This window comes from Spirosoma migulaei, assembly GCF_054776855.1.
Genome location: NZ_BAAHBG010000002.1, coordinates 569993 through 685335 on the forward strand (window position 1 = coordinate 569993; position 115343 = coordinate 685335).

The following is a 115343-nucleotide window of genomic DNA, read 5'->3' on the forward strand; positions in this document are numbered from 1 at the left end:
CCAGCTAAATTCCCGGCTGCTTTATAGGTATCCAGTAAACTGCCAACCAGAATAGGAAACAGGATGCCACCAACAGCCCCCGCCATACCGGCAATCCCCGCAGCCGAGCTAACCGCCTGTTTGGGAAACAGATCAGAGGCCAGGGTAAATACGTTGGTGGCCCAGGCCTGGTGCACAGCAACGGCCAGACTTATCAGCCCGACAGCGACCCAAACACTGGTGGCAAACTGCGTTAAAATAATGGATAACTCTAAAAAGGCAAAGACTAACAGCACTAGTTTTCGGGCTTTCAGGGTAGGCCAGCCGCGTTTGATAAGCCACGAGGATAAGGCTCCGCCACCAATGCTGCCAACGGTTGTGGCCGTGTATATTAACATGAGCTCCAGGCTCGGTTTCTTGAGGTCTAATTGAAACGACGAGGAGAAATAGGAGGGTAGCCAGAACAGAAAAAACCAGTAAATAGGGTCAATCAGGCCTTTGCCGGTAATGAGTGCCCACGTTTGTGGCAGGGTGAATAACCTGGCCCATTTTATGGCTACTTTCCCCTCGGTTTCTGCTTCCTGTCCGCTGATGATGTAGGCGTATTCGTCGGCAGATAATCGTTTTTGTCGGGCTGGTATATCGTAGAAAATAAGCCAGAAAAATAGCCACACAAAGCCTAACGCCCCCGTAATCCAGAAGACTTCCTGCCAGCCGTAGTGCGTTAAAATCCAGGGCACAATGAGTAACGCTGCCACGACACCAATACTGGTTCCGGCATTGAACAGGCCGGTTGCTAAAGCCCGCTCTTTCTGCGGAAACCATTCCGCCACCGTTTTTACAGCTGCGGGGTAATTACCGGCTTCGCCCAGTCCTAACCCAACGCGGGCCACGCCAAACCCAAAAGCCGAGCGGGCCAGCGCGTGAAGCATCCCGGCCACACTCCACCAGATAATCGTAACAGAGTACCCTAGTTTAGTCCCTACTTTATCAACGAACCAGCCAACGATCAGTAAGCCAATGGCGTAAGCTGCCGTAAAGGCAATAACGATACGGGCGAAATCGGTTTCGGTCCAGCTAAATTCTTTCTCCAGAATGGGCTTTAATAAACCAATTATCTGCCGATCAAGATAATTGATCGTTGTGGCGGCAAACAATAAAAAAACAATGAACCAACGATAATTCCTTAGTTTAAAATTGAGCATTTTATCATGAATGATGAATGATGAATGATGAATGATTTACCTTTTTAGCGCATTCATCACCGCGCGGGTGACCCCGTCATCATTTCGTTGACGAAGTGCTGAAAGTGTTCTTTCAAGCCTGACCAGTTTTGCTGCTGGATGAGCGTCTTGTCGAATAAGTGGCTACCAATGCCTACGCCATCAGCTCCGGCTTTAAAGTAGGCTGCCATGTTGTGGAGGCTAATGCCGCCGGTTGGAATTAGTTTCAACTGATTCATGGGTGCTTTTATGTCTTTAATGTAGTCGGGGCCCAGAGACGTAGCGGGGTAAACTTTTACCATTGAAGCCCCTAATGACCAGGCCTTATAAATCTCAGTGGGGGTGAATGCGCCGGGAAAAATGGGCACGTTACGTTTTACACAGGCTTTAATCACTTTTTTGTTGACAATTGGGGTGACTATAAACTGTGCCCCGGCTTCTAGTGCCCGATCAAGATCCTCCAGCGTACAAACGGTACCTGCGCCAATATTGAGCCCATTAGTAGTTGTTTCAATTGCCTGTTGAATCATCGTTTCTACCCCCACTGTATTCATGGTTATCTCGATGGTTGTCAGACCAGCTTCCTGGTAAATAGGGAGAATCTGGCTTACAACCTCAGCCGGGAAGCCTCTGATAATTCCGACGAGCGGTGCTTTTAAATACAATTCCCAGGAGAATGCGTGTTGTGCCATATGGTTTGGTTTATTTGCTTAGAAGTACGAGCTGATTCTGCGCCACTTTAACCTGGCCAGCAATGGTGGCTTTATCAAGTAAATCGACAGAAATGGTCATGGTTCGTTCCGACAAATTCAGTTCATCCATGGCCAGTTTATACAGTTCGTATAAATTGTTTCCACTGCACAGAATCAATTGCCAGGTAGGTTGATGACTAAGTGACTGAAGCTCGTTGCCAATTAATAATCCACTTAAATAAAGTGCATTCTGGCGTTTGGTTAATTGATTGAATAATTGATTGGTTCTGACCCGGAATAAGCTATTCAGAATGGATGACTGATCCGATTGGTTGACCCCACGTTTAAAGGCGTCTACTTCGCTTTCGTCAAAAACGGTCAGGCCAGTGGGTTCTACAGAATCTTTCAAAATGCTGTAGTTCGACATGAGGTTAAAGACCTCGCCTGTCATAAAGGTTTGGAAGTCGGTTACCAGCTGATTCCGGATGTAGATATGTTTCGAATGCGTTCCTGGGAATATCAAAATCGACTCGTCACTATTATAATGCAGCGTATCCAATAACGAGAGCAGACCAATTAACTGAGTTTCTTCACCCCGCATAACATCGTGCTGCGTTTTAATGCCCGATATAAGGATAATGTCGTGCGGAAAATCAGCCTGTGAGCCAAGCCGTTTGATATTGGCCAGACTTCCATCAATTGGAAACGGTAACGTAGCGTACGGAACTTCGTCCATGCCAATAGAGGAGGAGGCCATCCCTGAAACAACGATCGGTATATCATCCAGATTAATAGCGAGTTGCTTTGCCAGTAGATTAATCTGACGCTTTAGTTGTACCCGAAAAAACTGCTCTCTGGAAATTCCAGTCATTTCGCCATTTTCCTTCCAGGAAGTAAACATAGTTGCTACGCCTTCCTGTGAAGTAACTTCGCCAATAAGCTGGCTATCAATACTGTTGATGAGTCGTAGCCGAAAAGAGGATGTCCCCCAATCGCAACCTAACAGATAATTTTTCATTCGTTCTATCAGTTTCAAGTACTACTTACGGTAACGCAAAGGCAACATAAGACCCCCCTGGCTTTAAGCCATATCGGGTGCCACCCGCAGCAATGACAATATATTGTTTTCCGTTGACCATATAGGTTATCGGCGTAGCAAAGCCTCCGGTGGGTAACTTGTACTCCCATACGACTTTACCGGTTTTTTTGTCAAAAGCCCGAAGTTTTTCGTCATAGGTAGCCGCAATAAACAGTAAGCCCCCAGCTGTTACAATTGGACCACCGTGATTTTCGGTGCCGGTGGGTGGCAGTCCTTTTTTGGTTAGGTCGGGGTATTCGCCGAGTGGCACTTGCCAGAGGTACTCGCCCGTGTTCAGATTAATGGCGTTCAGCGTTCCCCAGGGCGGTTTAATGGCCGGGTAATTGTCCTGATCCCGAAATTGGGTGTTGCCATTATTCAGATAGGGCGGCATGTACGGGAAGTCGGCATCCCTGGCCACGGGCGACGTAACCACCGAGCTATGCATATCGGGCACAGCCTCAGACTTGGTTTCGCTCTTGAGCAAAAAGTTGACGAGGGCGTCGCGGTCCTCTTTAGACAAGTGCCCAAAGGACGGCATACGTCCCTGGCCGGTTGTCAATAAGGTGTTGATCTGCTCTCGATCGAGTCGTTTTCCCACGTCGGTCAGATCGGGGTAGGCTTGGGATGCACTTGCTGAAGCCGCACTACTACCTGTCCGATTCAAGTTATGACAGGCTGAGCAATTGAGATTAAATAGAGATGAACCCCGTGTTTGGGCTACGTTCGTTCCCTGCATCCGGCTATCGCGCATTTTCAGCCACCATAGCATAGTATTGGCATTTTGGTATAAAATGCCGTCAGGGTCGGCAGCATTACCACCCCACTCGGCACCCCCACCAAAGCCAAAATACAAGCTCCCTTCTTCGCTGGGGGGCATATACTTGCTACCTACCCGACTGTTTTTATACTGGTTCAACACATAGGCGTGGGCTTCGGGGGTACGGGTCGTGATTTCCTTTTCCGTTAACTCCTGCCGGACAAAAGGCGCAGGCCTGCTTGGAACGGGTTGGGTAGGCCAGGGCTTCTCGCCGGGTAATGCCGGTGAGGTAGGAACGGGTACCTCCTTCACGGGGAATAAGGGTTTGCCCGTATCCCGGTCAAACACAAACACATAGCCGTCTTTGGTTGCCTGTGCCACAGCATCAACCAGCCGGGGCCGACCGTCGGGGCCATTGTGTTTAACGGTTACCAGGTTGGGTGGGCAGGGCAGATCACGATCCCAGAGGTCATGATGAATGGTCTGGAAATGCCACACCCGCTTACCCGTTTCTGCATTCAGGGCAATCACGCAGTTGGCAAACAGATTCTGTCCCGGGCGGGCACCCCCATAGAAATCAACAGAGGGCGATCCTGTTCCCGCGTAGACAATACCCCGCTTTTCGTCGATGACCATACCGGCCCAGCAGTTCGCTCCGCCCAGTTTTTTGTAGGAGTCTTTGGCCCAGGTTTCGTACCCAAATTCACCCGGCAGTGGGATGGTGTGGAATACCCAGGCCAGCTTGCCTGTACGCACATTAAACGCCCGAATGTAACCCGGAGGAGCATCTCCCCCTTCGTTCACGGCTGAGCCCGTAATCAGTAAGTCTTTGTAAATAACACCGGGGGTGGTAACACGGATTGAAAAGTTGTTGACGTCGTAGCCAAGTGTTTCTTTGTCGCCAAGGCCCTCATGCAAATCAACTTCGCCATGCCGGCCAAAGCTGTCAATTAGCTTACCCGTCGAGGCATTGATGGCGTACAGAAACGAGCCAACAGAATATAATATACGTTTGTCCGGTTCGCCGTTGCGAGCACCATCTTCCCAATACACAACCCCACGGATGGGGTGAAACCGGGGCTTTTTTTCGGGATTGGCGAAGGGATCAAATTGCCAGTGCTGCTTACCCGTAGCTGCATCGACGGCAAAGAGCTTCATGCGGGGCGACGTGCCGTACAGCACTCCGTTTACAACAATCGGCTGACATTGAATGTCCATCCCACGTTGGCCCGCTCCCGTATTGTCGCCCGTGTCGTAGGTCCAGGCAAGCGTCAGGTCTTTGACAGTCTGGGTGTTGATCTGGTTCAGTCGCGAGTATCGATTTCCCGCATTGTTTCCACCATACGTAGGCCAGTCATCGGCGGGTAACTGCGGCTTGATTACACTCGTCTCCTGATTTGCCGACAGGAAACAGCCCAGAATCAGGATTCCAAAAGAAGATTTAAGTAAGAAATTCATTGACAAGTTGAGTTAGGAGTAGGTTAAGAGGGGTTAATAGAATCTAAAGAATCAAGCCTTAGCTGCTCACTTCATTTTTTCATAAAACTCATAGGCTATTTTCCATTTTACTTCCTGTCCGGGTGCTGCTTTCAGTTGTATGTATGGCTCGGGGCAGGAGGTTGTTGCGCAGGCCCAGTATACTAACTTTTGTAGCGGCTGATCGCTCGTGATGTGTACCCCCGCACCTGTTTTCTGGTTTTCGATACGGATATCGTAACTCGCTGGAGTGGTGCCAAATCCTTGCAAACCAGCACTATACACCTGCTCCTTTTTCTCTAATTCGCGGGAATAAAGCAGCCGTTTTCCCTGTGCCAGAATTGTGGTGCCAAAGCCTTTTCCCTCTCCCTGCACATCAAATGGGAACTCGATGTTCACGGTTGGGCCCGTGGGTTGTTTGTCGATGATGAAGAAGTTATGATCGTAGGCGCTCGTCTCGATGGGCAAGGTGCCAGTATTTTTCAGGCTGTGTTCCAGCACAAGTTCAGGCTTGCCTTTTGTGAGCTTTACCGTTTTGCGATACACGTAGGCATAGCCTGTTGGGCTGGTAAGGGTATGGGTAAAGTCAATATGGTCTTTGTGCCTGTTTACGTTCCAGGTTCCCTGATCCATGATGTCATAATACTTCCCGAAGGCATAGGTTTTATCATCGGGCTTCCGAAGCATACCCACGCCTATTTTCATAAATGTATCGCCTGGTTTGGCATCTGTATAGCCCAATGGCGCAAACTCTTCTACCGGTCCACTGATGGCATCGTGCAGTTTGGGGTCGTAGTTCTCAAACCAAGGTTCAATAAAGCTGTGTCCCTTGTACGTCAGATCTTTAAATGCCCCCGACCAATCGAACCGAGTACCCTGATAATAGCCGTTGCCAGCATCCGGCAAGTACAAGCTCGTTTGAATGAGGTCGTTGGATAACTCAGCCTGTGGCCAGTCGGTCATTGGCATAGTGGTGCTACACAAACCGCATACAACAAAAGTGGAGATGAGTGCCTTTTTCAACTAAATATGATTTGTAATGGCAGTGGACAACAACAGAGATGAAAAGATGGAACGCAGATGTTTATTATCATTACGATTATTTAAGATTCTGATAATTAGATAGTAATCATAATCATCATAAAAATCTGCGTTCTATCTTTTTATGCTACAAATTCGGATTAATCGACGTGTCGGTGTACGGCAGAGGAAACCAGTAATTTGCTTTGGTGATCGGCTTGATCGGTTGCAGATCGTCCGGGCTTTTAGCTGCATTAGCTTCCTCAACTTTTTCGAGACGAATCAGATCAAACCAGCGGGTGCGTTCGCAGGCAAATTCCCAGGCACGTTCCTGCACCACCGCGTCAGCAAACTGGGCGGCTGTTAGTCCGTCGCCGGGCGAGAGTGCTTTTGCGCCCGATGGCAAGCCCCGTAATCGGACAGCATTGAGGGCGTCATAGGCTGCCTGATCCGGGCCACCCGTTCCACGCGCTTTCGCTTCAGCATAAATGGTCAATACGTGCGGATAGCGCATCATGACGGAGGGCAGCGAAATGCTGGAAGTTACAATATTCCCCTTGATGTACCATTTCTTGTAATAGGGGTGTTTGGTCAGGCTGTTCTGCCAGGGGATTGTGGTAGCGCCTAACCCAAACTGCGTGCGAAAAGTGGCATCTTTGCGCGGCCCTTCGGGGAAGTTTTTGAAGAAATTAAGCTCCGCAAACATATCGTCCCAGCCGCCCTCTTCGCCGGGCATTGTGGTGTTGCCATAGGTAGCGTTGGCCGTACCACTACCCCCCGTAAATCCATTGATCTGAAACACCGATTCAGGAATAATAGCCACCGCCGGATCATTGTCGAAAACGGCGGCAAAGGTTGGCATCAGCGAGAACCCATAGGTAGCGCGGTTGTCAATCACTTCTTTGGCTTTGGCCGCAGCCAGATCATATTTGTCGGTTTGTTTCAGTGGCCAGCCAGCCATCGTCAGGTACACATCCGCCAGAAATGCTTTGGCCGAACCCGCATTAGGCCGACCCGGATCGCGCCGGGTGTTGGGCAGCATGGTTTCAGCTTTCTTCAGGTCTTCGACGATTAGTGCATAGACTTCCGCGGGTGTCGATTTTTTGATTGTGAGCAGATCGGCTGAGTATTCACCCGCCAGCACCAGCGGAATATTGCCATAAAAGCGGGTTAACCAATAGTAGGAAAAGCCACGAATGAAAAAGGCTTCGCCCGCAATAATGTCAATTGTTGCTTTGGTACCAACCGTTTTTGTGTAATTATTGATCACGTTGTTGGCAGCCTGAATGGCTTTGTAACAGCCATTATACACGGCTCCTGAGCGTTGGTTGGTGGTCGACACGTTAAACTGATCGAATTCACGCCAGTCCGCTTTATTACTGGCGGGGTGTGTGGTCACGTCATCACTACCGATGGTAGCCGCATTGGCCGATGGGTGAAGGAACCCGTATGTCCACTGATTACCCAACCCCCGGTAGGCTCCGGTCAGAGCCGACTCTAACCCATCCTGGGTCGCGAGAACGTTACCGCCATACAATAGCCCGGTTGTATCTTCTTCGAGATAACCTTTGCAGCCTGCGGTGAGCATAGCCGCCAGTCCAATTATTAGTAACTTTTTCATGATTCATCAAATGAGGTTTATGGTATTCGGTTTACGGTTTACGGTTGGGCGGATACGTTCATGCGTCAGCCGCCGAAAACAAAAAACTGAAAACCGTTTTTTTAGAAGCCCAGGTTGATACCGAGTGTGTATTGTTTTGCATTAGGATAGGAACCATAGTCAATACCAATGGCGGTGTCGGTGTTTGAACCAACCCGTGCCGACTCCGGATCTGGCCCTTTGTACTTGGTGATTGTAAACAGGTTCGTTGCACTCGCAAATACCCGGATGCTGGCTTTGTTATGAATGAAGCCGGTTGGCACGTTATACGAAAGGCTTACGTTTTTCAGGCGAACGAAGCTGCCATCTTCCAGGAACCGGCTCGATTGGGTGAAGGGCTGATAGGTTTTCGTAAAGGCCGGAACGTTTGAGGTTTCATTGCCTGGCCGGTAGTAGTCCCGGATTTCGGCCAGGATGAACTGCCGCGCATCGCCCGAACCCGACAGCGCAGCCGCCCGCGTGTAGTTGAGCTTATCGACACCAAAGACGCCATTGAAGAATACGTTCAGGGTCAGTCCTTTATACGTAAAGGTGTTGTTCCAGCCTCCCGTTGCTTTCGGGAAGGCCCGGCCAATGATCTGAAAATCATCCGTTGTGATCGAATTGTCGCCGTTCAAATCCTGGTAATGTGGATCACCGGGTACACGCCCCTGTTTGGCTGCCTGATCGGCTTCGTTTGGTTTCCAGGTGCCCAGGTAATTCAGGCCCCAGTAAGACCCCAGCGGCTCACCCGGCATTAGCATAAACTCATTGGTTGTCGACATGCCGGCACCAACACCCGTACCCTGCCCCAGCCGTGGCAAACCGCCCAGACTGATTACGCGGTTCTGTAAGGTGGAAAAATTCAGGTTCGTTTCCCAGCGGAAGCCACCCAATACCAGGGGCGTACCACCAATCGAGAATTCGAAGCCTTTATTTTCAATTTCGCCCACGTTTCGGGCTTGTGTACCGCCCCCCGCATAGCTGGGAATGGCTACGTTCAGGAGCAGATCTGAAGTGTTTTTCTTGAAATAGTCAGCTTCGATACGTAAACGACCATTCAGGAATTCCATTTCCAGACCCACATCGACCTGCTTGGTTGTCTCCCATTTGAGATCGGGATTGCCGGGATTACCTAAAATCACACCAGATGTAGCCGCCGTGTTATTAAAGGCAACCTGGGCTGAACTATAGGCCGATATGGTCGAGTAGGGGCCGAGTGCCTGGCTACCCGTCATACCCCAGCTTCCCCGCAGTTTCAGGTTGTTGAATACGTTGAGTTTCTTGATGAACTCTTCCTCTGATAAACGCCATCCAAGCGCCACAGATGGAAAAACACTGTACTTGTTACCCGCTGCAAACTTGGACGATCCGTCGCGACGAACGGCCGCCGATACCAGGTATTTGTCTTTGTATCCGTAGTTTATACGTCCCAGCAATGACAATAGCGTCCATTTCTGATAGCTCGATGCCACGGTAGCGGCTGTATTGCCACCAATGTTGTCGTATCCCAATTGCGGAAACCGTAGCCCCGACGCACTGGCCGTAAAGTCTCTATTGGTGAATTGCTGGGTCTCCAGTACGGCAACCGCGGTAATGGAATGATTACCTAGTTTGACATCGTAATTCAGATTATTCGTGTTTTGCAGGGTTACCTGTTCCGCCGAATATCGGCTTGCCGTTGGTACGTTGTTGGAAAGTCGCTTGCCGTTTAAATTCAGGTTTTGTGCATTCAGGTAATTGACGGCGTACTGCAAGTCGATGGACAACCCTTTGATCGGAAGCTTATAGTTTATCCCCCCATTGATGTTGATACCGCTCTTATTCGCATCCACCGACTGATCGTACAGGTAATCCAGCGGATTGCGGTAAACGGAACCAATCGGGTCTGTAAACGTCGGTTGACCATCGGCACCGTAAGCAGGCGTAGTGGGTGCCCAAGCCAGTGCCTGTACAATGGCGCCCCCATCGAGGGTATTGTGGTTTTGTGACCGCGTACCCCACAGATTCAACCGAAACGAAAGCTTATCGTTGATCTGCGTGTTTATGTTGGTACGCAGGTTATACCGCTTAAACCCACTGTTATTGACGATGCCGTTCTGGTTTAAATAGTTTCCTGACACCAGAAAGGTCGTTTTGTCATTACCGCCCGACAGGGTAATCTGGTGCTGCTGACCCGTTCCGTTTCGGAAGACCAGACTCTGCCAGTCGGTACCGCCGTTTTGTTTGAACTGCGCAATCTGATCTGTGGTGAACGGTAACCCGGAACCGACAGCCGTGGCGCGGGCATTAACGATTTCGGCGAACTCACCGGCCTGCAATACGTCGTACCGTTTGATAACCTCCGAGGTGCTGAACTGGCCTTCGTAGTTGACTTTGAGGCCTTTCGCTCCTTTTTTAGTCGTAATGATCACGACGCCATTCGCTCCACGACTACCGTAGATGGAGGTTGACGCGGCATCCTTTAAAATCTGGATGGTCTCAATATCGCTGGGGTTTACAAAGTTGAAATCCGCCCCAACAAACCCGTCGACAACATACAGGGGGTTGTTATTGCCCAATACAGAGTTGGCTCCTCTGATCCTGATCCGGGCGTCGCCACCCGGCGCCCCGTTTGTCTGGCTTACCTGCACACCCGCAGCACGTCCCTGAAGCACCTGATCCAGACGTGTAACGGGTTGCTGGGCAAATTCCTTGGTTGAAATGGCTGTCAGAGCGCCCGTTACGTCGGTTTTGCGCTGTGTACCGTATCCAACCACAACCACTTCATTCAGCGTTTTCTGATCTTCGGCCAACTGAACATTAACCACCGAACGTCCATTGACAGGCACTGTCTGACCAACGTAACCGATGTTTGAAAAGACCAGCGACGCATTGCCGGCCGCATTTAGCGAAAAGTTTCCTGAGGCATCGCTGGAGGTACCCGTTGTGGTACCACTTACCTGAACGTTGACACCAGGTAATCCCTGATTGTCTGGACCGGTCACTTTACCGGTAACCCTGGCCGTCTGGGCGAAGGCGTAGCTATGCCCCAGTAGCAACAGGATAACGAAGAGTTTTACAGTTTTTTTCATGTTTAGAGGTTTATTTGGGGGAGTTAAATTTGCTTAACGTAACGCGGACGTTCGGCCTTACCAATCCACTACCGAGCCATCCAGCGCATTATAGGATTCTGGGTTTTTCCAGTCGTGGCCAATTTTGTCCTTCATAAGTGCGTCATCTAGTTCGACGCCCAGCCCTGGCCCTTTGGGAATCATCACCGTACCATCGCTTTGCAGCTTGAACGGATTTTTTACATAGCCTTCACCCAGGGAGACCTGCTCCTGGACCAGAAAATTGGGTATGCTGGCTGCCAGATGCAGCCCCGCTGCCAGGGAGATTGGCCCCATTGGGTTATGAGGGGCAACGGGAACGTAATAGGCTTCGGCCATACCCGCAATCAGGCGGCCTTCAGTGATGCCTCCGGCGTGGCAGAGGTCGGGCTGGACAATGCTAACGGCTTTCTTTTCCAACAGTTCGCGGAAGCCCCATTTGGTGAAAATACGTTCGCCAGCGGCAATGGGCAGATGAGTGCCCCGCGCAATGTCGGCCAGGATATCCACGTTTTGCGCCTGACAGGGTTCTTCGACGAACATGGGTTGAAAGGGCTCCAATTGTTTGATGAGCACCTTAGCCGTTTGGGGCGAAATATTTCCGTGAAAGTCGATGGCAATGTCCATGTTCGGACCACCCGCTTCCCGCAATGAGGCAAAATTCTCGACCGCGTAGTTGATGAATTGTGGGTTCTCGACAATGTTGGCCGGGTTCTTATGCGCAACCCCCGTTTTGATAACGGTGTACCCTTCGGCCTTGCGCTTCTTTATGTCTTCCGCGTTGCTGGCCCGTCCATAAATCCGAACCCGATCGCGCGTAGGGCCGCCCAGCAATTCATAAACCGGTACATTTAGCAGCTTGCCTTTAATGTCCCACAGGGCATGATCGATGCCGCTCAATGCACTGGTCAGGATGGGGCCGCCCCGGTAAAACGCATGGCGGTAAATAGCCTGCCAATGGTGGACAACATGGCGTGGATCTTTACCAATCAGGTACGGTTCCACTTCTTTAATAGCGGTCTGGATCGTTAGTGCTCTGCCTTCGAGCAGGGGCTCCCCTAAGCCATGAACGCCTACATCGGTATGGATTTTCAGGAAAACCCAGCGGGGCTTCACCAGAAAGGTTTCGAGTTTTGTAATCTTCACCTTGCTGTAATCGGCAAAGTGCCCGGGACTGGCTGCGTAAGACGTTTGTGGCAATACCATTGTGCCCATGCCGGCCACACCCAATACAGATTGTATGGCAGAACGGCGCGATATGCCGGATTTTTTAGCTGGATGTTTCATTCGGGTTTGGTTAAATCGTGAGAGTTAATCGTTTAAGCAAGTCTGGAAAAAAAAGGAATTAGCTGGTTTTTGATGTACAGTTTATGGTTTTCGGTGCCGACCGCACCCGCCTGTCTTACGCTGGCCTGCCAATGCGATATCCACCGAAAACCATAAGCCAACTATCGGCCTACGGCCGAATAATCGTCCCGTCTATTTTACGAACCTGCCAGTTGGACTTGGTCGTGATCGGATACTTGGCCGCTTCCTTTTCATCAATATCGACGCCCAGCCCGGGTACTTCATTGACCGACATATACCCTTTGTTCATGGTGGGGCAGCCACTGAATACTGCCTGCGTCTTATCCGAAAACTGCACCGCTTCCTGAATCCCGAAATTCCAGACAGCCAGATCAATGTGGGCGTGGGCCGCGTGACCAACCGGCGAGACATCGCCCGGACCATGCCAGGCGGTGCGGATGTTGAACCACTCGCCCAATCGGGCTACTTTCATAGCGGGGGTGATGCCCCCAATTTGCGAGACGTGAATCCGGATGAAATCGAACCATTGGTTGACCATCGGCTCCTTGAACTCATTGATGTTGTTGAACAACTCGCCCATGGCAATGGGTACGGAGGTTGCCTGCCGGAGATTGGCGAACCACTTCATGTTCTCGGGCGAGAAGGGATCTTCAATGAAAAACGGGCGGTACTCTTCCACTTGCTTGATCATGTTGATGGCGTCGATAGGCTGCACCCGCTCGTGAATGTCGTGAAGTAATTCAATCTCGTCGCCACACTGTTTCCGAACGACTTCAAACATTTTGGGTACCGATTTCAGGTAGAGCCGCTCGTTCATATAGTTGTCGGTTTCACCCCCAAAGCCAGCTACTTTAAAGTCGGGTTTGTCGGCGGTGGCACCCACGGCTCCATAGCCGCCCTGCTGAATGCGGATATACTTGAACCCCTTTTCCATGAAGCTCTTCACACTATCGGCAGCTGCTTCGGGAGTGTTTCCGCCCGCGTGGGTGTAACAGGGGATAGCAAATCGTACTTTTCCGCCCAGCAGTTGGTATACCGGCATTTTTGCCCGTTTGCCTTTGATGTCCCAAAGTGCCTGATCTAGTCCGGAGAGGGCATTGTTAAGCACGGGGCCATTGCGCCAGTAGGAGCTGACATAAGCCGCCTGCCACATGTCTTCAATATTGTCCACGTCTTTGCCTACACAGAACTCGTTCAGATAGGTGTTGATGGCCACAATCACGGTGGCGGCCCGCTGGGTGAACGTAGCGCAGCCTAACCCATAGAGACCGGGTTCGGTGGTTTCCACTTTCACGACAATCAGGTTGGAACCTTGTGGAGCGGTAGCAATGGCCTTTACACTTTTGATCTTGACGGGAGCCATCCCGACGGCATACTGAGGCTTACCCTGTTGCTCGCGGGCTTCGGCGGTGGAGATGCCGCCAAACAGCCCTAGTACCCCGGCTGATGAGCCAAAGCCCAGCATTTTTAACGTATCGCGACGACTTTGATCGGTTTTATTCATGGGAGAATTGGTAGAGGGTTGAGCGATTTTACTTGACTGTTAATGAGTTCTTTTCTGACAGGATTTACAGGATAAACAGGATTATTTTTCATCTACACAATTCTGTTTATTCTGTAAATCCTGTCAGAAAAACATTACTTCTTATCCCACCAAACGCGGGTATCCAGCGTGTTGGGGCCCTGTCGGGTGATTGCTTCGTTCAAACTTCCTGAGTTAACGACAATCTCGCTATCGGGATAAGGCATGCGCCGGATGAAATCGCCTTTCACTTCAGAGCCGGGGTACGGATTTTTCTTCAGGGCGGGATAGCCACTGCGTCGGAAGTTGGCAAATGCCTCGGTGCCATCCAGGAAACTGGCCACCCAGTACTGTGTGTTAATCTGATCCAGTGCTTTACTGGCATCCAGCGGGTGGGCATCCAGATAGGCTTTGATTGCTGTTTCTGGAATGGCTGTTCCATACGACGCCATTTGTTCGAGGTTGGCCCGGATACCCTTGGCAAAATAATCGGCAGCTGTTCCGGCTACCCATCCCCGTACAGCCGCTTCGGCCAGATTGAACTGAACCTGCGCGTAGGTGATGTGGTATTCGGGCGCATCTAACTTGAGTACCGTGTTCAGGTTAACCTGCGAAAAATCCCACAGACTGACCACGTTGTTTTGCGCAAGTACTGTGGTAATCGATACGTCATTATAACCCATTGGCATACCAATCTGTACGGCTGGATCAGACGAAGCGCGCGCGGCTACCTGTTCCTGACCACCTTTGGCACCTACATAGCGCACGGCAAAAATGGGTAAGCGGGGGTCGTTGTTCTCTTTCAGGTAATTCACAAACGGTGCCGCGAGGTAGAAGTTGGTTTTTTCGCGGGCCGCTAAGTGGTTCGCAATGTAGTTGTTGTATATGGCGGTATGACGGAGAATCGAATTGTCGGCGTTGGATTGAAATACGCCCCCGGTTACAGCCTTTTTTACATACGTCTCGGCCATCGTGGGATCGACTTTGGTCAAACGCATACCGGCTCGCAGCATGAGTGAATAGCCCAGTTTTTTCCACTTGGCAACATCGCCCCCGTACAGGATATCGGTAACGACGGGTGTTTGGGCGGTGGTCAAAGCGGCTGAGGCTTCGTCGAGTTCCTTAAGAATATCCTTATAAATATCCTGCTGCGCATCGTATTTAGGCGTGATAATCTCCGTAGTGTAGCCCTGGCCTGCCTGAGAATAGGGAATATCCCCATAGGTATCGGTTAGGATCATGAATACATAGGCTTTCCAGATGCGGGCTGCGTTGTAAGTGTTGGATTGAAGCGGATCGCTCTTGGTTTGATCCAGCGTAGCTACCAGTTGCTTCAGCACGTTGCGGTAGAAGTTAGTCCAGACTAAGGGCGTGTTACTACCATTGATCTGGTCGTAATTGGCACCGGATAGCGAACTTCCATAGGGTGTAATGATCTGTTGAACAATCCCGAAATTGTAGGTCAGCATGCCCAGCGTACCAAAGCCATCGAGGTAATTGGTGCTGATGATTGCCTTGTTGAGAACCATTGACGGGGACAGCGAGGTTGGGTCCACCTTATTGGTATTGACCTCGTCGAAACCCTGATCGCAGCCTGATAGCAGGCTCAATGAGAGGAGTAGAGTAAGGGTATATTTTAGATTTGTTTTCATGATTTCTTTTTAGGTTTAACGAGTCATTGATTGTCATTCGCTGTCAGATAGTGCCATTGATCGCGCATGCGAAGAATGACGGCTATTGCCCATTCATGACGAGCAATGACCATGAATTAGAACCGAACGTTCAGGTTGAAGCCGATGCTACGAGTAGGTGGCAACCCTGGCCAGAAATCCAGCCCTACACCATTGTCGGACGAGACCAGTGCTTCTTCTGGGTCCATGTTTTCGGTCCATTTCTTAATGACCAGCACGTTGTTGGCTACCGCATTCAGTTTCAGGCCTTTGATGAACAGACCGGCTGGAAGTAGCTTGCCGAAATCATAGCCTAGCGAAAGCTGCCGTAGCTTCCAGAAACCCGCATTGAAAACAAAATCTTCGTTGATACCCAATGGGTTAATAGATTCATAGAAGGGTTGAACAGCGGCCTTGGTCTTGTTGATTTCTCCGTTCGGATTAACGCCGTTGCCAATTACATAGCCCACATCCCGGCCCGGCAGCGTCCGTTTCGACAGGCCGTGGCGCATGTAGTTTATGTTCCGGCCCGCAATCATTTTGTGGCCCAGTTTGAAATCAATCAGTACCGAAAGCGACAGGCCCCGGTAGGTGAACGTATTGGTGATACCTCCGAAGTAAGTGGGTAGGGCGTTGCCCACGTTCTTCAGCGTATTATTACGAAGTGGCATTCCGCTATTTTGGTCGAATACCTGACGTCCCTGGGCATCGCGCAGGTACGTGAACGTATACAACTGCCCAATGGGCTTACCAACCACCTGATTCAGCGTCCGGCCGCCACCGCTGCTTACGGTAATGACGGTATCATTGGGCGATAACCCTAAGCGCAGAACCTTGGAAGTATTATACGATGCGTTGGCGCTAACATCCCAACGGAATGCTGGTGTAACAATGGGCGAAAACGTCAATAACATCTCCAGCCCCTGGTTCATACTCCGGCCTACGTTGATCAGTTTGCTGGTGTAAGACGAGGCATCGGAGATCTGAGCTGCCAGAATCTGGTCGTCGGTTGTTTTATGGTAATAGGTAAAATCAAAGCCGACTTTATTATTAAACAGCTTTAACTCCAGACCCACCTCGGCTTCCTGAATGCGGAGTGGACGTAGGTTTTTGTTTGGAACTACGGTTGCGTTGATACCACCCACGGGTACAAGTTGTCCCGACGGATTAGGGAATGAGTTGTTGTCAACTGCGTAATAGAGTGCGTTGGAGTAAGGGTCTACATTGTCTGAGCCCACCTGTGCATAGGCCGCTCGTAATTTGCCGAAGGTAATCCATTCGGGTAGATTCTTGTAGGCCTGCGAGAATACGAAACTACCTGTTACGGATGGGTACAAAATACTTCGGTTAGACGGTGCCAGGGTTGAAAACCAGTCGTTCCGGGCCGTTACATTCAGGAAGAGGTAATCCTTGTAAGAGATCGTAGCGGCTCCAAACAGGGAGTTGATATTCTTTTCGGCGAGGGCGTAAATCGGGTTTTTGATCCGGCCGTTGGCTACCGTATACAGACCCGGCGTTACGAAATCCTGCACCGTTACGCTGTTGTAATCATTGCGGGCATACCGGGCGTTTCCACCCAAGGTTATATCGACACCAATCTTCCCAAACGTTTTATTGGCACCCAGAATAAAGTCAAGATTCCGTTCGGTATTCTGGCGAACATCCTGGGTATAGGAGCCATTTACGTAGCCAACCGGGGCTTTGGCAATGGGGGCATAGCCATTAGGTATGTTATAATCCTGATTGCGGATGTAATAATCCTGAGCGATCCTTGCCTGTAAATAAAGCCAGTCAGTAAACTGATATTTAAGGGCAATATTGCCGAACAGCCGGTCGCGCCGGATATTCTCAAAATGATGGCTCATGGAATAGTACGGGTTGTTCCGGACCAGAAAGCGCGAGAACACGAACTCATCGCCGTTGGCCTCGGTCTGATTATCCCGTAGGGCTTGAAACGGCATAGAGTTGGCGAGCGTGAAAACCACCGTCGAGACGGAGAAATCCTGGGTGTTCAGTTGGGGTGGGTTAATGTTGTTCTCTTTGGAGTAGTTGATATTTCCAGAAGCGGTCAGTTTACTGGTAATGTTCTGGCTAAAGCCCAGGTTAATTACTTTCCGATTGAAGGTATTGTTCTCCATAATCCCCCGGTTGTCAGTATTGCCAAAGGATAGGCTGAAGCCGCCGTTCTGGCCATTATTGGCTACGGTTACCGTATTGGTAAAGTTGGTGCCTACGCGGTAGAACTGTTTCACCCGATTATAAACAGGCTCATACGGGTAGGTCTTGTTGTCGAACAAGACCTGCGTCATGCCCGGCTGAAATTTCTCACCGAAACTCCATACTCCAGATGTTGGCCGGGTGGTGGTGGGCCGTATGCCGCCTTCTCCCTGCCCGTATTCATACTGAAAGTCGGTGAAGTCCAGTGGTGTATCGGTAGTGAGGTTTGTGTTGTAGGTAACGCCAAACCCTTTCCCCGCTCCCCGGCTTTTGGTGGTAATCATCACCACACCATCTTTAGCCCGTGAGCCATAAAGGGCTGCTGCTGTGGCTCCTTTCAGTACGGTCATGGTTTCAATATCGTCGGGATTGATACTGCTTAGTCCATCGCCCCCGTCTGAACTGTTGGCTGCACGAGAGCCAAAATCGCCCCCGAGGGAATAGTTGGAGTTATCGATGGGCACGCCATTCACTACAATCAGTGGGTTATTCTGTCCGCTAAACGACGACTGCCCGCGAATACGAATCTTGGCCGTTCCGGCAGGGCCTGTTCCCATCGTGGTAATATTGACACCCGCCATTTTTCCCTGAAGCCCGCTTACAAAATTGGGCGTGCGGTTAACAGAAATCTGTTCGGCGTTGACGGTGGCTGTTGCATAGCCCAGCGTTTTGGCTTCGCGTTTGATGCCAAGTGCCGTAACAATCACTTCGTCGATGGCTTTAGCATCTTCTGCTAATTGTACATTGATGATAGAGCGATTGTTAACGGGAACCGTTTGACTTACGTAGCTGATATAGGAGAAAATCAGCGACGCAGTGGCAGGCGCATTGATCGTATAGTTACCTGAGGCATCTGTAGTTGTACCCACCGATGTACCCCCTACCACTACGTTGACACCAGGCAGCCCCTGGTTATCCGGGCCGGTCACTTTACCGGTTACGCTATTGGTTTGTGCAAAGCCACAGCTACTGTAAAGCAGCAGCCATAGCAGAAACAGGTTTACAGGTTTTTTCATGATTAAGGAAAGTTTAAGAAAGGACACTCAAAAGGGCAGGAACAAATGTGATTCTGGAGATGCTTTGGATTCTCAGACACGCCCGAGAATCCAAAGCATCAATTACCAGTTATGAATTGACCCATCAGGGGCCTTCAACACCGGGTGCGGGAACTTCGTATTGGCTGTAATTTCCATCAGGAATGTGGCCTTCTTCGGGTCGAACTTTACACCTAAACCCGGTTCAGGATTTAGATATAATTTGCCATTTTTGAAGTTGACCAGGTCTTCGTTGAAATAAGCAGGGCGCTCGGGTTCACCGCCACCCAATTCCATCAGGCAGCGCATGGGGCTGCTGGAACCCAGCACATGAACCAGTGTAGCGGTGGCCAGTGGCCCGGTGAAGTGCGGAATCATACCCACATAATGAGTCTCACACATAGAAGCCAGCTTCTTGAATTCGGAAATGCCACCCGTATTGGGGAGGGTGAAGCGGGTGTAATCGATCAGGTGCTGCTCAATGAATGTATTGCTATCCCAGCGGTCGCCAAACTGCTCCCCAACGGCAATGGGTACGTTGGTCATGGCTCGTACCGTTTTGTATACGTCCGGGTTTTCTGAGCGTACAATGTCTTCTACGAAATACGGTTCCAGGTTTTCGAGAGCTTTGCAGATTTTGATCCCCTCGGTCGTATCAAATCGGGTATGCAGGTCAATAGCCCATTTGCCACCACCGCCTACAGCTGCGTCGATTCGTTTACACAACTCAATCGTTTTCTTGGCGTTGTCATAAAAATCAAAGGGTTGTTCACCATTGCCACCCGTTGGGCCAATCCGATAGGCTCGTAAACCGGCTTCAATACAATCGCGAGCCCGTTCCTCTTCAGTTTTGGCCTTCGATGCCCGAAATCCGGTGGCATAACATTCGACATACTCACGCGTGGCCCCGCCCAGCAGTTCATACACAGGAACACCCAGTGCCTTGCCTTTTAGATCCCATAGAGCCATGTCTAAGGCCCCTTGTGCATGGAGTTTTTCGCGGCCCGGTGGATAAAACATACCCCGGTATAGGTTCTGCCAGATGTGTTCGATGCGGAAGGGGTTTTCGCCAATCATCATCTGAGCGCACTGCTCGATCATGTCTTTGGAACCTCCTTCGCCAATGCCGATGATGCCCCCATCGGTTTCGATTTCGACGATACCACGTGCCTGATTGAAGAGGGGCTTGTTGTAGCCCGGTGCCGCGTAATACCGGATTTTGGTAATCTTTAATTTAGGGGGTGCTGCTAAAGCTTGGCTTAGGGGTAAGCCAGCCCATACGGATGCTGAACTGACAAGGGCTGATTTGAGAAAATGTCTTCGTTGCATAGATAAGGGATAAATAGGTTGCTTAATCGTTTAAGCAAATAGGCAAATAAACTATCAATTCTTGTTTTTTTGTTTTGAAGAGGCTCTGCTTACCAATTCTGCTGTCATAAGTACCTGCGTGGGTTCATTGAGATGATCTTTCATTTTTTTAACTAATAACGTAACCGCCGTTTTCCCTAGAAGCCCTATCGGTTGTTTGAGATAGGTAATTGGGCAATAGTAAAGGTCAAATGCTTCGGCCTGTCCAAAACTAACAATGGCCAGATCATCGGGTACTTTCAGGCTTAATTCATTGAGGTACTTTAAGCCGTTGATCGCCAGTCCATAAGTAGCAAAAAGCAGGGCATCAACGGGTTGAGTAACGGTGGTTAGCTCGTTGATGGCAACTCTTACTTCCTGCTCAATGTGATTAATGCGAATTTTTTTCAGCCACTCGTTTATAAATGGTAGTTCATTGTCTTGCAAGGCATCCCGATACCCACGTATGCGTTCCTGCATGTGATACATATCGGATTCGTAGGCAATCATCCCAATCCGTTTATAGCCATTGGAAATCAAGTGATCTGTTCCATCATAGGCGGCTTTATAGTGATCGGTGGAAACAAAATCCGATTGAATGTCGGGGAAGTACCGGTCCAGCAACACAAACGGAATATGCTTCTCTTTCAACATCAATACCTGCTCCGAGGAGCCTTCGGCAGAAACAACAATGAAGCCGTCTACCTGTCGTGTTATCAGTACATCCAGTAAGTCCCGGGATTTATCGGCGTTCTCGTCCGAACTGCCAATAATAACGGTGTATCCATTTTGTTTTGCTTCGTCTTCTACAATCCGGGCAATGTTGGCAAAGAAAGGGTTCGATATATCCGCGATAATCAGGCCAATTGTTTGGGTTTTGCCGCTTCGCAAACTCTTGGCCAGATAATTAGGCTGATAATTTAATTCAGCCGCGATCTGCCTGATTTTACCCGCGATCTCCTCACCAACCCGACTTTCTTTCTCCTTCCCATTCAGCACGTAGGATACTAACGCTGTCGAAACCTGTGCTTTCTGAGCAATATCTTTTAACGAAACTTTCTTTTTACTCACCTGGAGTTGCAGCGTTTATTTTTTAGATTGTACACTACGATTAATTGCTTTTTAATACGCCAAATATAAGCTTAAACGATTAAGTATTGTACGATAAGTGATTTTTTTTGTTTTTTTTTATGAATGAGCACTAGAGCATTTCATGGAAGCTTCTTCTAATTCAGGATAACCGCTCGCCTGAGTTTCTCCAATTCACCTTCGATTGGCGCTGATTATCTGATCATTCGTGTTTAGGGAATCTTAAGACGCATAGGATCTGCAAAACGAGCACTTTAACCCAATAGATAGTTGTATCTCACTGGTGACATAATTAGCTCTGCCGCTGTTTCTTAATAAAATAGTAGTTATATTGCACACAGGGTTCCAGAGAACAAAAAACGCCGGACTCATCACAGTTCCGGCGTTTGTGCATTCTTTTCTTAACTTAAACGCTTACGAGCGTCAACTTAATGACGCATTCATTACACCAATGTTGCACTCAATAACCACTGTTATTTAAGTGGTCAAATAGGTGTACAAGTGGTCAATAAAAAAAGCCGGGACTTATGGTTCCGGCTTTTTTGTGTCAATGGCAAAAAGGTTAGGGAGGTACTAAGCGGAATTGAACAATTTCCTTAGTTTTGTTGTACGCATCAAGGATTGTTGGCAATAACTTAATTGCCAGACCAGTTAGCGTTATAAGCGAATGGATAATGTAAAATGAATAATGACCGATGAAAATTAGCTTGGTAATCAGAGTAGATGCTAGCTGCATTAACCATTATTCATTTTACATTGTCCATTTACTTAATACCAAGGTGCGGGTAAATCGTAGTCTGCTGTTGGAGATTATCAACCCAATGTAGCCGATAGTGGTAGTAAAATAACCACGTACAAATTGCCAGTCTACCTAACCACAAAAGCGAAGTACATTTGCTTTCAAACCAGCATTTCTACATGAATACGAAATCAACCCTAAGCCTATATCCCTGGAGACACTTTTATCCCAAAGGAGTCCCGGAAGAAATTAATCCGGATGCTTACCCATCATTGGCTGCCCTTTTAGAAGAGGGTTGTCGTCGATTTACGGATCGCCCTGCTTATGCATGCATGGGTAAACAGATCACATTTGGTGAATTAGAGACGCTATCCGCTCAGTTTGCATCGTTTTTGCAAAATGATCTGGGCCTCCAGAAAGGGGATAGACTGGCTATCCAGATGCCCAATACGCTACAATATCCAGTAGCTATGTTTGGTGCTTTGCGGGCAGGTTTGGCCGTAGTCAATACGAACCCGCTTTATACCCCCCGAGAAATGCAGCACCAGTTCAAAGACTCGGGCGCAAAAGCCATTGTGATACTGTCCAATTTTGCCAGTAATCTGGAAAAAATCATAGACCGTACAGACATTCAGCATGTTGTAATCACACAGTTGGGCGATTTGCTGGGCTTTCCCAAAAAGCAGATCGTCAATGCCGTGGTTAAGTATGTCAAAAAACTGGTGCCTGCTTATAAGCTGCCTGAAGCTATATCGTTCAATGATGCCTTGAGCCGGGGACGTACGCAGCCCTTTAAGCCAGTAGCTATTCAGAATACGGATCTGGCGTTTGTTCAGTATACGGGTGGTACAACAGGCGTTTCGAAAGGGGCTATGCTGACCCATCGGAACATCATATCCAACGTAGAAGGGCAGCACTACTGGATGAAGCCAGGTGGTGTACCCGAAGGTGAAGGCATCATTGTGGCTGCATTGCCTCTTTATCATGTATACGCCTTGACAACGAACGCATTAGCGGCTTTGAAAAGCGGGGATATGAACCTGCTCATTACCAATCCCCGCGACATGAATACATTCATTGACGATCTGAAAAAATATAAAATTACGGCCTTTACGGGGGTCAATACCCTTTATAATGGTCTACTTAACAACCCACGAATTGGTGAAGTCGATTTTAGCCATCTGAGAGTTACCTCGGCGGGAGGCATGGCGTTACAAACGTCGGTGGCCGAACGGTGGGCTAAACTCACTGGGAATACGCCCTGCGAAGGGTATGGACTTACTGAAACGTCGCCGGTACTGTGCTCAAACCCTATTGATGGTACGGTGCGTGTTGGGACTATTGGCATTCCCTGGCCCAGTACGGAGATGAAAATTATTCGCGAAGATGGTACTGATGCGCCCATCGGTGAAGCCGGTGAGATTGTGGCTAGAGGCCCGCAGGTATTTAAGGGATATTATAATCGCCCTGAGGAAACGGCCCAGTCTATGATGGGTGATTGGTTTAAAACCGGCGATGTTGGTGTGATGAACGAAGACGGGTTCTTTAAGATCGTTGACCGAAAAAAGGATATGATCTTGGTATCGGGCTTCAACGTGTACCCGAACGAGATTGAGGATGTTGTAGCCCAGTGTCCAGGTGTACTGGAAGTAGCCTGTATAGGTGTTCCCGACGAAAAATCGACAGAAGTAGTCAAGATCTTTGTCGTAAAGAAAGATCCAAATCTCACTACTGAGGCTATCAAAGAATTCTGCCGCGAGAATCTAACTCCCTACAAAGTGCCCCGCGTTATTGAGTTCCGGACGGAGTTGCCTAAGTCGAACGTAGGTAAAATCCTGCGTAAACCCCTTCGTGACGAAGAACTGGCGAAGTTGAAGAAATAAATGTTTTTGGTGGAGTGAGTGAAGTAAGTGGAGTGGGTGTAATAGGTGAAAGTAGTCTTCCTCACTTGACCTATTACACCCACTCCACTTACTTCACCAAAAACCAAATTAAGCCGCTAACAGGGATTGGGCGGGCTTGGCTTCGAGTATGAGTAGCTCTTGTTGAAATCCTTTTACCTGTTTGATAAATCGGCTGGCTTTCCGGCGCGATACTTCTATTAAGTCTCCATTGACCAGGCTTACGCTGAGTTGTTGGTGCTCTGGATGGAGAGCTTCTATATACAGCAGATTGATAATGTTTTTTTTGTGAGGTCGCACAAATACTTTTGGTGACAGGCGGCTCTCCATTTTCTTTAACGTGAGCGATACCATTAACTGGCTGCCATCGGCAAAGTGAAATAAGGTATAGTTTCCTTCCCCCTCTAACCGCACAATACGATGCATAGGCATTTTCTTACGACATCCCCAGAAGGGGAGGGTTAAATCAGGCAGCGCAAATTGTGGGGCAATTTGCTCAACATACACATTCGTAAGTGGTTTGGCCAATAAAGGTGTTTTCATACTAGATTGGTGGTGTGAATAAACGAGCCGTAAATAACTTAATCAAGAAAGATCAGTTAGTATGCTTCTGCTCTAGCAAGTTTACACAAAATTCAGTATCAAGCAATTAGGAAGATTAAGATTTATTTTTGTACAAAAACATTGTTCCTGAAACTCGTATCGGTGGCTTAATGCAATAGGTGAAATCTAGGCTTGATTAACGCATAATAACGGGTCTGACGAACTTATTAAGTCACTTTCGCCTTCACAATTGCAGAACCAGTCTCATAAGAATCAGCATGGCAACCCTGCTTGATTTAGTCGGTAATACCCCATTGGTTGAGTTGAACCGCCTGAATCCAAATCCTAAGGTTAAATTATACGGTAAACTTGAAGGTAATAATCCTGGCGGTAGTGTGAAGGACCGGGCTGCGGTCAGCATGATTCAGGGTGCTCTAACCAGAGGAGATCTCAAACCGGGAATGAAGTTGATTGAAGCAACCAGCGGCAATACCGGCATTGCTTTAGCCATGATTGCGCGGTTGTATGACATCGAAATCGAGTTAGTGATGCCTGCGAACTCAACGCGTGAGCGGGTCTTGACGATGGAAGCCTTTGGTGCAACAGTCACCCTGACAGAAACGATTGAAAATGCCCGCGACTATGCTGAAGAGCAGGTAGGGAAAGGGGGCTTTCTGATGCTCAATCAGTTTGGTAATCCTGACAACTATTTGGCTCATTATCGCACCACAGGCCCCGAAATCTGGCGCGATACCGATGGAGAAATCACCCATTTCGTTTCATCAATGGGTACTACGGGCACAATTATGGGTACTTCACGCTATCTGAAAGAACAAAATCCCGCCGTACAGATTGTAGGATGCCAGCCTACGGATGGCTCCTCAATTCCGGGAATCCGGAAATGGCCAGAAGCCTATTTGCCCAAAATTTTTGAACCCCAGCGTGTCGATCGGGTCATGGAAGTATCCGCAGATGAAGCCACCTTGATGACGCGCAAATTAGCCAGCGTTGAAGGCGTTTTTGCGGGTATGAGCAGCGGAGGTGCCGTTCATGCAGCTAGTCAACTGGCGCAGGAACTAGAGTCGGGCCTGATCGTTTGCATCATCTGTGACCGGGGAGATCGGTATTTATCATCGGACTTATTTGGGTAAACCTAACCAATTTTTGAAAGCCGTTTAGGTTTATAGGCGTATTTTTGCGGGTATGTACAAGCGCATTATCCTACCGATCTTGTTTCGTTTCGACGCCGAAACCATTCACCATACCGTTACGACTTTACTCAAACTAGCACTGGCGATTCCAGGAATATCGGCTATTTGCCGAAAACTATACGTTCTGGAGGACAAACGTTTAAACCGAACCGTTTTTGGCCTGACATTTCCGAACCCAATAGGCATGGCGGCTGGCTTCGATAAAAATGCCGACTTAGTGAGTGAGTTAAGTGATCTCGGATTTGGGTTTGTGGAGATTGGAACGGTAACTCCGCGCCCCCAGCCGGGTAACGACCGCCCCCGTTTGTTTCGTTTGAAAGCCGATGGTGGGTTAATAAACCGAATGGGATTTAACAATAAAGGAGTTGGTCCGGCTGCTGAACGGCTTCGACACTTTTCCCGAAATCGGGGAAATCGGCAAGTGATTGTTGGGGGTAATATTGGCAAAAATAAAGATACGCCCAATGAAAGTGCATTGACGGATTACCTGCTTAGTTTCCGGGAGTTATTCGATACTGTCGATTATTTCGTAGTGAACGTTAGTTCGCCAAATACCCCTGGCTTACGTGATTTGCAGGAACGCGAACCGCTCACAAAATTGCTAACCGCTCTTCAGCAGGAAAATCATCAACGTACCGCACCTAAACCAATTCTGCTAAAAATAGCACCCGATCTGACGAATGGGCAGTTAGATGATATTATCTCCATTGTAGCAGAAACAGGCATTGCAGGCGTCATTGCGACTAATACAACCATCAGCCGCGCTGGTTTGAAAACAAGTCCGGCGGATGTTGAGCAGATTGGTGCGGGTGGAGTGAGTGGGCAACCCTTGCGTGAGCGATCTACTGAGGTGATTCGGTATTTGCATCAGCAATCGGGGGGTACATTCCCTATTATTGGTGTTGGTGGTATTGCTTCGGCCGAGGATGCTCAGGAGAAACTACAGGCCGGTGCCAGCCTGGTGCAGGTTTATACCAGTTTTATTTACGAAGGCCCAGGTTTGGCTAAGCGTATCAATAAAGCACTAATAGGGAGTAGTTTGCAAAAGTAAACATTACATACTATCCGCTGGGCCCTCCCTTTATAAGTCTCCCATTCAATAAGGAATCGCAATATTTTGCGACACTACACGCTTTTTCGTTAAAAAGTGGGAAATTTACCCTACTGCGATAGCTTTAACCCAACGCAAATGGCACAGCCAACGACATCTCCACGCCAGAATACGCTCCGACGAACCACCGACAAGAATGAACCTCGTCCGCGCATACCGAATGGTAAACCGGCTGGCCGTTCTCAGGGGCCTTCATTTAACTGGGGAGCTGCGCTCGACCGGTGGTTTACGGACCAGCGTTCGACCCTGACACTCGGCGTTTTAATGATGGTTATTGCAATCGGCTTGATGGTTGCTTTTATATCCTACTTGCTCAATGGTCCTGCCGACCAGAGCGTGGTGGGGGCTGCTTTCTCGGAGCCATTGGCCGAATCGGCTACCGAAACCCGAAATTGGGTTGGGTTAGTTGGCGCTTATATCGCTCACGCGTTTGTGTTCCGTTGGTTTGGGGTAGGGGCGCTTGCCTTGCCGATCATTGTATTCCTGGCGGGTTACAAACTGACGTTTAAAATTGAGTTGCTGCCTTTAAGTCGAACAACTACAGCTTTGTTATTCGCTGCTGTCTGGTGTAGTCTTATTCTAGGCTATATCGTATTGGTAACAGACTCAGCCGAAACGGCCAGTATCTGGTGTGGAGGTATTGGCTACGAACTGAACGCTGCACTTTATAGCCTGTTTGGCTGGGGAAATTTGGCCTTCATCAGCTTTCTATTGTTCTTGTTTGTTGTCTATTTCTTCGATATCCAGCATATAAAAATGCCGAGTTTTTCGAGGCCGGTTCGCCCTCAAACTTGGAGACGCTCTGATAACCCATTGCAAACCTATGAGGAGAGTGAGTTTGAGCAGAATGAATATAACGAGTTCGAAGATCAGGAAATGGCAGAAGAGTCCATACCGAATGCGACAATCGAACCAGTTAATTCGTTCGTAAACAACCATGAGGTCGATGCGGATACGATCCCGCAAACACCAGTTGCCGAGAATACGCCAAAAACAACCGGTGTTACACTGACCATCAAAAATCGGGATGTCATACCAGACGATCAAGTTGATGATGAAGAACTCAGTGCTACACCAGCTCCCACGTTTGAACCAGACCCTTTTGACGATGATGACTTAGTTGCCGTGCATGGTCTGTATGATCCTACTCTTGACCTGCCGCAATACCAGTACCCAACCAACGACCTGCTGACCGAGTATCAGAATAGCCGAAAAGCACAGGTTTCGGATGACGAACTGACGGCTAATAAAGAGAAAATCGAAAATACGCTGCGGAATTTCGGTATTGAAATCGACTCCATTCAGGCGTCTATTGGACCTACGGTCACGCTGTATGAGATTATACCGGCCAAAGGCGTTCGGATTTCCAAGATTAAGAGTCTGGAAGACGATATTGCCTTAAGCTTATCGGCTTTGGGTATTCGTATTATTGCCCCGATGCCCGGCATGGGAACTATTGGTATCGAGGTACCGAATAAGAACCGCGAGATGGTATCAATGCGGTCGATGATTTCGAGTGAGGCTTTTAGTAGCAGTAAATTCGACCTGCCAATCGTGCTGGGTAAAACCATATCGAATGAGATTTATGTGGCCGATCTTGCCAAAATGCCCCACTTGCTTATGGCTGGGGCAACTGGGCAGGGTAAGTCCGTTGGGTTGAATGTGCTCCTTACTTCACTGATCTATAAGAAGCATCCCTCGCAGTTGAAACTCGTTCTGGTTGACCCTAAAAAGGTTGAACTAACGCTCTTTAATAAGCTGGAACGGCATTTCCTGGCAAAACTGCCCGATGCCGAGGAGCCTATTATTACCGATACCAAGAAGGTTGTCAACACGCTGAATTCGCTTTGTATTGAAATGGACAACCGTTATAATCTGCTGAAAGATGCAGGTTGCCGGAATCTGAAAGAATACAACGCCAAGTTTGTAAAACGTCGGCTCAATCCCGAAAAAGGCCACCGCTTTCTGCCATACATCGTCCTGATCGTTGATGAGTTAGCCGACTTGATGATGACGGCAGGTAAAGAAGTTGAACAGCCCATTGCCCGCTTGGCTCAGTTAGCACGGGCTATTGGCATTCACCTGGTTGTAGCCACGCAACGGCCATCGGTAAACGTGATTACGGGGCTAATCAAGGCCAACTTCCCCGCTCGTTTGTCGTTTAAAGTAACGTCAAAAATAGATTCACGCACTATTTTAGATACAGGCGGAGCGGAACAGTTAGTAGGTATGGGCGACATGCTGCTCTCATCGAACTCGGAAATTATCCGGCTACAGTGCCCTTTTGTTGATACGAACGAGATTGAAGATCTCTGCGAATATGTAGGCAACCAGCGTGGGTATGACGATGCTTACGCACTTCCTGAGTTTGTTGGCGATGAGGGCGGACAGAACGACGAAAAAGATGTGGATCTCGATAATCGGGACCCAATGTTCGATGAGGCTGCCCGGTTGATTGTTATTCACCAGCAAGGCAGCACGTCCCTGATTCAACGTAAGCTCAAACTCGGCTATAATCGCGCCGGACGCCTGATTGACCAATTGGAGGCTGCTAAAATTGTGGGCGCATTTGAGGGTAGTAAAGCCCGGGACGTACTTGTTCAGGATTTACAAACGTTAGAAGAAATCTTAAAAAGACTTAAAGGAGACTAGTTGTGAACTAGATCGCGTAACTATTAAACTTTTCGCTTAAAATTCCCGTCTAAGTACTATACAATAACCTGAAGAGAGGAGTAACACCTATAAAAATGAAAAAAATAACATTGATGCTGAGTCTGGCTTTTTTAGTAGTCGTACCAGCCTTAGCTCAGAAAGACAAACGCGCACAGGGTATTCTGGATGCGATGAGCAAACAATACAAATCGTTAAAATCCTATCAGGCAGCGTTTACCTACACAAGTGCCGGAGCAGGAGCAAAAGAATCCTACAAGGGTGATTTAACGGTTAAGAACGAAAAGTTTAGACTAGTGTTGGGTGGTCAGGAGGTATTTACAGATGGCAAAGTGATGTCAACCTACATCAAAGAATCCAACGAAGTAAATGTACAGGACTATGATGCCAGTGGTAATGGCGAATTGAACCCGACCCAGATCTATACGATTTATAAACGTGGTTTCGATTACAAGTTCTTAAAAGAACAAAAACAGGGTGGTCGCACACTGGAAGTGATTGAACTAACACCCAATCGGCCCAAGAGCCCTATTGCAACGATACAAATTTCGGTTGACAAAGTAGATAAATCAGTTCGTAATTGGCTGATCATTAACAAGGATGGTAAAAAGACTTCGTATACAATCACGAAGTTCACCCCTAATGTGAATACCCCCGATTCATATTTCGTTTTTGATAAATCGAAGTACCCGGGCGTTGAAGTTGTAGACTTAAGGTAATCTGAGTATAGTAAGTGAAATGGGTGGAGTGAGTGTAGTAGGTTTTCAACTTATTACACTCACTCCACCTATTTCACTTACTACACTTTTGCTCCAAACGATAAATCGCCCGAATCGCCCAGACCCGGAACGATATAAAAATGTTCGTTAAGGTGATCGTCAACGGCTCCCAGCCAAAGATGGCACTGGGGTAATTGTTGCTGCACATAACGAACGCCTTCTGGGCTGGCAATGACGGCCGCAATATGCGTTTGAGCCGGAATTCCATAACGCAACAGAGCATGGTACACTTTTTCGAGCGAACGGCCCGTAGCCAGCATAGGATCGCACAGAATCAGGACTTTTCCGCTTAGATCGGGGCTGACGATGTAGTCCATCGCTATTTCAAATTCTTCATTCTCGGATGACGAACTGCCTCGATACGCTCCCGCAAACGCGTTCTCTGCCTGGTCAAAGTAATTTGCAAATCCCTGATGAAACGGGAGTCCAGCACGGAGGATAGTGGCCAGAACTGGCTGTTGACGAAGGACTTGCGTACTGGAAACACCAAGTGGAGTCTGCACATCAATATTCTGGTAGTGCAGCTTTTTTGAGATTTCATACGCCATCAATTCACCAAGTCGTTCCAGGTTTCGGCGAAACCGCAAGCGATCCTGTTGAATGGAAACATCTCTGAGTTCGGCAATGAACTGATTGGCTAACGAGGGCTGCTGGGCAAAAACAAACATAGTTTGTGGGCTTCTTTCGGCGTAAATTAGCCCCAAGGTTGGCGTATATCCAAACCAATTGTCTAATTTAAGCGGCTCATTGGGTCCAATCGGTTATATAATCAGCCTATTAGGGCCAACAGCCAGTAAGTTACATGCGCAGCAACGTTTACGTTTTCTGTTTTCTTTTCCTTTCGTTAAGTGTTCGGGCTCAAAGCCCATTTGTGCCACTCAATACAGATTATTATCACCTGATTGATCGGCTGGAAATTCGCCAAAACCGTTGGGCGGAGGGGTTTCATAGTTCTGTAAAGCCGTATAACCGACAGAGTATCATTCAGTTAACCGACAGCATAATTGCTCACCCTGGCCGCGGCTTATCAGATACCGACTACTTTACAATCGACTATCTACGTAATGACAGTTGGGAATGGGTATCCCCCAATGATACAGCTCGGAGAGACCCTTTTACCCGGCATTTGAGGGCACCCATGTCTGTTGGTGATAGCCGTAAACCTTTCCTGAAATACTTTTACCAGAAAAAAGCGGATTTCTATAGTTTGCAGACACCCGATATTGATTTGCATGTAAATCCGGTGTTTTACGTTGGTGCAGGTGCAGATATTACATCCAGCTCAACAGACATTCGGACGAACAACAAGCAGACTTTATTTGTCAATACACGAGGCCTGGAAGTGCGAGGGACCATTGGGAAGAAGCTGGGTTTCTATACGTTCTTTTCCGACAATCAGGCTATTTACCCTGAGTACATTCAGCGATATGGACAGACGTATGGCCAGACCTATAGCGCTGTGGGCGATACATCGTTTACGGCACCAGGTGAAGGTTTTGTGAAGCAATTTCGCTCGAACGGTGTCGATTTCCTGTCTGCTCGTGGGTACATTACACTGAATGCACTCAAAGTCATTAATATCCAGTTTGGCCATGACCGAAATTTCTTTGGTAATGGTTTTCGGTCGCTGTTACTGTCCGACAACAGTCCACCGTATTTATTTCTGAAACTGACAACACGCTTAGGGAGTAAAATTCAGTACACAAATCTGTTTACGTCCTTGCAAAATACGCAGGCGCCAAGGCCCCAGGATGATAAGTTAATTCCGCCCAAGTTTGCGGCTATGCACCATCTGAGCATTAACATTAGCGATCACGTTAATGTTGGGGTATTTGAGTCTGAAGTATTTAGCCGGGATCGACTGGATCTTAGCTACTTAAATCCAATTATACTCTATCGGTATGTCGAGTCGAGCCTGGGTAGCAGCGACAACGCATTTATTGGTCTTGACTTTAAAGCGAACTTCTTGTCTCATTTTCTGGTCTATACCCAGTTTATGCTGGATGAGTTTCGGCTTAAGCCCTTACTGGCAGGCAAAGGAGACTGGACCAATAAGTTTGCCTTACAGGTAGGGGCCAAATATATTGATGCGTTCAACGTACCGAACCTCGATTTACACGCTGAATTCAATTTAGCCCGCCCATTTACGTATTCCCATGAATCATCGGCTACCGTGAGTGCGGGTCAAACCAATTATGCACATTATAGTCAGCCACTGGCACATCCGCTGGGTGGTAATTTTATGGAAGGTCTGGGTATTATCCGGTATCAGCAGAAGCGATTGTCTATTAACGGCATTGCAGGGATAATGATGTACGGTGCCGATCCTACGCCTGATATTAACTATGGTGGTAACATACTGAAAGACTATACATTCCGGATTCGTAATGAGGGAAATTTTATTGGCCAGGGCCGTAAAACAATAATTACTTATGCTGATGTGCGGGCATCTTATATGATTCGGCACAACGTATTTTTAGAAGGTCGTTTGCTTTACCGATTCCAGGATAGCCAATACCGCCCCGATAGTTATACTGAACAAGTGGGTAGCTTTGCCCTTCGCTGGAATTTACCGTACCGCAACTGGGTTTTTTAAACCGTCATAAACTTATTCCATGTTGGATCTTATTCGCCAGGAACTGACCGAAGCTCAGTCAGTCCTGGACACCTTTCTGAGTAGCCCCGAACAACTTTCAGCCATTGAACAGGCGGCTAAAGTTATGGCCGATGCTCTTAAGAACGGCCGTAAAATTATTTCCTGCGGCAATGGGGGCTCCCACTGCGACGCTATGCACTTTGCGGAAGAGCTCTCGGGCCGTTATCGCGATAATCGCCGGTCACTGGCAGCCATTGCTATTTCGGATGTGAGCCATCTTTCCTGTGTGAGCAACGATTTTGGTTACGATTTTGTGTTTTCGCGCTTTATCGAAGGCTTAGGAAATCAAGGTGATGTGCTACTAGGCCTCAGTACAAGCGGTAATTCGGGGAATATTATTCGCGCCGTTGAGGCTGCTCGTGAAAAGGGTATGAAGGTGATTTTGCTAACGGGAAAAGACGGCGGTAAACTCGCCGGGAAAGCCGACGTCGAAATTCGGGTGCCGCACTTCGGCTACGCCGACCGTATTCAGGAGATTCATATTAAAGTCATTCACCTGTTTATTCTGCTCATTGAAAAACAGGTTATCTGACCGGGATTCAGCTGATTTAAGGATTAATCTGATTTTGCTTGCGCTTCTTCGAAGCGAATCATATAACAAAATCAGATTAATCCTTAAATCAGCTAAACCGCACGGTCGGCCCGTGCGGTTTAGAATTGCTTCAGATACGATAACTTCCCGATGGTGTGTTGCTCCTGCTGGCGGTCTGTAGCTCGGATAGAACCCGCATAGGTTCCATTGTTATAAACGATGTAAAGGAATGAAAGCGGCTGGAATTCCCAGGCCAACCGGATATTCCAGATGTTTTTATCGGTGAACGTGTTGCGCTGGAAAAAGCTGATCAGTTGTAGACGTGGATTCACGGCCATACGGCTCTCAACGCTGTACAGACCAATTGTGCCTGTATACTGGCCTACATTCCTGAAATCATTTAACTCGCCACTCACCGTAAATGCCATGTGTGGAATAGGAGCGAGGACCATGGAGCCTCGGGCGTAATTTAGAGTTCCATCGTAATACCGTCCGGTTTCGCCATTTAACTGGAATGACACCTTCTTCGATGGGTCGCTACTGAACATAAGCTGGTAACGCGTATAGCGATACTTGCCGGATGCAATGGGTAGTCCCAACGGGCGATAATCACTATCATCCAACCGCTGGAATGTTGGATTCACAAACAGGCCTAGGCTACCACCGTTTTGAAACGTCAGCCAAATGGGATTGAAGTTATAATTAGCTTCCTGCAAATAACCCGTGGAGGCTTTGTGATAGAGTTCCAGAAAGGCACCTGGCTCAAAATTACGTACCCATTTGGGCAACCATTTGCTCCGGTTAACCAGATAGACGCCTGGCGTGGTAGCAATCACATCAGTGCGGGCAACAAAACCCATAGCTGGGTTGAAATTCCGGGTTACTACAGATTGCGTCCACCAGGCTACGATTTGATTTGTCCGGTAGAAGAGCTGACTGTAAGCCGACGCCCCCTGGTCACTACCTTTTGAGTCGAATGTACCCATGACCATAGCACTGTAGGCCAATGTCTGATTCAGACGAAAAAAGCCATCGAGCGCGATCGTGCCATTTTGCCGACTACCGAGACTATCAATAGCGTGTACGTTTTTCAGGGTGACTAAACCACCAATACGGTTCTGGCGACCAACGTTTTCACTGTATCGTCCAACAAAAAAATCGGTTGTTGGGCTACCAGGAATGCCCCGTTGCCGAACCAGCATACCCCCGTAATTTCGGTTAAGTGAGCGGTAAACCAATCGTGCCCCAGCGTCGATAGGCACTGGTGTACTGGTACCATCGGGGAGGGTTGCCAGGCCAATCGTTCGGCTAAAAAAAGGCTGAATCACCATGCTCCCTCCTTCGCCTGTGTCTTTATTGCCGGGTAAACCAACACCAAATAGACTGGCATTTTCCAGAAAGAAAGCGCGTCGTTCGGGAAACAGTACCGAAAAGCGGGTAAGGTTATTCACCTGACGATCCACATCCGCCTGCGCGAAATCGGTATTCAACGTTAGATCGAGAACCGTATTTGGGTTGATTGCCCATTTTGCATCGCCACCCAGTTTAAGCGTTGCCTTTTGTCCATAACCCACTTCGGTACCATTATACCGATCGTCACTAACTAATACAAAAGGCTGGATGCGAATATTAGGCGAAGGCGGAGGTGGTTTTAAGCCTGTAATCAAGCCTGCATACGCTACACGGCTCGATGTAAACGCTCTCGGGTAGGGTGACCAGGCTGATAATTCATTAGAATAGCGTCGTCTGCGAAAGAAATTAATTCCCCACGACTGCGTAGAATCTGCCGAGCGAACATAACGGAGCGTTTGCCAGGGAATCTGCATTTCGGCAATCCAGCCTGAATCTGTGCGGCTGGTACGAACCTTCCAGAAGCCGTCCCAATCTATATCGTTCAGTAAATCGTCAAAGGAAAGTAGGTCGCGCTGGGTGCCATACGGATTGGTGGCAAACGTCATCGCATTCCGCTGATCGTTGAAACCGTCTATGACTACCCCAAACTGATCGTGCGCCATTGCCGAAAAATCCCGCTTAAAATTCGGGGTCCGGATTCCTTTTCGCCCTAATGAGTCGTAATTAGTAGCTGCGATATAGAGGAAATGGCGATTGAATAGTACCCGAATATCTGTATCGAAATTGGCGGCCATACCCTGTTTGGGATCAACCTGCACAAACCGACTTATCGGTTTAGCCCGTTGCCAATCTAGCTCGTCCAGGCGACCGTCAATTTTGAGCTTATCACTTATTTCAACAGCCTGAATAACTCTACGCTTTTTGGATGGCGCGAAAATGGCAGACTGACTTGTAATGATCTGCTCCTGTAGAACTGGGTCTTCGCGCGTTGTATCTGGCCGAACAACATCTGATTGTGCCGTATTTGGTACTGTCAGGTTGGTTTGTGCGAATGAATAAAAAGGGAGAACTGCTAGAAGTAGGCAATAACGAACTAGAAGGGGCAACATAAATGGAGTAGCTTACTAATCCAAAATAAGTAGGATTGGATTAGAGCAACGTCATTTTTTCGTTGAACGGCCTATTCAGCGCGTTTATCGGCGAGTAAGCGAAAGACAAACCGGATTTAATAATCTCCTCCAGCACCCCCCCCCCCGAAGCTGCCACCACCAAAGCCGCCGAAACCACCGCCACTACTACCTCCACCGCTACTCCAGCCGCCACCGCCTGAACTACCCCAGCCCGAAGTTGGGAAGAATACGGGACCTCCCCAGCCGCCCCCCCGATTGCGATTGCTACCACCGCCCCGGTTCCGGCGTGATATAATGAAGATGATAATAATAAATATGATGAGTGCAATGAAAATGCCACTGCCACCATCGCCTTCGCCACTAGTCGAGTTTGGTTCACCTTTGTACTCTCCTTTGGCCCGTTGAATAATCTCGGTTGTAGCGTCGTCTAACCCTTTGAAATACTGTTCCTGTTTAAAAGCAGGAACAATCGTGTTTGTGATGATTCGCTTGGCAATAGCATCGGGTATAGCACCCTCTAAGCCATAGCCTGGAGCAATGAATAGTTTGCGTGTTTGAGTAGCCCAGGCAAGTACTAAGCCATTGTTTTTATCCTTTTGACCAACCCCCCATTTTCTGCCTACCTGAAAGGCGAAATCGCCAATAGGGTAGGGTTCTGTTGTTTTAACAATAACAATGGTAATCTGGGTTGACGTTGAGTCGTTGTAAGCGCGAAGCTTCTGTTCTAACTGCGAGCGCTCCGTACTGCTCAGAATACCCACAAAATCATTCACCAATCGGGGTGGATTAGGCTTTTCAGGTATAGCCGTGTTGGCCCCACTATCGGTTGCGGTATCCTGAGCCTGTAAATTGACAGACGTGCTTAACAGAAGTACGACTAATCCAAGACGGAAAATTCGGGAAAGTGTAGTAACGAAAGAGAGTACGTTCACGGCAGTATCAGTCAAACGAAATATCGTCAGCAAGTTCGTTAGTGTCGTCGCTGGCGTAGGGGAAATACTGTTTTAACTGTTGCCCGGCCCGTTCAATTCCCCGGCTCAGCCCTTCGGCATAGGCTCCATTCGCAAAATAACTACGAAGCAGGTCTTTGGTGCTTTCCCAAAAGTCGGCAGGCACTTTGGCATCAATGCCTGTATCACCTAATACAGCAAATTTTCGGTCAGTATAAGCGAGGTAAAAGAGCACGCCGTTCTGATCCTTAGTCTGATGCATCCCCAATTGGGCAAACACCTCAATAGCCCGTTGTACAGGGTCAGGGTTCGCACAATGTGCTTCAACATGCACCCGAATTTCGCCCGATGTCGCTTTTTCGGCTTGTCGGATCGCTTCGATAATGCGCTGCTGCTCGTCAGGGGTGAAGGGGTTCTTTTGCATAGGGTTTAGAGCATAGAGCAAGGTGCATGGAGCGCGGTTTTTTGCCCTGCCCCCTGCACCTTGCTCCAGGCCATTAAAACTGTACCGTTGGCGCGCTCTGAGCAGCTTGTGAAGCCTCGAAGAAGCCTTTCACTGGGAATCCAAAAATCCCGGCGAATATATTGTTCGGGAACGAGCGTACGGATTGGTTGTAAACTCTCACCGCCCCGTTAAAATCATTTCGGGCTACTGAAATACGGTTTTCTGTGCCTTCCAGTTGTGCCTGTAACTCCGAAAAATTCTGCGTTGCTTTGAGTTGCGGGTAATTTTCGGCTACCGCCAGTAATCGAGATAGCGAACCACTTAATTGATCTTGAGCTGCCTGGAATTTCTTAATGTTTTCAGGAGTCAACTGGTCGGCATTCAGGTTAATTCCCGTTGCATTAGCCCGTGCCTGAATAACAGCTGTTAAGGTGCTTTTCTCAAAATTAGCCGCGCCCTGAACCGTCCGAACAAGGTTTGGGATCAGATCAGATCGACGTTGATATTGGGTCTGAACCTGTGCCCATTTTTCTTGTACAACGGTGTCATTCTGAACCAGGCCGTTATATGAGCTACAGCCATACATGCCCAAAATAAGGGCAAGAACCACCACGATAATTAACGATTTTGACATGGTATGTTGAAATGCAAAGGTTATTGTTGGACTCAAAGTTGGTCAAAACTACTAATTTGTTTATGTAAAACTACGTTAGCGGTGTTTTTCACATCTTTGCTCCTCGTTTGTATGGATGACTGGTAGCTTTAAAATGACGTTGGTCTAAGCTATTGTCGCCATTTAGACGTTTTTACCAGAGTAGCCCCAGAGAAACATACATTGAATTACGAAATTTGTTTGTCCTATGAATCTTGACCTAACTGATAAAACTGCCCTTGTTTGTGGGAGCACGCAGGGAATTGGCCGTGCTACTGCTATAGAACTGGCTCTCCTGGGGGCTACTGTTGTCTTAGTAGCTCGTAATGAGGAAACATTAAAGAAAACCCTGACCGAGTTAAATACCGAGAAGGACCAAGTGCATCGGTATATTGTGGCCGATTTTAGCCAACCGGGTGCCGTGGCAAAAGCTATTGCCGAGTATTTGGCCGTATTTCCCGAGATGCATATTCTCATTAATAATACAGGAGGACCGGCTGGTGGGCCACTAATTGATGCTAAAGCTGACGAGTTTGTGCAAACATTTCATAATCATCTGCTCAACAACCAGACGTTGGTTCAGGCTGTTGTTCCTGCCATGAAACAAGCAGGCTATGGGCGTATCGTCAATATTATCTCCACTTCGGTTAAGCAGCCAATTGTCGGATTAGGCGTCTCGAATACCATCCGCGGAGCCGTGGCTCAATGGGCGAAAACCTTATCGTTGGAAATAGCCCGCTTTGGTATTACCGTTAATAATGTATTGCCTGGTTATACACAAACAGGGCGTTTAGAGGCCGTTCTGGCAATGAGGTCCAAAACATCTGGTAAATCAAAGGCAGAAGTGGCTATTCAGATGGAAAGTGAAATTCCGACCGGGCGGTTTGTTACCCCTGAAGAAGTAGCGGCCGCTGTTGCTTTTCTGTGCACACCCGCTGCTGCATCAATCAATGGCATTAATGTTCCGGTAGATGGCGGAAAAACGGGAAGTCTATAGGAATCGATAGCCGTCAGCCAGTAGTACTTTGATACACGAATGACTGCGACTATCGACATTTAAACTAAGTTATTCTTGAACGCGTAAGCGACCATGCCAGCCGTATTTTTTGTGCCGGTTTTTTCTAGAATCCGTAGGCGATGCCCTTCAACGGTACGGGGACTGAGGAATATTTTCTCGCTGATTTCATTGGTCGAAAGACCTTCACAAATCAGCATTAGCACTTCTTTCTCGCGTTCTGAAAGTAAAATTTTACTGTTGTAAAAGGCATTGACCGGTTTCGTCGCATTAGGTTTGTTTGTCATTTTACGAAGCATCGCTTTCGAGACAAACTCATTCAGGTAAACGCCCTCATCGATCACTTTTCGAATGGCTTTTTCAACCTCTCCTGCTTCCGCATCTTTAAGCAGATAGCCGCTAACCCCTTTTTCTAAGAGGTGTAATACCATCCTATCTTCATCGTGCATGGTTAACACCACTATTTTAATGAGTGGATAATTTTCACGTAGGAAGTCGGCCGTAGCGGTGCCATCCATAACCGGCATTTGCAGGTCAAGGAGCACTACATCAGGCATTTTTCGGGGAATTTTCTCGATGAGTTCCTGTCCATTGCCTGCTTCCAGAATCAATTCGAAATCATGAATCTGGCCAAGAATGGTGGCCATTCCGACACGAAATAAAGTATGGTCGTCGCAGAGGGCCAGTTTAATTTTTCGCATAGAGGAGAAGAGTTAGCACCTGTTGCCGTATGAGTCGTATAAATTGACCATTCGGCAAACAAATTAACTCATTAAATCAACAGGCTGTGCATCATGCAGATGAACCTGCACATGAATCTGTGAGCCACGACCGGGCGCTACATCGAACGTCACGTGTCCGTTCACGACATTCAGTCGGCTCTCAATGTTGCGAAGCCCCAATCCTCCCTGTTTGTTTTCCATAACAGCATCGAAGTCAAAGCCCACCCCATCATCCATTACCGATAACCGAATCTCTTTTTCGAAGGTAAAGACCTGAACAACAATATGCCTGGCGCGAGCATGCCGGATTGCATTATTGATCAATTCCTGAGCAATCCGGTACAGCATTAGGTCAAGCGTGGGCGGAAAGTGCAGATCAGATTCGGGATAAATTAATTGAACTTCCGTTTCGCTATCTGTAGCCCGGTCAGTTAATTCTTCGAGGGCCGCCAGCAGGCCAAATCGCTCGAGCGTTGTTGGCACCAGATTACGGCTAATGCGCCGGACATTGGTCATGGTTTCGTCGATCATGGAGCGGGTTTTCTGAAACTGAAACCCAACCTTTACCTCGCCACCCAACTGCTGTTCTAACTGATTCAGGCTCATTTTGGTGATTGACAACATGGTACCAATCCCATCGTGCATATCTTCGGCAAGCCGTTTGCGCTCTTCTTCCTGCCCTCGGAACGTGGCTGCCATCAAATCCCGTCGATGCTGGGCCTGTAATTCTTTAAAAGCCAACTGCTGTTTAGCCTGCTTTTGCTGGTAATAGGCCACGAAAATGATGATGAACACCGCCATCATCAATAGTACGGCCGTACCTACAGCAATTACAAAACCAGCGTCCATTGGAAATTTGTTTACGCGCAATCAGAATGAAGCAAAATTGATTAATTTAGGTCTGAATGTCAATGGGTTATATGTGCGATTTAGTTATCGGTACCGTTTAAGGGCGTATTTCAGGAAAGTAGGTTATTAACTATTTTTATCACCTTTAAGCGTTGCTAAATCAGGTTCTCCTGATCGTATTTACTAACCCAAAGCCCATACGCGGATAGTACACTGAAGAAAATAAATAGTAACTGGTTTGCATTCCAATATCTATCAAATACTTCAGCAGAAACTTTATTTTCATCTTTATACCAATATTCACTAAACAGCATAATAAAAAAGGTACCTGCTGAATAGATAAGTAAGCCTGTTGTAAACCAGAATAGCGTATGAAGTAATATGTTTTTTACCCTAACATCAGTCAAAATTTTATTGAAGTATGACAAGCAAAAAAATAATGCATATAACCGAAAAATAGATAAACTTACTGAGGAGACTGCATTACTCTGGTAAGTTACAAAGCTGATGAGTAGACAAAAAACTGCTAAAATAGATGAAATCTGTTTCCAGCGAATAGATTGAAAACATGAAAGCCCGAAGGCTAGTAATATTACTATATTTACCGCTATTTCAATATTTTGTAAGTATAAATTATTCTTTTTTAAAATGGATAGCCAAGTGCCAAATGCTTCAATAGTAAAATAACATAGAAAGAATATAATAATAAGTTTTGACGTTAATGAGAGGTATTTATAACGAAATAATCCAAAAATAATGGGTAGGCCACTACTTAAATATGCGATAAAATCTAAAGGATATTTTTCGCATAATAGTAGTAGCCTCTCAAACATAATAGTATAAATAAGTTAATTACTTCCTCCACAGTGTTGTGGGCACGGGAACCCGTCTCCTACGGTTCCTAATTCGCTGCCATCACCGCCGTCATCTTTGAGTCCACCATGACCTGTATAAGCTGGTAAATCACGACCCCGGCCATCTACACCTGTTAGCAGAACACGTGGATTAAGTTTGCCTTTCCCTGGCTCGGTAGGTTTGCCATTTTCATCTTCCCACCGATTACCATAATGAATACGAATACCTACACAGCCTGGCTGCTTGAGTAGCTGATTCACTCGGTTAATCCCGAAAAATTCTGAGCGTGTGTACTCATCTTTTTTATGACCACAAGCTAATTTACTGCTGTGGTAAGCGTCTTTCATTGACTGGGTTTCTTCCGCTTTGAGAAAGCGCCCAGCATTTTCATGGAAAACAGAGTCATTCATTAGAAAAAGGGGTAAAAGTGGGTAATAGAGGTTGTTTCTGGATGGACATAATCGGAAAGCAATGGCTAATTTACGATAAGTCCAAGGGGATAGCAACAGATGCAAAAATCTATTGCGTTGATATAATATGCTGGTATACAGTGAATTGATCCACCTGGTTTACTTGTTAATGCGTAGTTCTACGTACTAAAGTGCGGACTTTTGCCTGTTCAATTTAAGCTATCGAAAACCGGTGTTTCTTCGCTCAAATCGATACTGGCCTGGGGGCTACCTTTGTGCTGTAGCTGATGATGTATGCTGATAAGCAGTCATTGCAACAACATTTCTCATAGGTTAGGTCAACAAAAAACGCCGAAGCAACTGCCTCGGCGTTTTTTTATAGCTCTACATGAACGAACCTATTTGAGTAAATTCAACAGGTAAGCACCGTAACCGCTTTTTACCAATGGCTGGGCGATGGTGGCCAACTGGTCAGCGGTAATAAATTTCATCCGGTAAGCAATCTCTTCTGGGCAGCCAATTTTTAAGCCCTGCCGTTCTTCAATGACATGAACAAACTGGCCAGCCTGCATCAACGATTCAAACGTACCCGTGTCGAGCCAGGCCGTTCCCCGATCCAGAACACCAACTTTTAGTTTGCCCTGCTCCAGATACACTCGGTTTATATCTGTAATTTCCAGCTCACCCCGGGGCGATGGTTTAATATTCCTGGCAATGTTAACAACGTCATTATCATAAAAATATAGACCCGGCACTGCATAGTTCGACTTGGGTTTGTCCGGCTTCTCTTCAATAGATAATACATTGAAATCCGCATCAAATTCCACAACACCATAGCGCTCTGGATCATGCACTTGGTAGGCATATACCACGCCACCGTCAGGATCATTGTTGGCCTGGAGTAATTTTGATAAGCCTGACCCATAGAAAATATTGTCGCCGAGAACGAGGGCTACTTTGTCATTGCCGATAAATTCTTCGCCAATGATAAACGCCTGCGCTAATCCATCGGGGCTAGGCTGAACAGCGTAGCTGAACTTACAGCCAAGTCGCGTTCCATCGCCCAGAAGCTTCTCGAAATGGGGCAGGTCGTGGGGCGTGGAAATAATAAGAATATCGTTGATCCCCGCTAACATCAAAATCGAGAGCGGGTAATAAATCATCGGCTTGTCATAGACCGGCATCAACTGTTTCGACACAGCGAGTGTAAGCGGATGAAGACGTGTGCCAGACCCCCCGGCAAGAATAATTCCTTTCATAGTTTAGCATGGTGCAAGGAGCGTGGGGCAAGGAGCGAAAGGCGTATTCCCTGCTCATTGCTCCGCGCTCTATGCCCTTTAACGATTTGCGTACATTCCCTGATAATAGCTTTGATAATTGCCCGATGTGACGTTGTCTAACCATTCCTGATTAGCCAGGAACCAGTCAACCGTTTTTTCCAGGCCTTCTTCAAACTGAAGCGAGGGTTGCCAGCCCAGCTCATTCATAATTTTATGAGCATCAATGGCGTAGCGCAGGTCGTGTCCGGCACGGTCTGTTACGTAGGTAATAAGTTGAGCCGACGTTCCTTCGGGTCTTCCTAATTTGCGATCCATAATCTGGCATAGCAGATGAACCAGATCGATGTTTTTCCACTCGTTGAAGCCACCAATGTTATACGTTTCGCCCAGTTTACCGGTATGAAAAACGGCGTCAATAGCGCGGGCGTGATCCACCACAAACAACCAGTCGCGAACATTTTCTCCTTTGCCGTATACTGGCAATGGCTTGTTTGTCTGGATGTTGTGAATCATCAGCGGAATCAGCTTTTCCGGGAAGTGATTCGGGCCGTAGTTATTGGAACAGTTCGACAGCACGACAGGCAGCTTGTACGTATTACCATAAGCCCGAACAAAGTGATCAGAAGCGGCTTTCGAGGCCGAATAGGGTGATTGTGGATCGTAGGCGGTTTCTTCAGTAAAGAAATCTTCCGGATTGTGCAATGATCCATATACTTCGTCGGTTGAGACGTGGTAGAAACGTTTGCCTTCAAAGCCTGATGCGCTGTCCTTCCAGCTATTTTTAGCAGCATTGAGCAGGTTTACCGTTCCAACAACGTTAGTCATCACAAAGGACATAGGGTCTGTTATGGACCGGTCAACGTGCGATTCGGCCGCCAGGTGAATGACTCCATCGAATTCCATTTCGGCGAACATATCCTCCAGAAATTTCGCATCGGTAATGTCGCCCTTAATAAACGTGTAATTCGGTGAATGCTCAATATCTGACAGATTCGCCAGGTTTCCGGCGTAGGTCAGCGCATCAAGATTATAAATCTGATATTCAGGGTATTTTGTAACGAATAGGCGGACAACATGCGATCCGATGAAGCCGGCACCACCAGTAATAAGAAGTTTCATTTTATGTAAGGTTGACGTTTGATGTCTGTAGTTTTTTGTTTGAAGTTGGTGGAAAACAGATGAATATACTGGTGAACAACACTAAACTTCGAATGACAAACTACAAACTTAATTTCTGCTGCCACCGCCAGGCATCGCGTAACGATTCGGCTAACGAACGACGGGCTGTCCAGCCTAATACGGTATTGGCTTTTGAGACATCGGCATACACTTGCTCAACATCACCCGGTCGACGAGGTCCAATTACGTAATTTAGATCGACGCCCGTTTCCTGTTCAAACGTTTTAATGACATTCAGTACAGTCTCCCCCCGGCCTGTGCCAATATTAATGACATCATAGCTAGCTTCGGCCGTATCCTCGTTCAGTTTTCGTAGCGCTTGTACGTGCGCATCTGCCAGGTCCATCACATCAATATAATCACGAATGCAAGTGCCGTCTGGCGTATGGTAATCGTTGCCATAAACTGTCAAACTAGAACGAATGCCAGCGGCTGTTTGCGTGATAAAAGGCACCAGGTTAGCTGGCACACCCAGTGGTAATTCGCCGATTTGTGCCGATGGATGCGCGCCAATAGGGTTGAAATACCGAAGAGCCATCACCTTAACAGGTACGTTTGCACGCACAGCGTCGCGAAGTATGTCTTCGCCAATTGCCTTTGTATTGCCGTAAGGCGACTGCGCTGGTAGCCGGGGGGTCTCTTCCGTTACCGGCAACTGCTCAGGTTGCCCATAAACCGTGCAGGACGACGAAAATACAAGATTTTTCACGTTGTGCTTCGGCATCAATTCCAGAAGTAATAACAACGAATCGAGATTGTTGCGGTAGTATTTCAGGGGTTTAGCCACCGATTCGCCAACCGCTTTGTATGCCGCAAAATGAATAACGCCAAGAGGAGATTCTTTTTGAAAGATATCATCCATGGCAACAGCGTCATTGCAGTCGACAGGGTAACACGTTACATCCCGGCCCAGAATGGCACGCAATCCATCGAGGGCCGAGCGTTCAGAGTTGGAAAAGTCATCGACAATAACCGGCTCAAAACCGGCTTCAACCAACGAAACAACTGTATGGGAGCCAATGAAACCGGCTCCGCCAGTAACCAGAATTTTGGGGGAAGTGCCTGTAGGTGTCAAACCGTTTTATATAAAAATTTTGTTATTACTTTAGCATAGCAACTCGTACAACCCGACAAAAGTAGTATATTCAGGAGGTTTACGAAAGCAGTATTTATTCTGGGGTTATCCTGCAAATCGGTACAAACGCATGAACGACAACGAATTGAAGGCCCTTATTTCGCTCTTAGACGACGAAGATCAGGAGGTTGTAGAGCATGTTGAACAGCGAATTCGGCAAATGGGTGGGCAAATGATCCCACTTTTAGAAACCGAATGGGAGGGAAGTTTCAATTCCACGCTACAAAAACGAATCGAAGAAATTATTCACGATCTTCAGTACGAGTCTGTATTGGATCGGATGCGCGACTGGAAAAATGGTGGCGCCATGGACTTGTTGGAAGGGCTCTGGATCGTAGCTACCTATCAGTACCCTGACTTATCGCTTAACAAACTCAGGCAGGATGTAGAGCAATTGTTCTACGACGTTTGGGTGGATTTTAAAGCCGATATGCATCCCGACGAGCAGATTAAGGCGATGAATACTGCCTTTTTCTCCAAACTGAAGTTTGCGCCAAACACAAAGCATTTTCATTCGCCAGCTAACTCAATGATCAATCAGGTACTCGAATCGCGTCGGGGAAATCCAATTACGCTTTGTGTACTGTATATGCTCATTGCCAAACGATTGAATCTGCCCGTTTATGGCGTGAATCTGCCGAACCTGTTTGTACTTACGTATAAAAACAACAGTGGCGTTCAGTTTTATATCAATGTCTTTAACCGGGGTCTGGTGTTCACGACAAAGGATATTGACCAGTATATCGATCAGTTAAATATCAAGCGCTTAGAAACTTTCTATCAGCCTTGTACCAATGCAGATATTGTTCGGCGGGTATTGCGCAACCTAACGCTGGCCTTTGAGAAGAATGGGGATACCGAACGAGTTCAGGAGGTAGAACAGATTCTTAATGCTGTCCGGGATGATGGCGATGGATTGCCGCTATCGGATTATACGCAACGGTGAGAATAATGTTAAATGTATAATGGTTAATGTACAATGAATAATGAAAGACGTAACCGCCATTATTCATTGTACATTAACCATTATACATTTAAAACTAAAACGCCACTGCCAACAGGCCTGGTCCCGCTTGAAAACATCGGATTGTCAGTTGTTCTTCATGATCAGGTAAGCGCACATGGCCAATGAGTTCTTCGGCACCATCGGTAAAGGGCTCAACATGCAGATGCTCGCGGAAGGTTAGCTGGCGTTTTCCATAAAGTTTATATAGTGCTTCTTTAGCGCACCAATAAACAGCCAGACGATTAGGGTCATTTGCGGCATGCGTATTTTCTTCTGCTGATAAAACGCGTGGCACTACCCGCTTAAACTGCTCTCGAATAGGCTCAATATCGATACCCACGGGCCGGGACCGATGCAGTACCGCAGCCGCCCAGCCGCTCGTGTGCGAGAGTGAAATATGCCAGGGTGTTCCAATCAGCGAAGGCTTGCCGAACTCATCCTTTTGTAATCCCCGGTATAGTAAACCCTGTGCTTCGGTCAACTGCCGGATGGCTACCCGACACGCCAGCCATTCAATTCGTTGAGAAGGATGGGTAATACGGGCCAGCTCTTCCCGCTCCACGATGGTTAATGGCAAACCTAGCCGGAGCATTGGTTCGTCTTCTGTAATGGCACGGAGTACCAAAACACAGTCATCGTTTATGTTTATTTGTAAACTCACAAGCCAAAAGTCGGAAGTCGTTCGACAAAAAGAAAGGTTTAGCGACCTTTGGCTGTCAACTTTGATAACTTAGGGTCAGAAATCTGGTCCATGAAGTTAGTATACATAGCGAATTATGCCCGCTAGACTTATCAATAAAGTGATTGTAGAGAAAATAGATACATTTGGAGGGCATCGGGAGCCCGTTTACACACTTGAACGTGACTTCTCGGCCAATCAGTTTTTTTCAACCGGCGGGGATGGGCAAGTTGTACGATGGCGATTAGACCGCCCTGATTTAGGAGAGTTGATCGCTACCGTACCCGCATCGGTTTATGCACTTGCTCTGTATCCAAACAATGGATTATTATGGGTTGGCCAGAATTATGAAGGTATTCATGTAATTGACTCTGTACTTAAGCAAGAAGTAGCCTCGCTGAAATTAACATCTGCTGCCATTTTTGATATAAAATTCTATAAAAATGATGCCTTTGTCGCGCTGTCAGATGGCGTAATTGCGATAGTAGATGCCGACAAGTTGGTGATAAAAAAACATTTGAAAGCATCGGATCAATCGGCACGATGTATAGCCGTAAATCCGGTAGAGCGCGAACTGGCCGTAGGGTATAGTGATAATGCGGTACGTATTTTTGATTTAATGACCTATACGCTTAAGCGCATTATTCCAGCGCATACGAATTCTGTCTTCACACTTACCTATTCTCCTGACTTCCGCTATCTATTAACGGCCGGGCGTGATGCCCATTTGAAAGTATGGGATGTAGAGAAAAATTATGCGTTACATAATGATATTGTGGCGCATATGTTTGCAATAAATCACCTGACATTCAGCCCAGATGGCCGCTTACTGGCAACGGCAAGTATGGATAAATCCATTAAAATCTGGGATACCGAAACGTATCGGTTGTTAAAAGTAGTGGATCGAGCCCGGCATGCCGGACATGGTACATCCATTAATAAACTCCTGTGGACTGATACACAACAGCTCCTTTCGGCCAGCGATGATCGTACGATTTCGGTATGGAAATTGAACGCATAGTCTGGTACAGGCTAGGAATAGCCTATTTTTCGGCCTATTTTTTGTAAAATCCGTAGAATGGCTGTTATTTCACCTTTATCTGACAATCAGTAACTCATTAAAACACGAAGCGCACCAATGAAAATTACGCCCATTGAAATCCGGCAACACACATTTGAAAAAGGGTTGCGCGGTTATAGAACCGAAGATGTTGATGCCTTTCTGGTTTCACTCTCTCAGGAATGGGAGCGTGTAACCGGCGAATATAAAATGTTGAAAATGCAGCTTGAACTGGCTGAAAAAGAGCTGGGCAAGTTGAAAGAAATTGAAATGACCCTGTTCCGTACCCTTAAATCGGCCGAAGATAACAGCGCGCAGATTACGGAACAGGCTAATACGGCCGGTGAAAAATACATTAATGAAGCCAAGCAGAAAGCTGACGATATTCTGGCCGATGCCCGAAAGCGTACGGCTCTGATGGTTCAGGATGCTGAAAATCAGGCGCGCTATTTGAAAGATAATATCCTGAATGACCTGAAATCGTTAGAACACGATTTTAAGGCACTGGAGGGCTATAAAGATAACTTGGCGGCTCAAATTCGTACCCTTGCCAGTAATGCGGTGGATAGTGTGGAGCGCTTCGAGAAAAAATTCAGCAAGCAAAATCTGAAGGGGAAAATCGACGAGGTGTCTTCGCAAATTCAGGATGAATTGAAGCAGAACGACGATACTGCGAAGAACGAAACACCCGTTGAAGCTTCTGCCGAACCCGTTGGCAGCGATGCGGCTGATTTGCCCCCGCTTATTGAACGGGACAAGTTTATTCCAGAGGCTATTCCGGAAGATAATGAGCTGTCTGAAAAAGTAGACGAGGCCATTCAGGGTACTCAGTCAGAAGCTGGTCAGGCTGTTGAGGATGTAGACTCTGCTATCGAGCATACACCTGAGTCTGTATTGGCCGAAGTAAATACAGCGGAACCAGAGTCGGCAATAAACGAAACGACAGAGGAACCAGAGCCTAAAAAAACCGGCTCATTTTTCGACCAGATTTAATGCTGGTAGAATTGCGTCTTAACTTATGGGAACAATCGCTTTAGAAGGGCTTGAGTTTTTCTCCTACCACGGTTTTTACGATGAGGAGCAGAAAATTGGCAACAAGTATTCGGTTGATATAATTGTAACCGCCGATTTCTCGGAGGCCGCCCGGCGCGATAGACTGAGTGCTACAGTGAACTATGAAGATTTGTATCGGATTACGTTCGCTGTTATGCAGCAACCGGCACGGTTACTCGAACATATAGCCCATCAAATCATTCAGGAAATACGCGCAAAATACGCCGATCTAGAGGCTGTTGAAGTGAGTGTATCCAAATTTAATCCGCCCATTGGTGGCGTTTGCCACCGGGCAAAGATTACGTTGAAAGAATAAAGTACTAGGAGCGAGGAGGTAGAAGTGAGGAGGGCTGACGCGTCTGTGTTTTCGCGTCAGCCCTCCTCACTTCTACCTCCTCGCTCCTAGTACTTGTATTAAACTGCCTGCTGTAAACCAGCAAATGAAATAGCCATGTGTGAGGCATCGTAAATGCACTCGCCGTTACGAATCAGCAACACCTGGGGCGACTCATGCTCAACCCCAAATACACTTTCGATTTGTCGGGATATTGGCTTATTAGCCAGTAAGTCCAGGTAGTACGGCTTAACACCAAGCTGGTCGTTCCAATTACGCTCCATACGACTGAGCGCCATATGGCTTATCGAACAACTTGTGCTATGCTTAAAAATCAGAATTGGGTGCTTTACCGACTCTGCTTTAATGGTATCAAGTTGAGCTTCGCTCGTTAGTTTGTTCCAGTTCATTGTATCAACATACATTCTGTTGGCGTAAAAGCATTTTTGATGCTAAAAAGTTCGTTAATTCTCAGGTGTATAACGGAGCTTCTCCGCCATTTCGGGCGAGACAGCTTCTGAATAAACACCATACGCATCAACTAATGTTCCTTTGTTCCCATTCTTTGCTTCAATCGCATATAATACGGTCTCATCACCGGGGTCAGTCATGCCCTCAAAGCGGTAGACATCAACGATATCGAAGTCGGCGGGCCGTAGTTCAATATCGTCGGGCTGGCAATGTAAGTGATCGTGTTTTAGGTTATAATCCTGAGTAAAACCCTCCTGGCGGAGTCCGTCGAGCGCTTCGGTAAGTGTGTCGTAGGTTTTCATGAATCGGCGGTTTGATTGAGAGTGTGTAGCTTTGTTAGTAAACTAACCGCATAATAGCTTGTTTTCGGGATTCTATAATACAGGTATTTTTGTTTTTCAGCAATTTGTACGCCTGGCCGCTTCGGTTAACCCAAAAGCGCGGAAATGGGTTGACGGTCGGCGTGACTGGACGACTAAATTACATCAGCAATTCGACGGTAACAAACAGTCTATTGCCTGGTTTCATGCGGCCTCGCTGGGTGAGTTTGAGCAGGGGCGACCCGTTATCGAAGCATTTCGGACGCAATATCCAGACTATAAAGTTCTGCTTACCTTCTTTTCACCATCGGGTTATGAAGTACGTAAAAACTATGAAGGCGCTGATTGCATCATCTATTTACCTGCCGATACGCCCGGCAACGCCCGTCAATTTGTTGCGATCGTAAAGCCTTCTATTGCGTTTTTTATTAAGTATGAATTCTGGTACAATTATCTCCGTGAGTTGAAACAGGCTAATGTTGCAGTCATTTCATTCTCGGCCATTTTTCGTCCTGATCAACTCTTTTTCAAACCTTGGGGTAGTTTTTATAGAAACTTACTCAGGTATTTCGATCATATCCTGGTTCAAAACCAGGAGTCGGTTGATCTGTTAAAAAGCATTGATATTACCCAGGTCACACTTGCAGGCGATACGCGCTTTGACCGGGTAGCACAGGTGGCGGCTGCAAAGAAAGAAATCCCCGTAGCCGCTGCATTCAAAAATAGTAAACCGTTGCTTGTTGTGGGCAGCGCCTGGCCGGAGGACATGGATGTGTTGATTCCATTTTTGAACGCGTTCGACAAACCTCTGAAGGTAATTATTGCGCCCCACGAGATTCATGACGCCGAAATCGAACGCTGGCGGGCACAGCTCATAAAGCCTTCGGTGCGGTTTTCGCAAACCGATGAAGTCAGCGTTACGCAGGCCGATATTCTTTTCATTGACAATGTTGGAATGCTAACGTCACTGTATCAATACGGCGAGTTTGCCTACATTGGCGGGGCCTTCAAACAAGGATTGCACAACAGCCTGGAAGCCGCCACCTTTGGTGTACCGGTGTTTTTTGGCCCTGACTACGCTAAGTATCAGGAAGCTGTTGATCTAGTGAATGAAGGCGCAGCCTTTCCAATCAGCAGCACAACGGACTTATCAGTTGCTTTCTCCAGACAGTATACCGATTCATCAGAAGCAGCCCAGATAAGCCGCAATTATGTGCTAAGGAACATTGGCGCGACAGGGAAGGTTATGGATGTGGTAAAATTCTTTCTAAACACGGAGAACACAGAGAAATTCACGGAGCGCACAACGTAATTAGTTCTCCGTTTTCTCTGCACACTTTTCTCTGTGCCCTCTGTGTTTAAACTATTATGCAAAAAGGCTTAGTCATACGTTCCACCGGCTCCTGGTACGAAATTCGTAACACAGACGGGCATATTTTTCAGGGTCGGCTGAAAGGTAAATTCAAATTAAAAGGCCTGAAGGTTACTAACCCCATTGCCGTAGGTGATTGGGTCGTATTTGAGGTTGAAGATGAAGCCGAAAATACGGCGGTCATTTCGGACATTTCGCCCCGAAAAAACTATATCATTCGCCAATCTGTCCATAAAACGGCGCACGGGCATATTCTGGCTGCCAATCTCGACCAGGCTATCATGTTGGCAACGCTGGCTATGCCCCGTACATCGCTGGGTTTCATTGATCGGTTTCTGGTATCGGCAGAATCATTTCGAATTCCAATTACCATTGTATTCAATAAGGTTGATATCCTGAATGACGAAGGGCTGGAATACCAGCAGGAAATCATGGATTTGTACGAGCGAATTGGCTATAAATGCATAGCTACTTCGGCCACTGAAGGAGAAGGCGTCGAAACATTTCGGCAGCTATTGGACCAAAAAGTTACGCTTTTATCGGGGCATTCGGGGGTGGGGAAATCCTCGCTTGTGAATGCTATTGCGCCCGAATTAAATCTTCGGACCAATGAAGTGTCTTCGTTTGCCAATAAAGGCGTGCACACAACGACCTTCGCCGAGATGTTTGAACTGGCTCCCAATACGTACATTATCGACACGCCGGGGATAAAAGAACTGGGCCTGATGGATACCTCGAAGGAAGAGGTCAGCCATTATTTCCCCGAAATGCGGGATCGCCTGAATCAGTGCCGTTTTCACAATTGCCTGCACTTCAACGAACCCGGCTGCGCCATTAAAGAGGCTGTCGCCGAGGGCGAAATCGCCGAAAGCCGCTACATGAGCTACCTGAGCATGATTGAGGGCGGAGATAACCGGCGGTAATTGTAATAGTTAATGAATAATGGTTAATGTAAAATGAATAATGGTTAATGGAGCTACCTGCATACCCATTATACATTTTACATTAACCATTATTCATTAACCATTAATTCGTCATGGCCGCCAGCAAATCAGCTTGTGTAATGATGTGTACCTGCTCTTTTTCGTCGCGGACGAGCAGCGCTTTGTTATCACGGTCAATCAGCGATGAGAGGGCGTCTATGGTGTTATCCAGACCCACAAACTTAAAGGGCTTGTCCATGACTTCACTGACTGGGTGATCCTTTACCGCTGGGTCTTCGATCAGCCGATTTAACACGGTTGAATCGGTCAGGCTGCCAACGATATGCCCATTCTCGTCCGTAACCGGAATCTGCGAAATGCTGTGCCGATTCAATACCTGAATGGCCTGACTCACGGATACGGCCGTACCGATGGTTGTTAGCTGCGACTGGCGATTTGAGCTGCTGCCGTTTTTGTGATGAATGATGTCGCGGGCGGTTTTAAAGGCACGATCTTCCAGAAAACCGTGATCCTTCATCCAGGTATCGTTGTAAATCTTGGCGAGATAGCGCGTACCATGGTCGGGTAGCAGAATCACCAGTACATCCTCGTCGGTGAGGTTTTCCTTGGCCCATTCCAGTGCGCCATGCACCGCCGTACCGCATGACCAACCTACAAATAAACCCTCTTCGCGGGATAGCCGACGGGCCATGATGGCCGCATCTTTATCGGTAACTTTTACGAAGTGATCAATGACACTAAAATCGACGTTTTGCGGCAAAATGTCTTCGCCGATGCCCTCTGTCAGGTACGGATATATTTCGCCTTCGTCGAAAATGCCTGTTTCCTTGTATTTCTTAAAGACGGAGCCGTAGGTGTCCAGGCCAATGGATACTACATCGGGGTTCTGTTCTTTCAGGAATTTCGATGTACCGCAAATGGTGCCGCCGGTTCCCACGCCAGCCGCGAAGTGGGTGATTTTTCCGTCGGTATCGCGCCAGATTTCGGGCCCGGTGGTTTCGTAATGCGCGGCCGTATTGGCGGGGTTATCATATTGGTTAGGATAAAGCGAGTTGGGTATATCCCGATTGAGTTTCTTGGCAACGGAGTAGTACGAACGCGGATCGTCGGGCGCAACGTTTGTGGGGCAAACAACAACTTCTGCGCCAACAGCCCGCAGAATATCGATCTTCTCCTGCGATTGTTTGTCGGCCATCGTAAAAATGCATTTGTAGCCTTTTCCAATAGCCGCCAATGCCAGTCCCATACCCGTATTGCCACTGGTGCCTTCGATGATAGTTCCTCCTGGTTTTAATACGCCCCGCGCTTCAGCATCCTCGATCATGCGTACGGCAATGCGGTCTTTCACCGAATTGCCGGGGTTAAAATATTCGACTTTCGCCAGAATTGTGCCCCGAATGCCTTTCGTGACTTTGTTGAGTTTCACCAGAGGGGTATTGCCAATGGTGTCGATGATGGAATTGTAGTAGTTCATGTTGATGAACTGGCATTGAAGCCAGGATATAGGGTTCAGTTCTGTGGTTTATACCGATAACGCCAGAAGGAGGAAGTTCGTTTGAGGAATTCCCTTGTCAGCAATCTCAACCTATCCAACGATTCGTCAGCAATTTATACCTGTTCAGCTAGCATTTTCGCTTGCTCATGCATACGTCTGTTTATGAGCGTTTTACCACGGTATACCTTTGTTCTGTTCCTTTTATAAACAACAACTACTAAAACATCATGAAAACGTTTGTTCAATCTTTAGTGACTGCCTTGCTCCTGAGCACGGCCACATTCGCATCACCTGCGACTACAACACCAACCAAATCGGCGATGGCGCCCGTTACGACAAATTCGTACAAAGTGGCCGTTTTCCCATCATCAAAACCATCCCGACTGAATGTTTTCGTGGAGCGGACGCCAGGTCAACCAATGATCATTTCGCTGAAATCGACTGATGGTACATTGCTGGGAAAGCAGTTGGTTGGCAAAAAGCAGGGTAATGTCCGATTTCAGTTCGACTTATCGGAACTGACTGATGGCGATTACAAAGTTGAGATTACGTCTGGCACCGATGCAACGGTTTATCCGGTTAAACTGTCGACTCAACCAGCCCAGACAGCAGCCCGCACCATTACGCTCAACTAATTGAGAGGTGGTTTTTATATAACAGCCACGGTCATGAGGCCGTGGCTGGTTTTTGGTGTTTCCAGATCCTGTAGGGATCGAATGTTTATAGAAACAGGACGCCCATTGATTAATTGGCATGCCGTAGGTATGCAATATTCGGAATGGGTTGCATACCTACGGCATGCTTGATCACGCATAGGAGGCCGTTTTCTATAAACATACCATACCTACGGCATGGAACGGGCGGACTAATTTAATGGCTTTAGTTCTTTTCTACTTGCTATACTGAGCTAGAAAGGCTGTTACCTGCTTATGAAAATGGGCAAAACTGCGGGATTGCTTGGCGAGCTCGTTGAAGTCTGCAGATGTTGCTATTTTTTCGGCTACACGGTCCATATTAGGGCCATTGTCTTTGGGGCCATACAGCAACTTTTTCAATTCACTTTGATGCTTACTTTCCTGGCTGTTCTCGAGAAATTTTTCGGCTAAACCAATTTTATAAGCCTGGTAGGCCAACCATTGTTCGATAGCCTGAACTGTGACAAAATGGACAATTCGGTTTCCATAATTTTTATGGGTTTTACCTAATGCCTTTAGTACCAGATCACACTCGGCCGTGTGTTTAGGCTGCTCTCGTTCATAGTCTACGGCATCTAGGTCAACACCTATTACAATCAGTTGGTGATTTTGTAAAATTGCAGTTGTGGATATTGGCTCTGCCTCTTTCAGTACTTTTGATTTACCTGCATTTTGCCCTTTGAAGCCCAGTTTACTCCGCACTGCCTGAATTTTATATTGTTCGGCTATTAATCGTAAGTAAGTCGGTATGAATGCGTATTCTGTATATCCTTCGGCAATAAGTGTATAATCGAGCCGCTTATTTGTCTTCATAGCTCATCTGATGGAACACCACCTATTAAACCATAAAGCCAGTTCTCCCCCAAATTAGATGTAAGGTCGATTTTATCTAAACCCAATTCTTCACTCTTTCTGTCTGTTACATCAATAATGTCTTTTTGGAGATTTCGCACGTAAGTAGCTCCATCGTCGTCTTTGTCGAAGACAAATACGGATTCTGGAATTGTCGAGAACGTATTAACAATGTGCTCGTTATGAGTTGTTAAAATTACTTGAATGTCTTTCTCCTCTGCTAATTGGAAAATAAGCTTCATGACTTCCCAGATACGGCGTGGATGAATGCCTTTTTCTGGTTCTTCGAGAAGAAGAAGTTTAGGGGGATTGGGTTGGTTTATGATGCATAGGAGGGCAAGAAAGTATAAAACTCCTTCGGATACTTCATCAGCCCGGTAACTATTTTCGTCTTTGTCAAAAAAACGTAATCCCAGCATACTTTCATTTCCAACTTTTACGGGTGGTAAAGTGAAATAGGCAATTTCAGGAATACATTTAGTTAGATCATCTTGGATTTTTTTTGCATTCCGTTTGAAATTGCTATCGACATAAAAATAGAATGAAATTAAGTTTGAGCAGTCTGCCGATAATTCTACTTGATCTGCTGAAAATTTTACTTGCTGAACAAGTTTTGACGGGTCTGGTCTATAAATCTTAGTATTAATAAATTCAAAAAACTCTCTTCTAGAAACATTAGGACTTAAATTTTCTATTTTTTCATTGAACTCATCATCTATAAACCAATCATCAAATATGTTTTCAATCCTTTGCTGCCCAGGTTCAATTTGAATAACTGACTTTTGAATACAGTGATATAAACTCACGTTCTTTGCGCTATTACTTCTCATCATATACCCATTAGATTCAGGTAAATAGTCAAACTCATAAGTAATATCTACCCTTTTGTGTTTATGGCTTACTGCTTCTAAAACGTCGATATTTTGAGATCTTAAACCGTCAAAAGAAAACGACTCCAGCGCCTTCAAGAAATTCGTCTTACCCGAGTTATTCGGGCCGATTAGCAAATTGACTTTTTGAAGCTCGAGTGTGACGTCTTTTAGGCTCTTGAAGTTCTGGATGGAAACGCGCTTGAGCATGGTTGTAAAGTTATTTGTGGGCAAGTTAAGTAATTCCTTTACTTGCCCATTTCGGTAGATCGCATCAACACGGTGTTGTCGGGGTCGATGGCGACGGAGCCGGGTTTGGTTGCCAGCGGAATCGTGAATGTCTGGGTTTGCTCGGTCATGGTCAGGCGGGCGGTTCGGGTGAGTTCGCGGCCGTTGCTATCGCGGATGCTGAATGTGAGCGGTACGACAAAAAACGCGCCCGTTCGCTGTGCCTGCCGAACATCAATCACCAGAGCCTTTTTAGTGGCGTCGTAGCTTGAACCCCACACAAGTTCAGGATAGCCGGGTTGATAGAGCCATTGCTGGAAAAACTGCCCTAATTTCTTGCCCGAGGCCGTTTCCATCACAGCCTGCAAATCGCTGGATTGGGCGTTGCGGTTGCGGTAGGCTGCATAATAGGCGCGAATCCCTTTCCAGAATGCCTCATCACCGATTTCATTCCGGAGCATGTGCAGCACCCAGCCGCCTTTCTGATAGGAGTTCGGGTTCAGTAAATCCATCAGGTTCGTCGTGGTCGAATCAACAACGGTGCCTTTGGGTTTTAGGGCTGAGAACCGGAAAATCTGGCCTTTGTTCTGATTCAGTACCGCGTTGAGGGTGTCTTTTCCGTAAGCATGTTCGAGGTAAAGGGCTGAAAAATACGTGGCAAAACCCTCGCTTAACCAAAGCTGTGACCAGTCGGATTCGGTAGCTGAGTTGCCAAACCACTGGTGGGCGATTTCATGCGCCAGTAGGGCTTCCACATCCGAATCCTTATGCCCCACAATCACTTTCTCGTTGTAGAAAATGCAACTGGCGTTCTCCATCCCCCCAAAAATCGTAGTGGATTCCACGTTGGCCAGTTTCTCGTAGGAATAGGGACCAATCTTGTCAATAAAGTATTGCAGAATTTCCTTTGCCGGACGATAGTCAATAAAGCCTTTCTGGCTATCGTTGGGATATAACCAGCTTTGCACGGGTACTCCACTCACCGAGCCAACTTCCTCCACCGCAAATCGGGCGGCACCAATGACCATTACTTTCGTCGGAATGGGCGTACTCTCCTGCCAGCGCGTTAGCTTTCTGCCGTTCGGTAGGTTGCTTTCGTTTACGAATTTGCCGTTGGCAATGACCCGATAGGTAGCGGGTGCATTGACTGAAAATGAACAGGTTGCTTTGTCGGAAGGGTGATCCACGACGGGTAGATAATTTCGGGCGTTGTTCGGCCAGTTGTCGCCAAAAAATGTGCGCTCACCAAACTTGTTTTGACTAATGATCAGACCTTTTGCTGGAGTGCCTTCGTAACGAATAATCAGCTCCGTTGGTTGATTGGGAGCGGCAGGCAGGTTGATAAACACCCGGTCGTTGCGCTGGCTGAATGGTGTTGCTTTTCCATCAGCAAGACTCACCGAACGCACTTTCATGCCCGCCGACCCGTCGGACCGTTGCGCAGAATCTGATTTAGGGCTAATCAAGTCGAACCAGACGGTTTGACGGTCGTCGGCGCGGGTAAAGCGAATGGTAGTTTCTCCCTTAATCTGGTTGGTCGAATCGCTCAGCGTGAGCGAGAATGCATAATTTTGAACATCAACGCCGGGCTGTGTGTACCGGGCTAAGTTGCCCGGTTGCTGGCACTGAACGGCCGACGTAATTAAAACGAACAGGGTAACCAGTATTGCTTTCTCTTTTTTCTTCATGCTCCGTTTACTCCTTAATTTCCTGACACAGTTCAATCAAAACGCCATTGGTGCCTTTGGGGTGCAGGAAACACACTAATTTATTGTCGGCTCCGCGTTTGGGGACTTCGTTCAAGACAGTAAACCCTTCCGATTTCAGCCGGGTCATTTCAGCCTCAATGTCATCTACTTCAAAGGCTATGTGGTGGATTCCTTCCCCTTTTTTCTCCAGAAATTTTGCAATCGGACTATCAGGGCTCGTTGCTTCTAGGAGCTCAATTTTGGTCTGGTTTACTTGAAAGAAGGAAGTAGTTACCCCTTCGGCCGCAACTGACTCGGCTTTGTAGGGCGCTACATTCAATAACTTCGTAAATAAGTCATTCGACGCGGCAATGTCGCGAACGGCGATGCCGATGTGTTCGACGTTAGTAAGCATGTGTTCTAAAGAACTTTTCCGTTTGGCCGAAAGTTATAGAGAAAGCATTGATATGCGTCAACATTGACTCGATTACGACTATGGTTACGGTTTCAGAAATTGCCAAAAACAAAATTGTTGAACTACGTCAGAAGGATGGCCTGGCCGAAAATTACGCCATTCGTGTAGGCGTACAGGGTGGCGGTTGCTCGGGCCTGATGTATGATCTTCAATTCGATGCTACGCAGCAACCAACCGACCACGTTGTTGAAGATAAAGGCGTTAAGATTCTGATAGATCGCAAAAGCCTGCTTTATCTGGCCGGTACCGAACTTGATTTTTCGGACGGTCTGAACGGCAAAGGATTCCAGTTCAAAAACCCCAACGCCAGCCGTACTTGCGGTTGCGGTGAAAGTTTCGCCGTCTGAAACCGCACGGGCGGCCCCGCGGGATTTTTGTGATTTGACTGAATTTCTTGATTTTATGAAGAAGCTAACCTCGAACGGGTTAGCTTCTTCGTTTTTTGTGCCTTATTGCACATGATTCCTGTAATACAAAATCATAGTCAGTCAGTTAAATCACAAAAATCCCGGTTATGAACGCCAAGCCCGTTAGCCATTCCCGCACGACACTTACCGAACTGATGATTCCATCTTATGCCAATTTTGGCGGCCGTGTGCATGGGGGTATACTCCTGTCGCTGATGGACAAGGTGGCTTATGCCTGTGCGGCTAAACACGCGGGTCAGTATTGTGTAACGGTTTCCGTCGACGGGGTTAATTTTCGGCAACCGGTTGAGGTGGGGGAGCTGGTTTCGCTGATGGCTTCGGTTAACTATGTCGGCCGAACGTCGCTTGTCGTGGGCATTAAAGTTATATCCGAGAATGTGAGAATAGGCAGTGTAAAGCACACCAATACCAGCTATTTCACAATGGTGGCGAAAGACGATCAAGAAAAACCGACCGAGGTGCCACCGCTCCTGCTCGAAACATCTGATGACATTCGCCGTTTTCTGGAAGCGATGAAACGCAAAGAGCTTCGGATCATGAACGCCGAGTATTTTCACAATGCCAAGACGCAGATGCTGATCGATGAAAGTGTTGATAAATTAGTGAATGAGCGTTGTGAACTGGCGGATGGTCTAAGCTTGAATTTATAGTAATTTTTGTCATTCCGACCTTAGCGGGGCGGCCCGTGCCGAGGAATCTCAAGCTTGACCATTATGAAAATTGAGATTCCTCGGCACGGGCCGCCCCGCTAAGGTCGGAATGACAAAAATTATAGCTCCCCCCGCACAATCTTGGCCCCAGCCACCATGTTCATCAGTTTTTGTTTGGCGGCCCAGCGGGCGGTTTGGCTCAACCCACAATCGGGGGCAACAGCTAGTTTTTCGGCGGGAACATAGGGAAGGCATTTGCGAATGCGCTCAGCTACGTCTTCGGGGGTTTCGATATAGTAGCTTTTTACGTCGATAACCCCTACAGCTACGTCGAACTTCTCGGCGAAGCGCTCTAGTAAATTCACTTCCGAGAAGTTCAGGATGGTCATTTCAGAATGAAGCTCATCGACCGTCATATCCAGAAAATCTGGGAGCATGGGGGCAATGGTTTTCTTTCCCACCGACCGGCCTTTGTAGTTGCCAAAGCACAGGTGCATGGAAAGCCGTGTTTTACCGACGCCCGGTGCTACCGTCCGGTTGAAAATATCCACAAAACGTTTGGTATCCTCCCGATACGCATAGCACGACATTGAGGGCTCGTCCACGCAAATCTCGGGCACACCCAGCTCAACCAGCGTAGCAATCTCCTTGTTGACAAGAGGCAACAAGGCTTCCGTTACTTCCCATCGGTCTTTGTACAGGCTACCTGGCAATAATCGCCCACTGAGCGTGTATGGGCCTGGAATGGACACTTTAATGCCCTGCCCTACGGGGGCCAGCCGTTTCAGGCGCAGGTATTCTTCAACAACGCCCAAGCCGTTAGGGGCAGTCAGTGGTTCAACGATGTTATGTTTTCCTCGCTGGTCGTGTGCGGGCGGTCCAAACCGACGCAATTCAGTCTCGTTGTTCTGAATACCATTGATATAGCCATAAAACGACAGATTGAAGTCGAAGCGGGTTTGCTCGCCATCGGTGATGACGTCTAAACCCGCGGCTACCTGATCGTGAACGGATGCAACAACAGCATCTTCAATCATTTCATTGATGTCGGCGGGGCCAAACTGCCCGAGATGCTGGCTGGAAAATTCGAGCCAGCCCGGAAAGGGCATTGATCCGACTACGGTGGTTTTTATGGGTACGGGCTGCACGATGGTAAAGGAGTTTAGGAGGTTAAGCTAAGTAATGAATAATGAATAATGATGAGTAGGTAACGCCCTACTAAACAGAAACCTTTTACATTATCCATTATTCATTATCAATTATTCATTTATTTATAGTTAAACGGTTTTTGATAGTTTCATAGCTACAGGGTCCCAGTTAATTACCTTTCGCTGGGCGGCACTGAGGTTGGCGGCTAAGGATGGGGCCGCGGCCCGCAAGCCAAATTCGGCATCTTCTTTCACCAACGCCGGGTTATTTTCCCGGATAGCATTGAAGAACACAATCATGTGATCGAGCCGATCGTCGTAGCCGTCGGGTGCGTTGAAGGTAACAGCGGGTTCATTCTGCACTTGACGGGTAAATTGCCCGGCGGGGTATTTCTGGTCGTATTGCCGAATAAATTCCTCCTGCATAGCCTGCGGATAGGTAAACAAGGCGTCGTAGCCCTTGCTATACATGGGGGCATTGGGTCGCTTGAGCCGGTTCAGAACGAAGGAGTTCCAGCCAATATCAATCACGCCTTCTGTACCAACCAGGCGGGTATGAATATCTCCCCCAGCACCCGTTGCCAGATTGACACGCATTACCAGGGAGAATGATGCGTTTTTATCAGTTTTGGGATAGTTTATCAGGGCAGTAACGAGGTCATACGCGTCGCGCCCATCTTTCCAGTAATTCAGATCGCCAAGTGCGTAGATGCTGGTTGGGCCCAGGCTGCCCGTTACGGTATGCAATCCAGTTAACAAGTGCACAAACAAATCACCTGCTACCCCCGTGCCATAGTCGTTGTAGTTGCGCCACCGAAAGAAGCGCTCAGCCTGAAACGGTCGTTTGGGCGCATCGCCCAGATACGTAGCCCAGTCCACGTCTTTGGGGTTAAGATTTGGTGGTATGGTGTACTGCCAGGCACCAAGCGCATCGGTTCGATCTAAAAATGCTTCGACCGATGTCAACTCACCAATGTCGCCCGCTTCGTAGCGTTTTTTTGCTTCGAGGATGGCCGACGCACTAGCTCGCTGGCTACCCACCTGAAATACCTTACCCGACTTTTTATGTGCAGCAATAACGGCATGGCCTTCCTCGATATGGTGAACCATGGGCTTCTCACAATAAACATGTTTGCCTGCATTCAGAGCCGCAATGGAGATATGGTCGTGCCAATGGTCGGGAACGCAAATCAGAACAGCATCTACGTCTTTTCTCGCCAGGATCTCGCGATAATCACGGGTCGTGAAAAGATCATTTCCCCACACTTCTTTAGCCCGAACTAATCGGGGTGCGTATAAATCCGCCACTGCCACCACTTTCGTGCCGGGTACTTTTAGAGCGCAATCGAGATCATAATGGCCAATGATACCTGCACCAATAAGGGCAATATTGATCGTATCAGCTGCCGATCGAGGTTTAACAATTTCGATCAGGCTCTCGCGAAAATTTCGATCTGTAGGAGAAAGGTTTTCGGCACCGGCCAGGGTTGCTCCTCCTGCCAGCAGAGCTGACGTGCTACCAAGCTGGCGGAGGAATTTTCGACGTGAATGCATAGGGTAAGGAGTAGGTCAGGTCGCCTAGGTGGGCAATCCTGAAAGGCAAAAGCACTTTCTTCCGGGCTTTTAACTAGTCGACGGTATATTCCCACCACAGCATATCTTCAATCTGGTCAAATAACCGGAAACCATTCTTTTCCAGTACTTTCTGCGAGGCTACATTATCGGCCGTTGTGTCGGCTACTACGCGCAACACGCCGGGCTGCTGGTTTGCCCACTTCACTAACCCGCTCACCATTTCGGTCATGTACCCCTTTCGATGAAAGGCTGGATAGGTTCCATAGCCAATCTCAATTGTTCCGGTTTCATCAGGCTCGCCCTTAAACTTCGCTTCGGCTACAAACTGCTGGTTCTGGCGATCAATAGCCAGCCATAGGGTATGATAGAGTGGATTAAAGGTGGGGTCCTGTAAGCGGGGTATGGTAAAATACTTGATAATGCTTAACACCGGTTCCACAGCTTCTCGATGGCCTTTCTTTAAGCCTAGCGTAGCTTCCAGTTGGTGGTTATCCGCAATATGGAGCCGAATTTGATGAAGATTCAGCGGAATTAACGTCAAACGGGGTGTTTCGATCATGGCAGATGACTTTCATACTTGGCCTTCACTAACACTCCAGCCCCCATCAACGGTGAGCACCTGGCCAGTTGTAAAGGCTGAATAATCAGACATGAAATAAACGGCTGCTCCATCCAGATCGTCGGGATGGCCGATACGTCCGCCATCAAGAGGTTGCTTGGTTTTGGTAAAGGCCAGGATTGTATCGTCATTTGTGGCTCGTTGGGCCATTGGGGTCTCGACCAGTGCCGGCGCTAGTACATTAACGCGAATGTTATCATTGGCATAATAGGCCGCCACCGACTTCGTGAAGCCAATCACGGCCGATTTCATGGCTGCGTAGGCATGGGTTGCAAAATAAGTGGGTGAGGGCCGGGACCCTAATACAGAACCCATATTCAGAATAACACCGCCACTACTCTGTGCCCGAAACGCCCGGACAGCCGCCTGATTCGATAGCATCAATGACGTCAGGTTAAGGTTAACCGTGTAATTCCAGCCATCAAGCGTAATATCATGAAGAGGACCATCACCGAACCGTCGGCCACTGCCACCGGCTACGTGATATAAACCATCGAAACCACCGAAAATCTGCTGACATAGGGCAATGGCTTTTGGTGCTGTTTGTGGGTCGGAGGCATCCCCCGACATGGCCAGTCCATTGCCATCGAGCTGTTTTTCGGCTTCTGTGCAACTTTCTGAATTACGCCCAACGACAACCACCTGTGCTCCCTCCCGCACGAACGCCAGCGCAGCCGACAGGCCCATACCTGTTGTTCCCCCGATGACGACAATCTTTTTATTTTCTAACCACATGGCGATATTGGATAATCGAATTGGAATTTAATCATGCAAGAAACGAAATAGGTTGGCTATCGGCAACCCGTCTGTAGTTTTATATAGCTTATGGTGATATTCAAGTAAATGAACAATAAGTATAGGGGCAAGCAGTGCTAAACCACTTGCCCCTATTTATATGGCTTACACAATATCCCGTTCAATAATCTTTCCGCTGGCTTTCTCTTTCAAAATCACCTTGTTTCGGCCGTCGTGGGTCATTTCCTGTTTGATCAGGTAATGATCCGCATCGTACTCAACCAGCGTCGATTCGGGTTTGAGGCCTTCCTGTCCGCGCCAGACGGGTAAGTGTACTTTTTCCCACTGCTTGGTTTCGGCCGATTTGTAGGCTGCGTCCAGTACGGCGTTTACCACGTAGCCATCGTAGAACGTTTCGGCGGGGTCACGGCCTTCTTCCTGCGATTTGAACATGTCGGTAAACATGTGATTATAGCCGAGGTCATTTACTTCATCGCCAACGGGAAAGAGCCAGCCCGAATTGGATTCGGCTTTTTCGGCTATATAATCACCCCCTTTGCCGGTTGTGAACATCTCGAAGCCCGTCCGCAGGAAGTTATTGATCCAGATCGTGCCTTCGGTTCCCATCACTTCGTCGCGAAGGTCCATACCACCCCGGAACGTCCAGCTTACTTCAAACTGGCCAATGGCTCCATTTTCGTACTTCACCAAGGCAATGGCGTGATCTTCGGCGTCGATGGGTTTTACCTGCGTAGCGGCCCAGCACATGACCTCAACAGGTTTTACATCTTTTCCGATAAAATTCCGGGCTATTTCAACGCAGTGACAACCTAAATCGAGCATGCAACCGCCACCGGCCTGCTCTTTGTCCCAGAACCAGTCGGAGTGAGGGCCGGGGTGGGTTTCGCGTGATTTCGCCCAGAGAATTCGGCCGAGAGCGCCATTTTTGACGCTCTCCAGCGATTTCAGGAACTTAGGCGTGTAGCAGAGGTCTTCCAGATAACCGGCAAAAATTCCCGCTTCTTCAACGGTTTTCATCATACGCAGGGCTTCTTCGCCCGTACGGCCTAGCGGCTTTGTACAAACCACTGATTTCTTGTGTTTCGCACACAAATTGACCGCCGTTTCGTGGATGTTGTTGGGCAGAGCGATACAAACCATATCCACATCAGGATTGGCAATGATTTCTTCCATATCGGTCGACGCAAACTCACAGCCGTAGTCGGCTTTAAATTTATCGGCAGTTTCCTGGCGACGGGCATAAATGGCTACCACTTTGTCGCGGCTGCGCTGACCGTGGATGGATTCGGCATAGAAGCGGCCAATGAAGCCGCCCCCAAGCATGGCAATACGTTGCATAAAGGTTCAGGTAAAAGGTTAATCCGTACTTTCGTAACACTAAATAGCTACAATCTCGACTGATAACGCCATTCATGCCCAACTTTTTTGACATCCATACCATTTTCTTTACGTTATGGGATTACCCCATGAGTTATCTAGAGTTCTTCGGTGTGGTCAGTGGATCGGCAGCTACCTGGCTGGCGGCCAAAGCGCATGTCTGGAGTTGGCCCATTGGAGCCGCCAGTGTACTGCTTTTTTTCTTTCTGTTCTATCAGATCCAGCTGTATCCAGATATGTTTTTGCAGGTGTTTTTCTTCGTAACCAACCTACAGGGCTGGTGGCGCTGGACACACCCAACCGTTGATGAAGCCGATCAACGGAATGAACTTCGCATTACCCGGTTAGTAGGACGCCCGTTGGTACTGGTCTTGCTTGGTGGTGTGGTGGCTACCGGAATCATGGGCACGTTTGCGCAGAATCTGCATGTCTGGTTTCCGGTCATGTTTAGCAAACCCAGCGCTTTTCCGTATCTGGATTCGTTCACGACGGTTATGAGCATTATTGGTACGTTTATGATGATCCATAAAAAGCTGGAATGCTGGTGGGTATGGCTGGTCATTGATATCATCAGCACGTATATGTACTTTAATAAGGGCGTGAAGCTGGTGGGCGTGGAGTACGCTATTTTCTGTCTGATTGCCTTTCAGGGCGCCTGGCACTGGACACGGGAGTACCGAAGCTATCCGGTACAAACCGTTTTAAAGTAGCCTCTCTGGCTAGTCAAGCTTTCGGCGATGTGTCGCGACAACCTTTCGTTGGGTTCTGGGGTCTAGCTGAATGAACACAATCGATCGTTACCAATGAAACACATTATATTTATCCTGTCTGTATGGACCGTTCTGGCTTGTTCTAAATCAGATACATTAACGCCAATGGATAATCTAGTAGGCACCTGGCGATTAACTTCTTATTGCAAGCCTGCCAGTGGGTCAACCTGTACGGCTGTCACGGTACCTACTACCCAGAGTGTGTATGTCTCATTTGGAAAGAATGGAACCTTTACGGAATCGTATGAAAATACGAAACCGGGGGAGTATAGTTTTCTGGGTTGTGGTAGTGGTAAATACGTTATCGAGGGAGATAATGTACGAATTACGGCTTTATGTATGTCTTCTCTAGGAGGGAAGCTAATGCCCGTGGTTTCGATTACTGCGAAGCAACTTGTATTGAATCCATTTGGTACGGGTGAGTATATTTTTGTCAGGTAGCATGACAACGGGTCTGGTTTTTGGGAAGTTTATGCCGGTCCACACGGGGCATCTGGCGCTAATTGAATTCGCCCGAAAGCAATGCGATCAACTCATCGTGTCGATGACCATTTCGCCCGATGACATAATTTCTCCTGATCTCCGATTTCAATGGCTGACGGAATTACTAGCTCCTTATTCTACCATAGAGGTTGTTGCGGAAACGAATGAGTTTCACGATCCAACCTTGCCGTTGTGGGAGGTTACCAAATTGTGGGCCGCTTTTATTAAACGACGTTTTTCGGAAGTGAGCGTGTTTTTTTCGTCGGAGGACTATGCGATTCCCTTAGCGCATCATTCGGGGTTACGGCACGTTTCCTTTGATCCTCCTCGCCAGCAGGTTCCTGTTTCGGCTACGCTGATTCGGCAACAGCCAGCCCGGTACTGGGAGTTTATTCCAGCTATAGTACGTCCATATTTCGTTAAAAAAATATGTTTGTACGGCCCCGAGAGCGTTGGTAAAACCACGATGGCCTGCCAGTTAGCTGCCGACTACCATACGATTTTTGTTCCCGAAATGGCTCGTGATCTGATTACCTCCAACGAGTTTACACTAGACGATTTTGTGCGAATAGGCTACGCACAAACGGAAGCCGTATGGCAAGCGGAGAAACTGGCAAACCGGGTTCTATTTTGCGATACGGACGTTATTACAACGCAGATCTACTCGGACGTTTATCTGCATGACGTGCCGCCTGTATTGTATGAATTGGAGCGTCAGGTACACTATGATGCCTATATTCTGTTAGCTATTGATGTTCCCTGGGTTGCCGATGAGCTACGCGATCAGGGACATCGCCGATCTGAAATGCAGGCTCGCTTCCGAGAGGAGCTTGACCGCCGGAACTTACCTTACTATTTTGTAAGTGGCTCATATTCAGAACGCATGGATACAGTAAGTAGAATTACGCAAAAGCTGCTCTATGGCGCTTAATCCAGTCAATAAAATAGGACGTTTTTTAGATTGTCAAGTATAAAGCAAAAATTATTAATTATGATTATTTAAAGAATTTTAGCCTATAACCCATTGATAATTATGATATTACTAATATTGTACTATAATTTTGCGGTAGAAACCAAACAGTAAACCTCTATGGCAGTTGCCAAACAATTTCTAAAAAGCAAACCGCTTGCAAAAGTAACGTTTGAATTGTCGGCTGAGGCCGTCAACGGCGCAAAAACGGTCGCTCTGGCCGGTGAATTTAATAGCTGGGACCCTAGTGCCCAGGTTCTGAAGAAGCAGAAAGATGGTTCGTACAAAACGACCGTTGAACTGCCAGTGGGTGGCGAGTATCAATACCGCTACATTTTAGATGGTACGACCTGGACGAACGATTGGGCTGCTGATAAATACGTAGCCAGTGGCGTTTCTAGCGATGAGAACTCTGTTGTTGTTCTCTAAACAAGACATTTACTGAATACGATAAATGGGTAACCAGGCTGGTCAGTAGACCACTGATTACCCATTTATCATATTCAGTCTATTAGTCCTTCACAACCGACCGAGACGGTCGGCGCTACACGGTAAAGCTGTCAGACTCGACGTAGGCTTTGATCAGAGCCACTTCGCCCTCTTTTCCCTGTTGGGATTTGCCATGTTCCATACCAAAAATGAACTCCTTATTCTCGGCTTTCTGTTTCTGGTAAATGTGTTTGAATACGTTTTTATAATTGATTTCACCCGTGGTTGGCTCGTTGCGGCCCGGATTGTCGCCAATTTGAAAATAGCCAATTTCACTCCAGCACCAATCGATGTGCGGAATAATGTGCCCTTCGTTTTTTTGCATGTGATAGATATCGAATAGAATCTTACACGAAGGACTATTAACCGCCCGACAAATTTCATACGTCTGGTCGGAGGTGCGCAGAAACAGGTTGGGCGTATCGCTCAGTGGTTCCAGTACCATGGTTAGGTTACCCGCTGCCAGAATGTCGGCTCCCCGGCGAAGGGCGTCAATTACGTTACCGGTCTGGATACCAATTGGCAGTTTTCGCTCGAAATCGCCAGGTACAACCGTAGTGAGTTTTGTGTTACACCGTTTGGCTGTTTCAACGGCTTTTTTGCAGCCATTCAGGAAAATATCGATGTACTCCTGCTTCCCGGCAGCGAGGGTATTTTGCCCGTTACCGCCTTTATCGAGTACGAACACGCCCATGGTTATTCCCAGGCGGGCCATCTCTTCACCCAGTTTGGTTTGTAAGGCAGGGTCGCGGCCCATCATGCCGTTGTCTTCCATTGCTGTAAAACCCATGTCGGCCATGAACTTTAACTGGTCGATGAGGTCTTTGCCCGCGCTGTTTTCAAACATGCCAAAGTGCGGGGCATATTTGAGCTTGAAGTTATTCTTAGCCAGAAAATTAGGCTGAGAATGCCAGTTCTCGGCTAGTGATTCGCCCGAAACGGCGGCACCGGTCAGGCCTAAGCCAGCTGCGCCAAAAGTTGATTTTACGAAGTTGCGTCGTTGCATAGTAAGGGGAACCGGGATTTAGCTGATTTAAGGATTTTCTGGATTTTGTTTTCTGGATTCGCTTCAAAGAAGCGCAAGGCAAAATCAGGTTTAATCCTCAAATCAGCTAAATCCCGATTCAGGTTATTTTTTCTTGAGACTGGCTAAATATTCAACTAAATCGACTAATTCCTGGGTACTCATGGCCTCCTGTAAGCCTGATGGCATCATGGAGGAATCTATTTGTTTCATGGAGACAACGTCAGACATTTTGTAGTTCTGGGTTACACCACCAGGGAACTTCATTTGCAGATCGGTTTCGGTTTTGCTGGACACAATACCGGTCATGGAACTGCCGTCTTTAAACTTAACGTCCCATCCTTCAAAGCCAAAACTGATACCCGCGTCAGGGTGTAAAATAGCTAGATATTGGCCTTCTTTAGGCAGTTTAGAGCCAATTTCGGATAGTTTTGGGCCAAAGTCCATGCCGTCGCCATTCACCTGATGGCAGGTAGAGCAGTTGTTTTTAAAGGTAACTATACCCTTTGTTGCGTCACCAGTTAAGGCAAGCAATTCATTCAGGCCGGGTAGTTTTTTGCCTTCAGCGCTCTTACCGCCATCTAAAAAACTGGCTGCCTGCTGACGAACATTTTTTCGCCAGTCGTTACTAACACCCTGTACCGCAGCCTTTTTGTAATCGCCTTTAATGTCGCCGGATTTTAGGAGAGATACGACCAGATCCGCACCTTCCATACTACCCCCCAGCGACCGAGTGGCTTCCCGACGTAATGAAGCCGGGCGTTTATCGTCTAACGCAACTGTTTTCAGGATACCAATGGATTCTTTGTTTCCGATACGGCGTAAGGCTACGAGCATGCTGGTAGCGGCTTCGGTATCTTTATCATCTATAACTTCCCAAACCAGTGGACTTCCTCCCTGCTTCAACAATTGCCGGGCGGCATCGCGTCCCATACCATCCATCGCCTTCTTCACGGCTAATTGTTGGAGATTAGCATTTTCGGAAACCGGTTCGTAACGCGTTACAAGTTCAATGTATTCGGGCGTTCCGTATACGTCTTTCATCAGCTTGGTGAGCGCTGTGGTGGCCACTGGTGAGCTTTTTACGAAAGCAGGGTCGAGGTGGCGTAGTGCCAGTTTGGTAACGTCAGTTGAGTTGCTGTTGGCTTGTAAAATACTCAGCAGGGCAGTTGATTTTTCGGTGGCACCGGGGTTAAAGTCGAATGCCCGGAAGTAGCGCAACCGCTGGCTGAGGTCAACTGACGGATCACCTGCGAGTTTAGCCAACAGCGGAACGGATTCTTTTGTACGAGCCCGCCAGACTATGTCGCGGCCACTGGCATTGGCGAGCGGGTCACTTTTCATCTGCTTTATCCAGGCCGTGTAGTAGCTATCCCAATTGCCTTCGGCTCCGATGCCTAAGGCTTCCAGATACCATCGGTCTTTACCATCGTACTGACTAGCCAGTTGTGCCCATAGCGCGGGAGCATCAGGAGATGCACTTCGACGAAGAGCAATAATGCACTCTCTGCGTACTTGTGCGTCCGGGTCGTTGACCAACTGCTTTAGGTATGGAATTACATCAAGTTTTAGTTCACGAGCGGCCCGGAGTGCGGTAATCCGTAAATCGGGATTGGTACTTTTTAGTGCCGTTTCAATGTATTTTGGGCCTTTGTCCAGCTTGCTCAACAGCCACAATGCGCGGGCCTGCATCCGTGGATTATCTGACGATTTATACAGATTGGCTAATGGTTTTTCCGCTTTTTTGTCGAGTTCACGCAGTTTCTGCCAACCCGCATAGCGGATAGACATATTTGGGCTTTGTAAGGCATCGATAGCACCAGCCGTAGTTGTAAGGTCTACTTTGGGCATGGTGTAAGGCGAGTTCGGTGGAGCTACGCGATACACGCGCCCCCGGTTCTGATCGCCCGCCTGGTGGCCTCCTACGCCTGGATCGTACCAGTCCGCAATAATGAGTGAACCATCGGGTGCTACACATACGTCCGCAGGCCGGAACCACTGGTCACGGGCGCCTTCGAGTACATTCACAATTTCGGCTTTATAACCTGCTCCATCTTTCTGCACCGGATATGACCGTACCACATTGGGGCCTGCATCGCAGTGAATCATTTGATTCCGGAAAACTTCGGGCAATAATTTGCCTTCATACACAATCATTCCCGTTGGCGAACCGGCCCCGGTCTGGAGGAGGTTGGGTACCACGCCAGGGTCGTTTAAGTGCCAGTGTCGACGGGGGATTTCGGGCTCTATATTTTCGCGATTGGCTTGCCAGCCTGCGCCCGTCATTTCGTCGGTATAGCCGTAGTTACCCCCTTCCATGACGTAGTTGATCCGAACGCCCTTGTTGCCATCATCGTCGTTATCCGACTGCCAGAGCGTTCCGTACGAATCAACGGCGACCTCATAGTTATTCCGAAAATTCTGGGCCAGCATTTCCACGTTTTTTCCGTCGGGGTCGCAGCGGAATACCATGCCCATTTTGAAATTCTGCTTATTGATGGTTTTACCGGTAACCATATCCGTAACGGCATTACCGTCTTTATCGAGAAGCTGGCCACCTTCGTTTCCGAAGTTAAAATACCATTTACCATCGGGCCCGAACACAAACGTGTGCATGCCGTGGTCGTGCTGTTCTCCCCCTATACCAGTGAAAAGCAACTCTTTTTTGTCGGCTCTATCGTCGCCGTTTTCGTCGGTGAGAACCCACACATTGGGGCTGTCGGAAACAATAACTTTATTGCCCTGCACCCAAATACCCAACGGTGATTCAATACTCGGGTCCTGGTAGAATACTTTCGAAACGTCGGCTTTACCGTCGCCGTTGGTATCTTCCAGAATCACAATGCGGTCGCCTTCTTTGTGAGTCGGGTTACCGTTGATAGCCGGGCGGTAATTATAGGCTTCACACACCCACACCCGACCTCGTGAATCTACATCGATGTCGGTTGGGTTCGTTAGCATCGGCTCCGAAGCAAAAAGAGTCGCTTCCAGGCCGGGGGCTACGTTCAGGCTCCCAACGGCATACTTAGGGTCGTGTTTATCGTCGTCGTTCAGTTTGGCAAACAGCCTGGTTAGGTAATTTCCTGATGCTGCGTTCAGGTTCCGGTTCTGATAAGCGCCGATAAAACCTCCGCCAATTAGAAAACCAGCTGCGGAAAGGGCAACTGCCCGGCGTATAAAAGCAGAGCGTTTAGATGCGAAAAATGAGATCATATGCGTGAGCAACTAGGCGAGGTTAGCTCGTTAACGAGTAGTAGGCTATCTATTGAGTAAAAATAACAGTAGCGCCAGTTTATACCCATTGCCTCTCTGTTTTTGGGTTAATTTATTCCTGCGATAAATCAATATTGTTCTCTTTTATGTACCATTGTATTGCCACATGGCATTCACCTAAACACGTATAGCAATGGGTTTTCTGTATTCTATTCTAATCGGGGGCGTTGCTGGTTACATTGCAAGCCGGATCATGGACAGCCACAATCCCTGGTATATCAATGTTATTCTGGGTATTGTAGGCGGCTTTTTAGGTGGGTTTGTTGCCCGTAAGCTTGGCAATGATCCCGACAATGACGGCCTGGTTATGAACTTGCTTATTGCCGTAGGCGGTGCTGTACTACTTATTTTTCTGGGGCGACTTTTTTGATTGAACGTAGATTACTTTAATTTTAAAAAGGGACGATACAGCTATACGCCTGTACCGTCCCTTTTTAGTTAACAACGCAGTTGTTCAGGCTGTTAACAGGCGCTTAGATAGATTAGCTAGTACTGCTTCATCTGGCATACCTACCTGTCGCCATAGTTCGATGCCCTGACGAACCAATACAAAAGTGGGCATATACGTAACATCAAAGCTCTGAACCACATCGGGGTAAGTGGCCTTATCTATCTTCAGTACACGTGCTAAGTCGCCGAGATGCTTTTGCAACCCGTTTGCCAGTGTAAGTAAGGCAGCCCGTTGTTGGTAGTTTGCCTGCTCGGATGGCATGAAAATCAATAAAACCGTCGATTTCCCGGGTATTAGTATTGGAGGTGAATCGTCAAGTTTCATAACAGCGTAGCCTTAACAACAGAATAATCATTTTTTATCGATGTAAAAGTGGGGCTTTGGTTCAGTAAATGAATTGATGAGCGTCAGTTGTACCCCTGATTGTTATACTCGTTGCGGTGTATAAATAGTAATTCTACAAGTAGTCAACTATTGATAAAATGGTTTCTTGTAGAAGTGGTTTATTAGTTTTGCTATAGTAGTAGTTAGTGTTTGGAGAAATACAGTGTAATTTGACTTCATAATCCTATCGGGATCTGCCGATAGACATAGCTGTCTCCCTATGCTAACCGATTTGTATTCTTCCTCTTTGACCGACCTGCTTTTCGAGAAAAGCGATGAATTTATTGGTATCTATGACCTAACGGAAGAGCGGTTCGTTCGGGTTAATCGGGCGGGGGTGCGGTTGCTTGGATTCTCATCGGAAGAAGCCTTATTAACCGACCCCATTCGGTCACGCTCGTTGCGCGTCCAACCGCTGGAAGATCAACACCGGATCAGCTTAGTTGAGCGACTTATTCAATCGGGAACTCACGAAGAGACCACCCAGATTGGTCGGCAGGATGGCAGGACATTTTGGGGACAACTTGTTATAAGTGCCTTTACAGCCCAAAATCGGCCGTATGCGCTCATACGGCTTATTGACCAGGATCGCCTGCATAATACGGAGCGAGAGTTAGAGCATAGTGTTCACCGCTACGAGGCTATTTTTTCCTACGCAACCATCGGCATTATTGTTAGCGATCAACAGGGTTGTATTGTCTCGGCTAACCAACTGGCTAATCAGTTGTTCGGTTATGCTTCCGGAGAATTGGTGTCTAAAACAATTGAGCAACTCGTGCCTATGGGCGTGAGTCGCTATCACGAAAAACTCCGCCAGTCCTTCAACGCCGATCCGCATGTACGGGCCATGGGGCATAATCGGGATTTACATGCGCAGCGCAAAGACGGATCTGTATTTCCCGTCGAGGTGAGTTTGAGCTACTTTCGGCTGGAAGAGGAACTCTATGTGGTAGCCTACATTATTGACATTACATTAAAAAAAGAAGCAGAACAGCAACTGCTGGCGCATCGTGATCATATTGAGCAGCTTAATGCCGATCTGGAGCAGAAAGTAGCGGATCGTACGCAGGCACTTCTGAATACACTTGATCAGTTGGAACAGTCGAAGGATGAACTGGCTAAAGCACTGGTTGCTGAGCGGGAGTTAGGGGAGCTAAAATCTCGCTTTGTGTCGATGGCTTCGCATGAGTTCCGTACGCCACTAACGGCTGTGCTAACCTCCACCACATTAATTGAGAAGTATCCTGGGGGTGATCAACAGGACAAGCGCCTGAAGCACCTGAACCGTATCCGGGCGTCTGTTACCCACCTCAACGATATCCTCGAAGAGTTTTTATCGGTCGGTAAACTAGAGGAAGGTAAGATTGAAGCTCATTCATCGGAGGTAGATCTGGCAGAGCTGGTTGGCGAAACCATTGCCGATATGCAGGGTATGTTGAAAACGGATCAGCGAGTGCAAACCCACTTGTCATGTCTGGCCCCGATCTGGATAGATCCCTCAATGTTTCGGAAAATTCTGGTCAACCTATTGTCTAATGCCATAAAGTACTCCGGGGTAGGCTCGATGGTTACGATAGGATGCAGGTGTCTGGATGGGTATTTAACCCTATCGGTAGAAGATCAGGGTGTAGGTGTCTCAAAGGAAGACCAGGAGCATATGTTTGAACGGTTTTTTCGAGCTCATAATGTGACTAACATCGCAGGCACAGGGCTAGGACTACACATTGTAGGGCGTTATGTAGAATTGATGGGTGGTCAGGTATCGCTGCAAAGTGAGTTGAATAAGGGAACCATAATCACTGTAATTCTTCCGTTCGAAAGGCCTGATGGAAGCAAGTAGTAGGCTAGTAGGAAGGAGCTTAGTTATTCCGCAAGCAGTACAGCCTCCTGAGGCAGCGAGTAGAGTTGTTCATAATACTCGGTTGCCATTCGATCGGAGTCGAAATAAGGGACAACATCCTGCATACTGGCTTTAATCATACCAATCCACTTGTCGGGCTGCTCGTAATACATCGGCAAAATAACCGTTTCCAGGAGAGTGAAGAGATTGTCTGCATCAAACGCGTCCTGTTCATGGGTGGGCCAGCTAAGATCCGCTTCAGGAAGGATGAAACTGTTGAAGCCAGGCCGGGCAAATTCGGGTATCCAGCCATCGTTTGTCGAACAGTTAAGGGCTCCATTCATAGCGGCTGTCATACCGCTGGTTCCTGATGCTTCACGTGTTAGTCGGGGGGTGTTCAGCCACAAATCGGCCCCTTGTTTCAGCAGTCTCGACAAATGGATCTCGTAGCCGACCAGAACAGAACAATTGACGAACTGTTTGGATACATGAGCCAGCCGATCGAACGTACCGATACTAGCGTAATCGAACGGATAGGGTTTTCCTGCCCAGATGAGTTGTATAGGATACCGGGGGTTGGTCATCATGCGCTCAAACCGGGCAGGGTCAGAAAGCAGGAGGTCGGCACGTTTGTAACCCGCAAACCGGCGCGCCCAGACCATTGTAAATACGTTGGGATCGTAAAGGTCGCCCGTCTGATCGGCCACTTCATCAAATAAACGTTGTTTCCTCGTTTTCTTACGGGCCATCAGCCGAATATAATCATTAGTGGCTGCGGCTGTATCCAGGATTGGATCGCCCCAAAATCGGTTATTCTGTGCATTGGTGATGGACAGAATCGGAGCCAGGTTATTGTAACCCTGCCACATAGCCTGGCTAACCTGTTGGTGTTTTTTCGAAACGGCATTTGCACGACCAGCTAGCCTAAGAGATCCCAGCGCCCAGTTGAACTGGTCATCGGTGATTCCGGTAATACGACGAACCTCATCCAGGTCCAGATAATTGAAAAAACCCATCCGATCCAGTAAGCGGATATCAGTTCGTGGATTACCTGCTTCTTCGGGCGTATGGGTCGTGAAAACCAAACGGTCTTTAACAGGCTCACGGCTCCCCCATTGGCTGTACAAATAAAAGGCCAACGGTAGCGGGTGACTCTCATTCATATGGTATACGTCTGGCGTGATGGCTAGCTTTTCCAGTAATTTGGCGCCACCAATGCCCAGAAGAATGCTGGATGCGATCCGGGTTTCGGGATTGGGGTCGTACAGTTTATGACAGATTGTTTGCGCCAGATAGTCGTTCTCGGGCAGATCGGTTGAGAGGAAGTAGGTTGGCGCTGTGCCAAAGACTGTAGGAGGCAGGTAGTAAGCCGTAACCCAGACGGGTGCATGATTGACCTGAATCTGAAACGTTATATGGGTTGGCTGAAGAAAGCTATACTGCTTTTCCAGGAACAGAACATCCATTGTCTGGTCGCCCTTGCGCACCTGATCGTAGTAGCCGTATTTCCAGAGAATACCAATGGCCACCACGGGCTGTTTCAGGCTATAAGCGCTTCGCATGTGTGACCCCGCCAAAAAGCCCAGGCCTCCCGAATAGGTTTTGAGTGCCTGACTGAAGGCGAATTCCATGGAAAAATAAGCAACCTGGCGGGTTGGTGCAGGTGAGCTCTCGTTGTTTATAACGTTCATGTTATCAGGTTTGTAATGAACCACCCAGGGCAGCCATTATAGTCAACAGCTGTCTAATTTTATTGTTATCGGTTTATACGCACGATTCAATTATACATAACTATAAGTCAATCTGACTCCAGTTATATACGTCCCGATTAACCACAATGGCACCTGTTTCGTCGATATCGAGCAGGTTGTAGGTAATAATAACGGGAATGGGGTGCGGCAGGTGAATGGTTTTCGGACTGTTCTGTTTTTGACAGGTGGTTAGGAAAGAAGGATTGAAGCGAGATGATCCCAGGGCAAGATTGGCTAGCTCAATGGGCTTTTCAACCCGGATACAACCGTGACTGAGTGCTCGTTTCTCGTGGGCAAACAAAGACCGCTGATTGGTATCGTGCAGGTAAATGTCGAAGGGGCTGTTGATCGTAAATTTCAGTACACCCAGGGCGTTATCGCAGCCAGTCGATTGCCGAAGCCGATAAGGAAAGGTTTTTGCCAGATTTCCTGACCAGTTTACCGAATCTGGATGGACGATTCTTTCCTTCGAGTCAATGATCTGTAGATTCATTTCGGCCAGTACGGTGGCTGGGTTCTTCCGAATTTGCGGCAGCAGTTCTTTGATCGCAATCGAGCGGGGCACATTCCAATAGGGGTACGTTACGATGTCGGTGAGCTGTGCCGTAAAACAGGGAGTCGGTGTGCTGGCTTTGCCAACAATTACCCGACTGTTCAGTAGCGTAGACCCTTGCCGGTCAATGACCCGCATGGAGGCCGAGGGAATGTTGATAACGACCCGTTTTTCGGCGGGAAAGCGGTTTAGCCAGCGGTAAGTGTTGAGTGTCGTTTTGACTTGTTCAATAGTTAGCGAATCGGCCATGTAGTCGTCAACCAGGCAGCGCATACAGTATTCCTTTAGCTGCCGGTAGTTGCGGTCATGTAATTCCAGTGAATCTAGCAGTGGGCACCAATCAGTTCCAGCCAGAAACTGCTGAGTAAGTTGGTTTATTCGTACCATATCAAGTTGCTCATGCAGGCCCTGATAGCTGATTCGCGGGGGGGGCTTCCCGTAAACAATTTGTGTAAAATAAGTTGTCAGGCAAGCCACATCGGGCGACGGACAAAGACTATCTACACCGATCTCGTTCCCATATTGACGCAGGCGGGTCCAGTCGTCGCTGGTTTGGGCTGTAGACAATAGAGGAAGTACCAAAAAGAGGACAATCAGGTTGCGTAGAACAGACATAAAGCAGCTCGGAAGGAGATGCTCAAAACTAGACGATAGCTGCCCGTTTTTTATTGATGATTGTCAGTGGGTTACCTGAAATCTGTCAATTCAGTGTCTGACGCGTATCATAGGCTTGTTGGGCTACGTACAACCACATTTGTATCGTTAAATCTCTTTTCAGGGCTCATTCCGGGCCTACTTGCCTACTCATCTAAAACCATGACATTCGAACCCGCTTCTCAGTTACTGGCCTTTGTATTACCAATGTCGTTTCGTAAAGGCGATTTAACCTTTAGTCCAACGAACAACGTACGTGATGAAATCCATATACCAGTAACGCCGGATACGAAACCGCGTCATGTTGTATCAACGGCCCAACTTGCCAAAGGGATCTGGCGGGTTGTCCTCAACTGGTCTGACGGTAGATTACAATACCATGATGAAAAAGAAATTAGTGTTGTTTGAGTCGCTGAAGATTGCTGATTAACCTATTCGTTCACCCATATGATTTATAATTTATGAAAACTCGACTACCTATAGTAGTTCTATCCGTGCCTAAACTGCCCAGCGCAACGGTTAGCGCGTTGGTTCTGGCTTTTATCTTGTGCCTGGGCGTTGTGACTATATCCACCGCTCAAACCATTAACTGGCAAAAGGCGCTTGGTGGATCGAAAAATGATTCTGTTACCGCCATCCTGGCGACTGCAGATGGCGGTTATGTGGTAGCGGGTTCAACGACCTCCAATGATGGAGAGATAAGTGATTATCGCGGAGGAGCCCACGACGCCTGGATCGTTAAACTCAATAGTGCGGGCACAATTGTCTGGAAAAAGACGATTGGTGGCACGGGAGACGATCAGGCCAGTGGCATAACGGCAGGCCCCGATGGAAGCTACGTTGTAACGGGCGTAACTACCTCTCGCGATGGCGACATGAGTGGCTTCAACCCATTTATCCCGATCTATCTGTGGGTGTTTAAGTTTACAAGTGCTGGTGAGATCGTTTGGAAGCAGTATAAGGATGAGGCAAGAGGTTTATATGCCACATCCATTATTACCGCATCCGATGGTGGATACCTGGTAGCGGGTTATAATTTTAATCGGGGCTTAAAACCAGGAGGCCGTTTATTTTCTGTGATAAAACTGAGTGATTCCGGGAGTATTATCTGGACGCATTACTTCGGGGGTTCTTTCGGAGATGATCTGTTGTCGGCCATAACGGCAAGTCCAGACGGGGGCTGTGTTGTTGTGGGTAAATCGTCTTCCTATGAGATAAGGGGGGCAATATTCGCTACGGAGACTGATCACATTAAAAATCATAATCAGTATACTACGTATGATGTTTGGGTAAGTAAGCTAAACAGCGACGGGATGTTAACCTGGTATAAATTTTTTGGGGGAATCGGTCTGGATTACGCGAATGGTGTTAAAGCAACCCCCGATGGCGGCTATGTTGTAGTAGGTTACACCGAATCTGCCGATGGTCCATATGGGGATGTGAGAGGTGTTTACCATGGCAACGGAGATGCATGGATACTTAAGCTCAGTAGCACCGGCGATTTGCTGTGGCAAAAAACACTGGGAGGAAGTGGGACTGATAATGCATACGCCATCACGCCGACGGCCGACGGTGCCTATCTTGTAGCAGGGACGACTAGCTCGAATGATGGTGATGTGAGTGGAAACCACGGTGGCAGTGATGCATGGCTTATTAAACTCAATAGTGTTGGGGACATAATTAGCCAAAAGACCTATGGTGGAACAGGGTTCGATGCCGCTCTGGTCATTACAGCCACAGTTGATGGTAGCTATGTGTTAGCCGGATCAACAACGTCCAATGATGGTGATGTGACTGGTAATCATGGCGATCAGGATGCCTGGGTAGTTAAGTTGGGGTCCGATAGTCCACCACAGAAAGACGCGCTCACCTTTTTGTTACCTACCTATCAGTGTGAAACGGGCTGGCTGGTGCTCAATACGACCGGTGGAAATGGGGCCCCTATTGACTATAAAGTGCCCGGTCTGCGTGATTGGGGTTCCTCGCCCGAATTCTTTGTGCCGACCTATCAACGGAGCGGAATGGTATTCACCCTTTATGCCCGCCAGAGTGGGAAAGAATATACCACACAATACACAAATTCCTGCGCTACCCAGTTAACGCTCATTCCGCCGACCTATCAATGCGAATCAGGCCGACTGGTACTCAATATCACTGGCGGTAATGGAACTTCGATTGAGTATAAGGTGCCCGGCTTACGGGATTGGGGGCTTTCTCCTGAATTTTTCGTTCCCACTTACCAGCGGAACGGGATGGTGTTCACAATCTACGCCCGCCAGAGTGGGCAGGAATATACGGCTCAATACACAAGTGCCTGTGCTAATCAGTTGACATTGATCCCCCCAACGTATCAGTGCGAAACCGGTAAGTTAGTGCTCAACAGCACGGGCGGGGATGGGTCGGCCATTGAGTATAAGGCGCCTGGTCTGCGGGATTGGGGACTTTCTCCGGAATTCTTTGTGCCAACCTACCAGCGGAACGGAATGGTGTTCACCCTCTATGCCCGCCAGAGTGGGAAAGAGTATACCACTCAGTACACAAGTGCCTGTGCTAGCCAATTGACGCTCATTCCACCAACCTATCAATGCGAAACAGGTAAGTTAGTGCTCGGCAGTACAGGTGGCGACGGATCGGCCATTGAGTACAAGGTGCCCGGCCTGCGCGATTGGGGACTTTCTTCGGAATTCTTTGTGCCGACTTATCAGCGGAACGGAATGGTGTTCACCCTCTATGCCCGCCAGCGCGGTCAGGAGTATACCACTCAATACACCACAACCTGTAACCTGGTTAGCGCCCGACTGGCCAGTAGTCTCGAAGTTGGTACTGGTTTACAGGTCAAATTACTGGGCAACCCTGTTAATCAGGAAGTGGTTGCAGAAGTTACCGGCGTACAGGGGCAAGCCTTGCAAGTGAAACTAACAGATATCAGAGGGAGAGTAGTTGGTCAACAACAGATCGAACAAGCGCAAGTCGCTGAGCGACTGGTGTTGAGCCTACCGATAGAGGACTCTAGCTTGCTACTGTTAGAAGTAGCGACGTCCACTGAGCGTAAAACGCTACGGGTACTTTCAAAGTAAACGAATTGGTTCATGCCCGCGTGACTCCTGGTAAATCAAAAAAACGCCCCTAACAGTTGGGGGCGTTTTTCGTAGGAGCTATTGTCGTATTTAAGTGTAGGTTATTGATGAGTTTATAATTGGCCAATACAACAAAAACCAATAACTTAATAACCAGGCATAAGTGATTGACGATGAAACTGGTTTGTTCAGTACCTAACGGCTTACTAACCGACTGTTTAGGCTCGCAAGATCAGTACAGGCTGATTGGCATGATTCAGGACGTCTTCGGCAACACTGCCCTCAATCCAGTGCCGAAGGCCTTTGTACCCATGCGTGTAGAGCACGATCATATCCGCGTTTACATCCTCGGCATACTTGATAATGCCAGCCGGTACAGTTTTATCATGCCAGATGTCGAGGGTATACGGGCTGATTCCTTTTGCCAGAGCGTAGTCCGCTACCCATTGCCGAATGCCCTCGGGTTGTCGGCTATCACTGAGTGTCAATACGTACACAAAGTGGCGGAGACCTTGGTCTGTTAGCAGAAAGGGATACGAATGGCTTTCTTTTAGCTTTTCATCTATGTCGATTGCACAGACGATATGGTTAGGCTGGAAGTGGGCAATAGGTTGCTTTACAACCAGGACCGGGCAACTGGCATACCGAACAATAAGTTCAGCGTGGGAGCCTTCCAGCCATTCCATTAGTCCCGATGCCCTTTTTGAGGCTAGTACAATCAGATCGGCGGGTTGCTCATTGATGCAGCGAATCAGCCCATCTAAATTACTACCCAGTTTGGGTTTTATCGTTACGCCAGCATATCGGGGGTTCGCAATGAGTTTCCGGAGGGCTGCCTCTGCTTCTTTACGGGCATCCTGGTAGTTTTCTGCCATGGCGACTGAAAGCTCTGGAGAATATTCCGCAGCCGCCTGGGGGATCAACTCATAAAGCACCGTGTGGAGTAAAATTAGTTCGGCCTGATAGGTGCGTGCCAGACTGACAGCCACATCGAGTGCATACTGAGTGCTTAGACTTAGGTCAGTTGGAACCAGAATCGTCTTCATAATGAGTACAAGTTTGTTTTATGCCCCAAAGCAACTCTTTGTTTTGTTGATTTTAGTTGATTGATGGCAGATGGTAACTTGATTATAATCAATGTCTTGCCTAAGAGGAGTCATCTATGGACGAGTATACCCTGTTTAGCTTGCAGCCGTATCTTAAACCGCTTACAGCTATGAACACGTGGGTACTTCGATTCAGCCAGATCAATAACGGCATGATTGCTCAGGTTGGTGGTAAAAATGCATCACTGGGTGAGCTATTTAATGGGCTCCGGTTCTATGGCGTTCGCATTCCCGATGGGTTTGCCCTTACCACTGAGGCTTACCTTGAATTTATCCGGTATAACCAATTAAAAGAGCCCATTCAGCAACTGGTCAATGAGTTAGATATACAGGGGTTTACCAATCTGGCCACAATTGGCAGCCAGATTCGGGCATTGATTCAGCAGGCAACGCTGCCCCCCAACATTGTTGAGGCCATAAAAAAGGCATTCGATGGGTTAAAACGGCATTATCAGGAGACTATTCAGGTAGCGGTCCGTAGTAGTGCTACTGCCGAGGACCTGGTTAATGCCAGTTTTGCCGGTCAGCACGAATCCTTCCTGAATATTAAAACCGAAGAGCAACTATTAACAGCCTGTCAGGCCTGTTACGCGTCGCTGTTTACCGATCGGGCTATCAAATACCGTCAGGATAACGGATTCGATCATCTGAAAGTAGCGCTGTCGGTAGGGGTACAGAAAATGGTTCGCTCCGATCAGGCATCTTCCGGGGTGTGTTTTACGGTCGATCCCGATACCGAGCACGCCAATCTGATGCTGATTACCGGTAGTTGGGGACTGGGCGAAAATGTAGTGCTGGGAAATGTCAACCCCGATGAATTTTACGTCTTTAAACCGTCTATCAATCGGATACCCAATGCCATTGTTAATCAGAAACTAGGAGACAAGTCGGTCACGATGGTCTACGCTGACTCAACGGAAGCAACGAAGCAAACGGTAAATATCGAGACGCCACAGGAACGACGGGAACAGCCAGTACTGACGCATAGCGAGGTGAACCAACTGGCTAGTTGGGCCTTACTGATTGAGCAGCACTATGGCAAACCCATGGATATCGAATGGGCTAAAGATTATATTGATCAACAACTCTACATTGTGCAGGCCCGGCCCATTACCAGCATTGGTGCAGCAGCTCCCCAACTCACAGAATACCACCTACAGGCACCGGCTAAGGCATTAACGCAGGGCCAGGGTATTGGTCAGCGCATTGTAACGGGAACCGCCCGGGTAGTGGCCTCGCCCAAAGATGTACCTGCGTCAATCTGCTCGACCGACATCCTGGTCACCGATATCACTACGCCCGACTGGGACCCGATTCTCAAGAAGGTATCAGCCATAATCACCAACCGGGGAGGCCGAACCAGTTACGCGGCTATTGTAGCCCGGGAGGTAGGGGCACTGGCGGTTGTGGGGACCAATAACGGCAGCGAGGTTATTCCAGATGGGGCTACCATTACAGTTTCATGCCTTGATGCGCAGGAGGGGTTTGTTTATGAAGGGGCTATTCCATTTACCCAGGAGATTATTAACCTAATAGACCTGCCCAAACCCCGAACTAACTGTATGCTGATTCTGGGCGACCCCTCGCAGGCACTTCGGCTGGCGCAACTACCCAGCGATGGGGTGGGCCTCATGCGCCTGGAGTTTATCATCGCGAATGCCATTGGCATTCACCCGATGGCCCTGGCTCGCTTCGATCAGGTAACCGATGACGCCGTCAAAAATGAGATTAATCGACTAACGCGGCACTATCAGGATAAGAAGGAGTTTTTTGTGGACAAACTGGCTCAGTCGGTGGCCTTGGTCGCGGCTAGTTTTTACCCCCGGCCAGTTATTGTTCGGATGAGTGATTTCAAAACCAACGAATATGCCAATCTGCTGGGAGGGTGCGACTTCGAGCCTCTGGAAGAAAATCCAATGCTGGGCTGGCGTGGTGCCAGTCGCTATTATGACCCACGGTACATGGATGGCTTCCGACTGGAATGTGAGGCCATGCGACGGGTGCGCGACAAGATGGGTTTTGTGAATGTGAAACTGATGATTCCCTTCTGCCGGACTGTAGAAGAAGGCAAACGGGTGCTTGCCGTCATGGATACATTCGGCCTTACTCGGCAGGAGAATGGGCTGGAAGTTTACGTTATGGCCGAGATTCCCAGTAATATTATGCAGGCCGAAGCCTTTGCGGAGCTGTTCGATGGCTTTTCCATCGGCTCTAATGACCTGACCCAACTGGCGCTGGGCGTTGACCGGGACTCCTCTACAGTACAGGGGCTTTTCAACGAAAACGACCCAACCGTACGTGATCTGATTGCGATGCTGATCAAAAAAGCGCGCCATGCTAACCGCCCCGTGGGGATCTGTGGACAGGGGCCCAGCGACAATCCGGATTTTGCGCAGTTTCTGACCGAAGAAGGAATCAATAGCCTATCGCTGACACCCGATGCCTTCCTCCGTGGACTGACAACGATCCACGACGCAGAAACGAGGTTGATTCTAAATTCAGTCTAGGTCGCGACTCCAATGAATAGAGTGAAAAAGGAAGGGTTTTATAGTCTACTCCTTGTATTTCTGTTGCCAATGCTAAGCATGGGGCAGTCTGTACGGGGTGGGGCTGGGTTTTTCTACGGGGGGCTGGGTGTATGGCCAGGGGCGGCCAATGCGGTTCAGCGGGTGAGTAACACCGCAGATCCACTTGGCAACGACCTGTATCGTATGCTGGGGGCCGAGATTTATGGTCGTCGAAATCGGTGGTTAGTGGGAGCCGGTGTCTCCGCGTTCATCAACCAGCGCGTTCAGGATGTAAGCGCCCAAACAGCCATCGAATCATCGGCATCAAATGCGCATATCTGGGTAGGCTGGATTGTGTGGCATACGAAACGAACGAAACTGTACCCCATTGTAGCGCCAGGAATTAACTCGTTTAACGTCAACTCGACTCCGACAGGTGGCCTCACTACAACCCACACCCTCGATGGTTTTGCTACCGACGTGGGCATAACCATCGACTGGCTTGTTTTGAAAACGGGTTCCGATCCAACCCTGTATGCCGGGCCGATGCTACGTATTCGGGCGGGGTATCGACTGGCATCGGCTTCAAATGAGTGGCATGGTGATCGAAGCGGCTCCACCATACTATTGCCGGTTACCTATTCACCCCACGGTTTTTTTCTTACACTGGGCATTGGCGGAGGGGGATTTCGGCATCCATAAACGCTAGAAGAATTCCTGAAGGAGCTTTAGTGTAGCCTGTGTAAAGTCAGGTTGAGTCCTGAGCCATATCATAGGCTACTATCGGTAGAAAAGCCAATTTTGGTATGTCAAGATCTAGACGTGATTTCTATGGATATTGCCTTTTTTAGTGCATTGCCTTTCGAGAGAACCTGGTTTGATCAGTACTGCGCTCATCATCAGATCACGTACATTCCCGAAATGCTAACGCTGGAAACCGTTCATATGGCAGAAGGCCACCGGGCCGTATGTGTTTTTGTGAATGATGACCTTAGTCGTCCTGTTCTCAAAACATTGAAAGAGCTGGGAATCAGCCTTGTTGGTATGCGGTGTGTTGGCTTGGATAATGTGGACCAGTTGGCTATTAGTGATCTGGGTATGAACCTGATAAATGTACCTGGCTATTCACCTTATTCCGTGGCCGAACATACCGTTGCTCTGTTAATGGGCCTGATACGGCACCTGCCCGAAGCGAACCAGCGGGTACAGTCCGGTAACTTTGCCATCGACGGACTGATTGGTATGGACTTACACGGAAAAAACGTTGGTATTGTTGGTACGGGGCATATTGGCAGGGCATTCACCCGTATCATGCAGGGGTTTGGCTGTAAGTTGCTGGCCTACGATATCAATCCTGATCGCCGACTCCTGGAAACGGGCGTGACTTATGTTTCATTGGGAGAGCTTCTTCACCAATCGGATGTAATTGCGCTCCATTGCCCGCTTACGCCCCTGACCGAAGACCTCATCAACGACCATACGTTGTCTCTTATAAAACCTACGGCTATTCTGGTCAATACAGGCCGGGGGCGTTTGGTTGATACGGTTGCCGTGCTTGATGCGCTGGATGCCGGGCAACTAGGTGGTTATGCTGCTGACGTGTATGAGAAGGAGCGACTCTATTTTCACTACGATTTTTCGGACAGACCGATCGCTGATGACGTACTGAACCGACTACGCAAACATCCTAAGGTCTTGTTGACTGCTCATCAGGGCTTTTTAACCGAAGATGCCCAGCAACAAATTGCCCGGAGCTTACTGAACCAGTTCAGCTTCTACGAAAACCAGCAGATGTCGCTGGTTACGAAAGCGTCCATGTGTTAATCATCCCTATGGTGTACTCCTATGCTTCGTACGTTAGTTGCTATGTTGCTGATGGCCCACGGCCTTCTTCATGTCCTGGGATTCCTGAAACAGTGGCAGTTAGCCACCGTAAGCCAGCTTAGTGGTAAATCATGGATACATGTATCCAACGAAACGTCTAAACTGTTAGGACTCCTATGGCTTCTTGTCTGTTTGGGCTTTTTGCTGGCCATGGTGAGTTGTCTGCTCCAACGTGACTGGTGGTTGCTTGTTGCAGGAGTTAGTGTCGTACTCTCGCAGGTACTCATTATCATTTACTGGCCGGATGCACACGCTGGTACACTGGTAAATGTGGGTATCGCTCTGGTACTGGTATTAGCTTATTCGCACGATCGCTTTGAGATGCAGGCCGACCGGGAAGTTCGTCAATTGCTTAGACAGCCTGCTGATGATCAGCGTGTGGTTACACCGAAAATGCTCAACGGCTTGCCCACTCCTGTGCAACAATGGTTACAGGCAAGCGGAATAGTTGGGAAAGAGCGCGTCCATACCGTGCGGCTGCGGCAGACTGGTCTGATGCGTACGAGTCCAGAAGGCCGATGGATGCCAACAAAAGCAGTGCAGTATTTTGGTGTCGATAAGCCGGGGTTTGTTTGGGAGGCTGATGTACGCATGCTACCGTTTTTGCCCTTATCGGGTCGGGATAAATACGCCGATGGGAAGGGAAATATGCTGATTAAGGCGCTGTCATTAGTGCCTGTGGTCAATGCGTCGGATGCGAAAACCGATCAGGGAACCTTACTACGATATCTGGGCGAAATGTGCTGGTTTCCTTCGGCAGCGCTTAGTCCATTCATACAGTGGCGGGCTATAGATGCAACACATGCCCAGGCAACAATGAGCTATAAGGGCGTATCGGCTACCGCCGTGTTTGCTTTTGATGAACAGCATCGACTTACCAGCGTATCGGCCAATCGGTACATGGGCGGTGGTAAAGATGGGAAATTAGAAAAATGGTATATCCCCGTTCGTGACTGGAAAGAAATGGATGGCGTGGTTATTCCTGTAAAAGGTGATGTTATCTGGCGGCTACCCACTGGGGATTTTGACTATTACCAATGGGAGATTACGGATATCGACTACAATTACCCCGTATTGTATTAACCTGAATATTGGCTAGTGTAGGAGCCAGAAAGCAATCCTACGTTCGTGAATCAAGTTTATTTTTAACCAAATCAGTACTATGAAAAACGCACAAAAATGGGTTCTATTGGTGGCTATCGCGCTGCTGCCATCCTGGCTTTTGGGCCAATCGCCCAATTACAAACAGCCAATGAGCATCAACGCCCAGGGGCAGATTAAAGACAGTAAAGGCACATCAATTGGACTGGTAAGCAAAGACAAGATTATTAAGGATGCCAATGGGCAGAAAATAGCCTTTGTGGATGGGCAAGGCGATTTAGTCGATGCGAAAACGGGTAAAAAAATGGGCCGAATCGGGAAGGACGGGAAAACTTACTATGATATCAATGGGGAGCTTGTATTCACGGTCAAGGACAACGCCGACGAAACCTGCGACATTGTTGATGCAAAAGGTAAGAAAATCGGAAACGTCCACGATAGCTATAAATCCCTTGCGTGTGCCCTCCATTGCTTTCAAAATCAACATACCCATATGAGTCGTAAATAAAGACCAGGTGGTTTTGTGCCAGGAACCACTTAACAAATAAAGCCGCCTGATGAGTTAATATCACAGGCGGCTTTACTGTTGCAGATTGTGGCTTTAGCGCGTGTGCTAATCTATACACGGGCTAAAGCCACATCTACGAACAACAGCTAAGCGCTAGGCGCGCATAATGAGCACAGGTAGGCTGGCATGATTCAGAACGTCTTCCGCCACACTGCCCGACAGGAGGTGCTGTAAGCCTTTGTGGCCGTGTGTGAACAGAACAATCAGGTCTGCTTTTGTTTCCTCAGCATACTGAATAATACCATCGGGTACATTGTGGGCGTGGCGGGTCACAAACTCAAATTCGGTGATTCCCTTGGTTGAGGCAAACTCATTTACCCAATCACGTACACCATCTGGGTCTCGGTTATCGGTTGGGGTAATGATGTAGAGAAATTGATGTAAACCCTGTTCGCCCATCTGAAATGGGTAAAGGTGTTTAGATTTCAAGCGGTCGTCTACATCGACTGCACAAACGATGTTTTCGGGTTGGAAATGAGTAATGGGATGTTTGATAACCAGTACCGGGCAATGGGCATACCGAACAACGGCTTCTGCATTCGAGCCAATCAATAACTCTTCCAGGCCAGATGCGCCCTTCGAGGCCATCACGATCAGATCGGCCGGTTGGTCGGTGATGGCACCTACCAGTCCCTGCCCATTGGTAAGTAAGGTTGGGGTGATTGTAACGCCAGCATAGGCTGGGTTATTGGCCAATGCCTGCAAGCTTTGGTAGGCATTCTGCTCAATTTTTTCGTAAGCAGCCAAGGTACTTTCTGTGACAATAGGTAGTGCTTCTGCGTACGTAGGCGTAAGCATCATCATCGGGTAGGTTACCGAGTGCAGTAAACTAATTTCGGACCCGTAGGTTCGGGCCAGGCTAACAGCTACCGATAAGGCTGAGTCGGTGAGAGGACTAAGGTCGGTAGGAACAAGGATGGTTTTCATACGTAGGATTTGTTTGGATGACCAGGCAAAGCAACCTGTTTACATCTCAGAATTGACTGATAAATGATGGCTAACTAGCTGATTTTCATCAGATGAGTAAAGTCATTTAGCTGCCTGACGTAACTCTGTATGTACACACATAAGGGGGCGTAATTTTGGTCTGCTACCTAAATCTGCTATTCGCCATGTTACGTGACCTATCGCCCGAAGTGACAGACTATTTGCTGAGTACTCAGTTTTTTGGTCGCCTTGGCTGTGCTGCCGATGGGCAGGTTCTGGTTATACCCGTCACTTATCTCTATGATGGACATGCGATCTATGGCCAAACGCATGAGGGAACTAAAATCAACATGCTTCGGAAGAATCCGGCCGTCTGCTTTGAAGTCGACGATGTGTACAGCCCTTCCTGCTGGCGTAGCGTAGTGGTGCAGGGCATATATGAAGAATTGCATGGCGATGAACGGCAATACGCCGAACAGCGGCTTGGGCCGGGGCGGGTTGCACCCGTCAAACAATCCCAGGATGGGCAACATGAATCAGAAGCGGTAACCCCACCTCCTACAGTGGTTTATCGTATTCGTATTCTCAGCAAAACGGGCCGAAGCGAAATCAAGGAATAACCACCTGTTATCTTCTTCTATCAATCATGGAAACGCTCGATTCATTTATTACGATTGCGTACGTTGTTACCAATGTAGTTTCTGTGGGGCAGGCCGTTGCCAGTTACCGATGGCCTACTGTTGCCCGAATTGTGTTTGGGCTCTTATTTGCCAGTGCGGCCTTCGTTAATACCCGCACGGTTCTCGATACGCCCTGGGTATATCAAAGCTATGCGGACTATGCCATTCCGCTTTATAGCCGGTTCATTCTCGGACCCTTCGAGACGATTGTTCAGCCAATGGTGCTTAGTATTGCCATTGGGCAGGCTCTCATTGCTGGCTCAATGGCTATGAAAGGGCGTTGGTTTCGAGGGGGGTGCCTGGGTGGAATTGTTTTCTGTCTGGCCATTGCTCCGCTTGGCCTAGGATCGGCTTTCCCAGCCACATTACTTATGGCAGTGGCCTTTTACCGACTTTATTCCCACGGAAATAATCAACATATCAACGAGGTAGTCAAGAAAAATCAGGTTTTTCTGCCCGTTGACTGAAGTCGATATCTAAAACGGTTCTATAGATTCTGCCGTACTGAAAAAAGAATCGGTTCATGGCTATCGAATCTTACTGATTAGTAACGCAGGGGTCATGGCTTACTGGATTAAATCTATTTTAACTACAAATTGATCAAAATCAGCGGCAGTACTGATCTGGAACAGAGTCCGGCAGAGGCAAGGGCTGTACGTTTACATCACCTTAGTAGATCGAGGGATTACTAAAAAAGGACACTAGTTTTAAAGAGGGAACGGGAGACCCAAACCCCGCGACGATTTCGTTACGGGGTTTTTTGTTGATAAAACGACCGATTATGACTAAGCCAGTACAGCCCCCGGCGAGTCCGAATACCCGCCCCCCAATCCATCCCCTGCTGGATGACACACTCCGCCAATCGCTCGAGGGGCCTAAAGACCGACGTTCTGAGCTACGGTTTATTTTTCAGGTTGGCTGGCAGTTTCTTAAGGGGCTGCGCACCTTGCATTTTGTTGGCCCCTGTGTAACGGTGTTTGGCTCGGCCCGTTTCCGGGAAGGGCATCCGTATTACGATCTGACTCGCCAGATGGGGCGTGCTATCCAGGAACTGGGTTTTACGGTGATGACGGGCGGTGGGCCGGGGCTGATGGAAGCCGCTAATCGGGGGGCGTTTGAAGCCGGCGGGCGATCGGTCGGCTGTAACGTTCGTCTGCCATTCGAACAACAGCCAAACCCCTATCTGCATACCCGTGTAACAATCAATTTCTTCTTCGTGCGGAAAGTGCTGCTGCTAAAGTACTCCTACGCCTTTGTGGTGATGCCAGGTGGTTGGGGAACAATGGATGAACTGTTTGAGACCCTGACACTGGTGCAAACGGGCGTGATTCATCACTTTCCTGTGGTCCTAATGGGCCGCGACTATTACCAGCCTCTGCTGGAGTATATGCAGGAAATGATTCGGGTAGGAACCATCAGCGAGAAAGACCTGAAGCTGGTTTGCCTTACGGATGATGTTGCCGAAGCTCAGCAGCACATTCAGACGTATGTGCAGGAAAATTACAAAATAATTCCCCGCCGGAAACCACTCTGGTGGTTACTGGAGCGGGTCTGATGATAGACTTGGTCGGATCAATTTACCCGCAAAATAGCTGAGCTAATCAGTCGCTTTTACAGTCTGCTGCGGGCCTGAATTCTATCAGTAATTCACCTGATGGACATCATACATTGGGCGGGGTTCGTCGGCCACCTTTGTGAGGTCATTTTCTGCTTTTAACCGCTTAGCAACGCATGAAAAAGATTCTTCTGCTGACCGATTTTTCGGAAGCCTCTCACAAAGCACTTGAATTTGCCCGTTCTTTTTTTAGCGATACCGTCGTCGATTTTCATCTGCTCTGTGTCTATCCTGTAGAAGCTGATGGTTTTTATAGCCCCAGGCACGTCGCCGAAACGGTGCATACTGCCTTTATCAGCCAGTTACGGGATATGGTTACCGAGTTACGCAAACAACCCGCTATCGACTGGCATACGTTCCGCTCATCGGCAATGCCAGGTAAGCTGATTGATGTAGTCCGGCAAAATCTTGACGCAGAGGCCTATGATTTACTGGTCATTGGAGCGAAGAAAGATGGTACCAATGAGTTATTTGGCAATAGCGCTACAACATTGATTCGTCAATTAAATGCAAACATATTAGTGGTGCCATTCGATGCGGTTAGTAAACCCATACGTCGGATTGTACTCGCTATTGACTTTGCTAATCTGAAGAGCTGTAAACTGCTCTGTCCTGTAAAAGAGCTTGCATCGCTTAAAGGAGCAACCCTCACGTTACTGACGATTGATACACCAGGTAAAAAGGCCATCCGTCTTGAACGGGAAATTAGTATCCGGCAATTTCTGGCCCCTCTTGAGCCAACCGTGGCCCGTTTGCAGTCTTCCGATGCCAGAAAGGGTATCGACGATTATCTGGCCGGGCATTCCGTAGATCTGTTAGTGACGATTCCAAAACACAAAGGGTTGAACGATATTCTGACAGGCAAAAGCATTACCCGCTCATTGGCTTACATGCCTCCTGTACCTATGCTTACTCTTTACGATGATGGGAGCAGTGATCAGCCCCGGCTTATTGAAGACCTTTCAAATTTAGATTACGCTTTATAAACACGCACACGACCATGTATAAGATTTTAGTACTAACCGACTTCTCTGCAGCCTCAAAGCATGCTATTGCCTTTACACAAGCCCTTTTTGCCGATACCGCAACTGATTTCTGTTTACTCCATACGTTTCCTCTCCAGCCAGAGGTAGGGTATAGCGGTGTGTTCCTCCTGGCCGAACAACGGGAGTCGGCCGAGAAGTCGCTACAGGCTCTTCAATATACTATTAGGGAGCAGCCTGTGCCGGATTACCACACCTACCGGACGCTGGTCATCCCCGGTAGTCCGGAACGAGCCGTTGAGGAACTACTTACCCAAGAGCATTTTGATCTGGTTGTAACAGGAGCAACTGGTTTTGGACGAAGTGAATTGGTTGGTAGTGTGGCTACGGGTATGATTCGGTCGGCCAAAACAAATGTGCTGGTTATACCCGCAACGGCTCCTATCCGGCCACTTGAACATGTGGTGCTGGCCACCGACTATCGTTCCGTCAATGACACGGAATCGTTTGATATCCTGAACGATCTGGCTAGCCGAAAGGGAGCGCAACTTACGCTATTGACCATCGAAAACCCTCAGCAGCACACACCTCCGGTTTCGGATCTGAGCCGCCAGTACGTGGTAAGTGCTTTCGAGAATCTTCAAACGGATACCTATACGATTCACGACGAGAATGTACTACAGGGTATTAATTCCTATCTAGACATTCATACGGTAGATATGCTGGTGATGCTACCCCATCACAAAAGTTTCTTTGATGTACTGCGAAATAAAAGTGTAGCTCGCTCAGTAGCCTACCATCCACGCGTACCTCTACTGGCACTTTATGATTCAGTCACGGCTACCCCAGTTGATAAACCCACGTCGGAACTGGAAACGACTCCATTTGCCTCTTACCTCTAATTGACCAATTCTTATGAGAACAGAAAAATATCGACAGCTCAATCAGGTTCATTTGCTACACCGAATCTGGCGCAATGAATTATCGCTAGCCATTCAGGAGGTTAACTTTTGGGAGGATATGCTGGGCTCTTTAGGTGAGGGCATGAGCCCAGCTGTTACGGATGATGAGACCTGGAAAGCTGAAATTAGTCAGCTACACCATTTTCGGAGGCTCATCAACCGGTTACTGGAAGAGATGCAGACCATTGATTCTGAAGTGGCTGCCGGTGTACGGTTTGACCATGTTCTGGATACAGGAACCCGCCAGGATCATCAATTCCTCCGTGAGGAAATGGATAGCTTTCACGCCGATTTTCGGACGTTTAAAGCCGAAATTCGAAACTATATTGTTGCTCAGCCAACATTCTGATGTATAGATATTGATTTGCCACAATCCCGGTAGCTCCAAATGAGCTACCGGGATTTTTTTTTGCTAAAAAACGACCGTCTAATAACTATCGGAGGAAAAAACACATCCCGGCAATCCCGCTGGCATGAGGATACGTATATACGGCATCGTTTAGAGGGTAACTGGTTAGTAGTTAACGGATTGCCTATGTGCCAATCCCCGGCTTAATCAGGCCTAATTGATACCTGAGTAAACATTCGTCTTGACTAGTGTATCTTAACAAAGCGTGTATATAGCTGTTTTTGTAATCAAGTGTAATTGAGCCCATAGATTTTGTAGTTCTCGTCTGGACTGGCATTGGTTTTGTATTATCATGTACTGGAAATGTACTGGATGCATAGAAGCTCTGTGTACGTTTTCCATCGCTCTTTTTGTGCAACTGATAAATTACTCAGCATTATGGCATTTTATGTAGATCGCGGGCAGTGGATTACGTCTGAATTACTTAACTGGCCACCATTGCGTGTCTATGACAATTGTAGTGGGGCACAATGGTTGTCTGTAGCTGACCTGGTGTATCTGGAAGGCGAATTAAATTACACCTGGCTTCAATTTGCGAACGGTCGGCGAATACTGGTTCCGTACACGCTAAAGCGATTTGAAGATAAACTACCGGCTAGCTGGTTTATCCGATTGCATCGCCACCACATGGTTAATCGCAAGTTTATTGAACGCGTAGAATGCGACGCAAGTGGACCTGTGTTCTATCTGGTTACGGGTGTAATTCTGCCCGTATCACGTCGTCGGTGGTTTATCCTTCGTCGTCAGCTTGACTTTCATCGACCCACCAACTCTGTAAAGTAAACGATTTGGATTTACAAGTGCTGCCTGCACCGTTGGTTATACTAGTTGTAGTGTAACCCGAAATTCCAGTCCATCATCTTCGACCACCGGAGCAGGTTGCCCTAACATCTGATATTTGGCCAGGATGTTATTCAAACCAATACCGTTCGAGAACGTACGGCTGGGCTTGCGCTGTAAATTATTGCTAACAACCAACTGGTGATCAGTGGTTTTTAGAGAAATAGTCAGCGGTTGGTCGGGTAGGATAATATTATGTTTTACGGCGTTCTCAATTAACAGTTGCAGCGTTAGGGGAGGGAGTTGACGGGTTTCAGTACCAGCATGAATACAGATATCCAGAATCAGTGCTTCGCCATGACGGGTTTTAAGCAGGTGATAATAGGACTGGATAAACTCAAGCTCGCTAGCTAAAGAGGTTAACCCCGACTCGTTACTACGAAGCAAGTACCGATAGACGGAGCTAAGTTCTTCGGCAAAGAGTTCCGCCTGGCGAGGGTCTTCGCCGATCAGTGAAATGAGCGAGTTAAGACTGTTAAACAGAAAGTGTGGATTTACCTGCTGCCGCAACGTATCGAGTTGAGCCTGTAACTGGGCTTTGCTAAGCGTATCGACTTCGCGACGCGACTGTTGCCAATGACCGAAATTATGGATGCTTTCGTACGTAATGACAACAATACCGACCAGGATTATGGTAAAGAGCCAAGCCAGCCCCAGTTGATTTATAGAAAAGCCAGCATAAGGTAGTTTAATGGTGTAGTAAATGCCGTAAATAAGCGTAACGTGCACGCATGAACTGCTTGCACAGGCTACAAACATCCTGATTGTCCGACGCATATATTCGCTGGGGTCAGGATACAGACTTAGTACTTTCAGGGAAATGATATTATTGACGTACCAGTTGCTGAATGAAAGAATCAGGGTGATGCCTGTAGCTAATCCAAATGTTACCCAGTTTTGCCAATAAGCAGGGCCGATCAATAGCCAGTTTAAAACACTAACATATATAGGCAGCACAATGACTTGCAGGAGCGAGTCATAATTTGAATATGCTGGTAGCTTCATGATAGAGGAGCAGCCAATGTCGGCTACTCAAAATTACGTATTTCTATCAAGAGGCCAACGTGGCAAAAATCCTTACGATAAGCCTGGTAAAGGCGGAGTTTAGTGGTCGCCTAATGGCCATATTGTTGGGCACAGAACTGTTGTACCTTTTCCCGGCTCCGTTTCAGACGCATTTTAACTGCACTAGGTTTGAGATTATAGAGCTCAGCTAGTTCATTAATACTCATACTGTCCTCGTATTTTAGGCGGAGCAGGGTTCGCTCGTTAACAGAAAGGGTTGCCATTGCCTCCTTCACAACCAAAACGGTTTCTTCATGCAATTGAGCTTCCTGTAAATCGGGCAGTGCCTGGTTTATACCTTCTTCCATAGGAGCGAAGCTAAATCGCTTGGCTAGTCGTAGCTGATCTGAGCAGTAATTAAAAGCGATTGAGTAAAGCCAGGTTGAAAAACTTGATCGTTCCTGAAATGCATCCAGCTTGCTGAATACTTTCAAAAAGATGTCGTGGGTAAAATCCTCGGCTTTTTCGGCGTCCTTAGTCATTGATAGACACCGGCGATAGACTTTATTGACATAACGAGAATATAGCGTCTCGAAACATTGATTAGGTTGACTCGGTAACAATTGACGAATCGTTTCTTCGTCTGTTAAAGAAGTGTGCATAATTTACGGGTGGTGTATTCGTCAAAACGGGAGTAATTACTTTGGAATAGATATACATACGTATATAGTCTGTTTTGAGATGCCTCATACTAGGAGAAAATATAACAAATCTATTAAGTGGTCGGTCTTTATTAAATTTGAATGATAAACCTGAAGTGTTGTTTTAGATTTGAATAAGGGCTGTTTACCCATAGGTTTAAGTAAAAGTACGTGCTATTTATTAGTAGATTGTACTAATTGAGAATTTGTAATTTTTCAATATAGGCTATGCCGAAAACACTACGTTTCAGCATTAAAATTTGACGGTATTGGCTGTTATTGGTAGCTAGGGATTCCTCAGCATTTTCTCAAATTCGTCAACGGAAGGGTCCATATTTTTTAATTCGCAGTCAGATGCCAGGGCCGAAAGCCGCTGACTAGCTATTATCAGTTTACTGGTTTCCTGCATCGCACAATCAGCGTTATAGCCTTTGCTACGAACAACAAAGGCTACCTGATCATCAGCCTGCCATACATTACCCCAAATCAACATAGGCTTATGGTTACCGCAAAATGAAAACCTGCCTGCTGGCTTAGCGGTGCCTTTGCCATGGCTTTCGCTAAACATTTTCTGTAGCTGGTCGCTGTAGTCGCAGGAAATCCTAAATAGTCTATTGTCATAAAAGGCCAGCGAAAGGGTTGACACCGCAATGCCGGAAACTGTAACCGTTAATGCGGTAAATGTCCGAATATGAGTACAGGGTAGGGCTATTGTCCCTTTAACATACGATTGCTCATCTTCCTTAAACTCATTTCCCCGAAGAGAATCAGGTGTAGTTACGCCAATCTGGTAGTTGCCTAGTCTATACACTTCCGACTGGGCATTACTCAGGTTGGGAAATAGGATGGCCAGGAGTATCAGGGAATAGAGTTGTTTCATCGATACGTTGAGGCTGTGCACTATCACCCGGCAAAATTTGTTAGTTTTACAATAACCGTACTCGTCAAGGCTATCATGGACTGTAAATTTATTGAAAAAGCGACTGGGGCAATGGCCGATAGATCACGTTTGTCAATTCTGATTGAATTGACAAAGAAAAAAACGCTGACTAATGCTGAGGTGATTGAGTTGGTAGGTCTGTCGCAGCCTTGCGTTTCTCATCATATCAAACAACTGATTGATAGCGGTTTAGTGAATGCGTCTAAGGAGGGCCGCACGGTGCATTTGCAGCTAAATAAAGAGGCCATTCAGCAGTTAACGTCTTTTTTAGATACCCTGGGCTAATTAGTTTCTTTTATTCATCCAAACTTTTAAATATATGGATTTGTTAGCACGGAGAAATTACAACAAAGCCTTTGCTTTGTTCACCCCTAAAAACAACTACATAGAATGGCTCAGAAACTGTTTTCAGAAGCTAAGCTTGGTGCTTTAACGCTTGCCAACCACATTGTAATGGCCCCAATGACCCGGAGCCGCGCCCTGGGTAATATCCCGAATGACATGATTGCTGAGTATTATGCGCAACGAGCCTCGGCAGGTCTGATCATTACGGAGGGAACTTCACCTTCTCCGAATGGTCTGGGTTATGCCCGTATACCCGGCATTTACAATGCTGAGCAGATTGATGGCTGGAAAAAAGTAACTTCAGCAGTACACGGAAAAGGCAGCAAGATTTTTATCCAGTTAATGCATACAGGTCGGATTTCGCACAGCGCCAATATGCCCAATGGAGCCGAAATCCTGGCCCCATCCTCCGTAGCTGCGGCTGGCGATATGTGGACGGATTCAGAAGGTATGCAGCCTAACGCTACTCCCCGGGAGATGACCCAGGCCGACGTTAAAGCGGCTATTCAAGAATACATTCAAGCCGCAAAGAACGCTGTTGCAGCTGGTTTTGATGGAATTGAGCTGCATGGTGCAAATGGTTATTTGATCGAGCAGTTTCTGAGCGCCCGTAGCAATCAACGTACCGATGAGTATGGCGGCTCCATTGAAAATCGGGCGCGATTCTTACTCGATATAGCGGCTGGATCAATTGCCGCTATCGGCGCCGATAAGGTGGGACTGCGGTTGTCTCCTTTCGGAGCAGCGGGGGATCTACTTCCTCATGCCGATGATAACCATGACCTATATGTTTATCTGGCTGAGGAGCTAAATAAGCTTGGCTTAGTGTATCTGCACCTGGTTGATCATTCAGGTATGGGTGCTCCTGCTGTACCGGCGGCTACGGTAGCGGCAATTCGGGATGGGTTTAAAGGAACGATCATTTTATGCGGTAGCTACAACGCTGAACGGGCAGAAGAAGACCTCGAAAGTGGCAAGGCTGACCTGATTGCATTTGGGCGTCCATTCATTGCGAACCCTGATCTGGTCGATCGTTTGGAAACGGGGGCTGAATTGGCACAACTTGACCCAGCTACGCTGTATGCACCAGGCCCTAATGGTTTTGAGCAAGGTTATATCGACTACCCCACGCTGGTTGAAGCGCAGCAAGTGTAAGCATGTAATACAAATTCGCTGGATTATAAGAGCGTTTTTTGATACAGCGCACCAGTTGAATTGTATATAGATAGAAACAAAGCATAAGGAGGCTGAATACCGTACGGTATTCAGCCTCCTTATGCTTTGTTTCTGGTAAAAACATCCGGACTTCTTACCGTATAGGGTATTCCGTTTGTGCAGCTATTGAACATGCCAGTCTTAGTCTATGTAAGGATTTTTGATTTTTATCCACGGAATACAGTGGATAAGTGTGGATAACTTAACTTACAAATAAGCTGACCTGCAATTCGCCCTGATTTAATGATCCTATAGTCTCTACTCCACAGCATAAATTCCTGTTCTGTTTACTTCGTAGAAAAACAGTATGCATATGTGGCTCATGACAAAACTTCTTCGTAGTCGCTCTGGCCGCCCATGATTTAATTCTTCCAGTAATGTTTCAGGAAAGGCTCAGTTGATGTATTTATAAGGTAATTATACTATGAGTATACTACTTAATGTGACTTTTTGCTTTTTTTTCATCTAATAGATCAAACCGCTCCACGCGGCAGATTACCTACCGTACTTTTATGAATAAGAAATCGCTTCCGATGCCCGGTCCCTGGACTGTTGTTTCTCTCATCTCGGGTTCATTTTTCTATTTGACAATCAAGTCAGTTTATCATCTGCTTGTCAGTGGACTTATTAATTAGCGCGTTTAATTACATCCTTTTTCAAGCAAGCCGGGTCATTACCTGAAAGCTGTATCTGGTGCATTTTTTATACGTGTCCAACCCAATCTGGCTTCTACTATTTAAAATGGGTTAAACTATAGTTAGGCTCTAGTACTATTAAATCTTTTTTGTTGTCGGGCGGTTTATGAAGATAAGTCTTACACTGAAAATTATGGAAACCAAGACGAGGTCACTGCTCTTTGTTATTCCTAATCGTTACTGCTGCACAGTTCCTGTCAGCGTGACGGGTTCTCTCTGGTCTGGATATGGAGGCTGGCGTTATTGCGCCTGCTCATTCTCATTGGTAAAGTTGGATGCTCATCTCAGGGCCAGGCCAATTCATTCCGCCTGCCGATTCATTCATCCTGGGATAGACTATGATGCTCTTACCTACCCATCTGCACAATTACATTCTCGATCCCGTTTGTGGATGTGGACCAGAATTGACGAAACGCTGGTGATTCCAATACGCCGGAGTGCTTCACAAAAACGGGCGGCCTAGTTATTTTACTGACATTACCAATTGGCTATCAGGCGTTGGCTGTAACAGGCTTGTGCGGTTGTAACTGTTAACTTTCCTAAAAGAGCCCGTTTCTAAAGCGAACAAATTTCGACCGTATAGGTTATATATGTTCATTAAGCTCTTATAGCCTATGCCCTGACTTTTGCCTGACTATCCGCTTACTGTCATGGAAATCAAGAAGAAAGCGCTGCTTATTCCCGGCCCCTGGACGCTGGTATTTGCTATTTCGGCATGGTTATTCTGGCTGGCTTTGGAAGGTATATGGCAATTAATTACCTAAGCTATAGCTATACACTTAATGAGCGTGTCTGAAAAATTGGCTAACGCGCTATGATTGAAATTGGTAGATTGCAGCCATGAACCGAATTCAGGAGCAACAAAACCAACTTCCTCGCCACGGCATCGAATTCCTGTCCGAAACGGACTGTGACCGTATTCTTGCAGAATATGCAGCACTTTGTGATACGTACGTTGCCAGCCCCTATAAACCCGAAGTACTGCTTACACAGGCACGAGGTCGGGCAGGGCAGACTAATATTCATATTGTTGGTGTTGGTGCTGTGTTCTATGGCGAAACAGCATTTGAAGCAAAACTAAAGGCTATTGTTGGATTTCTGGATCGCGGGTATTTTAAGCTGGACGGCGATTTGCGGCTTATTCGACTCCTGTAAGCATATACATGATTCCTGTTGTAGGTAGCCGAAGAGAAGTAACTGGCTAAGCATACACCCAGGAATTTATCCTACTAGATAGAGCCTGGGGTGTATGCTTAGAATATAATGAGTTAATACAGGCCAGTGTAGAGGCAACATGAATTTATTAGTGCTTCCCCAAATGGATTCCATTGGGTTGATAGTCAGGGAAATATGATTTAAGGGTGCTGGATGCGCATTCGTTGACTGGCCGGTACTGCTCCGCGAAACTAAATTGAAGAGTGCCTGATAAGCAGGAAGTAAGTCATTCTTTCTTTGAGAAATCCTGATTATCTCTGGTATTTTTCTGAACCGCGATTGCTCCAAACAAGCCTAGCAAAAACGCAAATGCATAAAACCCTTTTTCACTGGGCAGAAGTGTTGCGTTCCATAGACCAATTGTTAATAGGGTAATGGATAATATGGTTGAAAACCAACAGATCCCATAATAGATATCAGTGACTGGGAGACCCTCTAGTCTATCTCTGACACTTTTTTGTACAGATACCACCGAGAAAATACCAAACATTAAAACGGTGAAATAGAAGCCCTTTTCATTTAGAAGCATATCGGATCGCCAAAGCCCGATTAAATAACCGAGCATACCTGCTCCCAGAGCAACCCATGAAGCGCCTACAAAGGCGGCTGATGTTTTTTGATTCATACGAGATGTTTTCTGTTTAATGTGTGCAAAAAAGAAGTACTCACTGGTCCTGATTTGAAAATCTGTATAAGGCGCAACTTGACTAAAAGGCAACTCCTGAAGGTGCTTCCAGGACTACCTGTTAGTTGCTATCACAAAATTAAATGAGTGAGAAGCTGCCGGTTAGTGAAAACTTTTAACGAGGTCCTTTCAGGCAACAATAGGATGGTTTAAAGCTACAATTGGCACATATCGTACGCCGATAAAACCTGAAGTTTCTTATAAAAGGTAGGCTATAGGGTAAACAAAAATGCTCAGATGCGAAATCGAATGTAATTCCGATTTCGTACATATGGTAACTAATATTATACTTCTCCCTCTATGCGAAAACAACTACTGGATACTGATCAGATTATGTATGCGCTCGGTGATGGAAACTACAGCAATTTGTATTTTTCTAACGGTACTGTTGAGCTCACCAGCCACACGCTAAAGTGGTATGAGGAAGGCTATCCTACTTTCTTGCGGATTAGCAAGAGTGCCATGATTAACCCGAAGTATATAAAGGATTGTGTCAGTGTCTCTCCTGGTATAGCTTATATTACAATGGATACGGGTGTCCAGATTGCTATTTCCCGTCGCAGGATTCAGCGAGTCGCTTTTAAATTGCGACGCATGGGTGAATCTGTAAGTAAAGAAGTTGGCAAGCCTGGAAGAAGCTGATACGAGCCTGGTTTTCAGGGGCGATTGTTTCCCTGTAAGGCGATACAAACAAAAATTAACTCTAAGTGTGAGTCTTTACACGAAATATATTGTAGAAATTGGCTGTCTACTGATCATCTTCAAACTAACCCCCAGGTACCAGGGCCCAGCTTTTTACTAGCTGGGCCTTTTCTATATCCGGCCTCTATAAAGGATCATGCTCTGAAGTAGCCATAACAGGCTGAGAAAAGCACCTAAAGTAGTCTGAAATGACCTGTTCCTAAGCCAATTTGAGCAAAAAAGAGAAGTAATTCAGCGCTAATAGAGTGCCGTTGCTTGTGACGATAAATCGTAATTTTTTCTTCTCTTGTAAGAATTCATACCATGATAAGTACTAATGAGGTAAATACGTGGTGTCATGAGTGAACTAGAACAGAACCATATTTTTGAGATGTGGCTAAGCCAGCATAAGGCCTTACTTTTTAAAGTAGTACGGGCTTATGCGTTTACAGCTATGGATCAGGATGATCTGTTCCAGGAGATCATTATTCAAGTATGGCATTCCATTCCAACTTTCAAACAGCAGTCGTCCAATACTACCTGGATGTACCGTATCGCGCTAAATACGGCTATTAAATGGCTTAGTAAAGAACGAAAACATACCCAATCTCAAGAAACACTTGATCACATCCAGGCTATTTTGCAAGAGAGTACCATTGAGATGGATGAGCGCCTGACCTGGCTCTATGAGGAAATTTATAAGCTCGATGAAATTGATCGTTCTATTTCCTTACTCCTGCTAGATGGGTTTAGCTATAAAGAGATGGCTGGCATACTGGGAATCTCGGAATCAAATGTTGGGGTAAAAATTAATCGAATTAAAAAACAGCTTATCACTAAATCTAAACAACAGGATTGTCATGGAATTTGACGAATTACAAAAAATCTGGGATTCCCAGACCAGAGAACCACTGTGGGTTATCAATGAAAACGCATTACACAAGCGTATTCTGGCAAAAAAGAACCAGGCTCACCATATCACGACTATCAGTGAATTGCTCTTGCTTTTCGTGAATAGCATTGCCGGGGGTTTGATACTTGGAATTAATTTTTTCAAGCATTCAGAGAGCCTTTTTCTCTATATCATGGCTGCCTGGATGTTTCTTACTGCCTTGTATGTTCTGATGAGTCGGTTTCGCAGGCTAAAAGGTGAAAATGAGTTTGATCGCTCTATGCTTGGGGAACTGAATCATGCAGTCTCGATGGCAACTTACCAGGTACATCTTTCCCAACTGATGCGTTGGAATACGCTGCCTATTGGAATCCTTAGCCTGTTAAGTATTTGGGAAGGTGGTAAATCGGTTTGGCTAGCACTGGGTGTTCTGGCGTTTTTTGCCCTAACCTATTTTGCCAGTGGATGGGAACATCGGGTTTATACCAACAAAAAGCGAGAGCTGGAATCGCTACAAAAAAAATTGGAGAAAGAAGAGATTACTGGTTGAGTTTAGGCATACCAGGGCGGTCACGTTTCAGCTAGTTAAGCCAGATTGACAGGTTTACCAATACGGGCATGCTAAACCAGTACTCAACTAAAAGTACAAATTGTGAGTCGATGTTTTGAACTGGGGGAGTGGGTTTTATTCTTTTCAGAATGGACTTGCCATCGTTTATTGAACCCTACATTTAGCGACCTTTCCGTAGTAACCAGTAAAAATAGCGCCCGTCCAGACGAGTATTTTGGACGGGCGCTATTTTTTACTCGGATCGCAGACTTTTTACCGGGTTCATCAGGGATGCTTTGAGGGCCTGGAAACTCACTGTTAGCAGGGCAACGATTCCTGTTGCCAGCAATGCCAGCAGAAATATGAGCGGACTGAGCGAAATCTTATACGCAAAATTGTTTAGCCAGCCGTTCATTACCCACCACGCCACGGGGGCGGCCAGAACGAAAGCAATACCAATTAGCCGCACAAACTCCCGACTGAACAGCCACAAAATACTACCGGTACTGGCTCCTAATACTTTGCGCACGCCAACTTCTTTCGTTCGTTGCACGACCATGAACAAAACAAGCCCGTACAAGCCCATACAGCCAATGAGCAAGGCAATCCCGGCAAAAAAGTTGATCAGCCTTCCCATCGTCTGCTCCTGCAGATAGGTCTTCTGGAGTTGGTCCTCCACAAATGATGGTTCGAAAAAACTGTCGGTATACACCTGATTGTACACTTGCTCTAACTGAGCCAACGCCCGACTATAGTTCGCAGCGTTCAGTTGAATATTGGCTGAGTAGTAGCCACTGGCGAGCGTGGTCAGAAATAGCGGATTGATCCGCTGCTTGAGATCCGACTGATTATAATCAGTCAACACACCCACGATTTCCAGGGGTGCAAAGCCCTCTTTATGTAAGAACTTGCCCAATACGTCCTTCGGATGACTGAAGCCCAGCTGGTGCATAAATGTTTGGTTAATGAGCGCTTCGCGGGCTGTGTCAGAAGGCTGTATATTGCGCCCGGCCACTAACTTGAGGTCATACACGCCCACATAATTGGCATCGATCCAGGCCTGCTGGGGTCCGTAAGGCTCTTCTTTGGGACGAGTGTCGAAACGAACCCTAGTCTGACTGGACCAGCCGGACTGGGGAGGTCCACCCATCGAGTAACTGAACTGGCCAACATCGGGTAGAGCGGTCGCCAGGTTACGGAACGTACTGAGTTTACTCAGGTCCTGCGTTGGTGTGTTGGGCAGACTCACGGTCAGAATGGCATCTTTTCGAAAGCCCAGGTCCTTAGCCCGAACGTAGCTGAGCTGATTGGCCACCACGATCAACCCAATGATCAGCATCTGTGAAATAGCGAACTGGGTTGTCACCAGGCCCCGTCTGAGCGAAAACCCGCCCACTTGCTGCGTGGTGAGTCGTCCCGCTAGCGCTACCACAGGTCGGAAACCCGCCACAACCAGCGCCGGATACAGGCCCGACAGCAGAATAACGGTTGACACCAGTAGGCCTAACCACCCGATCACGGCGGGTGAAAAGTAAAATGTAAACCGGAATGGGCCGTGCAGGTAGGTGTGGGCCAGCGTTTGCCCATACCAAAATAAGGCTCCCGCCAACACGAAGGCTATACCGACAATAAGGGTTGTTTCGCCCATGAATTGCCAGAATAGCTGCGTTTTGGTACTTCCCAATACCTTCCGAACGCCTACTTCCCGGGCCCGGTTGAGCGCCTGTGCCGTAGCAAGGTTCACAAAGTTGATACTCGCTGTTCCCACCAGCAACAGGCCAATCAATGCCAGCGATAGTAACAATCCCCGGCTTACCCCGCCGTATTCGGGCGATAAGTGCATGGTGCTGAATGGGATAGCTGGATAGGAGGTTCCTTTAAGTTGCTTCGGATTATATTTCTTGATGAACGATAGCAGATTCCGGTTCCAATCCGAGACGGTGAAGCGGTCGTTGAACAGGGCGAAACAGTGGGTACTGCCGTTGGTGTTGTCAAAAGGTTCATCTTCAGGACGCATGCCGAGCTGCTCCTTAAGTGATCCCCAGGAGGCCATGATCGAATATGCCAGATCGGTATCGTCCCGATAGTCGGCGAACACACCGACTACGCGAGCCGGAATACGGGCGTCGAGCCGGACCGTCCGGCCAACAACGCTGGTTGTTGTACCGAAGCATTTGGTAGCCATCTCGGCGCTCATCACGACCGTGCCGGGTTGGCGAAGGTCATCAGGCCCACCCGCCAGCCAGGTGTAGTCGAAAATCTTGAAGTAGGCTGGTTCAACAAAGGCGCCCTTGTAGTCGTTATCCTTGATTTTCTTATCGACCCCATTCGCAACGGGTACCGCTACCAGGGGCGAGTACCACTCTTCCAGCATCGCCACCCGTTCAATACCGGGGTAATCGGTGCGGACCGCCTGGCCGAGTGGATAGGGGATGCCCTGAATGTTGAGTTCATTCGTAGATGATGTAAATCGGGAGGTAAATTGGTAGATCCGGTCGAAGTTCCGATGGTGGTGATCGGTTTGGTAGTGGTAGCGCACCAGGGCAAAAATCAGCAGTGCACAACCCATGCCGAGGGCCAGCCCTGTTACATTGATGAACGCGTAAGCGCGGTTCTTGCGCAGATTACGCCAGGCGATTAGAAAATAATTTTGAATCATAGCGGGTTGTAGGATGAATGTGTTCTGGTACGCTGGTGGCAAGCTGGTATGCCGGAGCGATTCCGGGTTTGAATTAGCGTAAGTCGGGGTAGTTCTGGGCCGGGCCAAGGGGCGAATCATGCGTAGTACCGCCAGTATATAGTGCCAACGGGCTCTCGATGCGCCTATCGTCTTCACCCAGTAGGCGTACATTTCCAGTAAATCGCCCTGTAGTTCGTCTTCCAGGCCGGGCGGGCTGAATCGATTCAGCAGCCAGGCGGCCCAGCGTGGCGGCCCGGAATGGTGTTCGTTGCCGTTGGTCAAGCGCCCCATAGCTGTACAACTTGCGTTGGAATTTGATCCCATAATTGGCTACGCATCTGCCGACACTCGATCAGCGCTCGTTGTCCAGCCGTGGTTACCGTGAACAGGCGTTTTTGACGACCTCCCCGCTCGGCGGTAGCTCCGCCCATCTCGGAAGAGACGAATCCCTTTTCTTCCAGCCGTTGCAGGGTGGTGTGGACAGTAGGAAAGCTGATGCTACGGGCCATTTGCTGGTCAATGGTTTGCGTAATGGAGGCACAGTAAGCCGACTCCTGTAGAGCGGCTACCGTCAGTAAAACGACTTCTTCCAGCTCTCCTAAAAAGGCTCGTTTCATCGTGAAAAGTGGTTGAAATAAATTGCGTTCAATATTAGTATAGATTTTGTCGTACAAATACCAGACCAACTATCAATCCGTGGCCTGCCTACTCAAAAAGGGCTATTTTAGGGCGAAACTGGATGGGAATCTGTCCATTTTTGGACACGTATCGTACAAAAATGGACAGAGGGTAGGCCTCGCCAGCTAGTTGCTGATATGGGTAGCCAGGCTTACTTTGATACGTAGCAATCGAATCGCCGAAAAATTTTAAAACGTACGCCTGGAGTTCGAACTACAGGTGAATGTAGTTCTTCTAGATATCTTTGGTAACCCACGTATCGAGTGTGTTTTGCCTGTCGCTCGTGAGTTCCATACCTTTCCCTTCTGACGGATTTCGTACCCCTTTATCCGTCAGCATCTGACCTATTTGATTAGCTAAATAGATGGACGCTTCGATTTCTGCTTTGCGAATGGCAACGCTTTCAATATTGAAGCCGAAAGGGATTGAGCGTTCCATGCAGAATGTGGTCAGTTCGGTGGCAATGTCGAGACATATCTGCACCGATTTTTCAAGGATATCGTCCGATTTTTTCAGGTCCTCTTTCAATTCATCCGGTACGTGAATACCCAACCATTCCATAAAATGGAGTGTTTTAGTCGATCCACAAGCGGTAATGGTGAAAATGATCGTCGGGGCTTTTACCTGTTGCGTGTTACAACGGATAGTCAGGTCTTCGATAACCTGCTTGGCGTAGTCAAGATTGAACACACACTGTGAAATAAAGTACGATACACCGCAGTTCATCTTATCCAGCATCCGGACATCTTCATCGTTCAGTACGTTGTGCCGTTCGGGGATGGTTACCGCGCCGATAACGGATGTGTTCTGGTGTTTGCTCCAGAGCCTGTATGCTTCCGGCAGACTGGTTTTTACCGGGTAATCCGGTGCTGGCACACCTACAAAAACAGGATAGAAATTGTGGTCGTGCAGTTCTTCCAGCCAATCAGAGAGTTCTACGTTAGAAAACTTGCCGGCAGGGCGGTATATGATTTTCGGAATGGTTAATGTACCCAGATAACCAGCCGCAAAAACAAGTGGGTCAAGCGCATTTATAAAGGGAAAGGGCCTTTCTTCTGTTGTCCGGGCCGACTCATCCTGAACATCATACACCACGAGGGCATCGATATCCAGAGCAGTCAGTCGCTCAATGGTTTTTTGGGCAATCTCGGCAACGCGTTCAGGGGCCGTACCGGCTTTGGGTGGCGTGATGCCGTACAGTAGCACGCCAGATTCTCCGGATTTGATCTTTTCTAAAAACATGATTGTACTTGAACCAGGGCTTAAGGCTTCTTCATTTGGTTTTAAAGATAGTACCTATATAATGAATTTTCCGCCATCATCGCTTATGGCTTCTATATGTACTTATTTTCGGCCCGTCTCATTTCGCCGGTAGCCACTCATTTACCCCAACATTGGGGTCATCAACCACATTTATTCTCGTCAACACTAGGGTTAGCTTAATTTTGTAACTCATCACATCCAGAAATGGTGGCCTGGTTCAGAATTCACGGTAAACAATTATTAATTGGTATCGCTTTGGCGGCACTACCGCTTGTCTATTTTATGTATCAGGGTGTGAGCTGGCAACCACTTAACCCACATGAACATATTATTCAAAATGGACTGGCTTATATCTTGTTGCTGCTTTTCTCCTACTATAACCACACCGTATTTGTTCCGCGCTGGTTTCTGGCCAAACAGTATGCACGGTACACCCTTGTTGCGGCCTGTTGCGTATTAACAGTTGCCTTTCTTCCGTATCGGATCGAGCAGTGGGCCTACTTTAAACCACCTCAGGAGAACACCCTACTGGCTTGGGGCCGACAAATCTTTGTGGAGGAAATGATGCTGGAACCCCATTCTACTCCCCCTGATCAGTCACATCCAAACGAGCTTGATCCTTTTTTTTATCCCCACACCAAACAGAGGCCTTCCCGGCCACCGAATAGCTCTTGGCCAGACAGAAGACGGCCAGGTGATCACCACGGCCCTCCGTTTACGCTCTTACTGCCCGTCAAGCTGGCTCTCTTTTTTTTATTGGGAAGTGTAAGTACCCTGTTATCGATCTCGGTGCTAACGGCTAATCGGCTCCGGCAGGTTGAGACCGATCAGTTGAAGGCTGAATTACAGCAGCTGAAAGCGCAGATTCATCCCCATTTCCTGTTTAATACGCTCAACAGCATTTATTCCCTGGCGATTCGGAACGATGAACGGACGGCGGATACGATTGTCAAGCTCGCTGAGTTTATGCGCTATATTATTCGTGATGCCCACCGGGATAAGGTGCCCTTGTTAACCGAGGTTAACTATATAGCTAACTATATTGATTTACAAAAGGCACGCTTGCGGGATGCGGTTCAGATAGATTACCAATTGGAAGGAAACGGGGATGGGTTACAAATAGCACCGCTACTGCTATTCTCCTTCATTGAAAATGCGTTCAAGTATGGCGTTAGTCCAGAAGAAGATTCCCTGATTATCATCCATTTATCCATTAAAGATGAGCAGCTACGGTTATATGTGGCTAACAACAAGGTTGACGTTAATCAACTGGAAAAATCAATGATGGTTGGGCTGAAAAATGCCCGGGAACGGCTAAGACTCCTTTATCCGGCTGAACATGAACTAGTCATTGAGGATACCCCATTGCATTACCACGTCACCTTAACTCTTACCTTATCATGATGAAAGCAATAGCGTTGGATGATGAACGTCCTGCGTTGGATGTAATCGAAGCCTTCTGTAGTCGAATTGATTTTGTAGATCTGGTCAAAACCTTCACCCGAACAGGCGAAGCTCGTATCTATCTCGAAAGCAATCCCGTCGATTTAATCTTTCTGGATATTAATATGCCGAAGGAGTCGGGATTAGCCTTTTTTAAATCCATCACGCAGCAAACCCTCGTTATTTTCACGACGGCCTATAGTGAGTATGCGTTGGAGAGCTACGACGTAGAAGCCGCAGATTATCTTCTTAAACCTTACACCTTCGAGCGGTTCAACAAAGCCATGCAGCGCGCCCAGGCCCGGTGGCGTACACTCCAGCAGATAAACAGCCAAAACCTTTCAGAGTCAGAACCGACGCAGCTCTTCTTTCGGTCTGATTACGGTCTGGTAAAGGTGACTGTTGCTGATATTTTCTTTATTGAGGGGCTGGATAACTACCTCAAGATTCATGTGCGGGAAGGACAACCCGTGGTTTTACGGCTTACCTTAAAAGCCATACTGGACAAGTTACCTGCCACTAAATTCATTCGCGTTCATCGGTCCTTCATTGTCGCCATCGATAAAATTCAATCGATCCGTGGTCGTATGATTCTAATAGGCGAAGAAGAAATTCCGATTGGAAGTAGCTATGAAAAAGATTTTTTTAGCCTGTTTATGAAATAAAAGCTCCTAAGTAAGCGGCTTTTCGTATCCTGATTAATTGATTTTGAACGTGCAGCAGTCGCCAGGTTCGGTGGCTGCTGCACGATTCGTTTAAACACGTATTGATGAACATTTTCGGCTTAGTCGGCAGACTGGTTTAACCCCAGAATTTTCCTTATTCGCCACAAATCCAGCCTAATTACCCCTAAACTAATAGGGTTGACCACTCTTTTTTTTACCCCCTTTTTTTACAGACGACCTTTGTCCTGTCAGCATAACCCGCCGGTGGAGAAAGTGCCGGATTATCCATGCTGATCAATCAATAAACAGCTCATTCGCCACAACATTTTGGCTCTTTACCCCACCAAGGCATTGGCTGTGCAACAGTGATTACCGGTTTTAAGTACTAGAGTACAAAAGCAAACAGGCGTTACGTAGAATTACGAAGCATACATCATGAAACGAATTAACCTAGCTATCTCCCTGCTAATCCTCCTGGGGTTCTGTAACCTCTTCGAATCCTGTAAATCAACGGAGGTTGACTCCACCAGTTCCAGTTCAACAGGTTCGACAACAAGTAGCTCCAGCTCAATTACAACGGCTCTGTCCGCTACGGCTACAACTACAACCTGTACCTCAACCGGTGTTGCTCAGATCGTCTGCCTGACCGAAGCTTTTAAAGCGACCTTATCCAGTACGCAACTGGCCACCACTCAACTCACCTATTCCAAATCAAACGCCCAAAAATGGTCGAACCTGCCCGCGGGTCTATCCGCCCGAATAGGGATCAGCCTGGGCTCACTCAGCGACACCCAACTAGCCGCCTTCCGCAACCTGATGGTAGCTGTGCTGGCGCTAAACACAACGAACGAAGGTTATGATGAGATGATCGGCAATCTGGTAGCCGATGATTACCTCAACACCATTGGCGGAGGTTCAGATTACGGGGCTGGTAATTATTATATCTCGATTCTGGGTACGCCTAGTACGTCGAGCTTGTGGGCGATTCTGTTCACCGGCCACCATTACACCCAGCCTTTCACCTTTAACGGCGGAGCGAATACGGGTGTTACCCCCGCTTTCCGGGGCACCGAGCCTCAGGCGGCTGTGACCACAGCCAGTCGTACATACCAGGCCTTTGAGCAGGAGCGAGTAGCTTTTGCCGCCATGCTAACGGGGCTGAGTACAGCCGAGCAAACGACGGCAAAATTATCCGGCACTTACAATGATCTGGTACTGGGGCCCGGGCAGGATGGTAAATTTCCGGCTACCAAGTCCGGTCTGCTGGTGAGCAATCTGAGCAGCGACAAGCAGGCGCTGGTTTTAAGTGCCATTAAGTTGTATGTCAGCGATCTGGATGCGAGCCTGGCAGCTTCCGTACTAACCAAGTATACCTCGGAGTTAGCCAATACCTACATCGCTTATTCAGGAACAACCGCGATGAGTTCGCAAGGCGATTATGTGCGTATTGATGGGCCGAGTGTCTGGATCGAGTTTTCCTATCAGGGCGGGGTTATCATTAAGAATACACCCCATTCCCACTCGGTCTGGCGGGATCATACCACAGACTATGGTGGTAACTAACAGATGAAGCGATACATTCTGGTAAGTGATAGTCCTAATGTCTGGATCGAGTTTTCCTATCAGGGCGGGGTTATCATTAAAAATACACCGCACCCGCACTCGGTCTGGCGGGATCATACCACAGACTAGGGTGGTACAAAGTAATTTTTCGCTCGTGAAACACCTATTTTTTATCATCAGCCGTCCAGTCGGACGGCTGATGGTTTACTTAATTGGCTTCTTGGTAGCTTGGCTACCAACCCTATCCACAGCTCACCCCATGCCTAATTCGGTGGTGTTGCTGAACGTGCACGCCAACCGCATTGATGCCGAACTTCAGATTCCACTGGTCGAATTGCAATCGGCCTGGGGCCATGCGGTCAACGATTCATCGGCTGGGCTGGTGGAGCGGCTGGGCCCTCAACTGCGGGCGTATATGAAAATGCACATTCATCCGCAAAGTCCCGACGGGCGTTTCTGGACGGTATCGGTTGGGAAACTGACTGTCCATGAAAGCCAGAACCCGATCAACGGCGTGTATCGCGAGCTAACCGCTCAGGTGCAGATGATGCCTCCGTCGGGCGAAGACGTGCGGCAGTTTACCTTTCACTACGACGTCGTGTTACATCAGGTGAGGACCCATAAAATTCTGGTGTCGGTTCGCCAGGATTGGGAAAGCGGGCAACTGGTCGAAGCGGAACCCGTGCAGGTGGGTACAATCAGTTTAGACATCGTCAACGATCGTATTCTGCCGTTGCCGATTAACCTGGCATCGGGTAGCCCCTGGACAGGCTTTACCGCGATGATAAAGTTAGGTACGCAACACATTGCGGAAGGAACCGACCATTTACTGTTTTTACTCGTGTTACTATTGCCCGCTCCGCTACTCGTGGTTGGGAAGCGTTGGAGCCGGTTTGGTGGAGTTCGCTATAGTCTTCGGCATATCTTGCTGATCGTTACTGCCTTCACTATCGGCCATTCACTAACCCTATTGCTGGGGGCAATGGGTTGGGTGCGGTTACCCGCCCAACCCGTCGAAATTTTGATTGCGGTGTCGATTCTAGTGTCGGCGGCTCATGCCGTTAGACCTTTGTTTCCGGGTCGGGAAGCCTGGATAGCTGCTGGCTTCGGTCTGGTTCACGGGCTGGCGTTTGCCAGTACGTTAGCCAATCTGCAACTGGATATGGGGCCAATGGCGCTGAGTATTCTGGGCTTTAATCTGGGTATTGAATTGATGCAGCTCCTGATTATTGGCCTGGCCATTCCCTGGTTGATGCTGCTCAGTCGTACACCAACTTACCGGATTGTCCGGTTGACCGGAGCTTTCCTGGCTGCTATTGCGGCCCTGGCCTGGGTGGTTGAGCGCATCACGGGCCAACCTAATTTCTTAACTAAAGAGGTAGAGCAGGTGGCTAGTTATGCTCCATATGGGCTGGGCGTATTAGCTCTTATGGCCCTATTGCTCTCCTGGCGAATGAAGCGAGCGAATCAACTTCCTGTACTATAGTTGCTTACGAAGCTATATTCCCCTCTGAGATGCTATCCATTATCGACCAACGATTTGTTGGACGCCTGTTTCTGGTGCTTGTCTTAACCAGTTTTAGCGCCTACAACGAAGTCGCCCAACACGCCAATCGATCAAGCTGGCAAGCCCAAGTTGAAGTTGGTGGGTGGGCTGATATCGGACAGGCTCAGCCATTCTGGTTACGAGCGAATCAACACGGGGCCATTCCAATGATCTGGGGGTCAAATTTGTACTGCGCAGGGAGTCTGGCTATTTTGTCACCAGCACATCTACGAAGATTTTTCTGGTTTAGCCTGAGAGAATGCACCCGAGGTTATTTAAGAGATAGGTCGTCACATCATAGATGAGTGTTTGCCAACAAAGGTCGACGGGCTTGGTCTTTAACCTGTACTTAGTTGGTTATCAAGTTGTGGTGCCGAACCGGCAACAAGATAACAAACTCAGCTCCTGATCCACTGTTCGGAGTCACTGAAATCATACCCCCGTGATTATCGATAATCTTTTTGCAGATGGCCAGCCCAAACCCTAACTTCAACAAACCAGCACTAGTATTCTTGTGAATGAGAAATAACTGGTCACCCAGTCCTATCTTGAGACCCGGACCATTATCCGAATAGGTAATCCGAATAAAGTCCTCGTAGCGATACTTGCCCGGTAGTGAACGGAAACTATTTTGCTCGATGAGCTGGCCAGTAATGGTAATTTCCAGCGGGGGATGAGCCGGTTGATGACTAATTAAAACGGAATTAGTCATCAGTTCAATGAACAAGTTGACTAACTGCCCCCTGTCTCCCTCAATCTGAGGCAGGTCGTGCGTCACTAAGCGGATATTTGTTACATGCTGCTGACTGACTCGTTCGCTGGCGTTTACTACAACCTGCTGCAAGTCAATCAGGCCGATCCGTTCTGGATCGACTTCCAGGGAGAGATAGTCCCCCAGCCTTCGGATTAAGGCCCGCATGCTCTGACTGGCTGCCATAATCCGATCCAGTAATTTCCCCTCATCCAGCACCAGGCCCTGACCTTCTTCCTGCCGTAAAGCATCTGCCAACAGCGTTATTTTGCGCAACGGCTCCTGGAGATCGTGGGTAATCAACTTACTAAACTGCCAGAGTTGCTGATTCTTTTGGGCTAACTCGGTTAGCTGTTGATCCAGCAAGTGCTGATGCTGCTCTAACGTTTGTTTGGCTTCGAGCAACTCCTTGTTTTCACGCAGGGCCTGTTGGGCCTCGCGTTTGGACTGTAGAATTTCTTCTTCGTACTTTTGACGTTGGCGTACCGGCAGGCAGACACACTGGTAGACTCGGGAATCGCCCTGCTTCAGGCTAGCTGCATTCAGCAAGACAGGAAGAGCCTGCCCATTTTTCATCCGCAGAGACAGGAAAATTTCGTCGGCTTTGCCTTGTAGTTTCAGCAGTGGATAAAAATGGGTCTGGTAAAAAATCCGACTGGCGATGGTGAGCAGCGCTTCCACGGGCTTGCCAGCCATGTCCGGGGCGTCATACCCTAGCTGATCAAGTAGGGTCTGATTAATTCCCAGTAAGATGCCCTCCTCGGTGAAGTAGAAATAGCCACCTGGCATCTGGTTGAGTAACTCATCCGACAAACCGTTCATTGTCCGTTTAAGCACTGGGTTGGCTGTAAGTACGCGTTTATGGCCTGTATCGTCTCCTGGGGTGCACTTAGGTGGGGGCAGTGCCCTGTTGCATTCAGCAGGACCAGTTGGCTATCCCGCAGATGTTGATGTACGTACATGCCTACCTCAAGGGGAGCAATTAAATCCTGAGTGCATTGCAGGACCAGGCCCGGAACTGTCGACTTGGCGATATCCAGGCGATTATCGGATAAAAACGTTACCTGAGCAAACTGGCGGGCGATGAGGGGGTCCGTTGAGCAGAAGCTTTCACTTAGTTCCTGGGTCAGCTCAGGTTGCGCTGGATCATTGATCACCACAGGTGCCAAAAA

The 115343-nt window shown here is 47.8% G+C and carries 102 protein-coding genes (2 of these 102 running past the window's edge); 48 read left to right on the plus strand and 54 right to left on the minus strand.

The features are described from left to right. The 13 genes from ACYVGO_RS03625 to ACYVGO_RS03685 all read right to left on the minus strand — a co-directional run. Positions 1 to 1184, minus strand: the 5' portion of a protein-coding gene (locus ACYVGO_RS03625) for an MFS transporter (protein ID WP_460967591.1). It extends 112 nt beyond the left edge of the window; the window shows 1184 of its 1296 coding nt (coding positions 1-1184); its start codon is at positions 1182 to 1184; its stop codon lies off the left edge, out of view. Positions 1185 to 1240: 56 nt separating this feature from the next. Then, the gene (locus ACYVGO_RS03630; protein ID WP_460967593.1) at positions 1241 to 1894 is read right to left on the minus strand and encodes a bifunctional 4-hydroxy-2-oxoglutarate aldolase/2-dehydro-3-deoxy-phosphogluconate aldolase; all 654 of its coding nucleotides are present in this window, start codon (positions 1892 to 1894) and stop codon (positions 1241 to 1243) included. 10 nt (positions 1895 to 1904) lie between these two features. Next, positions 1905 to 2912: a 2-dehydro-3-deoxygalactonokinase gene (locus ACYVGO_RS03635; RefSeq protein WP_460967595.1), complete on the minus strand. Its 1008-nt coding sequence runs from the start codon at positions 2910 to 2912 to the stop codon at positions 1905 to 1907. 25 nt (positions 2913 to 2937) lie between these two features. Next, the gene (locus ACYVGO_RS03640) at positions 2938 to 5190 is read right to left on the minus strand and encodes an outer membrane protein assembly factor BamB family protein (protein ID WP_460967597.1); all 2253 of its coding nucleotides are present in this window, start codon (positions 5188 to 5190) and stop codon (positions 2938 to 2940) included. A 66-nt stretch (positions 5191 to 5256) separates the two neighbouring features. Continuing rightward, complete coding sequence (locus ACYVGO_RS03645) at positions 5257 to 6171, minus strand: hypothetical protein (protein WP_460967598.1); 915 nt, start codon at positions 6169 to 6171, stop codon at positions 5257 to 5259. 205 nt (positions 6172 to 6376) lie between these two features. Beyond that, on the minus strand, positions 6377 to 7849 hold the full coding sequence (locus ACYVGO_RS03650; RefSeq protein WP_142770468.1) for a RagB/SusD family nutrient uptake outer membrane protein: 1473 nt from the start codon (positions 7847 to 7849) through the stop codon (positions 6377 to 6379). Positions 7850 to 7950: 101 nt separating this feature from the next. Continuing rightward, positions 7951 to 10941: a SusC/RagA family TonB-linked outer membrane protein gene (locus ACYVGO_RS03655; RefSeq protein ID WP_460967600.1), complete on the minus strand. Its 2991-nt coding sequence runs from the start codon at positions 10939 to 10941 to the stop codon at positions 7951 to 7953. Positions 10942 to 10998: 57 nt separating this feature from the next. Further along, complete coding sequence (dgoD, locus tag ACYVGO_RS03660) at positions 10999 to 12246, minus strand: galactonate dehydratase (protein WP_142770470.1); 1248 nt, start codon at positions 12244 to 12246, stop codon at positions 10999 to 11001. Positions 12247 to 12415: 169 nt separating this feature from the next. After that, a complete protein-coding gene (locus tag ACYVGO_RS03665; RefSeq protein WP_460967603.1) occupies positions 12416 to 13771 on the minus strand; it encodes an enolase C-terminal domain-like protein in 1356 nt (451 codons plus the stop codon). A 134-nt stretch (positions 13772 to 13905) separates the two neighbouring features. Next, positions 13906 to 15441 (minus strand): SusD/RagB family nutrient-binding outer membrane lipoprotein, encoded by a 1536-nt coding sequence (locus ACYVGO_RS03670; protein ID WP_142770472.1) that lies wholly within the window; start codon positions 15439 to 15441, stop codon positions 13906 to 13908. Positions 15442 to 15557: 116 nt separating this feature from the next. Then, entirely contained in the window at positions 15558 to 18692 is a 3135-nt protein-coding gene (locus ACYVGO_RS03675) for a SusC/RagA family TonB-linked outer membrane protein (RefSeq protein ID WP_460967605.1), read from the minus strand. 102 nt (positions 18693 to 18794) lie between these two features. Continuing rightward, a complete protein-coding gene (locus ACYVGO_RS03680; protein WP_142770474.1) occupies positions 18795 to 20039 on the minus strand; it encodes a mandelate racemase/muconate lactonizing enzyme family protein in 1245 nt (414 codons plus the stop codon). Positions 20040 to 20093: 54 nt separating this feature from the next. Then, positions 20094 to 21128, minus strand: coding sequence for a LacI family DNA-binding transcriptional regulator (locus ACYVGO_RS03685; protein WP_142770475.1), 1035 nt, complete (start codon positions 21126 to 21128; stop codon positions 20094 to 20096). 936 nt (positions 21129 to 22064) lie between these two features. Between ACYVGO_RS03685 and ACYVGO_RS03690 the strand changes: the two genes are divergently transcribed. Beyond that, the gene (locus ACYVGO_RS03690; protein WP_460967607.1) at positions 22065 to 23768 is read left to right on the plus strand and encodes an AMP-binding protein; all 1704 of its coding nucleotides are present in this window, start codon (positions 22065 to 22067) and stop codon (positions 23766 to 23768) included. 108 nt (positions 23769 to 23876) lie between these two features. On the opposite strand, the gene ACYVGO_RS03695 is transcribed toward ACYVGO_RS03690, so the two are convergent. Further along, a complete protein-coding gene (locus ACYVGO_RS03695; RefSeq protein ID WP_142770477.1) occupies positions 23877 to 24329 on the minus strand; it encodes a LytR/AlgR family response regulator transcription factor in 453 nt (150 codons plus the stop codon). A 278-nt stretch (positions 24330 to 24607) separates the two neighbouring features. Between ACYVGO_RS03695 and cysM the strand changes: the two genes are divergently transcribed. The 4 genes from cysM to ACYVGO_RS03715 all read left to right on the plus strand — a co-directional run bounded on the left by cysM (position 24608) and on the right by ACYVGO_RS03715 (position 30040). Beyond that, the gene (gene cysM, locus ACYVGO_RS03700) at positions 24608 to 25480 is read left to right on the plus strand and encodes a cysteine synthase CysM (protein ID WP_142770478.1); all 873 of its coding nucleotides are present in this window, start codon (positions 24608 to 24610) and stop codon (positions 25478 to 25480) included. Positions 25481 to 25532: 52 nt separating this feature from the next. Continuing rightward, on the plus strand, positions 25533 to 26591 hold the full coding sequence (locus ACYVGO_RS03705) for a quinone-dependent dihydroorotate dehydrogenase (RefSeq protein WP_460967609.1): 1059 nt from the start codon (positions 25533 to 25535) through the stop codon (positions 26589 to 26591). 138 nt (positions 26592 to 26729) lie between these two features. After that, a complete protein-coding gene (locus ACYVGO_RS03710) occupies positions 26730 to 29303 on the plus strand; it encodes an FtsK/SpoIIIE family DNA translocase (protein WP_460967611.1) in 2574 nt (857 codons plus the stop codon). Positions 29304 to 29398: 95 nt separating this feature from the next. Beyond that, complete coding sequence (locus ACYVGO_RS03715) at positions 29399 to 30040, plus strand: LolA family protein (RefSeq protein ID WP_460967613.1); 642 nt, start codon at positions 29399 to 29401, stop codon at positions 30038 to 30040. Positions 30041 to 30120: 80 nt separating this feature from the next. Here ACYVGO_RS03715 and upp read toward each other — a convergent pair whose 3' ends face one another. Then, positions 30121 to 30768 carry a uracil phosphoribosyltransferase gene (gene upp, locus ACYVGO_RS03720; RefSeq protein WP_460967615.1) on the minus strand — a complete coding sequence of 216 codons (648 nt, stop codon included), beginning with the start codon at positions 30766 to 30768 and terminating at the stop codon, positions 30121 to 30123. 134 nt (positions 30769 to 30902) lie between these two features. Here upp and ACYVGO_RS03725 point away from each other — a divergent pair, with 134 nt between their 5' ends. Together ACYVGO_RS03725 and lpcA are read left to right on the plus strand one after the other, a co-directional pair. After that, positions 30903 to 32696, plus strand: a complete 1794-nt coding sequence (locus tag ACYVGO_RS03725) for a hypothetical protein (RefSeq protein WP_460967617.1) — start codon at positions 30903 to 30905, stop codon at positions 32694 to 32696. Between the two features lie 19 nt (positions 32697 to 32715). Beyond that, on the plus strand, positions 32716 to 33288 hold the full coding sequence (lpcA, locus tag ACYVGO_RS03730; RefSeq protein ID WP_142770484.1) for a D-sedoheptulose 7-phosphate isomerase: 573 nt from the start codon (positions 32716 to 32718) through the stop codon (positions 33286 to 33288). A gap of 119 nt (positions 33289 to 33407) precedes the next feature. Here the strand turns inward: lpcA and ACYVGO_RS03735 are convergent, their stop codons facing one another. From ACYVGO_RS03735 to ACYVGO_RS03750, 4 genes are all read right to left on the minus strand, one after another. Further along, the gene (locus ACYVGO_RS03735; protein WP_460967619.1) at positions 33408 to 35750 is read right to left on the minus strand and encodes a carbohydrate binding family 9 domain-containing protein; all 2343 of its coding nucleotides are present in this window, start codon (positions 35748 to 35750) and stop codon (positions 33408 to 33410) included. 116 nt (positions 35751 to 35866) lie between these two features. After that, positions 35867 to 36703 carry a TPM domain-containing protein gene (locus ACYVGO_RS03740; protein WP_460967621.1) on the minus strand — a complete coding sequence of 279 codons (837 nt, stop codon included), beginning with the start codon at positions 36701 to 36703 and terminating at the stop codon, positions 35867 to 35869. 7 nt (positions 36704 to 36710) lie between these two features. Then, a complete protein-coding gene (locus tag ACYVGO_RS03745) occupies positions 36711 to 37145 on the minus strand; it encodes a TPM domain-containing protein (protein ID WP_460967623.1) in 435 nt (144 codons plus the stop codon). Between the two features lie 73 nt (positions 37146 to 37218). Then, positions 37219 to 37800 (minus strand): LemA family protein, encoded by a 582-nt coding sequence (locus tag ACYVGO_RS03750; protein ID WP_142770488.1) that lies wholly within the window; start codon positions 37798 to 37800, stop codon positions 37219 to 37221. 226 nt (positions 37801 to 38026) lie between these two features. Here ACYVGO_RS03750 and ACYVGO_RS03755 point away from each other — a divergent pair, with 226 nt between their 5' ends. Further along, positions 38027 to 38815, plus strand: a complete 789-nt coding sequence (locus tag ACYVGO_RS03755) for an SDR family oxidoreductase (protein ID WP_460967625.1) — start codon at positions 38027 to 38029, stop codon at positions 38813 to 38815. Between the two features lie 59 nt (positions 38816 to 38874). Here the strand turns inward: ACYVGO_RS03755 and ACYVGO_RS03760 are convergent, their stop codons facing one another. From ACYVGO_RS03760 to galE, 6 genes are all read right to left on the minus strand, one after another. Continuing rightward, on the minus strand, positions 38875 to 39534 hold the full coding sequence (locus ACYVGO_RS03760; protein ID WP_142770490.1) for a response regulator transcription factor: 660 nt from the start codon (positions 39532 to 39534) through the stop codon (positions 38875 to 38877). A gap of 63 nt (positions 39535 to 39597) precedes the next feature. Then, positions 39598 to 40404: a sensor histidine kinase gene (locus tag ACYVGO_RS03765; RefSeq protein ID WP_142770491.1), complete on the minus strand. Its 807-nt coding sequence runs from the start codon at positions 40402 to 40404 to the stop codon at positions 39598 to 39600. A gap of 848 nt (positions 40405 to 41252) precedes the next feature. Continuing rightward, complete coding sequence (locus ACYVGO_RS03770) at positions 41253 to 41669, minus strand: hypothetical protein (protein ID WP_142770493.1); 417 nt, start codon at positions 41667 to 41669, stop codon at positions 41253 to 41255. A 398-nt stretch (positions 41670 to 42067) separates the two neighbouring features. Beyond that, positions 42068 to 42928 carry a glucose-1-phosphate thymidylyltransferase RfbA gene (gene rfbA, locus ACYVGO_RS03775; RefSeq protein WP_142770494.1) on the minus strand — a complete coding sequence of 287 codons (861 nt, stop codon included), beginning with the start codon at positions 42926 to 42928 and terminating at the stop codon, positions 42068 to 42070. Positions 42929 to 43006: 78 nt separating this feature from the next. Further along, positions 43007 to 44068 carry a dTDP-glucose 4,6-dehydratase gene (gene rfbB, locus ACYVGO_RS03780; protein WP_460967627.1) on the minus strand — a complete coding sequence of 354 codons (1062 nt, stop codon included), beginning with the start codon at positions 44066 to 44068 and terminating at the stop codon, positions 43007 to 43009. Positions 44069 to 44168: 100 nt separating this feature from the next. Then, positions 44169 to 45203, minus strand: coding sequence for a UDP-glucose 4-epimerase GalE (galE, locus tag ACYVGO_RS03785; protein WP_460967628.1), 1035 nt, complete (start codon positions 45201 to 45203; stop codon positions 44169 to 44171). Positions 45204 to 45333: 130 nt separating this feature from the next. Between galE and ACYVGO_RS03790 the strand changes: the two genes are divergently transcribed. Continuing rightward, the gene (locus tag ACYVGO_RS03790) at positions 45334 to 46209 is read left to right on the plus strand and encodes a transglutaminase-like domain-containing protein (RefSeq protein ID WP_142770497.1); all 876 of its coding nucleotides are present in this window, start codon (positions 45334 to 45336) and stop codon (positions 46207 to 46209) included. A gap of 94 nt (positions 46210 to 46303) precedes the next feature. On the opposite strand, the gene ACYVGO_RS03795 is transcribed toward ACYVGO_RS03790, so the two are convergent. Beyond that, positions 46304 to 46861 (minus strand): 4'-phosphopantetheinyl transferase family protein, encoded by a 558-nt coding sequence (locus tag ACYVGO_RS03795; RefSeq protein ID WP_460967797.1) that lies wholly within the window; start codon positions 46859 to 46861, stop codon positions 46304 to 46306. Between the two features lie 184 nt (positions 46862 to 47045). Here ACYVGO_RS03795 and ACYVGO_RS03800 point away from each other — a divergent pair, with 184 nt between their 5' ends. The 3 genes from ACYVGO_RS03800 (at position 47046) to folB (ending at position 49377) form a co-directional block, all read left to right on the plus strand. Beyond that, positions 47046 to 47969, plus strand: a complete 924-nt coding sequence (locus ACYVGO_RS03800; protein WP_460967630.1) for a WD40 repeat domain-containing protein — start codon at positions 47046 to 47048, stop codon at positions 47967 to 47969. 117 nt (positions 47970 to 48086) lie between these two features. Then, positions 48087 to 49001, plus strand: a complete 915-nt coding sequence (locus tag ACYVGO_RS03805; protein ID WP_460967632.1) for a DivIVA domain-containing protein — start codon at positions 48087 to 48089, stop codon at positions 48999 to 49001. Between the two features lie 25 nt (positions 49002 to 49026). Then, on the plus strand, positions 49027 to 49377 hold the full coding sequence (gene folB / locus ACYVGO_RS03810; protein ID WP_142770500.1) for a dihydroneopterin aldolase: 351 nt from the start codon (positions 49027 to 49029) through the stop codon (positions 49375 to 49377). A gap of 98 nt (positions 49378 to 49475) precedes the next feature. Here folB and ytxJ read toward each other — a convergent pair whose 3' ends face one another. Continuing rightward, a complete protein-coding gene (ytxJ, locus tag ACYVGO_RS03815; RefSeq protein ID WP_460967799.1) occupies positions 49476 to 49805 on the minus strand; it encodes a bacillithiol system redox-active protein YtxJ in 330 nt (109 codons plus the stop codon). Positions 49806 to 49859: 54 nt separating this feature from the next. Further along, positions 49860 to 50168: a phosphoribosylpyrophosphate synthetase gene (locus ACYVGO_RS03820; protein WP_142770502.1), complete on the minus strand. Its 309-nt coding sequence runs from the start codon at positions 50166 to 50168 to the stop codon at positions 49860 to 49862. Between the two features lie 58 nt (positions 50169 to 50226). On the opposite strand from ACYVGO_RS03820, the gene ACYVGO_RS03825 reads away from it, so the two are divergent. Together ACYVGO_RS03825 and rsgA are read left to right on the plus strand one after the other, a co-directional pair. Further along, entirely contained in the window at positions 50227 to 51498 is a 1272-nt protein-coding gene (locus tag ACYVGO_RS03825) for a 3-deoxy-D-manno-octulosonic acid transferase (protein ID WP_460967635.1), read from the plus strand. Positions 51499 to 51554: 56 nt separating this feature from the next. Beyond that, entirely contained in the window at positions 51555 to 52481 is a 927-nt protein-coding gene (gene rsgA / locus ACYVGO_RS03830) for a ribosome small subunit-dependent GTPase A (RefSeq protein ID WP_210422430.1), read from the plus strand. A 103-nt stretch (positions 52482 to 52584) separates the two neighbouring features. On the opposite strand, the gene ACYVGO_RS03835 is transcribed toward rsgA, so the two are convergent. Then, the gene (locus ACYVGO_RS03835; protein WP_460967636.1) at positions 52585 to 53976 is read right to left on the minus strand and encodes a cystathionine beta-synthase; all 1392 of its coding nucleotides are present in this window, start codon (positions 53974 to 53976) and stop codon (positions 52585 to 52587) included. Positions 53977 to 54224: 248 nt separating this feature from the next. Here ACYVGO_RS03835 and ACYVGO_RS03840 point away from each other — a divergent pair, with 248 nt between their 5' ends. Next, positions 54225 to 54632 (plus strand): hypothetical protein, encoded by a 408-nt coding sequence (locus tag ACYVGO_RS03840; protein ID WP_460967638.1) that lies wholly within the window; start codon positions 54225 to 54227, stop codon positions 54630 to 54632. 255 nt (positions 54633 to 54887) lie between these two features. On the opposite strand, the gene ACYVGO_RS03845 is transcribed toward ACYVGO_RS03840, so the two are convergent. Genes ACYVGO_RS03845 through mce form a run of 4 tightly spaced genes read right to left on the minus strand, consistent with a single transcriptional unit; the run spans position 54888 to position 58744 of the window. Continuing rightward, the gene (locus tag ACYVGO_RS03845) at positions 54888 to 55505 is read right to left on the minus strand and encodes a hypothetical protein (RefSeq protein WP_460967640.1); all 618 of its coding nucleotides are present in this window, start codon (positions 55503 to 55505) and stop codon (positions 54888 to 54890) included. Next, a complete protein-coding gene (locus ACYVGO_RS03850) occupies positions 55502 to 56623 on the minus strand; it encodes an AAA family ATPase (RefSeq protein ID WP_460967642.1) in 1122 nt (373 codons plus the stop codon). The genes ACYVGO_RS03845 and ACYVGO_RS03850 overlap by 4 nt, the downstream gene beginning before the upstream one ends. Before the next feature lie 38 nt (positions 56624 to 56661). Next, a complete protein-coding gene (locus ACYVGO_RS03855) occupies positions 56662 to 58329 on the minus strand; it encodes a M1 family metallopeptidase (RefSeq protein WP_460967643.1) in 1668 nt (555 codons plus the stop codon). Between the two features lie 7 nt (positions 58330 to 58336). Next, a complete protein-coding gene (gene mce, locus ACYVGO_RS03860) occupies positions 58337 to 58744 on the minus strand; it encodes a methylmalonyl-CoA epimerase (protein WP_460967645.1) in 408 nt (135 codons plus the stop codon). Positions 58745 to 58824: 80 nt separating this feature from the next. Between mce and ACYVGO_RS03865 the strand changes: the two genes are divergently transcribed. Then, positions 58825 to 59151 (plus strand): HesB/IscA family protein, encoded by a 327-nt coding sequence (locus ACYVGO_RS03865; protein WP_142770511.1) that lies wholly within the window; start codon positions 58825 to 58827, stop codon positions 59149 to 59151. A gap of 167 nt (positions 59152 to 59318) precedes the next feature. Next, positions 59319 to 59882 carry an acyl-CoA thioesterase gene (locus ACYVGO_RS03870; RefSeq protein ID WP_460967646.1) on the plus strand — a complete coding sequence of 188 codons (564 nt, stop codon included), beginning with the start codon at positions 59319 to 59321 and terminating at the stop codon, positions 59880 to 59882. Positions 59883 to 60001: 119 nt separating this feature from the next. On the opposite strand, the gene ACYVGO_RS03875 is transcribed toward ACYVGO_RS03870, so the two are convergent. From ACYVGO_RS03875 to ACYVGO_RS03895, 5 genes are all read right to left on the minus strand, one after another. Further along, positions 60002 to 61030 (minus strand): methionine synthase, encoded by a 1029-nt coding sequence (locus ACYVGO_RS03875; RefSeq protein ID WP_460967648.1) that lies wholly within the window; start codon positions 61028 to 61030, stop codon positions 60002 to 60004. Positions 61031 to 61159: 129 nt separating this feature from the next. Beyond that, on the minus strand, positions 61160 to 62584 hold the full coding sequence (locus ACYVGO_RS03880; protein WP_460967649.1) for a Gfo/Idh/MocA family protein: 1425 nt from the start codon (positions 62582 to 62584) through the stop codon (positions 61160 to 61162). 73 nt (positions 62585 to 62657) lie between these two features. Next, the gene (locus tag ACYVGO_RS03885) at positions 62658 to 63164 is read right to left on the minus strand and encodes a GNAT family N-acetyltransferase (protein ID WP_460967651.1); all 507 of its coding nucleotides are present in this window, start codon (positions 63162 to 63164) and stop codon (positions 62658 to 62660) included. Positions 63165 to 63176: 12 nt separating this feature from the next. After that, positions 63177 to 63959 carry an SDR family NAD(P)-dependent oxidoreductase gene (locus tag ACYVGO_RS03890; RefSeq protein WP_142770516.1) on the minus strand — a complete coding sequence of 261 codons (783 nt, stop codon included), beginning with the start codon at positions 63957 to 63959 and terminating at the stop codon, positions 63177 to 63179. 165 nt (positions 63960 to 64124) lie between these two features. Then, positions 64125 to 65318 carry a Gfo/Idh/MocA family protein gene (locus ACYVGO_RS03895; protein WP_142770517.1) on the minus strand — a complete coding sequence of 398 codons (1194 nt, stop codon included), beginning with the start codon at positions 65316 to 65318 and terminating at the stop codon, positions 64125 to 64127. A gap of 74 nt (positions 65319 to 65392) precedes the next feature. On the opposite strand from ACYVGO_RS03895, the gene pnuC reads away from it, so the two are divergent. The 4 genes from pnuC to ACYVGO_RS03915 all read left to right on the plus strand — a co-directional run bounded on the left by pnuC (position 65393) and on the right by ACYVGO_RS03915 (position 68009). Then, entirely contained in the window at positions 65393 to 66067 is a 675-nt protein-coding gene (gene pnuC, locus ACYVGO_RS03900; protein WP_460967653.1) for a nicotinamide riboside transporter PnuC, read from the plus strand. 93 nt (positions 66068 to 66160) lie between these two features. Continuing rightward, entirely contained in the window at positions 66161 to 66568 is a 408-nt protein-coding gene (locus ACYVGO_RS03905) for a lipocalin-like domain-containing protein (protein WP_460967655.1), read from the plus strand. A 1-nt stretch (position 66569) separates the two neighbouring features. After that, positions 66570 to 67541, plus strand: coding sequence for an AAA family ATPase (locus tag ACYVGO_RS03910; RefSeq protein ID WP_460967657.1), 972 nt, complete (start codon positions 66570 to 66572; stop codon positions 67539 to 67541). Positions 67542 to 67700: 159 nt separating this feature from the next. Next, the gene (locus tag ACYVGO_RS03915) at positions 67701 to 68009 is read left to right on the plus strand and encodes an isoamylase early set domain-containing protein (RefSeq protein ID WP_111344898.1); all 309 of its coding nucleotides are present in this window, start codon (positions 67701 to 67703) and stop codon (positions 68007 to 68009) included. Positions 68010 to 68124: 115 nt separating this feature from the next. Here ACYVGO_RS03915 and ACYVGO_RS03920 read toward each other — a convergent pair whose 3' ends face one another. Then, complete coding sequence (locus ACYVGO_RS03920; RefSeq protein WP_142770521.1) at positions 68125 to 69075, minus strand: hydroxypyruvate isomerase family protein; 951 nt, start codon at positions 69073 to 69075, stop codon at positions 68125 to 68127. Positions 69076 to 69198: 123 nt separating this feature from the next. After that, positions 69199 to 72306 carry a PVC-type heme-binding CxxCH protein gene (locus tag ACYVGO_RS03925; RefSeq protein ID WP_460967659.1) on the minus strand — a complete coding sequence of 1036 codons (3108 nt, stop codon included), beginning with the start codon at positions 72304 to 72306 and terminating at the stop codon, positions 69199 to 69201. A 193-nt stretch (positions 72307 to 72499) separates the two neighbouring features. Between ACYVGO_RS03925 and ACYVGO_RS03930 the strand changes: the two genes are divergently transcribed. Then, positions 72500 to 72736, plus strand: coding sequence for a GlsB/YeaQ/YmgE family stress response membrane protein (locus tag ACYVGO_RS03930; protein ID WP_142770523.1), 237 nt, complete (start codon positions 72500 to 72502; stop codon positions 72734 to 72736). Between the two features lie 84 nt (positions 72737 to 72820). Here the strand turns inward: ACYVGO_RS03930 and ACYVGO_RS03935 are convergent, their stop codons facing one another. Next, positions 72821 to 73141 carry a thioredoxin family protein gene (locus tag ACYVGO_RS03935; protein ID WP_142770524.1) on the minus strand — a complete coding sequence of 107 codons (321 nt, stop codon included), beginning with the start codon at positions 73139 to 73141 and terminating at the stop codon, positions 72821 to 72823. A 280-nt stretch (positions 73142 to 73421) separates the two neighbouring features. On the opposite strand from ACYVGO_RS03935, the gene ACYVGO_RS03940 reads away from it, so the two are divergent. Further along, entirely contained in the window at positions 73422 to 75041 is a 1620-nt protein-coding gene (locus ACYVGO_RS03940; RefSeq protein ID WP_460967662.1) for a sensor histidine kinase, read from the plus strand. A gap of 23 nt (positions 75042 to 75064) precedes the next feature. Here the strand turns inward: ACYVGO_RS03940 and glgP are convergent, their stop codons facing one another. Continuing rightward, positions 75065 to 76732, minus strand: a complete 1668-nt coding sequence (glgP, locus tag ACYVGO_RS03945) for an alpha-glucan family phosphorylase (protein WP_460967663.1) — start codon at positions 76730 to 76732, stop codon at positions 75065 to 75067. A gap of 100 nt (positions 76733 to 76832) precedes the next feature. Beyond that, positions 76833 to 77960, minus strand: coding sequence for a L,D-transpeptidase family protein (locus ACYVGO_RS03950; RefSeq protein WP_460967665.1), 1128 nt, complete (start codon positions 77958 to 77960; stop codon positions 76833 to 76835). 201 nt (positions 77961 to 78161) lie between these two features. Between ACYVGO_RS03950 and ACYVGO_RS03955 the strand changes: the two genes are divergently transcribed. Together ACYVGO_RS03955 and ACYVGO_RS03960 are read left to right on the plus strand one after the other, a co-directional pair. Beyond that, positions 78162 to 78407, plus strand: coding sequence for a hypothetical protein (locus tag ACYVGO_RS03955; RefSeq protein ID WP_142770528.1), 246 nt, complete (start codon positions 78162 to 78164; stop codon positions 78405 to 78407). A gap of 53 nt (positions 78408 to 78460) precedes the next feature. Then, positions 78461 to 81076 (plus strand): autotransporter outer membrane beta-barrel domain-containing protein, encoded by a 2616-nt coding sequence (locus tag ACYVGO_RS03960; protein WP_460967667.1) that lies wholly within the window; start codon positions 78461 to 78463, stop codon positions 81074 to 81076. Positions 81077 to 81294: 218 nt separating this feature from the next. Here the strand turns inward: ACYVGO_RS03960 and ACYVGO_RS03965 are convergent, their stop codons facing one another. Beyond that, on the minus strand, positions 81295 to 82122 hold the full coding sequence (locus ACYVGO_RS03965) for a universal stress protein (protein ID WP_460967669.1): 828 nt from the start codon (positions 82120 to 82122) through the stop codon (positions 81295 to 81297). A 170-nt stretch (positions 82123 to 82292) separates the two neighbouring features. Between ACYVGO_RS03965 and ppsA the strand changes: the two genes are divergently transcribed. From ppsA to ACYVGO_RS03990, 5 genes are all read left to right on the plus strand, one after another. Continuing rightward, positions 82293 to 84689, plus strand: coding sequence for a phosphoenolpyruvate synthase (gene ppsA / locus ACYVGO_RS03970; RefSeq protein WP_460967671.1), 2397 nt, complete (start codon positions 82293 to 82295; stop codon positions 84687 to 84689). Between the two features lie 12 nt (positions 84690 to 84701). Continuing rightward, positions 84702 to 85391, plus strand: a complete 690-nt coding sequence (locus tag ACYVGO_RS03975; RefSeq protein ID WP_460967673.1) for a hypothetical protein — start codon at positions 84702 to 84704, stop codon at positions 85389 to 85391. A 129-nt stretch (positions 85392 to 85520) separates the two neighbouring features. Beyond that, positions 85521 to 86513: a 2-hydroxyacid dehydrogenase gene (locus ACYVGO_RS03980; RefSeq protein ID WP_460967675.1), complete on the plus strand. Its 993-nt coding sequence runs from the start codon at positions 85521 to 85523 to the stop codon at positions 86511 to 86513. Between the two features lie 21 nt (positions 86514 to 86534). Then, positions 86535 to 87656: a DUF6544 family protein gene (locus ACYVGO_RS03985; RefSeq protein WP_460967677.1), complete on the plus strand. Its 1122-nt coding sequence runs from the start codon at positions 86535 to 86537 to the stop codon at positions 87654 to 87656. A gap of 79 nt (positions 87657 to 87735) precedes the next feature. Further along, entirely contained in the window at positions 87736 to 88182 is a 447-nt protein-coding gene (locus ACYVGO_RS03990; RefSeq protein WP_142770535.1) for a 5-fold beta-flower protein, read from the plus strand. A gap of 153 nt (positions 88183 to 88335) precedes the next feature. On the opposite strand, the gene ACYVGO_RS03995 is transcribed toward ACYVGO_RS03990, so the two are convergent. Next, positions 88336 to 89169 carry a universal stress protein gene (locus ACYVGO_RS03995; protein WP_460967679.1) on the minus strand — a complete coding sequence of 278 codons (834 nt, stop codon included), beginning with the start codon at positions 89167 to 89169 and terminating at the stop codon, positions 88336 to 88338. Between the two features lie 185 nt (positions 89170 to 89354). Here ACYVGO_RS03995 and ACYVGO_RS04000 point away from each other — a divergent pair, with 185 nt between their 5' ends. From ACYVGO_RS04000 to ACYVGO_RS04030, 7 genes are all read left to right on the plus strand, one after another. Next, positions 89355 to 89789 carry a pyridoxamine 5'-phosphate oxidase family protein gene (locus ACYVGO_RS04000; protein WP_460967681.1) on the plus strand — a complete coding sequence of 145 codons (435 nt, stop codon included), beginning with the start codon at positions 89355 to 89357 and terminating at the stop codon, positions 89787 to 89789. Between the two features lie 26 nt (positions 89790 to 89815). After that, complete coding sequence (locus ACYVGO_RS04005) at positions 89816 to 90316, plus strand: hypothetical protein (protein ID WP_460967682.1); 501 nt, start codon at positions 89816 to 89818, stop codon at positions 90314 to 90316. 314 nt (positions 90317 to 90630) lie between these two features. Further along, entirely contained in the window at positions 90631 to 91404 is a 774-nt protein-coding gene (locus ACYVGO_RS04010; protein ID WP_460967684.1) for an LOG family protein, read from the plus strand. 176 nt (positions 91405 to 91580) lie between these two features. After that, a complete protein-coding gene (locus tag ACYVGO_RS04015) occupies positions 91581 to 92450 on the plus strand; it encodes a universal stress protein (RefSeq protein ID WP_460967686.1) in 870 nt (289 codons plus the stop codon). A gap of 14 nt (positions 92451 to 92464) precedes the next feature. After that, positions 92465 to 93349, plus strand: coding sequence for a universal stress protein (locus tag ACYVGO_RS04020; RefSeq protein WP_460967688.1), 885 nt, complete (start codon positions 92465 to 92467; stop codon positions 93347 to 93349). A 13-nt stretch (positions 93350 to 93362) separates the two neighbouring features. Continuing rightward, complete coding sequence (locus tag ACYVGO_RS04025; RefSeq protein ID WP_460967690.1) at positions 93363 to 93758, plus strand: hypothetical protein; 396 nt, start codon at positions 93363 to 93365, stop codon at positions 93756 to 93758. 438 nt (positions 93759 to 94196) lie between these two features. Beyond that, positions 94197 to 94601 (plus strand): LytR/AlgR family response regulator transcription factor, encoded by a 405-nt coding sequence (locus tag ACYVGO_RS04030; RefSeq protein ID WP_168207723.1) that lies wholly within the window; start codon positions 94197 to 94199, stop codon positions 94599 to 94601. Positions 94602 to 94637: 36 nt separating this feature from the next. Here ACYVGO_RS04030 and ACYVGO_RS04035 read toward each other — a convergent pair whose 3' ends face one another. The 3 genes from ACYVGO_RS04035 to ACYVGO_RS04045 all read right to left on the minus strand — a co-directional run bounded on the left by ACYVGO_RS04035 (position 94638) and on the right by ACYVGO_RS04045 (position 97244). Beyond that, positions 94638 to 95663, minus strand: a complete 1026-nt coding sequence (locus tag ACYVGO_RS04035) for a sensor histidine kinase (RefSeq protein ID WP_460967692.1) — start codon at positions 95661 to 95663, stop codon at positions 94638 to 94640. A 110-nt stretch (positions 95664 to 95773) separates the two neighbouring features. Next, positions 95774 to 96325, minus strand: coding sequence for an RNA polymerase sigma factor (locus tag ACYVGO_RS04040; RefSeq protein WP_460967694.1), 552 nt, complete (start codon positions 96323 to 96325; stop codon positions 95774 to 95776). 325 nt (positions 96326 to 96650) lie between these two features. Continuing rightward, complete coding sequence (locus tag ACYVGO_RS04045) at positions 96651 to 97244, minus strand: hypothetical protein (protein ID WP_460967696.1); 594 nt, start codon at positions 97242 to 97244, stop codon at positions 96651 to 96653. 75 nt (positions 97245 to 97319) lie between these two features. Between ACYVGO_RS04045 and ACYVGO_RS04050 the strand changes: the two genes are divergently transcribed. From ACYVGO_RS04050 to ACYVGO_RS04060, 3 genes are all read left to right on the plus strand, one after another. After that, on the plus strand, positions 97320 to 97589 hold the full coding sequence (locus tag ACYVGO_RS04050) for an ArsR/SmtB family transcription factor (RefSeq protein ID WP_142770546.1): 270 nt from the start codon (positions 97320 to 97322) through the stop codon (positions 97587 to 97589). A gap of 105 nt (positions 97590 to 97694) precedes the next feature. Beyond that, the gene (locus tag ACYVGO_RS04055; RefSeq protein ID WP_460967697.1) at positions 97695 to 98804 is read left to right on the plus strand and encodes an alkene reductase; all 1110 of its coding nucleotides are present in this window, start codon (positions 97695 to 97697) and stop codon (positions 98802 to 98804) included. A gap of 1595 nt (positions 98805 to 100399) precedes the next feature. Beyond that, a complete protein-coding gene (locus tag ACYVGO_RS04060) occupies positions 100400 to 100714 on the plus strand; it encodes a hypothetical protein (RefSeq protein WP_460967699.1) in 315 nt (104 codons plus the stop codon). Between the two features lie 286 nt (positions 100715 to 101000). On the opposite strand, the gene yiaA is transcribed toward ACYVGO_RS04060, so the two are convergent. Beyond that, the gene (gene yiaA / locus ACYVGO_RS04065) at positions 101001 to 101399 is read right to left on the minus strand and encodes an inner membrane protein YiaA (RefSeq protein ID WP_142770549.1); all 399 of its coding nucleotides are present in this window, start codon (positions 101397 to 101399) and stop codon (positions 101001 to 101003) included. A gap of 360 nt (positions 101400 to 101759) precedes the next feature. Between yiaA and ACYVGO_RS04070 the strand changes: the two genes are divergently transcribed. The 3 genes from ACYVGO_RS04070 to ACYVGO_RS04080 all read left to right on the plus strand — a co-directional run bounded on the left by ACYVGO_RS04070 (position 101760) and on the right by ACYVGO_RS04080 (position 103582). Then, the gene (locus ACYVGO_RS04070; RefSeq protein ID WP_460967701.1) at positions 101760 to 102101 is read left to right on the plus strand and encodes a LytR/AlgR family response regulator transcription factor; all 342 of its coding nucleotides are present in this window, start codon (positions 101760 to 101762) and stop codon (positions 102099 to 102101) included. A gap of 397 nt (positions 102102 to 102498) precedes the next feature. Then, positions 102499 to 103011, plus strand: a complete 513-nt coding sequence (locus ACYVGO_RS04075) for an RNA polymerase sigma factor (RefSeq protein WP_142770551.1) — start codon at positions 102499 to 102501, stop codon at positions 103009 to 103011. Then, positions 103001 to 103582, plus strand: a complete 582-nt coding sequence (locus tag ACYVGO_RS04080) for a hypothetical protein (RefSeq protein ID WP_142770552.1) — start codon at positions 103001 to 103003, stop codon at positions 103580 to 103582. Before ACYVGO_RS04075 ends, ACYVGO_RS04080 begins: the two co-directional genes overlap by 11 nt. 253 nt (positions 103583 to 103835) lie before the next feature. On the opposite strand, the gene ACYVGO_RS04085 is transcribed toward ACYVGO_RS04080, so the two are convergent. From ACYVGO_RS04085 to ACYVGO_RS04095, 3 genes are all read right to left on the minus strand, one after another. Then, entirely contained in the window at positions 103836 to 106553 is a 2718-nt protein-coding gene (locus tag ACYVGO_RS04085; protein WP_460967703.1) for an ABC transporter permease, read from the minus strand. Beyond that, positions 106541 to 106879, minus strand: a complete 339-nt coding sequence (locus ACYVGO_RS04090) for a PadR family transcriptional regulator (RefSeq protein WP_142770553.1) — start codon at positions 106877 to 106879, stop codon at positions 106541 to 106543. Before ACYVGO_RS04090 ends, ACYVGO_RS04085 begins: the two co-directional genes overlap by 13 nt. Before the next feature lie 295 nt (positions 106880 to 107174). Continuing rightward, positions 107175 to 108182: a methylenetetrahydrofolate reductase gene (locus tag ACYVGO_RS04095; protein WP_460967705.1), complete on the minus strand. Its 1008-nt coding sequence runs from the start codon at positions 108180 to 108182 to the stop codon at positions 107175 to 107177. A gap of 276 nt (positions 108183 to 108458) precedes the next feature. Here ACYVGO_RS04095 and ACYVGO_RS04100 point away from each other — a divergent pair, with 276 nt between their 5' ends. The 5 genes from ACYVGO_RS04100 (at position 108459) to ACYVGO_RS04120 (ending at position 113360) form a co-directional block, all read left to right on the plus strand. Continuing rightward, positions 108459 to 109607, plus strand: a complete 1149-nt coding sequence (locus ACYVGO_RS04100; protein WP_460967706.1) for a sensor histidine kinase — start codon at positions 108459 to 108461, stop codon at positions 109605 to 109607. Continuing rightward, the gene (locus tag ACYVGO_RS04105; protein ID WP_460967801.1) at positions 109607 to 110311 is read left to right on the plus strand and encodes a LytR/AlgR family response regulator transcription factor; all 705 of its coding nucleotides are present in this window, start codon (positions 109607 to 109609) and stop codon (positions 110309 to 110311) included. The genes ACYVGO_RS04100 and ACYVGO_RS04105 overlap by 1 nt, the downstream gene beginning before the upstream one ends. Before the next feature lie 435 nt (positions 110312 to 110746). Next, positions 110747 to 111874: a DUF3500 domain-containing protein gene (locus ACYVGO_RS04110; RefSeq protein ID WP_460967708.1), complete on the plus strand. Its 1128-nt coding sequence runs from the start codon at positions 110747 to 110749 to the stop codon at positions 111872 to 111874. A 3-nt stretch (positions 111875 to 111877) separates the two neighbouring features. After that, complete coding sequence (locus ACYVGO_RS04115; RefSeq protein WP_460967710.1) at positions 111878 to 112003, plus strand: hypothetical protein; 126 nt, start codon at positions 111878 to 111880, stop codon at positions 112001 to 112003. Between the two features lie 130 nt (positions 112004 to 112133). Beyond that, a complete protein-coding gene (locus ACYVGO_RS04120; protein ID WP_460967711.1) occupies positions 112134 to 113360 on the plus strand; it encodes a HupE/UreJ family protein in 1227 nt (408 codons plus the stop codon). 409 nt (positions 113361 to 113769) lie between these two features. Here ACYVGO_RS04120 and ACYVGO_RS04125 read toward each other — a convergent pair whose 3' ends face one another. Then, entirely contained in the window at positions 113770 to 115008 is a 1239-nt protein-coding gene (locus tag ACYVGO_RS04125; RefSeq protein ID WP_460967713.1) for an ATP-binding protein, read from the minus strand. Continuing rightward, positions 114990 to 115343: the 3' portion of an alpha/beta fold hydrolase gene (locus tag ACYVGO_RS04130; RefSeq protein WP_460967715.1), read on the minus strand. 471 nt of this gene lie beyond the right edge of the window; 354 of the gene's 825 nt are visible here — the last part of the coding sequence; its start codon lies beyond the right edge, outside the window; it ends in the stop codon at positions 114990 to 114992. Before ACYVGO_RS04130 ends, ACYVGO_RS04125 begins: the two co-directional genes overlap by 19 nt.

Coding starts and splice junctions, on each gene's coding strand:
- ACYVGO_RS03630 (WP_460967593.1), bottom strand. CDS start 1,894: ATGGCACAACACGCATTCTCCTGGGAATTGTATTTAAAAGCACCGCTC.
- ACYVGO_RS03635 (WP_460967595.1), bottom strand. CDS start 2,912: ATGAAAAATTATCTGTTAGGTTGCGATTGGGGGACATCCTCTTTTCGG.
- ACYVGO_RS03640 (WP_460967597.1), bottom strand. CDS start 5,190: ATGAATTTCTTACTTAAATCTTCTTTTGGAATCCTGATTCTGGGCTGT.
- ACYVGO_RS03645 (WP_460967598.1), bottom strand. CDS start 6,171: ATGACCGACTGGCCACAGGCTGAGTTATCCAACGACCTCATTCAAACG.
- ACYVGO_RS03650 (WP_142770468.1), bottom strand. CDS start 7,849: ATGAAAAAGTTACTAATAATTGGACTGGCGGCTATGCTCACCGCAGGC.
- ACYVGO_RS03655 (WP_460967600.1), bottom strand. CDS start 10,941: ATGAAAAAAACTGTAAAACTCTTCGTTATCCTGTTGCTACTGGGGCAT.
- dgoD (WP_142770470.1), bottom strand. CDS start 12,246: ATGAAACATCCAGCTAAAAAATCCGGCATATCGCGCCGTTCTGCCATA.
- ACYVGO_RS03665 (WP_460967603.1), bottom strand. CDS start 13,771: ATGAATAAAACCGATCAAAGTCGTCGCGATACGTTAAAAATGCTGGGC.
- ACYVGO_RS03670 (WP_142770472.1), bottom strand. CDS start 15,441: ATGAAAACAAATCTAAAATATACCCTTACTCTACTCCTCTCATTGAGC.
- ACYVGO_RS03675 (WP_460967605.1), bottom strand. CDS start 18,692: ATGAAAAAACCTGTAAACCTGTTTCTGCTATGGCTGCTGCTTTACAGT.
- ACYVGO_RS03680 (WP_142770474.1), bottom strand. CDS start 20,039: ATGCAACGAAGACATTTTCTCAAATCAGCCCTTGTCAGTTCAGCATCC.
- ACYVGO_RS03690 (WP_460967607.1), top strand. CDS start 22,065: ATGAATACGAAATCAACCCTAAGCCTATATCCCTGGAGACACTTTTAT.
- ACYVGO_RS03695 (WP_142770477.1), bottom strand. CDS start 24,329: ATGAAAACACCTTTATTGGCCAAACCACTTACGAATGTGTATGTTGAG.
- cysM (WP_142770478.1), top strand. CDS start 24,608: ATGGCAACCCTGCTTGATTTAGTCGGTAATACCCCATTGGTTGAGTTG.
- ACYVGO_RS03705 (WP_460967609.1), top strand. CDS start 25,533: ATGTACAAGCGCATTATCCTACCGATCTTGTTTCGTTTCGACGCCGAA.
- ACYVGO_RS03710 (WP_460967611.1), top strand. CDS start 26,730: ATGGCACAGCCAACGACATCTCCACGCCAGAATACGCTCCGACGAACC.
- ACYVGO_RS03715 (WP_460967613.1), top strand. CDS start 29,399: ATGAAAAAAATAACATTGATGCTGAGTCTGGCTTTTTTAGTAGTCGTA.
- upp (WP_460967615.1), bottom strand. CDS start 30,768: ATGTTTGTTTTTGCCCAGCAGCCCTCGTTAGCCAATCAGTTCATTGCC.
- ACYVGO_RS03725 (WP_460967617.1), top strand. CDS start 30,903: ATGCGCAGCAACGTTTACGTTTTCTGTTTTCTTTTCCTTTCGTTAAGT.
- lpcA (WP_142770484.1), top strand. CDS start 32,716: ATGTTGGATCTTATTCGCCAGGAACTGACCGAAGCTCAGTCAGTCCTG.
- ACYVGO_RS03735 (WP_460967619.1), bottom strand. CDS start 35,750: ATGTTGCCCCTTCTAGTTCGTTATTGCCTACTTCTAGCAGTTCTCCCT.
- ACYVGO_RS03745 (WP_460967623.1), bottom strand. CDS start 37,145: ATGCAAAAGAACCCCTTCACCCCTGACGAGCAGCAGCGCATTATCGAA.
- ACYVGO_RS03750 (WP_142770488.1), bottom strand. CDS start 37,800: ATGTCAAAATCGTTAATTATCGTGGTGGTTCTTGCCCTTATTTTGGGC.
- ACYVGO_RS03755 (WP_460967625.1), top strand. CDS start 38,027: ATGAATCTTGACCTAACTGATAAAACTGCCCTTGTTTGTGGGAGCACG.
- ACYVGO_RS03760 (WP_142770490.1), bottom strand. CDS start 39,534: ATGCGAAAAATTAAACTGGCCCTCTGCGACGACCATACTTTATTTCGT.
- ACYVGO_RS03765 (WP_142770491.1), bottom strand. CDS start 40,404: ATGGACGCTGGTTTTGTAATTGCTGTAGGTACGGCCGTACTATTGATG.
- ACYVGO_RS03770 (WP_142770493.1), bottom strand. CDS start 41,669: ATGAATGACTCTGTTTTCCATGAAAATGCTGGGCGCTTTCTCAAAGCG.
- rfbA (WP_142770494.1), bottom strand. CDS start 42,928: ATGAAAGGAATTATTCTTGCCGGGGGGTCTGGCACACGTCTTCATCCG.
- rfbB (WP_460967627.1), bottom strand. CDS start 44,068: ATGAAACTTCTTATTACTGGTGGTGCCGGCTTCATCGGATCGCATGTT.
- ACYVGO_RS03790 (WP_142770497.1), top strand. CDS start 45,334: ATGAACGACAACGAATTGAAGGCCCTTATTTCGCTCTTAGACGACGAA.
- ACYVGO_RS03795 (WP_460967797.1), bottom strand. CDS start 46,861: ATGCTCCGGCTAGGTTTGCCATTAACCATCGTGGAGCGGGAAGAGCTG.
- ACYVGO_RS03800 (WP_460967630.1), top strand. CDS start 47,046: ATGCCCGCTAGACTTATCAATAAAGTGATTGTAGAGAAAATAGATACA.
- ACYVGO_RS03805 (WP_460967632.1), top strand. CDS start 48,087: ATGAAAATTACGCCCATTGAAATCCGGCAACACACATTTGAAAAAGGG.
- folB (WP_142770500.1), top strand. CDS start 49,027: ATGGGAACAATCGCTTTAGAAGGGCTTGAGTTTTTCTCCTACCACGGT.
- ytxJ (WP_460967799.1), bottom strand. CDS start 49,805: ATGAACTGGAACAAACTAACGAGCGAAGCTCAACTTGATACCATTAAA.
- ACYVGO_RS03820 (WP_142770502.1), bottom strand. CDS start 50,168: ATGAAAACCTACGACACACTTACCGAAGCGCTCGACGGACTCCGCCAG.
- rsgA (WP_210422430.1), top strand. CDS start 51,555: ATGCAAAAAGGCTTAGTCATACGTTCCACCGGCTCCTGGTACGAAATT.
- ACYVGO_RS03835 (WP_460967636.1), bottom strand. CDS start 53,976: ATGAACTACTACAATTCCATCATCGACACCATTGGCAATACCCCTCTG.
- ACYVGO_RS03840 (WP_460967638.1), top strand. CDS start 54,225: ATGAAAACGTTTGTTCAATCTTTAGTGACTGCCTTGCTCCTGAGCACG.
- ACYVGO_RS03845 (WP_460967640.1), bottom strand. CDS start 55,505: ATGAAGACAAATAAGCGGCTCGATTATACACTTATTGCCGAAGGATAT.
- ACYVGO_RS03850 (WP_460967642.1), bottom strand. CDS start 56,623: ATGCTCAAGCGCGTTTCCATCCAGAACTTCAAGAGCCTAAAAGACGTC.
- ACYVGO_RS03855 (WP_460967643.1), bottom strand. CDS start 58,329: ATGAAGAAAAAAGAGAAAGCAATACTGGTTACCCTGTTCGTTTTAATT.
- mce (WP_460967645.1), bottom strand. CDS start 58,744: ATGCTTACTAACGTCGAACACATCGGCATCGCCGTTCGCGACATTGCC.
- ACYVGO_RS03865 (WP_142770511.1), top strand. CDS start 58,825: ATGGTTACGGTTTCAGAAATTGCCAAAAACAAAATTGTTGAACTACGT.
- ACYVGO_RS03870 (WP_460967646.1), top strand. CDS start 59,319: ATGAACGCCAAGCCCGTTAGCCATTCCCGCACGACACTTACCGAACTG.
- ACYVGO_RS03880 (WP_460967649.1), bottom strand. CDS start 62,584: ATGCATTCACGTCGAAAATTCCTCCGCCAGCTTGGTAGCACGTCAGCT.
- ACYVGO_RS03885 (WP_460967651.1), bottom strand. CDS start 63,164: ATGATCGAAACACCCCGTTTGACGTTAATTCCGCTGAATCTTCATCAA.
- ACYVGO_RS03890 (WP_142770516.1), bottom strand. CDS start 63,959: ATGTGGTTAGAAAATAAAAAGATTGTCGTCATCGGGGGAACAACAGGT.
- ACYVGO_RS03895 (WP_142770517.1), bottom strand. CDS start 65,318: ATGCAACGTATTGCCATGCTTGGGGGCGGCTTCATTGGCCGCTTCTAT.
- pnuC (WP_460967653.1), top strand. CDS start 65,393: ATGCCCAACTTTTTTGACATCCATACCATTTTCTTTACGTTATGGGAT.
- ACYVGO_RS03905 (WP_460967655.1), top strand. CDS start 66,161: ATGAAACACATTATATTTATCCTGTCTGTATGGACCGTTCTGGCTTGT.
- ACYVGO_RS03910 (WP_460967657.1), top strand. CDS start 66,570: ATGACAACGGGTCTGGTTTTTGGGAAGTTTATGCCGGTCCACACGGGG.
- ACYVGO_RS03915 (WP_111344898.1), top strand. CDS start 67,701: ATGGCAGTTGCCAAACAATTTCTAAAAAGCAAACCGCTTGCAAAAGTA.
- ACYVGO_RS03920 (WP_142770521.1), bottom strand. CDS start 69,075: ATGCAACGACGCAACTTCGTAAAATCAACTTTTGGCGCAGCTGGCTTA.
- ACYVGO_RS03925 (WP_460967659.1), bottom strand. CDS start 72,306: ATGATCTCATTTTTCGCATCTAAACGCTCTGCTTTTATACGCCGGGCA.
- ACYVGO_RS03930 (WP_142770523.1), top strand. CDS start 72,500: ATGGGTTTTCTGTATTCTATTCTAATCGGGGGCGTTGCTGGTTACATT.
- ACYVGO_RS03935 (WP_142770524.1), bottom strand. CDS start 73,141: ATGAAACTTGACGATTCACCTCCAATACTAATACCCGGGAAATCGACG.
- ACYVGO_RS03940 (WP_460967662.1), top strand. CDS start 73,422: ATGCTAACCGATTTGTATTCTTCCTCTTTGACCGACCTGCTTTTCGAG.
- glgP (WP_460967663.1), bottom strand. CDS start 76,732: ATGAACGTTATAAACAACGAGAGCTCACCTGCACCAACCCGCCAGGTT.
- ACYVGO_RS03950 (WP_460967665.1), bottom strand. CDS start 77,960: ATGTCTGTTCTACGCAACCTGATTGTCCTCTTTTTGGTACTTCCTCTA.
- ACYVGO_RS03955 (WP_142770528.1), top strand. CDS start 78,162: ATGACATTCGAACCCGCTTCTCAGTTACTGGCCTTTGTATTACCAATG.
- ACYVGO_RS03960 (WP_460967667.1), top strand. CDS start 78,461: ATGAAAACTCGACTACCTATAGTAGTTCTATCCGTGCCTAAACTGCCC.
- ACYVGO_RS03965 (WP_460967669.1), bottom strand. CDS start 82,122: ATGAAGACGATTCTGGTTCCAACTGACCTAAGTCTAAGCACTCAGTAT.
- ppsA (WP_460967671.1), top strand. CDS start 82,293: ATGAACACGTGGGTACTTCGATTCAGCCAGATCAATAACGGCATGATT.
- ACYVGO_RS03975 (WP_460967673.1), top strand. CDS start 84,702: ATGAATAGAGTGAAAAAGGAAGGGTTTTATAGTCTACTCCTTGTATTT.
- ACYVGO_RS03980 (WP_460967675.1), top strand. CDS start 85,521: ATGGATATTGCCTTTTTTAGTGCATTGCCTTTCGAGAGAACCTGGTTT.
- ACYVGO_RS03985 (WP_460967677.1), top strand. CDS start 86,535: ATGCTTCGTACGTTAGTTGCTATGTTGCTGATGGCCCACGGCCTTCTT.
- ACYVGO_RS03990 (WP_142770535.1), top strand. CDS start 87,736: ATGAAAAACGCACAAAAATGGGTTCTATTGGTGGCTATCGCGCTGCTG.
- ACYVGO_RS03995 (WP_460967679.1), bottom strand. CDS start 89,169: ATGAAAACCATCCTTGTTCCTACCGACCTTAGTCCTCTCACCGACTCA.
- ACYVGO_RS04000 (WP_460967681.1), top strand. CDS start 89,355: ATGTTACGTGACCTATCGCCCGAAGTGACAGACTATTTGCTGAGTACT.
- ACYVGO_RS04005 (WP_460967682.1), top strand. CDS start 89,816: ATGGAAACGCTCGATTCATTTATTACGATTGCGTACGTTGTTACCAAT.
- ACYVGO_RS04010 (WP_460967684.1), top strand. CDS start 90,631: ATGACTAAGCCAGTACAGCCCCCGGCGAGTCCGAATACCCGCCCCCCA.
- ACYVGO_RS04015 (WP_460967686.1), top strand. CDS start 91,581: ATGAAAAAGATTCTTCTGCTGACCGATTTTTCGGAAGCCTCTCACAAA.
- ACYVGO_RS04020 (WP_460967688.1), top strand. CDS start 92,465: ATGTATAAGATTTTAGTACTAACCGACTTCTCTGCAGCCTCAAAGCAT.
- ACYVGO_RS04025 (WP_460967690.1), top strand. CDS start 93,363: ATGAGAACAGAAAAATATCGACAGCTCAATCAGGTTCATTTGCTACAC.
- ACYVGO_RS04030 (WP_168207723.1), top strand. CDS start 94,197: ATGGCATTTTATGTAGATCGCGGGCAGTGGATTACGTCTGAATTACTT.
- ACYVGO_RS04035 (WP_460967692.1), bottom strand. CDS start 95,663: ATGAAGCTACCAGCATATTCAAATTATGACTCGCTCCTGCAAGTCATT.
- ACYVGO_RS04040 (WP_460967694.1), bottom strand. CDS start 96,325: ATGCACACTTCTTTAACAGACGAAGAAACGATTCGTCAATTGTTACCG.
- ACYVGO_RS04045 (WP_460967696.1), bottom strand. CDS start 97,244: ATGAAACAACTCTATTCCCTGATACTCCTGGCCATCCTATTTCCCAAC.
- ACYVGO_RS04050 (WP_142770546.1), top strand. CDS start 97,320: ATGGACTGTAAATTTATTGAAAAAGCGACTGGGGCAATGGCCGATAGA.
- ACYVGO_RS04055 (WP_460967697.1), top strand. CDS start 97,695: ATGGCTCAGAAACTGTTTTCAGAAGCTAAGCTTGGTGCTTTAACGCTT.
- ACYVGO_RS04060 (WP_460967699.1), top strand. CDS start 100,400: ATGAACCGAATTCAGGAGCAACAAAACCAACTTCCTCGCCACGGCATC.
- yiaA (WP_142770549.1), bottom strand. CDS start 101,399: ATGAATCAAAAAACATCAGCCGCCTTTGTAGGCGCTTCATGGGTTGCT.
- ACYVGO_RS04070 (WP_460967701.1), top strand. CDS start 101,760: ATGCGAAAACAACTACTGGATACTGATCAGATTATGTATGCGCTCGGT.
- ACYVGO_RS04075 (WP_142770551.1), top strand. CDS start 102,499: ATGAGTGAACTAGAACAGAACCATATTTTTGAGATGTGGCTAAGCCAG.
- ACYVGO_RS04080 (WP_142770552.1), top strand. CDS start 103,001: ATGGAATTTGACGAATTACAAAAAATCTGGGATTCCCAGACCAGAGAA.
- ACYVGO_RS04085 (WP_460967703.1), bottom strand. CDS start 106,553: ATGGGGCGCTTGACCAACGGCAACGAACACCATTCCGGGCCGCCACGC.
- ACYVGO_RS04090 (WP_142770553.1), bottom strand. CDS start 106,879: ATGAAACGAGCCTTTTTAGGAGAGCTGGAAGAAGTCGTTTTACTGACG.
- ACYVGO_RS04095 (WP_460967705.1), bottom strand. CDS start 108,182: ATGTTTTTAGAAAAGATCAAATCCGGAGAATCTGGCGTGCTACTGTAC.
- ACYVGO_RS04105 (WP_460967801.1), top strand. CDS start 109,607: ATGAAAGCAATAGCGTTGGATGATGAACGTCCTGCGTTGGATGTAATC.
- ACYVGO_RS04110 (WP_460967708.1), top strand. CDS start 110,747: ATGAAACGAATTAACCTAGCTATCTCCCTGCTAATCCTCCTGGGGTTC.
- ACYVGO_RS04115 (WP_460967710.1), top strand. CDS start 111,878: ATGAAGCGATACATTCTGGTAAGTGATAGTCCTAATGTCTGGATCGAG.
- ACYVGO_RS04120 (WP_460967711.1), top strand. CDS start 112,134: ATGCCTAATTCGGTGGTGTTGCTGAACGTGCACGCCAACCGCATTGAT.